This is a genomic window from Paraburkholderia sp. BR10936 (assembly GCF_040965735.1).
GTDB lineage: Bacteria > Pseudomonadota > Gammaproteobacteria > Burkholderiales > Burkholderiaceae > Paraburkholderia > Paraburkholderia nodosa_A.
Window position 1 is genome coordinate 227988 of sequence record NZ_JBFRCM010000009.1, and the last position, 88070, is coordinate 316057.

The window sequence follows — 88070 nt, forward strand, 5'->3', positions numbered from 1 at the left end:
GAATGCCGGTCTCGCCGAATTCGCCGTCCACGTCCAGACCCGGCGTGACGATGGTCGCCTTGATCGGGTCCAGCATGTTGAAGCCTTCCGCCAGCGCGCCGAAGCCGTGCCAGTGGTCGTTCGGGCGCAGCATCCAGTCTTCGCGCGAGCCGATGCCTTCTTCGGCCAGCTCGTCCGGGCCCCAGACCTGGAAGAACCAGTCGTCGCCGTACTCGGCGTCCACCTTGCGCATGGCGCGGCGGAAGTCGAGCGCTTCGGCGATCGACTCTTCCACCAGTGCCGGGCCGCCCGGCGCTTCCATCATCGCGGCGGCCACGTCGCACGACGCGATGATCGCGTATTGCGGCGACGTGGACGTGTGCATCAGATACGCCTCGTTGAAGCGGTGGCGATCGAACGCGCTGTCTTCCGAATCCTGCACGACGATCTGCGAGGCCTGCGAGATGCCGGCGAGCAGCTTGTGCGTCGAGTGCGTCGCGAACACCAGCGCCTTGGTACGCGGACGGCCCGCGCCGATCGCGTGCATGTCCTGATAGAACTCGTGGAATTCGGCGTGCGGCAGCCAGGCTTCGTCGAAGTGCAGCGTGTCGAGCATGTCGCCGAGCAGATCCTTGATCATCTCGACGTTGTAGACCACGCCGTCGTACGTGCTCTGCGTGATCGTCAGAATGCGCGGCTTCACGTTCGGATTCTTTGCGAGCGCCTCACGGGCGAACGGATTCGCCTCGATCTTCTTGCGGATGTTTTCCGGCTTGAACTCGTCGCGCGGAATCGGGCCGATGATGCCGAAGTTGTTGCGCGTCGGCGTGAGGAACACGGGAATCGCGCCCGTCATCGTGATCGCGTGCAGGATCGATTTGTGGCAGTTGCGGTCGACCAGCACGATGTCGCCGGGCGCGACCGTTGCGTGCCAGACGATCTTGTTCGACGTGGACGTGCCGTTGGTCACGAAGAACACGTGGTCCGCGCTGAAGATGCGCGCCGCGTTGCGCTCCGAGGCCGCGACCGGGCCGGTGTGATCGAGCAGCTGGCCGAGTTCCTCGACCGCATTGCAGACGTCGGCGCGCAGCATGTTTTCGCCGAAGAACTGGTGGAACATCTGGCCGAGCGGATTCTTCAGGAAAGCGACGCCGCCCGAGTGACCCGGGCAGTGCCACGAGTACGAACCTTCGTCGGCGTACTTGACGAGTTCCTTGAAGAACGGCGGCGCGAGCGCGTCGAGATACACGCGCGCTTCGCGAATCACGTGGCGCGCGACGAACTCCGGCGTGTCCTCGAACATGTGGATGAAGCCGTGCAGCTCGCGCAGGATGTCGTTGGGCAGATGGCGCGAGGTACGCGTCTCGCCGTACAGGAAAATGGGGATGTCCGAGTTGCGCTTGCGCACCGCTTCCATGAACGCGCGCAGCGCGACGATGGCGGGCGCGTGCTCGGGCGCTTCCTCGTCCGAGCCTTCGACGTAGGGCAGCAGCTCGTCGTCGTCGATCGAGAGGATGAAGCACGCGGCGCGGCTCGACTGCTGCGCGAACGACGTGAGGTCGCCGTAGCTCGTCAGCCCGAGGACTTCCGCGCCCTCTTTCTCGATGGCTTCGGCGAGCGCGCGGATGCCGGAACCCGAGATGTTCTCGGAGCGAAAGTCTTCGTCGATGATGACGACGGGAAAACGAAACTTCATGGGCGATTCTCCAAAAGAAACGACCGCTGCATATGACGCGCAGCGGTCCCCGTATGTCGTTGAATCCGGTAGTGTTGTGCGCTGGAACTCAGGTCTTCGGCAGGGTGACGCCGTGCTGGCCTTGATACTTGCCGCCGCGATCCGCGTACGAGACCTCGCAGATCTCGTCGCTTTCGAAGAACAGCACTTGCGCCACCCCTTCGTTCGCGTAGATTTTCGCAGGCAAAGGTGTCGTATTTGAGAATTCGAGCGTGACATACCCTTCCCACTCGGGCTCGAACGGCGTGACGTTCACGATGATCCCGCAGCGCGCGTAGGTCGACTTGCCCAGACACACCGTCAGGACGTTGCGCGGAATGCGGAAATACTCGACCGTGCGCGCCAGCGCGAACGAATTGGGCGGGATGATACAGACGTCGCCCTTGAAGTCCACGAACGATTTTTCGTCGAAGTTCTTCGGATCGACGATGGTCGAATTGATGTTCGTGAAGATCTTGAATTCGTCGGCGCAGCGGATGTCGTAGCCGTAGCTCGAGGTGCCGTAGCTCACGATCTTGCGGCCGTCTTCCGACATACGGACCTGATCGCGCACGAACGGCTCGATCATCTTCTGCTCTTCGGCCATGCGCCGGATCCACTTGTCGGACTTGATTGCCATGTTCGCTACTTGACGAGAAATTCGGGTCGGGAAAGCATGCGGACGGACCCACCGGGCGCGCGCCGCGTGCGAAAGGCGCCTATTTTACGCGATGTGGATCGCCATGCCTGGAACTGCGTTTCGCGCCGGGGCCAACGCCGCGCTCACTGGGCGCGGATCAGGCCGCAGGCGAGCGCCGGGCCCGTGCCGCGCTGCGGGTACGCGTAGGGGTCGATGGCGTCCCGGTGCACGATCACCGCGCGTTGCAGGACGGAGCGCACGCCGTCGAGCGAGACGTCGGGGGCGACGATAAAGCCCGACGCCACGCCGTTCGAATCCGCATGGATATTGCCGAGGTCGCCTTCCACGCGCGCGCCGGGCTTCAGGCGCTCCGCGGCGGGCGCGAACACGGCGCCGGCGCTCGAGGCGTCGGTGGCGTTGCAGTCGCCGCGCTCGTGCACCTGCAATGCGTGATCGCTGTCGGGCTGCAGGCCCGCGAGGTTGTAGCTCACCTGCACGCCGTCCGAATGTTCGACGAACGAAACCGTGCCGCGCACCTGGCTGCCGACAGTGGGCAGCAACTGTGCGACCGCGCGCTTCTCCTGCTGCCCCATGAAGCTCGTGCAGCCCGCCAGCAGCGCGCAGCCGCAGAGCGTGACGAGGGCGATCATCCTGACGACCTGCGCATTCCCCGCTTGCCTGTCGTGTCCTTTATCCATGCGATCCTCTTGCCGGGCGGCGGCAGCCCCGTTGCTGCCGCCATACCGGACCCGATGAAGCCCACATGATACCGCGCAGGCGGCGCGGCGCGCGCCTATCTGTCCCCATGCGCGGGGCGCCGCACGAGCGCTGCGGCCGCACCGGCGCTCAGGTGTTCTGCACGACGATGGTCGGGAACTTCGAGGTCATGTCGCGGGCGCGCTCGGCGATCTGGATCGCCACGCGCCGCGCGATCGCGCGATAGGTTGCCGCCACCGGCCCCTCGGGTGCGGCCACCACGGTGGGGTTGCCCGAATCGGCCTGCTCGCGAATGGCGATGTCGAGCGGCAGGCTGCCGAGCACTTCCACGCCGTACTCCTTGGCCATGCGCTCGCCGCCGCCCGCGCCGAAAATATGCTCGGCGTGGCCGCAGTTCGAGCAGATATGCACGGCCATGTTCTCGACGATGCCGAGAATCGGAATGCCTACCTTCTCGAACATCTTGAGGCCCTTCTTCGCGTCGAGCAGCGCGATGTCCTGCGGCGTCGTGACGATCACGGCGCCCGTGACGGGCACGCGCTGCGAGAGCGTGAGCTGGATGTCGCCGGTGCCCGGCGGCATGTCGACCACGAGATAGTCGAGCTCGCGCCAGTTGGTCTGACGCAGCAGCTGCTCGAGCGCGGAAGTGGCCATCGGGCCGCGCCAGACCATCGGGTTGTCCTGCTCGATCAGAAAGCCGATCGAGTTGGCCTGCACGCCGTGGCCTTCGAGCGGATTCATCGACTGCCCGTCGGGCGATTCGGGGCGGCCTTCGATGCCGAGCATCATCGGCAGCGAAGGGCCGTAGATGTCCGCGTCGAGCACGCCGACCGAAGCGCCTTCGGCGGCGAGCGCGAGCGCGAGATTCACGGCGGTCGTGCTCTTGCCCACGCCGCCCTTGCCCGAGGCCACGGCGACGATGTTCTTCACGTTGGGCAGCAGCTTCACGCCGCGTTGCACCGTATGCGCGGTAATCTCGCTTCTGACCGCGACGCGGCTCGCCTTCACGCCCGGCACGGCGGCAAGCGCCGCTTCGACCTGCGCGCGCACCGCGTCGAACTGGCTCTTCGCCGGATAGCCGAGCACGATCTCGACGCCGACCGTATCGCCATCGACGGTCACGTTGCGCACGCCCTTGGCCACCGTGTAGGGATGCCCCGTGTTCGCGTCCGTCAAGGCCGCGAGCGCGGCGTCGACCAAAGCCCGATCTATGCTCATTGAAACTCCGTGGGGAGAATGCCGGTCTGCGTTAGCGCCGATCCGAGTGAGGACTGATCGCCTACGCGCCGGAAATCGAAAGAAATTGTTAAGCTGCATTGCGCAAAATTGCCCGAAAGGGCACGCTTCGCGGCAGCATCGATTTTGTATGCCGACCAGGCGGTCTCGAAGCCGCGACCCAGCGGCCTTTCGCCTGGCGGCGCAAACCTCAAGGCGTCATTGTAGTAGCTGCCGCCGCGCACCGTTCGAAGACCCTGTTCGCAAGCGGGGCCGCGAACGCCGCAGGCAGCGTCCGTTCCACTCAAGAAAGGAAAGCAAATGAACACAAGAATCCTGACTCGCCTGTCCGTCTTCGCCATTGCCGGCGCGCTCGTCGCCGGCTGCGCGACGCAGCAGGGCACCAATACGGCTGTCGGCACCGGTGTCGGCGCAGGCACGGGCGCGGCGATCGGCGCCATCTTCGGCGGCGGCAAGGGCGCGGCAATCGGCGCAGGCGCGGGCGCACTGGTCGGCGGCATCACCGGCTACAACTGGCAAAACATCCACAACAAGCTCTCGGGCGCCACCAAGGGCACCGGCACGAAGATCACCGAGCAGCCGGACGGCTCGCTCAAGCTCGACATCCCGAGCAATGTGACGTTCGACACCAGCAGCTACGCGATCAAGCCGTCGTTCGCGCCGGTGCTCGACCAGGTCGCGCAGACCCTCCAGCAGAACCCGGAAGTGGTTGCGCAGGTGGTCGGCCATACGGATAACACGGGCTCCGCCGCGTACAACCAGACGCTGTCGGTCAACCGCGCACAGAGCGTCGTGAACTACCTCGCGTCTCGCGGCATTCAGATGCAGCGCATGGCGGCGGAGGGACGCGGCGATACGCAACCGATCGCCGACAACAACACCGAAGCGGGCCGCGCCGCCAACCGCCGCGTGGAAATGTACCTGCGCGCGACGTCGCAGCATCAGGGCGGCTAAGCTGGCCCAACGCAGTCGCCGGGAACGCAGTGCCGGCGACTGCGCAGAAAAACAGCGACACATTGACGGGGCGGCAGTCATGCGGCCCCGTTTGCATTTGGAGTCGCTCGAACACGCGCTCGGAAACCCTTGCTGGACGGCCCTCGCAAACCTGCTTCGACGCGCTTGCAGAGAATCGAAAAATTTTTCGAACTCTCGGGAAGCCGTGCTGTCTCTCTTTACGGTACGTGTGCGGCAGTGCCGCCGCGTCACCATTCTCCTCTTGTCGTTGTTGCTCCGGGGCCAATCTTGCCCCGGTTTTTTTTTGGCCGCAATTTGTGCGTCGCAGCAACCCCGCGACTTTCGCGGCCCGCACCCCATCCAGGCATTGCGCATACGAGCGTCCACCGGCTCGCCGAACGGCGCTGCGCCTGCCCTGCTAAAATCGCGCTTTCCCCCCGCAACATCGGACTTCCCCTCACTTATGTCAGCACCCGCCACCGACCTCGCAGCAGCCGGCGCGCATGCCAATCAAAGCGGCCGCCGCCAGATTCTCGTTACGTCTGCTCTGCCGTACGCCAACGGTCAGATCCACATCGGCCACCTGGTCGAGTACATCCAGACGGACATCTGGGTTCGCGCGCTGCGAATGCATGGTCACGAGGTTTACTACGTCGGTGCCGACGACACGCACGGCACGCCCGTCATGCTGCGCGCGGAGAAGGAAGGCCTCACGCCGCAGCAGCTGATCGCGCGCGTGTGGCAGGAGCACAAGCGCGACTTCGACAGCTTCGGCGTGTCGTTCGACAATTACTACTCGACGGACTCCGAAGAGAACCGTGTGCTCTCCGAGTCGGTGTATCTGGCGCTCAAGGAAGCGGGTTTCATCGAGACGCGCGACATCGAGCAGGCCTACGACCCGGTCAAGAACATGTTCCTGCCGGACCGCTTCATCAAGGGCGAGTGCCCGAAGTGCGGCGCGAAGGACCAGTACGGCGACAGCTGCGAGGTGTGCGGCTCGACCTACGCGCCCACTGACCTGAAGAATCCGTACTCGGTGGTCTCGGGCGCGACGCCCATCCGCAAGACCTCGACGCACTACTTCTTCCGTCTCTCGGACCCGCGCTGCGAAGACTTCCTGCGCGGCTGGGTGAGCGGCCTCGCGCAACCGGAAGCGACCAACAAGATGCGCGAATGGCTGGGCGAATCGGGCGAATCGAAGCTCGCCGACTGGGACATCTCGCGCGACGCCCCCTACTTCGGCTTCGAGATTCCGGGCGCGCCCGGCAAGTACTTCTACGTGTGGCTCGATGCGCCCGTGGGCTATTACGCGAGCTTCAAGAACCTGTGCGAAAAGCGCGGCCTCGATTTCGAGGCATGGGTGAAGGCCGGCTCGAAGACGGAGCAGTATCACTTCATCGGCAAGGACATCCTGTACTTCCATACGCTGTTCTGGCCGGCGATGCTGCAGTTCTCGGGCCACCGCACGCCGACCAACGTCTTCGCACACGGCTTTTTGACCGTGGACGGCGCGAAGATGTCGAAGTCGCGCGGCACGTTCATCACGGCGGAAAGCTATGTGACCACGGGCCTGAACCCCGAGTGGCTGCGCTACTACTTCGCCGCGAAGCTCAACAGCACGATGGAAGACCTCGACCTGAACCTCGAAGACTTCCAGGCGCGCGTGAACAGCGACCTCGTCGGCAAGTACATCAACATCGCAAGCCGCGCGGCGGGCTTCCTGATCAAGCGCTTCGACGGCCGCGTGCAGGACAGCGCGATGCACCATCCGCTGCTCGAGCAACTGCGCGGCGCGATTGCGCAAATCGCTGCGCACTACGAAGCACGCGAATACAGCCGCGCGCTGCGCCAGACGATGGAACTCGCCGACGCCGTGAATGGCTACGTCGACACGGCCAAGCCGTGGGAACAGGCCAAGGATCCGGCCAACCCGGTGGCGCTGCACGAGACCTGCAGCGTGAGCCTCGAAGCGTTCCGCCTGCTTTCGCTCGCGCTGAAGCCGGTGCTGCCGACGCTCGCGGAAGGCGTCGAGCAGTTCCTCGCGATCGAGCCGCTGACCTGGGCCGATGCCGGCAAGGCGCTTTCGTCGCAACAGCCGATCAACGCGTACAAGCACCTGATGACGCGCGTCGATCCGAAGCAGATCGAAGCGCTGCTTGCCGCCAACCGCGATTCGCTGCAGGCAACCGATGCACCCGCCGCCGCGGCTGCGGATGCGAACAAGAAGTCGAAGGCTGCCAAGGAAGCGAAGAAGCCTGCCGCCGATGAAACGCCGGAAGTCATCTCCATCGACGACTTCGCGAAGATCGACCTGCGCGTGGCGCTGATCGTCGACTGCAATATCGTCGAAGGGTCGGACAAGCTGCTGCAGCTCACGCTCGACGTGGGCGAGGAAAAGACGCGAAACGTGTTCTCGGGTATCCGTTCGGCGTACAAGCCGGAGGACCTCAAGGGCAAGCTCACGGTGATGGTTGCGAACCTCGCGCCGCGCAAGATGAAGTTCGGCATGTCCGAAGGCATGGTGCTCGCGGCTTCCGCCGCCGACGAGAAGGCCGAACCGGGTCTGTACATTCTCGAACCGCATAGCGGCGCAAAGCCGGGCATGCGGGTCAGGTAATACCCACTCGCTGATGTCATACGAAACGCCCCTTGCGAGGGGCGTTTCTTTTTGCATCTGGCTTTTCGAGGCGCTAGCGGCGCAGCCGATCGAAACGCCGCGTATAGAGAATATCGGCGCCGTTGAAGGTGCCGCCGTACACCACGAGCGACCAGTAGCGCGAAAGGTTGATCGTGGCCTTCACCGCGTTCGACGCCGACTGCAGGCCCTGCTCATAGCCGATCACGAGACGCTGATTGATGGCCTTCGCGATCATGACGACCTCGGTGTCGGTCAGACCCACCTCGCTGCGCCCGATCGAAAATTCGTCGAGGCCGATGCTCTGCGCAATGCGCTTGCCTTGCGCGCTGCCGAGCAGGGCGAGCGCCGTCGTCATCGCGCTCTGCTGGCCGAGGTTGTTGCCCTGGTCGGTGCCGTGGCCGAACAGCAGCCAGGAGAGCTTTTCGTTATCGGGCACGTTGGGCTCGGAGACGAGCCGCACCGACGGCGCCTGCACGGTGCCGGTGACCTGCACGCCCGCCTCGACCTGCTGGTTGCGCCGCATGGCGAGAATGTTGATGCCCGGATTGCCCACCGGCCCGTTGAACGTGAAGAAGCCGTTTTCGATATTGAGCTTGGTGCCGAACGCCGTGTACGTGGAGCCTTCGGTCACGCGCACGTTGCCGACCGCGCGCAGCGGGACGTCCGGCGCACTGTTGACCGTAATCGTGCCCGCCAGACCCAGATCCGCGCCCTGCCCGCGGAAGCGGAAGTCGTGGCCGAGATCGATGTCGACGTTTGCACGCGGAGCAAATCGCGGCGCCGGCCTGGTCGACGCCGTTTCTTCGATGGGCGGCCTGCCGCCCACTGTCGTGCCGTCGGGACGCACGATCACGACGTCGTCGCCGAGCGACGGCGCTGGTAACTCGGGCATGTCGAAGAGCGCGTGATCGACGGTGAACTTGCCGTCGATCTGCATGCCGCCCAGATGCCCGCCGTTGGCGATGCTCGCGCTGCCGGAAAGCGACAGCTTGCGGTCGGGCGAAGCGAAAAGCTCGAGCTTGTCGGCGACGATGCTCGCGGTGAGATCGGGCTCGGCGTTGTCGAGCCGCACCTGGCCTTTTGCGCGCAGCGTGCCGCTCGTCGCGCCGTGGAACTCCACCTGCTGGAAGTCGACCAGGTTCTGCGAGAGCGCGATGCGTATCACGCCGTCCTTCAACTCCACGCCCTGGTCGACCACGGTGGCCGAGATGCCGTCGCCGACCAGCGAGCCCGTGAGATTCGGCTTCGCGACCGTGCCGCCGAGCGCAAGCTGCAGCGCGAGATGGCCGTCGAGCAGGTAAGTGGGGCCGAGCATGCCGCCCGTGTTCCGGAGCGAGGGCACGTTCGCCTTGATGGTGCCGCCGATCGGCGCCTCGTCCGCGACGGTGAGGATGCCGTCGCGCGGCATGAGCGTCGTGTAGGCGTCGATGTCGAGCACGCCCACGCGGTTCGCCTGCGCATGCGCCGTGAGCGTGAGGCGGTTGCCGCCGCTGAAGGCCGCGCGCACGTTGAGGTCGCCCACGCCGAGCGAGGCAAAGCCGCGGCCGACCTCGGTCGTAATGTCGCCCGAGCGGCGCTTGATCTGCACGTAGCCGGTGGCCGTCGCGCCGACAGCGAAGTCCCAGTCGCCGTCGAAGATCAGGTCGGTCCTGAGCGTGGACGGTACGCCCGTGAACTGCTGCCGGATTTGCATGATGCGTGCAAGCGACACGTTGGTGAGCGTGCCCGCCGAACGGATGCGGCCATGGTCGAGGTCGAACGATTTCAGGTCGAGCGACGCGCCTTCCCCCGTGATACGCGTCGCGCCGAGCGTGACCTTGCCGGGGCCCGCGCTCACGGTGAGAGGCGACTGCAGCTTCACGCCGGGCACGCCGCGGTTTTCGAGTTGCGTCACCGTGCCGTTCCAGCGCGTGCCCTCGCGCGTGTCCTGGAGGCCCCCGTTGGCCGCCGCCACGAAGTCGATCGGCTGGCCCTGGACCTTGCCCTTCGCGCTCGCGGTGAGCGTGTGCTTCGCGCGCGTGCCGTCGAGGCGCGCGGTGAGCGTCGTGATATCGACGCCCGCCACGGCGATGTCGCTCGCGTCGGTGCTGAAGGCGAGCGCGCCGTTCGCGCCGTCGCGCGCGAGCGCCCGGCCCTCGGCATGGCCGACGCGGTTATCGCCGAACACCACGTGGTCGGCCTTGTAGTCGAGCGAGACGTCGGGATGTGCGAAGGTGCCCGTCACGTCGCCGTTCGCCGCGAGCTGGCCCGCGATGCCAAAGCCGAGCCGGTCGAGCTGTGGCGCATCCACGCGAAAGCGCAAGCGGTCGCCACGCGCGCCGAAGCTGCCTTGCAGATCCACGGTATTGCCCGCGACCGAGAGGTTCGCGCGGCTTGGCAGAATCCGCGAGCCCGCCAGCTGGATGAGGCCCTCGCCCGTGAGCGGCAAGTCGTCGTAGACGCTCGGGCCGAGCTTGAACTCGGCCCGCGTCGTGAAGGTGGGCGCGAGCGTGCCGCTCGCATTGAGCGTGCCGTTCACGCGCGCTTCGATGCGCCGGGCCGCGGGACGCGTGGCGGCTCGCGGCTTCGCCTCGTGCTGGGCCGCCCCGCCCCGCTCGGTCTGCTTGGCGTTCTCCACGCGCTTTTGCTCGGCGGCCTGCTCGCCCGATTGCGCGGGATTGAGCGACGGGTTCAGCGCCGGATTGAGCGCGAGATTGCGTTGCGGGTTGAGCGCGTCGGCGGCGGGTTGGGCTGCAGGCCGCGGCCGGGCGGCTGGCGCTGGAGTTTTCGCGGCCGTGCGCGCCGGTGTTTGCGACGTGAGCGACAGCGGATCGAAATTGGTCAGCACCGCCTTGAGTTGATAGGTCGAACTGGCGTCGTGCTTGAGCGCACCCGACAGGTCGATGCGCCCCGCGCCGGAAGTCAGCCGCACATCGTTGAGCGACAGTCGCGCGGGGTCCTGCGTGATCTTGCCCTGCACGCGCAGCGCCGCCTTGGGGTCGGCGAGATCGAGCGTGACGCTTTGGACGTCGCCATTCAGCCGCACGCCGACCGGCCCCGCGAATTGCGTGGCGCGCACGCTCGACTGGATCGCGTTGAGGTCGAGCCCGGCCACCTTCAGATCGAAACGCCCGTCGCGCCCGCTGATCGTGCCGCCGCCGGTGATCGTCGCGTTCTTCACGAGACGCACGGCAAGCCTCGGGATGCGCTGCGTCTTCGCGTCGAGCACGACGTCGGCGTGGGCGTCGATGAGCGGCAGCAGCTTTTCGTCGATGGCGCCCGGCTTCGCGTTCACGATCGAGACCGCGCCCGCCACCGTGAAGCCCGCCACATTGCTGCGCGCGCGCGCCGCATCGGGCATCGCCCCGCCCGCAGGCGCCGATGCCGGCGCGGGCACGGAAGCCGGCGTCACGCCCGACACCGCAGCCGCGCCCGAAGCCACCGCTGCGAGCGCCGCCGGCACGCCCGCCGCGCCGCCCGGCACCGGCTGCAACTGCGCACGCACCGCGAGGTCGGCGAACGGCGCGCCTGGCGCAAACGCCTGCGGATTGACATGATCGAACGCGAGCGTGACGCGCTGCAGCGGCACGGCAGCGAACGGCGTGGCCTCCACATGCGCGCGGCCGGTGAGCTTCATGCCGCTCGCCTCGACATCGGCCGTGAGCGCCTCGAGCGAGCCGGCGAGGTTTGCGCTCACCTGCACGTCTTCGCCGTTCACCTTGCCGGAGTAGCCCAGGTCGCCCGTGAGCGCGAACGGCCGCACGCCGTCGAGCTTCGCCTCGGCGCTCACTGCGCCAAAGGGCGTGTCGAGATGCTCGATGGCGGCCTCGTGATGGCGGCCGTCGCTGCGGCCGTGGAACTGGAAGTGCGAGAACTCGTTGGTCGAGGTGCCTTCGTGCACCGTGAGCTTGTCCACCTGCAGGTCGCGGATCTCGAGCCCGAGCGGCAGCTGCAGGTTTTCCGGCAGCTTCATGGGCGAGGAAGGCTCGTGCGACGGCACGACGCGCATCTCGATGTCGCCGGCATGCAGGTAGTCCACCACGAAGCGCCACGGTTGCTGGCCGAAGCCCTGCAGCTCCCATTGGCCGCCGATGCGGTCGACCTTGAGCGTGGTGCCGTCCGTGCCGCGCCAGCTCACGTTGGAAAAGCGCACACCGCTCGCGAGCGTGCCGCCTTCGAACCGGCCCGCGAGCTTGCCGTCGAGCAGCCTGACCGCCGCGCGCCACGCGTAGGCCGTGCCGCGCTCGGTGGTCAGCACGCCATAGAGCAAGCCGGCGACGAGCCCGACGAGCAGCACCGGCACGACGATCGCCCAGGCAAGCGCCTTCCAGAGCCGCGGCCCGCGGCGGCGCGGCGGCGCACCGTCGCCGCCCGCGCCGCCGTCGCCGCCATGTCCTCCATGGCCGCCGGCTTCGCTGCGCGCTTCATCTTCCGGGCTGCGGCCAGCTTCTTCCGGCGGCACCGCGAACGTGGCCGGCAGCCATGCCACCGCAGCAAAACGGCGCGCGCTCATGCGGCCCCCTCGCCGTGCGGCGCAGGAGGCGTTGCGAAGCGGAGCAGCGAGCACGTCATCATCAGAAGGCGATCCCGAGTGTCAGATAAGGCCGCACGCTGTGAGTGCGAAACCCATAGGCGAGATCGAGGTTGACCGGCCCGACGGGGCTGCGCCAGCGCGCGCCGATACCCGCGCCCGGATCGAACTGCTTTTCGCCCCAGGTGTCGGTCGCGGTGCCGACGTCGAAGAACGCCGCGCCGCCCCAGTCGTGGCTGAACCAGTGTTGGTACTCGGCCGAGCCGGTGACGAGATACTTGGTCGGCAGGATCGAGCCCGACTGGTCGTTACCGATGCTCTGGAACGAGTAGCCGCGTACCGAGTTCGAGCCGCCCGCACGGAACAGCAGCGACGCGGGGATGCCGCTCGACGGGCCGCCCGTGAACACGCCGCCCAGTTCCGCGCGGAACACCATGATGTCGCTGTGGCCGATCGGCAGGTATTGCTGGCCGCGCATGTAGGCGCGAAAGAAGCTTTGCTCGGCGCCCGCGTTCTTGAGCGCGAGGCCCGCCTCCACGCGGATGATGTTGCCCGAGCGCGGAAAGAGCGGGTCGTCGACGTTGCGGCGGGTCCAGCCCCAGGTCGGCACGAGCGCATAGGCCCGCGAGGACGGCCCCACGTTCTGCGTAAGTCGGTCGTCGTAGAACATCAGCGCGTACGCATAGTCGATGTTCTGCGAGGTGCGCGTGCGCTGCACCCCGACGCGCGCGCTATAGATGTTGGTGTCCGAGACGTCGGTGGTGGTGTAAGACGCGACGAGGCTGTTGGTCCAGGCGCGCGGGCCCGGCGGCATCGAAAGCTGGACCTGACCGAACTTCTGGATCTGGTCGAGCCGCCCCTGTACCTGGAACGGCCACGCCGCCCCGAACGTGTTCAGGTAGGTGTAGGAGCCCTGGACATGCGCGCCGGTATCGGTCGAATAACCCACGCCGCCGCGGAAGTTGTTGTACGGGAACTCGCTCACCTTCACGTGCACGGGCGTCTCGAGCGGCTTTTGCGTGTTCGCGTCGACGTCGATCGCCACGCTCGCGTAGTACGGCGTGTTCTGCACCTGGCGCTGCAGTTCGGCCACGCGCTTCAGGTCGTAGATTTCGCCCGGCGAAAGCGGATTCACGTTGTCGATGATGTAGCCCGGATAGCGCCGCGGCCCCGAAACATCGAGCTTGCCCAGCGTAAAGGTCGGCCCGCTGTCGAACGTTACGGAAAGTTGCGCGTCGTGCCTGAGCGGATCGACCCGCGCCTCCGAAAACGTAATCTTCGCGCCAAGGTAGCGGCGCGCCTGCAGCGCCTTGAGCGAGCCGTTCTTGGCGTCGTCCCAGCCCGACTGCGTAAAGGCGTCGCCTTCGTGCAGCGAGAACGCGAAGCGCGCGGTGTTCTCCTGCGCCGGGTCTTCCGTGAGGACCGGACCGCGAAAGACGAGTTTCACCGACGAAATCGTGGTGCGCGGCCCCGGATCGACGCTCACCCGCACGTGCCGCCTGCCGTCGATCGTGCGCACATCGGTGCGCACGACCGGCGTGAAATAGCCCGCCGTCGAGGCGAGGTCGCGCACCTGTTGCGGCGTCGCGGTCACGAGAAACTCGAACTGGTCCTCGTTCACGTCGGCGCGCGTGGCAAAGCGCGCAATGTCGAGGTGCGCCTCGAGCAGCTTGCGCAGATCGCGCGGGGTGGCCTGGATATCGACGTCGTAGTAGGTGCGCGGGCGCATCCACGGCAGGAAGGTGGTCAGGATGTCGGCCCGGGCGGGCGGTGCCACAGCGGAGCACACGGCGAGGCACACGATCAGGCACGCGGCGAGCCGTGGCCGCGCCGCCCGCGAGGGGCGCCGCCGTGCGCTCAATGCTTCGATCACCCATCCCGCCAAACGCCACCTCCTGCCGTCGTAGAACTGGTTGCCACCGGTTGCACCGCTCGCGCGCAGGGCGGCACGGGAAGCGGCAACGGGCGCAAACGCGTTATTTCACCACATCGGCGCGTCAAAACCCCAGGAGGAGGTGCAAAGCGTGCCACAACGGCGGGCGCGGCCGGACCTATGGCGCGCGCGGGGCGGCCGAGGGGATGGCCAACGCGTTCCGCCCGGGCGGATGTTCCGCGGCGTTGGCTTGCGGTAAAATTGCCGCCGACAGAATTAGCGGCGCGGCGCAATCAGGCGCCCCGCCTTACTGGACGGACGTCAGCCATGTATCAATCGGACATCACGCAGTTCATCAACCAGCTCAAGCAGCAAAAGCCGCAGCTCGAAGAACAGCAACGCAAGGGCCGCGCGCTCCTGTGGGACAAGCAGCCGATCGACCTCGACGAGCGCGAGCGCCAGCAGGCTTCGCGCGTGAAGCAGACGTCTTACGTCTACTACCAGAACTTCTGATGGCCGAGGCCGACGGGGCCGGCGCGCCGCCAGCGGGCGAGCACGCGGCCAGTCACGCGGGCCACGCTGCCGGGCAAACGCCCGGTGAGGCGCTGACCACACCCGCAACCGACTCGACGCCCGACACGGTCGACGGCGTCGCGTTCGCACGCCTTTACGGCGAGCCGCTCTTCAAGCTCCCGCAGGACCTCTACATCCCGCCGGACGCGCTCGAAGTCTTCCTCGAGACCTTCGAAGGTCCGCTCGACCTGCTGCTGTACCTCATCCGCAAGCAGAACTTCAACGTCCTCGACATCCCGATGGCGGAGGTCACGACCCAGTACCTCGGCTATGTCGAGCAACTGCGCAAGACCAACCTCGAACTCGCGGCCGAATATCTGTTGATGGCGGCCATGCTCATCGAGATCAAGTCGCGCATGCTGCTGCCGGTCAAGAAGGCCGACACCGGCGAGGAAGCCGAGGACCCGCGCGCCGAACTCGTGCGCCGCCTGCTCGAATACGAGCAGATGAAGCTCGCCGCCCAGCGCCTGGACCAGTTGCCGCAGCTCGGGCGCGACTTCCTGCGCGCCGAGGTCTACATCGAGCAGAGCATCACGCCGCGCTTCCCCGACGTGGACAGCAACGACCTGCGCGCCGCGTGGGCCGACGTCATCAAGCGCGCGAAGCTCGTCCAGCATCACAAGATCTCGCGCGAGGAGCTCTCGGTGCGCGAGCACATGAGCATCATCCTGCGCCGGCTCCAGGGCGAGCGCTTCATGGAATTTTCCGAGCTGTTCGACACTACGCGCGGCGTGCCCGTCGTGGTCGTGAACTTCATCGCCATGCTGGAGCTGTCGCGCGAATCGCTCATCGAGATCACCCAGCCCGAACCGTTCGCGCCGATTTACGTGCGGCTCGCGTATTTGCCCGCCTGATCCCCGGCCGGGCCTTGCCCGGGTCCGCGCGCAGCGAAGGCAGTAAATAGGACCGCATCGCGCGGGAACCTCCAAAGGGCCGCACAGCGGAACGTCAGGACAAGCCCCTACCCGAGGCGGGTGCGCCGCATTCACAAATCCACTACAATCGCCCGCGCCTGCCCGGTCTCGTCCCATATACGGGGCACCGCGCCACTCGCGCGGACCGGGCGCGCAACGTCCGCTCGCGGCCCTTCGTCCGGGTCTCTGGCTTGCGGCCGTGCAACCCAAGTCTTGCCCCCGCGCGAGGCATAAAGCATCCGACCATGAAAGTCATCAGCTCGATTCAGGAATTGCGCGACCAGTTGCGCGGCCAAAACCGCACGGCGTTCGTGCCGACCATGGGCAACCTGCACGAAGGCCATCTCTCGCTGATGCGCCTCGCACGCCAGCACGGCGACCCGGTCGTGGCGAGTATCTTCGTCAACCGGCTGCAGTTCGGCCCGAACGAGGACTTCGACAAGTATCCGCGCACGCTTCAGGACGACATCGAGAAGCTGCAGAAGGAAAACGTCTACGTGCTGTTCGCGCCCACCGAGCGCGACATGTATCCGCAGCCGCAGGAGTACCGCGTGCGCCCGCCGCACGATCTCGGCGACATTCTGGAAGGCGAGTTCCGCCCCGGTTTCTTCGAAGGCGTGTGCACGGTCGTCATGAAGCTGATGTCGTGCGTGCAGCCGCGCGTGGCCGTGTTCGGCAAGAAGGACTACCAGCAGCTCATGATCGTGCGCGCGATGTGCAACCAGTTCGCGCTGCCGACCGAAGTGATCGCCGCCGAAACCGTGCGCGACACCGACGGCCTCGCGCTCAGCTCGCGCAACCGCTACCTTACGGAAGCCGAGCGCGCCGAGGCGCCGCAACTGGCGGGCGTGCTGCGCGCGATCCGCGAGTCGGTGCTGTCGGGCCGCCGCGACTTCCAGCAGCTCGAACTCGACGCCATGGCGACGCTCGCCGCGCGCGGCTGGAAGCCCGACTACATCGCGATCCGCAAGCGCGCGAACCTGCTGCCGCCCTCACCGGGCGTGGCCGGCGACGCCGAGTCGCCGCTCGTCGTGCTGGCCGCCGCGAAGCTCGGCGCGACGCGCCTGATCGACAACCTCGAAATCTGAGGGCCGCGGGCGGCCGCGCCGTCCCGCTTTCACCCGATCCCCCCAGATTCCGCTTACCCGCGGCGGGCCGCGCGCCCGCTCGCCTGAGGAGACCCTCCATGCAACGCCATATGCTCAAGTCGAAGATCCACCGCGTCGCGGTCACGCACTGCGAGCTGCACTACGAAGGCTCGTGCGCCATCGACGAAAACCTGCTCGAGGCGGCGAACATCGTCGAAAACGAGCGCATCGACATCTGGAACATCAACAATGGCGAGCGCTTCACGACCTACGCGATCAAGGGCGAGCGCGGCAGCGGCATGATCTCGCTGAACGGCTCGGCCGCGCGCCGCGCGCAACTAGGCGACCTCGTGATCATCGCGGCCTTCGCGAACGTGGAAGAGGAAGAGCTCAAGGCCGGCTGGAAACCGGACCTCGTGTTCGTGGACGAGAACAACCGCATCAAGGGCAGCCGCGACCACGTGCCCACGCAGGCCTGGAGCTAAACCGCGGGGCTGGCGGGCGCGGCTCATCGGGCCCGCGCCGCCGCGCTTGCCCGCCTTCTGGCGCGCTTATTTGCCGTCGGCCCAGCCGATGATCGACTGCCACTGGTCGAGGTCCTTCTCGACCCGGCTCTTCGCGACGTCCCACAGCGTGAGGCCGTGCGCGGCGAGCTGCACGTAGTTCTGCGTGTCGCGCAGATAGCCCAGCACCGGTAGTTCGAGGCCCTCGACGAAGCGCTGCAGCTGCTCGGCCGAGCGCGTGCGCGCATCCACCCGCATGCCCACCACGCCCACCTGGATCGCCCCCTTGCGCACGGACTTTTCCTTGGCGAGGCGGTTCAGGAAGTCCTGGGTGGCAAGAATGTCGAACATCGAGGGCTGCAGCGGCACGATCACCTTGTCCGCCAGCTCGATGATCGCCTGGAGCCGGTTGCCGTGCAGGCCGGCGGGCGTGTCGATGACTGCGTGCTCGAGTCCCTTGGGCGGCTTGGCCGGGTTGTCCAGATCGACCTGCCAGCTTTCGATCGCCGGCAGCGTCGCGGGCCGCAGATCGAGCCATGCGTGCGAGGACTGCTGCCGGTCGAGGTCCGCGAGCGCCACCCACTCGCCTTGTGCGGCGAAATAGCCGGCCAGATTGGTGGACAGCGTGCTCTTTCCCACGCCGCCCTTGGGATTCGCCACCACGATTACCGTCATGAATGCTCCCGTCAGGATGGCTGGCGCAAGGCCAGCCGGATTGCCGTGATTTTGCGTGATGCGTGTTTCGATACCTTGCGAGGCGACTTGCGGACGAGCCGGCGCCCCGAATCAACCGTCCGATATTATCGGCAAATTGCGCGCCGCCGAAGCCCCCCACGAGCGCGCACCCGCAATGTTCATATCAAATCAAGGAGACTGAGCGACCATGAGCACGCTACGCCACGACATCACGATCGAATCCCTGCTCGAGAGGCAGCGCGGCCGCCTGCCCGATTTGCTGGGCTTTCGGCCGCTGGTCCTCGAGCAAGGCCTGCTGCACGCCGAACTCGACGTGCGCAGCGACCTGCTCGCCCCCAATGGCTTCCTGCACGCCGCCACGGTGATCGGTCTCGCCGACACGGCCTGCGGCTACGCCTGCCTCGCGCACCTGCCGCCCAACGCGAAAAACTTCACGACCATCGAGATCAAGAGCAATCATCTCGGCACCGCGCGCGAAGGCACGATCTCGGCCGTGGCCAAGGGCGTGCACCTCGGGCGCAGCACCCAGGTCTGGGACGCCACCGTGAGCGGCCCGGACGGCAAGACCATCGCGCTGTTCCGCTGTACGCAGATGGTGCTTTACTGAGCCGGGCAGCCGCGCTTTTAGCTGCGCTGTCAGCGGATTACGCCGAACACCTTCTCCAGATCGAGGCTCGCCGCGAGCGTGTCCGCCAGCCGCTCAAGCGACGCCTCGCGCAACGCCGGATAGTCCACCGCGCGCGCCTGCGCGAGCCCGGCCCAGCGCAAGAGCGCCGCGCACGCTTGCGGCGTGTCGAGGAGGCCGTGCACGTAGGTCGCGAGAATCTGGCCGTCCGCCGAGCGCGCACCATCGGGGCGCGTCGCCCCATCGTCTCCCTCAGCGAGCCACAGCGCGGGCGACGCTAGCGCCCGCCCGCGCGTCTCGCCCATATGAATTTCGTAGCCCGCCACGCGCGCCGGGCCCGCGTCCGCATGCCCGTTAGCGCCTTCCAGCGCGAGCGCGCCCGTCACGTTCTTCAAGGTCTTTTCGCGCGTGAGCACGGTCTCGTAGTCGAGCCAGCCGAAACCCTCGACCGCGCCCGGCTCGCCCTCCACGCCGTGCGGATCGGCAATCGCGCGCCCGAGCATCTGCATGCCGCCGCAAATACCGATCACGCGGCCGCCATAGCGCAGATGCCGCGCGAGCGCCGTCTCCCAGCCCTGGGCGCGCAGCCACGCGAGGTCGTCGCGCACGTTCTTCGAGCCCGGCAGGATCACGAGATCGGCGGCGGGCGGCGCTTCGCCCGTGCGCACATAGGTGAAATCGACCTGCGGATGGGCGCGCAGCGCGTCGAAGTCGGTGTGGTTGCTGATGTGCGGCAGCGCCGGCACCACCACGCGCAGCGTCTCGCCGGCGGCCTGCGCGCCGCTGTGGACCGCGCCGGGCAGCATGTCCTCGGCGTCGAGCGTGAGGCCGTGCAGATACGGCACGACGCCCAGCACCGGCTTGCCCGTCTGCTGCTCGAGCCAGGCGAGGCCCGGTTCCAGCAGCGTGCGGTCGCCGCGAAAACGGTTGATGACGAAACCTTTGACGCGCGCGCGCTCGCTCTGGGAAAGACAGGCCAGCGTGCCGATCAGATGCGCGAATACGCCGCCCCGGTCGATGTCGGCCACGAGCACGACCGGGCAATCGACCGCCTCGGCGAAACCCATGTTGGCGATGTCGTTGGCGCGCAGGTTGACTTCGGCGGGGCTGCCCGCGCCCTCCACGAACACCGTGTCGTAGCGCGCGCGCAGACGCGCGTAGGACGCCAGCACGGCCTCGCGCGCGAGCGGCTTGTAGTCCTGGTACGCGCGCGCGTTGAGATTCATGCGCGCCTTGCCGTGGATGATGACCTGCGAGCCGAGGTCGCTATTGGGCTTGAGCAGCACCGGATTGAGGTCGGTGTGCGCCTCGATGCCGGCGGCGACAGCCTGCAGCGCCTGGGCGCGGCCGATCTCGCCGCCATCCACGGTCACGGCGCTGTTGAGCGCCATGTTCTGCGGTTTGAACGGCGCGACGCGTACACCCGCGCGGCGCGCGAGGCGGCACAGGCCGGCGACGAGCGTGCTCTTGCCGGCATCGGAGGTCGTGCCCTGGATCATCAGCGTGCCGGTGGGTACGCGGGGCATGGCGGGTAGCGTGGCGGTCATGAAGCGCATGGGGGGCAGCGAAGGCGAACGCGCATTATCCCATCGCGCCGCCGCCCGATGCAGGACCAGGGCGCAGGACCACGGCGCGACATTGACCGATGGGACAACAGCGAGCCTGGGTGCAGCCGTTACAATCACGCGATGAATTCGCGCGATCTCACCTTCATCGTCGGCGGCGCGCGCTCGGGCAAGAGCGCGCACGCCGAACGCCTCGCTGCCGCGAGCGGTCTGCCCGTCACCTATATCGCCACCGCGCGCGTGACGGACGATACCGAGTTCGCCGAGCGCATCGGCCACCATCGCGCGCGGCGGCCCGCGCACTGGGCGCTCGCCGAGGCGCCGCTCGATCTCGCGGGCGCACTTGACGCAGCCGCGGGGCCCGGCCAGTGCGTGCTGATCGACTGCCTCACGCTGTGGCTCGCGAATCTGCTTTGCCCCGCCGACTCCGAAGCGCCGCTGCCCGACTGGCGCGAGCGCCTCGACGCCTTCGCCGCCGCCTGCGAGCGCGCACAAGGCACGGTGCTCGTGGTGAGCAACGAGATCGGCATGGGCGTCGTGCCGATGGGCGCTGCCACGCGCCTTTACGTGGACGAACTCGGCCGCCTCAATCAGCGCATCGCGGCGCTCGCCGACCACGCCACGCTTGTCGCCGCGGGCCTGCCTCTCGTGCTCAAAGCGCCGCGCGGGACCTCATGATGCTCTCGCTACCCGTCACCGCCGCGCTCGCTGTGGCCGGCGTCGCCGTGGACCGCTGGCTCGGCGAACCGCGCCGTGCACACCCGCTCGTCGCCTTCGGCAAATACGCGAACCAGATCGAAGCGCGCCTGAACACGGGCCGCCGCGGCCGTCCGCTCGGCCTCGTCGCATGGCTCGCCGCCGTTGCGCCGCCCGTCGTAGTCGCCGCGCTGCTGTGTGCGCTGCTGCCCTGGCCGCTCGCCTGGGCGCTGCACGTCGCGCTACTTTGGTTCGCACTCGGCGCGCGCAGTCTTACCGAGCACATCGCGCCGATCGGGGCCGCTTTGGCCCGGCGCGACCTCGCCGCCGCGCGCGAATTGACCGGCCGCATCGTCTCGCGCGACACAGCAGGGGCGGACGCCACCGCGCTCTCGCGCGCGGCCGTCGAATCGGCGCTCGAAAACGGCAACGACGCGATCTTCGGCGCGCTGTTCTGGTTCGCGATCGCGGGCGGCCCGGGCGCCCTCGCGTTTCGTCTCGCCAACACGCTCGATGCCATGTGGGGCTATCGCACCCCGCGCTTCCTGCGCTTCGGCTGGGCAGCCGCGCGCATCGACGACGTGCTCAACTGGATTCCCGCGCGCCTCACGGCCGCGAGCTACGCGCTGCTCGGCGACACGCGCACAGCGCTGCGCTGTTGGCGCGAACAAGCGCATCGCTGGGAGAGCCCGAACGCGGGTCCCGTCATGGCCTCCGGCGCGGGCAGCCTGAACGTGCTGCTGGGCGGCGCGGCCGTGTATCACGGCATGCTGGAGGAGCGCCCGGCGCTGGGCGCGGGCTCGCCGCCGCGCGCGCAGCACGTGGATGCGGCCTTGCGGCTCGTCGAGCGCACGACCATTCTGTGGCTCGCGGCGCTGCTCGCCCTGGCCTTCGTGAGCGTGGCGACCCATGTCTGAACACCCAGCCGCACTCGTCGCGCACGGCGGCAATCTGCACGAAGCCGCGCAGCGTTTCGGCATCGCCTGGGACGCGTGGATCGACCTCTCCACCGGCGTCAATCCGCACGGCTACCCTGTGCCGCCGGTGCCGTCCGCGGCATGGCGGCGCCTGCCCGACGACGGCGACGGCTTCGCTGCGAGCGCCACGCACTACTACGGCGCGCCCGACGCCCGCCACGTGTTGGCGGTGGCGGGCAGCCAGGCCGCGATCCGCGCGCTGCCCGCGTTGTTGCCGCGCGCGCGTGTAGCAATCGCTCCGCTCACTTACGGGGAGTACGCACCGGCATTCGCGCGCGCGGGCCATGAGATCGTGCCGCTCGATGTCATGCAGGACACGCTGCCCGATACCGTCACGCATGCCGTCGTGGTGAATCCGAACAATCCGACGGCTACGCATCTTGCTGCCGACCGCCTGCTGCGTTGGCATGCGCAACTCGCGGCGCGCGGCGGCACGCTGATCGTCGACGAAGCTTTTGCCGATGCGTTCGGCCATGAGCGATCCGAAACGCTTGCGCACGCAACCCGCCGTGAAGGACTCGTCGTGCTGCGCTCGCCGGGCAAGTTCTTCGGGCTCGCGGGCGCGCGCTGCGGATTCGCGCTCGGCGCGCCTGCCCTGCTGGCCGCGTTGCGCGCGCATCTGGGCGCGTGGACGGTGAGCGGGCCGGCGCGCCACGCGGTCACCCATGCGTTCGAAGACAGCGCGTGGCAGAACGAAATGCGCATTCGGCTCGCCGCCGAAAGCGCGCGCCTCGTCGCGCTGCTGCGCGCTCACGGCTTCACGCCGCACGCCACGCCGCTGTTCGCGTGGCTCGCGGACCCGCGCGCGCCGGCGCTGCAGGACGCCCTCGCGCGCCACGCCGTATGGACGCGCCGCTTCGACGCACCGGCCAGCCTGCGCTTTGGCGTGCCCGCGTCAGAAAGCGAATGGCAGCGCTTCGAAAGCGCACTCGGACAAGCCATGCGGGCGATCGGCTGATGCGCACAGTCGTCATTGCGTTGGCGCTGCTGGCCGCGACGCTCCTGCCGTGCGCCGCGAATGCGACCGTCACCGCCATCGACGACGCGGGCAACACCGTCACCCTCCCCGCGCCAGCGCAGCGCGTAGTGAGCCTCGCGCCCCACGTGACCGAACTGCTCTACGCCGCAGGCGGCGGCGCGAAAGTGGTCGGCGCCGTGGCCTACAGCGACTACCCGCCCGAAGCGCAAAAAGTGCCGCGCGTGGGCGACAATCGCGCGCTCGACCTCGAGCGCATCGCCGCGCTCAAGCCCGACCTCATCGTGGTCTGGCGTCACGGCAACGCTCAGCAACAGCTCGATCGTCTGCGCGCGCTGCACATCCCCCTCTTTTTCAGCGAGCCACACAAGCTCGACGATGTCGCGACCTCGCTCACGCGCCTCGGTGTGCTGCTCGGCACCGAAGACGCTGCGCAGGCCGCCGCGAATGCTTACCGCCGCGACATCGCGCAGCTGCACGCGCGCTATGCGCAGCGCGCATCCGTGAGCGTGTTCTACGAAGTCTGGGATCAGCCGCTGATGACCATCAACGGCTCGCACATGATCAGCGACGTGATCGCGCTCTGCGGCGGCCGCAACGTGTTCGCGGCCCTCGAACCGCTCGTGCCGACGGTATCGACGGAAGCCGTCCTCGCGGCCAATCCCGATGCGATCGTCACCGCGTCGCAAGGCGCGACGTCGCCGGACCGCCCGCTGCCGGGCCTCGAGCGCTGGCGCGCCTGGCCGGCGCTAGCCGCCGTCGCGCGCGGCAATCTCTTCGCCATCGACGGCGATCTGCTCACGCGCCCCGCGCCGCGCATCGCCCAGGGCGCGGCGCAGATGTGCGAGGATCTCGACCTCGCCCGCTCGCGCAACGCCGCCGCGCATTGATTCGCTATCCTCAGCGACTTACCAGGCGTTCCAGCGCGCGAGCAGCCACAGGGCGCTCGACGAGTCGTAACGCAAATGCACAATGGCGCCCATCTCCAGCGGCCAGCGCACGCAACGCGCGAGCGGCATGCCGAGCGCGCGCGCCGTGAGGGTGCGGATCACGCCCGCATGCGTAACGGCCCAAACAGTGCACTTCTCGCGCGCGTCGAGCGTATCGAACCAGCTGCTCACGCGCGCATCGAACTGCGCGACGCTCTCGCCGCCATGCTCGCGCGCGTGCTCGAAATTCGCGGCCCATGCGTCGATCTGCGCGCGTTCGATTGCGTCCCAGCGCTGCATCTCCCACGCGCCGAAATCCATCTCTGCGAGGCGTGCTTCGGCTTGCGGCGTATGGCCGCGCAGACGGCCGAGCGCCGCCGCCACGCTCGCGCAGCGCGTGAGCGGGCTAGTTTCGATACGCTGCGGTTCGCGCACGCCGAGCGCCGCGATCCGCTCAGCGAGCGACGCGGCCTGCTGCGTCGCGTCGCCCGCGAGCGGCACATCGCTCGCGCCGTAGCACACGCCCGCATCCACCGCCACGGCGGGATGGCGGATCAGAACGAGATCCATGCGAGTCCCACGAGGTAGATGGCGATCTCGAACACCTGCTGCGCGAAGCCGAGACAATCGCCCGTATAGCCGCCGATGCGGCGCACGAAGTAACGCCCCAGTGCATAGCGCAGCACGGCGAGCACGCCGAGCGTCGCGACGCCCGCGCGCCAGTCGGGTGCGCCGGACCACACCGGCCAGAACAGCCACGGCAAGCCGAACACGCACGCGCACAGCCACGCGGGCATGCTCATGCGCTGCGCGACGGGCTTGGCCTTGCCCTCGGCACGCACATACTCGAGCGAGACGAGATAGCTGATCGCGCACGCGCGGCTCGCGGCGTGGCCGGCGATCATCAGCATCGCGGCGCGTGCCGGCGGCAGCGCCGCGAGCGTCTGCCACTTGAGCGCGAGGGCCACCACGAGGCCGATCGCGCCAAATGCGCCGATGCGCGAATCGTGCATGATGCGCAGCACGTCCTCGCGGGCGTACGCGCCGCCGAATGCGTCGAGGCAGTCGGCGAGACCGTCTTCGTGGAAGGCGCCCGTCGCGAGGAGCGTGACCGCCATCGACAGCAGCACGGCCACGTTCGCCGGAAACACGCGCAACGCGGCGAGATAGACGAGCGCCCCAAGCGCGCCGATCAACGCGCCGACGAACGGAAAGTAACGCGCCGCCGCGTTGAGCCAGGCGGGCTCGAAGCCCACCCAGCGCGGCACCGGCACGCGCGTGAAATAGCCGAGCGCCGTGAAGAAGTAACGCAGCTCCGCAAGCGGATTCATCGCGCGGCGCTCAGGCGTGGCGATCACTGCGATTGTCGACGCCGGCCGACTCGAAGCTCGCCATGTCGTTGAGGAACGCCACCGCCGCGCGCAGCAGCGGCACCGCCAGCGCCGCGCCCGTGCCCTCGCCCAGACGCAGGTCGAGCGTAAGCAGTTCGCGCGCGCCGAAGTGATCGAGCATGCGACGGTGCCCCGCTTCGTTCGATGCGTGCGCAAACACGCAGTAGTCGCGCACGTTCGGCGCGAGCGAGTCGGCCACGAGCAGCGCCGAGGTGGCGATGAAGCCGTCGACGAGAATCGCCATGCGCGAGCGCGCCGCTTCGAGATATGCGCCCGCCATCATCGCGATTTCGAAGCCGCCGAACGCGGCGAGCACGTCGAGCGGCTCGCGCGCATCGGCGTGATGCGCGAGCGCCGCCGCGAGCACATTGCGCTTTTTCGCGAGGCCCGCATTGTCGAGGCCCGTGCCGCGCCCGACGCATTCATCGATCGGCACGCCGCACAACCGGCTCATCAGGCACGCGGCCGACGACGTGTTCGCAATGCCCATTTCGCCAAAGCCGATCACGTTCGTGCCGAGCGCCGCGTGATGACGCACGCGCTCGGCGCCCGCCGCAAGCGCGGCGAGGGCTTCGTCGCGCGTCATGGCGCGCTCGTGCGCAAAGTTGCGCGTGCCGGCCGCGATGGGCACATCGACGAGTGTCGGCGACGGCGGCAGCGGCGACGCCACGCCCGCGTTGACGACTTCGAGCGTGAGTCCCGCCACGCTGCTGAACACGTTGATCGCCGCGCCCCCTGCCACGAAGTTCGCGACCATCTGCGCGGTCACGGCCTGCGGGTACGGGCTCACGCCTTCGGCGGCGATGCCGTGGTCGCCTGCGAAGACGATCATCACGGGACGCTCGACGCTCGGGCGCGTCGTGCCCTGGATCATGCCGAGCTGGCGCGCCAGGGTTTCGAGGCGGCCGAGACTGCCGGGCGGTTTGGTCTTCGTGTCGATGAGGCGTTGCAGTTCGTCGCGCAACGAGAGGTCGAGCGGTTCGACGGCGAGCAGTTCGGTAAGCGATGACGTCATGGTGTATTTCGTTTCAAAGTGATGCGGGCGACAGCGGCGCACTAGTGCACGCCGTTCGATCCCGGCGAATGCGGTGATGAAGATGTCGGTACGAGTGCGGGTACAAGCGCCTCGTGCGCGCCCTCGCGTATCAGCACGAGCGGATGTCCGAATGCGGCGCTCGCGCGTTCCGGCGTGAGCACATCGCGCACGGGGCCCGCGTGAAAACCGCCGCGGCCGTCGAGCAGGAGCGCGTGCGTCGCGAAGCGCCGCGCAAGATTGAGATCGTGGCACGAAAACAGCACGGCGCGCGCCTCACTGCGCACCCAGTGCGAGAGCGCTTCGAGACACGCAATCTGATGATGCAGGTCCAGATGGGCGAGCGGCTCGTCGAGCAGCAGGAGCGGCGCGCCCTGACACAGCGCGGCGGCAAGCGCGACGCGCTGGCGCTCGCCGCCAGAGAGCGACAGCACATCGCGCGCCGCGAACGCTTCGAGGCCGAGCGTGGCGAGCGCGGCGTGCGCGGCGGCGCGATCGGCATCGGCTTCCCAACCCCAGCCGGAAAGATGCGGGTAGCGATTGAGCAGCACGGTGTCGATCACGCTCGCGCTGAAGGCGTCGCGCTGGTCCTGCGGCATCAGCGCGCGACGCTGCGCGAGGCGCACCGGCGGCCACTGTGCGAGCGCGATGCCCTCGACTTCGACACGTCCCGCCGAGGGCTCGCCCAGGCCCGCGAGCGCGCCGATCAGTGTAGTCTTGCCCGCGCCATTTGCGCCCGCCACACACCAGATTTCGCCGGCGGCAAACTTTTGCGTGAGCGATTCCACGAGCGTGCGCGCGCCCGCGCGCAACGTGAGCGCGTGGACCGCGAGCAGGGGGGGATGCGTATCGCTCATCGTCCGCGCCTCGCGAGCAGCATCCACAGGAATACCGGCACGCCCGCGAGCGCGGTCACGACGCCCACCGGCAACTGCGCGGGCGCCGCCACCGTACGCGCGACGAGGTCCGCGCCCATCACGGCCACGCCGCCCGCGAGCGCGGCGGCCGGCACGAGCATGCGCTGGTCGTTGCCGAACGCGAGGCGCAGCATGTGGGGCACGACGAGCCCGACGAAGCCGATGGTGCCGCCCGTCGTCACCGCAGCGGCCGCCGCGAGCGACGCGGCAAGATAAATGCCCACGCGCAGACGCAGCACCGGCACACCGAGCGCCTGCGCGGCAGCGTCGCCGCGCAGCAGCACGTTGAGCATCGGCGCGGCGGGCACGATGCACGCAAGGACCACGCCAAGCGTTGCGAGCGCGGGCCATGGCATGCCCGCGCCATTGAGGTCGCCCGTGAGCCAGAACAGCATGCCGCGCAGGCGCGTGTCGGGCGCGAGCGTGAGCAGCAGTGTGATCAATGCGCCCCAGCCTGCCGCCGTCACCGCGCCCGTCAGGAGCAGCCGCGGCGAGCTGTCTTGTGGCTCGCCGCGCCACAACTCGCGGCGCGCGAGGCCGAGCACCAGCAGGATCGAAACGAACGCGCCCGCACACGCGCTCGCCTGCACGCCCCACCACGCCACACCAGCGATCATCGCCACGAGTGCGAATGCGGCAGCGCCGCCAGACACACCGAGCACGTAGGGCTCCGCAAGCGGATTGCGCAGCAGCACCTGCAGCAGCGCGCCCGCCAGCGCGAGCAAGCCGCCGCATGCAAACCCCGCCAACGCGCGCGGCAAGCGCAGCGTACGCACGATTTCGATCGCCATGTCCGGCGCGCCGTACACGTCGTGCGTGGGAGCGAGCGCCGCCAGCGCCTGCGCAAACGTCACGCTCACGCTGCCGGTTGCGAGCGATGCAGCGAACACCACGAGCGCCACGGCTGCGAGCGCGGCCCAGATCATGCATGCACGGCGCGCGCTCATCGAGCGGCGCGGCAGCGCGTGTATCGGCGGCACGGGCGGCACAGCATGGGACTCATCGCGGCTCATGGAACGCATCGGGGAACTCGGCAGCGGATTTCAATCAAGCTCACACAAAAAGACAGCAGGGGCATACGCAGGCCACGACAGAGCGCAGTATTTTGGTCGCCAGGGATTCTGCATGACGTGGCATAAGCCGTTCGCGAAAGCACTGGCAAAAGACCATGAATCCGTGATGTTATAACGCGCAGACCACGATCGAGACGATGCGCTGCGCGCGCGGCCTTGGCAAATTACGTTCCCGCCCAGCGTATGCAGCACACGTAGCGAGGGTTTCGGGCCTGATTCCGGTAAGAAGCCGGGTTGTTACGTCTGGAAACGACACAATTATCAAAATACGCGTTAATCCGCGCTAGAATGCCTGTCTTTAGAGGACGCAGCACATGCTCAACGAACTCGAAACACTCTCACAAAACATCGGGCGGCTGATCGAGATTAATCAGCGCCAACACGAAGCACGCCTCGCACTCGAAGAGCAACTCGCGCAGCTGCGTGCGCAATGCGACGAAACACGCACCGAACTCGAACAGGTCCGCGAAGAGCGCGCCGCGCTGCAGGCAGAGCGCGATGCACTCTCGGCCAAGATCGACGATGCGCAGGTGCGTCTGAACGCGATCCTCGAAAAGCTGCCACGCGCACGCGCAGGTAACGAGCGCGACAACCAGCTCGATCTGCTCGAGCCGTCGCAGAGCACCGACGACGACAGCAACGCGGCCCGCCACGGAGAAAATGCATGACCACCAAGCAGATCGAAGCGACGATACTCGGCCAAACCTATCGCCTCGTCTGTTCGCCGGAAACGGAACAGGCACTGCTCGAAGCCGTGGCGCGCGTGGACGCCGAGATGTCGAAGATCCGCAATCACAGCAACGTGCGCGGCACCGATCGCATCGCCGTCATGGCGGCGCTCTCGCTCGCCTCGGAACTGCTGCGCCTGCAAACCAGCGTGCGTCACGGGGAAGCATTCCCAGCCGAAGAAATCCGTCGTACAATGCGCCAAATGAACGAACAACTCGGCGCTGTCATTCATCAGTACGGTGTGCAATAAGCGCTGATGTACACCGCGGTTGTAAGCCGCAGTATTACGCAGCAACGTGCGGTATGATGTTGTTCAAAGGTAGCGTTGATTTGTTTAGAAACGCGCGTTTCTAAACACGCTGCCAACCAGTTTAGTCAGCTTCCCTGCCTGGTTCGCCAAGGTCATATATTCCTTGAACCAATGCCATGTGCACGGTTGCGGAAATTTGTAGCACGGGCGTGCGCGTCACACAGTCTGATGTACCCGAAGTGCTGCTAACTGCGACCAATTCTGAACCCTCGGTTCAGGATGCCGGCCTAGCGGCTATGGCGGGGACCTATTCAAACGGCATCGGACCACAGTCCGATGCCGTTTTCCTTTGTGCGGCGTGCATTGGCGACTTTCGCGGCATGCACGCTCGCCCCTCCCCCCTTTCGACGTGAACTTCGACTCATGCGCTACTGGCTGATGAAGTCCGAACCCGACGAAGCAAGCATCGACGACCTCGCAAACGCGCCGCAGCGCACGCTGCCCTGGACCGGCGTACGAAACTACCAGGCGCGCAATTTCATGCGCGACACCATGCAGCAAGGCGACGGCGTGCTGTTCTACCACTCGAGCTGCCCCGAGCCCGGCATCGCAGGCATCGCGCAGGTGTCGTCCACGGCCTACCCCGATCCCACGCAGTTCGATCCGAAAAGCCCTTACTACGACGCGAAATCGACGCACGAGAATCCGCGCTGGATGCTCGTCGACGTCGTATTCAAGAAGAAGTGCCCGCTGATTTCTCTCGCCGCCTTGCGCGAGCACGAGGAACTCGCGGACATGCGCGTGCTCGCCAAGGGCAACCGCCTCTCGATCACGCCGGTCACCACGGCCGAGTGGAACTTCATCACGAAACATCTGATGTGATGCGGTTCGGCCTCGATGGCCGGCACGCATACAGCATTCGTGCGCGACTTCAAGCACAATCGCGCACAGTCGCGCGTCACAACAGATGCCTCGCGCGCGACGCCAGTTCTGCAAGGAGCCTCAATGAACCGAAAAACCGTCGTCACGCTCGCAGCCGCATTGGCTGCCGCCCTCCCCCTCGCCATGACGCTCGCACCGGGCGCCGCGTTCGCACAGAGCGACGCGCGCTTGCAGCAGCCCTCGGGCGTGCTTTCGCTGTCCGCGCAGGCGAGCGCCGAAGTGCCTCAGGACGTCGTCAACATTACGCTGTTCTACGAACAGGAAGCGAACGATCCCGCCTCGCTCACCGCGACGCTCAATCAGCGCGCCGACTCCGCGCTTCAACGGGCCAGAGGCGTCGCGGGCGTGACCGCGCATTCCGGCCAGTTCTCGATCTTCCCTTCGACGGATCGCGACGGGCGCATCTCCGCCTGGCGCGGCCGCACGGAAGTCGTACTCGAGTCGCATGATTTCGCGGCGGCATCGAAGCTCGCCGGCGATCTCTCGTCGATCATGCAGGTGGGCAACGTGCAATTCTCGCTGTCGCCCGAAGCGCAGCGCGCCGCCGAGCAAAAACTTTCGGGCCAGGCGATCGCCTCGTTCCGCGACCAGGCCCTCTCGGCCACGCGCGCGTTCGGCTATAGCAGCTACTCGATTCGCGACGTGAACGTGGGGCACTCGGGCGTGATGCCGCGCCCCATGATGATGATGAGCGCACGCGCGGCTTCGGCTGACGCGAAGATGTCGTCGCCCGTGCCGCTCGAAGGCGGCACGTCCACGGTGACGGTCAACGTTTCCGGCTCGGTGCAGATGAAGTAAGGCGCGCCATACGAGCCACGCAAGCACGCAAGTAAAAAGGCCACGGTGAAAACCGTGGCCTTTTTCATGGGCTAAAACGCGAGGTGCGTTCGCGCGCGTGTCAGCTCTTCGCGCCCGCTACCTGCGCGCGGTCGTTGCCGTCCTTGCCACGTTTGGCGCGGCGATACGCCCACGCCATCAGGCCGATACCCACGATGATCATCGGCAGCGAGAGCCACTGGCCCATCGAGAGGCCGAGCGCAAGCAGGCCGAGGAAGTCATCGGGTTCGCGTGCGAACTCGACCGTGAAGCGCGCGAGACCATAGCCGATCAGGAACATCGCCGAAATCGCGCCGACGGGGCGCGGCTTGCGCGCGAACAGAATCAGCACGATGAAGAGCGCAATGCCTTCCAGCGCGATTTCATACAGTTCCGAAGGATGGCGCGGCAGCAGATGGTACTGCGCGAACACTTCGTTCAGGTGCCACTGCGCGGCCAGTTGCGGATGCGCGGCGAGCCACGCGGCGTCGTCGTTTGCGGCGCCGGGAAACAGCATGGCCCACGGCGAATCGGGCGAGGTCACTCGGCCCCACAGCTCGCCGTTGATGAAGTTGCCGAGACGGCCAAAGGCGAGCCCCGTGGGCACCATCGGCGCGACGAAGTCCGTGACCTGCAGCCAGGTGCGCCCGCGTTGCCACGCGAACAGGACCATCGCGAACGTCACGCCGAGGAAGCCGCCGTGAAACGACATGCCGCCTTCCCACACCTTGAAGATATCGAGCGGATGCGCGAAATACCAGCTCGCCTTGTAGAACAGCACGTAGCCCAGGCGCCCGCCCAGGATCGTGCCGAGCACGCCGTAGAACAGCATGTCGTCGATGTCTTTCGCGGTCCAGCCTTGCGCCGCCACGTACGGCAGACGCAGACGAAGACGGCCGATCACGATCGCCAGAATGAAGCCGACGAGATACATGAGGCCGTACCAGCGCACGGCGAGCGGCCCCAGATGAATGGCGACGGGGTCGAAGTTCGGGTGGATGAGCATCGTGGATGAAGTCTTGTCGGCGATATCGAATGAAATCGGGTTTGTAAGCAGTCGCGCGCCGCTCACACGAGCGGGCAAAGCGCGTTGGACGTTTGCAAGGCGGCGAGGTTCGCCGCCCGCGCGTCACGGCGTGACATTATCGCCGACGCGAGGGGGCGCAAACGAAAATGCACGTTTGGCGATGCGCGGCGAGTGTCACGGTGACAGATGACGCGCGCGGCACACCCAGCTTCAGACTAGCCCTCGCGCGCCGGGCCACCCGCCGTCGCCGCGTGCGCGCGCACGATCTCGATGAACGCCGCGAGCACCGGGCTCACCTCGGCCGAGCGCCAGACGAGGCCCGTTTCGATGGCCGGCACCGCCCCGGCGAGCGGCCGGTACACGACGCCCGTGCGCCGCAGATGGCGCAGCGACTGCGGCACGAGCGCCACGCCCATGCCGGCCGAGACGAGGCTCACGATCGTCTGCATCTGGATCGCTTCCTGGCCGATCAGGGGCGCGAGGCCGGCTGCGCCGTAGCAGTCCATGATGGTGTCGTAGAAGCCGGGGGCCAGATGGCGCGGGAAGACGACGAGCGGCACATCGGCGAGATCGCGCAGGCTCACGGGCTCGTCGTGCCAGTCGTCGGCTGAAGGGCCGCCAAGGCGCACCGAAAGCGCCGAGGGCATGGCGACCACGAGCGGCTCGCGCGCGAGCCGCTGGTAAGCAAGCTGAGCCGCGTGGCGCGGCGGCACGGGTGCAATGACGAGGCCGGCGTCGATGCGCCCCGCCACCAGTTCTTCCACCTGCACGTCGCTCGTGGCTTCGGCGAGCTGCAGGCGCACGCGCGGATAGCGCGCGCCGAACTCGCGCAGCAGAAGCGGCAGCAAGCCGTAGTCGGCGGTCGAAACGAAGGCCAGCGCGAGCACGCCCGCCTCGCCGCGTGCGAGGCTCTGCGCGAGCGGCCGCAACGCTTCCGCGCTCGCCAGCAGGCGCCTGACCTCCGGCAGCAGATCGGCGCCCACGGCCGTCAATTCGACCGAACGACGCGTGCGCGCGAACAGCTCCACCCCCAGCGTCTCCTCGAGCGCGCGAATGGCCTGCGAGAGCGGCGGCTGCGTCATCGACAGGCGCGCCGCAGCGCGGCCGAAATGCTGCTCCTCGGCCACGGCGACGAAATAGCGAAGCTGGCGCAGATCGGGGATAGTCGGATTCATCGGCGGCGGTCTCGCGCTGTTGTCATGTTGATATGTTTTTCGACTCAATAGACCACGAATAATATATTGGACAGCGTTCTCGCGAAATCGCATGCTTCGATAGACGTGCCGGCGCGCCCCCAAAACAGAACCCACTCCCGGCATCCGAGACAAATTCCACCGGAGGTCCCCATGCCCTATAACCGTCGTTCGAAGCACATCACGCAAGGCGTCGCCCGTTCGCCCAACCGTTCGATGTATTACGCGCTCGGCTACGAGAAAGCCGACTTCGACAAGCCGATGATCGGCGTCGCCAATGGCCATTCGACCATCACGCCGTGCAACGCCGGCCTGCAGCGCCTGACCGACGCGGCCGTCGACGCCGTCAAGCGCGCCGACGCGAACCCGCAGACCTTTGGCACGCCCACGATCTCGGACGGCATGTCGATGGGCACCGAGGGCATGAAATACTCGCTCGTCTCGCGCGAAGTCATCGCGGACTGCATCGAGACCTGCGTGCAAGGCCAGTGGATGGACGGCGTAGTCGTGATCGGCGGCTGCGACAAGAACATGCCCGGCGGCATGATCGCGCTCGCGCGCATCAACGTGCCCGGCATTTACGTGTATGGCGGCACGATCCGCCCGGGCAACTGGAAGGGTAAGGCGCTCACCATCGTCTCGGCGTTCGAGGCCGTGGGCGAGTTCACCGCGGGGCGCATGACCGAAGAAGATTTCGAAGGCGTCGAGAAAAACGCCTGCCCGTCCACCGGTTCGTGCGGCGGCATGTACACCGCGAACACGATGAGCTCGTCGTTCGAGGCGCTCGGCATGTCGCTCATGTATTCGTCGACGATGGCCAACCCCGACGAGGAGAAAGTCGACTCGGCGGCGCAATCGGCGCGCGTGCTGGTCGAGGCCGTCAAGCAGGACCTCAAGCCGCGCGACATCATCACGAAGAAGTCGATCGAGAACGCCGTGGCGCTGATCATGGCGACGGGCGGCTCGACCAACGCCGTGCTGCACTACCTCGCCATCGCGCATGCCGCGGAAATCGAATGGACCATCGACGACTTCGAGCGTATGCGCAAGAAGGTGCCGGTGATCTGCGACCTGAAGCCTTCGGGGCAATACGTCGCCACCGACCTGCACGAGGCCGGCGGCATTCCGCAGGTGCTCAAGATCCTGCTCGATGCGGGCCTCCTGCATGGCGACTGCATCACCATCACGGGCAAAACCATCGCGGAAGAACTCAAGGACGTGCCGTCCGCGCCGCGCGCGGACCAGAAGGTGATCTTCCCCATCAGCCAGGCGTTGTACAAGGAAGGCCATCTGGCGATCCTCAAGGGCAACCTCGCGACGCACGGCGCGGTCGCCAAGATCACCGGTCTGAAGAATCCGGTGATTACGGGCCCCGCGCGCGTGTTCGACGACGAGCAGAGCGCGATGGAAGCCATCCTCGCAGACAAGATCAAGGCCGGCGACGTCGTCGTGCTGCGCTACCTCGGCCCGAAGGGCGGCCCCGGCATGCCGGAAATGCTCGCGCCGACTTCGGCGATCATCGGCAAGGGGCTTGGGGAGTCGGTTGGGCTCATCACCGATGGGCGCTTCTCGGGCGGCACCTGGGGCATGGTAGTGGGTCACGTCGCGCCGGAAGCGTTCGAAGGCGGCACGATCGCGCTCGTGCAGGAAGGCGACTCGATTACCATCGACGCTCACACGCTCCTGCTGCAACTGAACGTGGACGACGCCGAACTCGCGCGCCGGCGCGCGGCCTGGAAGCAGCCCGCGCCGCGTTACACGCGCGGCGTGATGGCGAAGTACGCGGCGCTCGCGCGCCCGGCGAACCAGGGCGCGGTGACGGGCTAGGCGGAGCCTGGCGTCATTCGAATCTCGACCTGCAGTCAAACAAAGGGCGCACGTCCAGGACGTGCGCCCTTTGCTTTTATAATGCGACGACACAGCCGGCGCATACGCGGGCGGAGACCAGTATGAAACGGAAGTCGCAAGCGAAGAACAAGATAGCGACGCTCGCCGCCGCGCTCGCCATCGGCCTTGCCGGCGTACTCGGGTCGGCCCCGGCCCGCGCGCAGCATGGCCCCACCGGCCTCGCGCTCGCCCAGCAGCAGAACTGCATGAGCTGCCACTCGGTGACCCGCAATTTCATGGGTCCCGCCCTGCGCGATGTCGCCGCGAAGTACGCGGGCAAGCCCGATGCGCAGACCTATCTCACCCACAAGATTCTGGAAGGCGGCAGCGGCGTGTGGGGCACCGTGCCGATGCCGGCCAACACGCAGTTGAACCCCGCACAGGCGGCGCAACTCGCGAGCTGGATCCTCACGCTCAAGTGAAGCGGACGATGTGACGGCGGGGCCACGAAGTGGCCGCTCGCCGCCGCGCGCCCAACTGAATCAGGCCGAAGGCGGTCGCCCCGCGCGCGCCGCCAGTTCTTCGCGCACGGCGGCCTTCACCCAGTTCGTGAGTTCCGTTTCGAGCGCAAGACCGATTTCACGCGACACCTGACCCACGAGCCAGTTCGTATGTTCCTGCATCGCGGCGCTGCAGCGCGCCTCGATCACGGCACGGCCTTCGCCGGTGAGCCAGGTCAGGCAACGGCCGCGCAGCCGCTCGACGAGCGCGTCGGCGTCGTGCGCGAACAGGCCCTCCTCGCGCTCGGCCACGGCGGCCTGGACGGCAGCGGCCGTCGCGCTCTTCGCCTCTTCGACGTTGTGCGCGCGCAGCGGATTGCCGCTCACCATCACCTCGTTCAAGAGCGGAATCGCAGCATCTTCCGAGTCGTGCATGCCGGACATGTTTACCTCCATCGATCGGGGCAGTCGGCCTTGCGCCGGTACGCCTCGCGCGTCCGGCCTCAGCCGCCCTGCTTGTAGTTGTTGAGCGCGTAACCGCGGTCGCGGTAGAAACGATAGCGCTCACGGCCCGACGCGAGTTCGTCGGGCGCATCGCCAACCACTTCGAGCAGGCGCTCGAAGCGTGCGAACTGCGGCGGGACCTCGGCGCCGAGATTGAGCAGCACACGATGATGCGGTGCGCGCTCGAGATCCGTTGCCAGCACGATGGGCGATTCGCCCGCTTGAGGGCTCTCGGCCATGCAGTGCGGCACGAAGTCGAGCGGCGAAAAGGTCCACAACATTTCGTCGAACGCGCGCAGGCGCGCGGGGTCGGCCAGCACGACCGCCTGCTGGCCCGCCTGATACGCCTTGCGCACGAGGCGGCACGCATACAGCAGCGAGTCGCCGACGTTCGTGTGGAAATCGATGCGCGTCATGCCCACACCACTCTACACACCGTCAGGTGGGCAGCAATCTCCATTCCTGCCCTCATTGCCCGGCACGATCGATCAGGAACTGGGCGAGCAGCGGCACCGGACGGCCCGTTGCCCCCTTGGCCGCGCCGCTCTTCCACGCCGTGCCGGCGATGTCGAGGTGCGCCCACGGGTAGTTTTCGGTGAAACGCGAGAGGAAGCACGCCGCCGTCACGCTGCCCGCCGGACGCCCGCCGATGTTGGCGAGGTCGGCGAAGTTCGACTTGAGCTGGTCCTGGTACTCGTCGTCGAGCGGCAGGCGCCAGGCCGGATCGTTCGCTTCGCGCGAGGCGTCGAGCAGCTCGCCCGCGAGCGCGTCGTCCTTCGAGAAGAGGCCGCTGTTGTGATGGCCGAGCGCGATGATGCAGGCGCCCGTAAGCGTGGCGATGTCGACCACGGCGGCCGGCTTGAAGCGCTCGGCATAGGTGAGCGCATCGCACAGGATCAGGCGGCCTTCGGCGTCGGTGTTGAGCACTTCGACCGTGAGGCCCGCCATCGTCGTGACGATGTCGCCCGGCTTCGTGGCGTTGCCGGCGGGCATGTTCTCGCAGGTCGGGATGATGCCGATCACGTTGAGCTTGAGCCCCATTTCGGCGACCGCGCGGATCGTGCCGAGCACCGAGCCCGCGCCGCACATGTCGTACTTCATCTCGTCCATGCCCTCGCCGGGCTTGAGCGAAATGCCGCCCGTGTCGAACGTGATGCCTTTGCCGACCAGCACGATGGGCGCGGCCTTGGCGCTGGCGCCCTGATAGTGCAGCACGATGAACTGCGGCGGCTCGACCGAGCCCTTTGTTACCGAAAGAAACGAACCCATCTTGAGCGTCTCAATCTGGCGCTGGCCGAGCACCTCGACCTTGAGCTTCCAGTCGCGCGCGAGCTTCTTGGCCGTGGCGGCGAGATAGGTCGGCGTGCAGACGTTGCCCGGCAGATTGCCGAGGTCGCGGGTGAGGTCCATGCCGTTGGCGAGCGCGACGGACTGCTTCGCCGCAAGCTTCGCGGCCTTCTCTTCGGCGGCGTCGATGCTGAAGACCACGCGCTTGAGGGCCCGCTGCGAGACGTCGGGCTTGCTCTTCATCTGCGTGAAGCGATAGGTCTCGTTGCGCAGCGCGAGAATGGCGGTGCGCACGCCCCAGTCGCCCGTGCGCTCCTTCACCGGCAATTGCGCGAGCGTGAAGGTGACCTGCGCGATCTTCGTGCCGAGGATCGCGCGCCAGGCGGCCTTGACCGCGTCGCCGTAAGCCTTCTGGCCGAACGCGTCCTGCTTGCCGAGACCCACGAGCAGCACGCGCGAGGCGCCGATGCCGCTCACTTCCGGCAGGAACAGCGTGGAGCCGGCCTTGCCGTCGATGTCGCCGGCCTTGACGACGCGCGCGATTGCGCCGCCAATGGCGCTGTCGATGGCGAACGCCGCGCCCGAGAGGGTTTGCGCCTCGAACACGCCGACCACGACACAATCCGACTTGCCGGTCAGGAAGGGGCCGTCCCCGCCTTTGCTCCAGTCACAGGCTTTTATGCTAAAGTCCATCGCGCTTGTCCTCGGATAAAATCAGGGCTTAGGATGAAAGCCGCAATTATCCGCTATTTTTCCCGCGGCGGCTCCTGGGCGGTTGCGCGAGCTGCGCGCCTCCCGGCAAGGTCCGCCTGCCCTGCCCATCAAGAATGATCTTCGAACGTTCCCTGCAGCGCGAACTCGCGTACACGGCCGGCGCCGTGTTCATGGTTCTGCTCACGATCATGCTGACGACGATGATGATCCGCATCGTCGGCTTCGCCGCGTCCGGTCAGATCGACCCACGCGACGTGCTGGTGCTGATCGGACTCACCGTGATCGGCTACATGGCCGTCATGCTCATCGTCACGCTGTTCGTGTCGATCCTGTTCGTCCTCACGCGCTGGTACAAGGATTCCGAAATGGTCGTGTGGCTCTCCTCCGGGGTGAGCCTCACGCGCCTGATCAAACCGGTCGCCACCTTTGCCGCGCCGATCATCCTGCTCATCGTGTTCTTCGCGTTCATCGGCTGGCCGTGGTCGAATGCGCAAAGCAAGCTGATTCGCGCGCGCTTCCAGCAGCGCGATGAAGTGTCGCTGCTCGCGCCCGGCCAGTTCCGCGAATCGCCCACCACGCACCGCGTGTTCTTCATCGAGAGCATGAGCCCCGACCAGGGCCGCGTGGAGAACGTGTTCGTCACGAGCACGGAAAACGGCAAGGTGAGCGTCATCGTCTCGAAGACGGGCCACACCGAGACCATGAAGGGCGGCGACCGTTTCGTCGTGCTCGAAAACGGCCGCCGCTACGACGGCGAGCCCGGCCACCCGGACTTTCGCATCAGCGAATTTCAGCGTTACGGCGTGAAGATCACGAGCCAGCCGCTCGTGAACACACCCTCGGCGAGCACCACGTCCACGCCGGGCCTTCTGCGCCACCCGACCAACGACAACCTGGGCGAACTCGCCTGGCGCGCCGGCCTGCCGCTCATCGCGATCAACCTGATGCTGCTCGGCATTCCGCTCGCCTACCAGAACCCGCGCCGCAGCCGCACGATCAATCTCGTGATGGCGGTGCTGATCTACCTCACCTATTCGAACCTGCTCAACGTCGTGCAGTCGCAGATCGAGCAAGGCAAGATGCCCTTCGGCGTCGGTCTCGTCCTGCTGCACGCCGTGGTGCTCGCGCTCGTCGTGTTCATCTTCTGGATACGCGTGCGCAACCGGCCGCTCTTTACACGTGCGATGTTCCGGCGCGCCTCTCCTGGCAACTGAGAGGGAAACTGACCGATGCGCATCTACGAAAAATACTTCGCTCGCCAGGTCTACCTGACGTTCATCTTCATCCTGTTCGCCTTCTCCGGCCTGTTCTTCTTCTTCGACCTCATCAACGAGCTGAACTCGGTCGGCCACGGCAACTACAAATTCCAGTACGCGGTGCTGCGCGTGGCGCTCCAGGCGCCCTCGCGGCTCTACGAGATCATCCCCGTCGCGGCGCTCATTGCCGCGATCTACGTGTTCGCGCAAATGGCCGCGAACTCCGAATACACGATCTTTCGTGTGTCGGGTCTCGCCACCAACCAGGCGCTGCGCTCGCTGCTCAAGATCGGCGTGCCGCTCGTGCTGCTCACCTACCTGATCGGCGAAGTGGTCGGCCCTTACACCGACCAGCTCTCCGAGCGCGTGCGTCTCGAGGCGTTGGGCTCGGCCGTGTCGAGCAACTTCCAGTCGGGTGTGTGGGTGAAGGACACGCTCTCCGCACGCGCCGACGGCGAACAGGTCACGCGTTTCGTGAACGTCGGCGAACTGCTGCCCGATGCGACCATCACGAACGTGCGCATCTACGAATTCGACTCGCAGTTCCGGCTCTCGAACGTGCGCCTCGCGAAGAGCGGCACGTTCCAGCCGCCGGGCCACTGGCTGCTCAAGGACGTGACCGATACGCAACTGATCGGCGTGCCGCCGCCGCAGAACCAGCCGGTCGACGCGCTCAATCCGGTCTATCGCGCCGAGCAGACTTCGGCGCCCGAATACTCGCTGCGCTCGGAGCTCACGCCGAACATTCTCTCGGTGCTGCTCGTTTCGCCCGACCGCATGTCGATGTTCAACCTGTTCCGCTACATCCAGCATCTGACCGAGAACCATCAGGACGCGCAGCGCTACCAGATCGCGTTCTGGCGCAAGCTGCTCTACCCGTTCGCCGTGTTCGTGATGCTCGTACTCTCGCTGCCGTTCGCGTATCTGCATACGCGCGCCGGCGTGGTGGGCATGAAGGTGTTCGGCGGGATCATGCTCGGCATGAGCTTCCAGCTCGTCAACACGCTGTTCTCGCACGTGGGTACACTGAACACCTGGCCCGCGCCGCTCACGGCAGCGACACCGGGGCTCATCTATCTCGCGGTCGGGCTGATCGGGCTCAAATGGGTCGACCGGCATTGATGCCGGTAGCGTTCAGCCGATAGTTCGGCCGCTAATTCGCACAGGCTCGCAAGCATGGGCACGCACGGCATGATTCTCTTCGGCCACGGCGCGCGCGACGCGCGCTGGCAGGAGCCGTTCCAGCGGCTCGCCGCGAAGCTTTCCGCCACGCGCGGCGATGCGGGTCCGGTCGGCCTCGCCTTTCTCGAACTCATGACGCCGAGCCTGCCGGATGCGATCGCCGGCCAGGTCGCGGCAGGCTGTGACACGATCACGGTCGTGCCCGTGTTCTTTGGTCAGGGCGGCCACGTGCGCCGCGATCTGCCCGCGCTGATCGCGCAATGTCAGAGCGAGCATCCGGATGTGCGCCTGCGTTGTGCCGGCGCCGTCGGCGAGGACGATGCGGTGCTCGATGCGATCGTGCGGTACTGCATCGAAAACGACCGCGACTAGAACCGCTCACGCATAAAAAAACGGGCTCGCTTTTCAGCGAGCCCGTTTTGCTTTGCTGCCCTCTTTCGCGTGGCGCTTAAGCCGCTGCGCGACGGCCTCGATGGTCGTCCTGCGCTTCGTCCTCGCGTTGCCCCTGCCCCGAACGTTCGGCGAACGCATCGCCGATCATGAGCAGGCTCGGCTGCGCCGGGTCGAGCCAGTCCTGCGCCTCGCCCGCTGCGAGGCTCGCCAGCGTCAGCGTCAGCGTGCGCTCACGCGCCGTGCTGCAGGCTTCGACGATCGCCACCGGCGTGGCGCCCGCGCGGCCCGCCTCGATCAGCTGGCGCGCGATCTCGGGCGCGCTGTCGCGGCCCATGTAGAACACGAGCGAATCGGCGGTGACCTGCTCGCGAATCTCCTCGCTGCCCGCCGCGCGCGAATACGTGGCAAGCGCCACGCTGCGCGCCACACCGCGCAGCGTGAGCGAGCGTTGCAGCGTCGCCGCGCTCGCCAGCGCCGCCGTAATGCCCGGCACGACTTCGAACGCGATGCCGGCCGCTTCGAGCGCGCGCATTTCTTCGTCGGCGCGGCCGAACAGCATCGGATCGCCGCCCTTCAGGCGCACGACCACGGCGTGCTCGCGCGCCGCATCGACGAGTTGCTTGTTGATGAAGTGCTGCGCCGTGGAGCGCTGCCCGCAGCGCTTGCCGACCGCGATGAACTTCGCGGTCGGCGGCGCGTACTCGAGCATGGCCGGCTCGACGAGCGCGTCGTGCAGCACGACGTCGGCGCTCGCGAGCAGGCGTGCGCCGCGCACCGTGATGAGGTCCGCTGCGCCCGGTCCCGCGCCGATCAGATATACCTTGCCCATATGCTTCCAATCCATTGTTGCGGCCGCGCGCGGCCGCAATCTCGCGCAGCGCCTTACGCCGAGAACGCGCGGATCATGCCCGCGGCCACCGTGTGATGCGTCGCTTCGTCGATCAGCACGAATGCGCCGGTGCCAAGATTCGCATCATACAGGTCGCAGACGAGCGGCTTCTGCAGCGAGAGCGCCACGCGGCCGATATCGTTCATCGCGAGTTCGTGGCGGTCGGTCGCGTGCGACAGCGTATGCACGTCGAGCACCTGCTTGACCGCGCCGATCTTCGCGAACACCGTGCTCGTGGTCTGTTTGAGCAGGTACTTGCGCTGCGGCGAAAGCGGCTCGTCGTCGAACCAGCACAGGTCCGCTTCGAGCTTCTTCGCGGGTTGCGCGGCATCGGCCGCCGGCACGAAGGTGTCGCCGCGCGAAACGTCCACGTCTTCCGCGAGACGGATCGTGACGGTCTGGCCCGCGAATGCGCGATCCACCTGCGCCGTGCCGCCCGGTACCGGCGCGATGATTTCGGCCACCGTTGCGCTGCGGCCCGCCGGCAGCACCGAGATGGCGTCGCCGAGCTTCACTTCGCCCGCTTCGACACGGCCCATGTAGCCGCGGAAGTCGTCGGCGCTGGAACCGTCCTGGCGCGCGACCCACTGCACCGGGAAGCGCAGCGCTTCGCCCGTGGCCTGCGCGAGCGGCAGTTGTTCGAGCACGTCGAGGAGCGGCTCGCCCGCGTACCACGGCATACGCTCGCTCGCGGCGACGATGTTGTCGCCCTTGAGCGCCGACACCGGCACGAAACGCACGTCGGACAGGCCGAGCTGGCGCGCCAGCACGACATAGGCTTCGCGAATCAGATTGAACGTCGCTTCGCTGTAGTCGACGAGATCCATCTTGTTGATCGCGACGATCACGTGCTGCAGGCCCAGCAGCTTGACGATGGCGCTGTGGCGCTTGGTTTGCGGCAGCAGTTGCGTCACGCCGTTCTCGACCGTCACGCGCGTCGGGTCGATCAGGATGATCGCGGCGTGCGCCGTCGAAGCGCCCGTGACCATGTTGCGCGTGTACTGCTCGTGGCCCGGCGTGTCGGCGATGATGAACTTGCGCTTGGCCGTCGCGAAGTAGCGGTATGCCACGTCGATCGTGATGCCCTGCTCGCGCTCGGCCTCGAGGCCGTCGGTGAGCAGCGACAGGTCGATCTCGTCGCCCACCGTGCGCTTGTTCTTCGCACGCGACAGCGCCGAGAGCTGATCGCTCAGAACAGCCTTGCTGTCGTACAACAGGCGGCCGATCAGCGTGCTCTTGCCGTCGTCCACGCTGCCCGCCGTGATGAAGCGCAGCACGCCGAGGTCTTCAGGTTGATGCGTCGTAACCATGTCTATTCTTTCCTCTGCGTGCTCTTTAGAAATAACCTTGCTTCTTGCGCTGTTCCATCGCGGCTTCCGACGCCTGGTCGTCCATGCGCGTCGCACCGCGTTCCGTGATCTCGGTCACGGCCGTTTCGGCGATGATCTTCTCGACGTTGTCGGCATCGCTCGCCACCGGGCACGTGCAGCTGATGTCGCCCACGGTGCGAAAACGCACCTGCGCCATTTCGCTGACCTCGCCTTCCTTCATCGGCGTGAGCGGCGTGACCGGCACGAGCAGGCCGTTGCGGCGCACGATCTCGCGCTGGTGCGCATAGTAGATCGACGGCAGTTCGAGCTTCTCGCGCTCGATGTATTGCCACACGTCGAGTTCGGTCCAGTTCGAGATGGGGAACACGCGCAGGTGCTCGCCCTTGTGCAGACGCGCGTTGTACAGGCTCCAGAGTTCCGGGCGCTGCGCCTTCGGGTCCCACTGGCCGAATTCGTCGCGGAACGAGAAGATACGCTCCTTCGCGCGCGCCTTCTCTTCGTCGCGGCGCGCACCGCCGATCATCGCCGTGTAGCCATATTCTTCGATGGTTTCCAGCAGCGTGACCGCTTGCGCGGCGTTGCGCGAATCGGTTTCGCGGCGCAGGCGCACGGTGCCCTTCTTGATCGAATCTTCGACGTGACCGACCACGAGTTCCGCGCCGATTTCGGCTGCGCGGCGATCGCGGAAGTCGATCACTTCTTCGTAGTTGTGGCCCGTGTCGATGTGTACGAGCGGAAACGGCAGCGCGGTCTTGCGGTTCGCGCCGAGGCCGAACGCCTTCAATGCGAGCGCCAGCACGACGACCGAGTCCTTGCCGCCCGAGAACAGCAGCGCAGGCTTGCTGCATTCGGCGACGAGTTCACGCAGGATGTGGATCGACTCGGCTTCGAGCCAGTCGAGATGGTCCATGCGGTTCGCCGTGACCTGGAGCGGTGCGTTCACTGCTGAGTCGAGCGTGGTGCTCATGTTCGGATCCTTCCTTTGTTCGCACCCCTTTTGCTGGGCGCGCGGTACTCGGTATTCGACGTTCGCGCCGTCGTTTCGACAGCGCGACAAAATTCAATCTTAGTTCGCCTGGCCGATGGACGACACTTCGACGACCGGAATGGCCGACACGGACGTGATGTGCAAGCCACATTCCTTCGTGTCGCGCGATTCCCACCACCAGCGGCCCGCGCGGCTGTCTTCGCCGGGACGGATCGCACGGGTGCAGGGCTCGCAGCCGATGCTCGGATAGCCGCGGGCGTGCAGCGGGTTCACGGGCACGTCATTGGCGCGCAGGTAGGCCCAGACATCGGCTTCGGTCCAGTCCGCAAGCGGATTGAACTTGTCGATGTTGCGCGCTTCGTCGCGTTCTTCCTCGTGCAGCTCCGCACGCGTGACCGACTGCTCACGGCGCTGGCCCGTGACCCAGGCGGAAATGCCCGACAGCGCACGGTTCAGCGGTTCGACCTTGCGGATTTCGCAGCAGCGCTTGCGCAGATCGACGCTCTCGTAGAACGCATTCAGGCCGTGCTGGGCGACGTATTCGTCGACGGCATCCTGTTGCGGATGGAACTGCTCGATCTCGTAGCCGTAGCGCTCGCGCACCACGTCGATCATGCCGAGCGTTTCGGCGTGCAGGCGGCCCGTGTTCAGGGAGAAGACGCCGATTTTCACGCCGCGCGAAAGAATCGCGTGCGTGAGCAGCATGTCTTCGGCTGCGAGGCTGCTGGCCAGCTTCACGTCGGCGTGACGCGCCGCAATCGAATCGAGCAGCGCGTCGAGGCGCCCGATCTTCGCCTGCAGCTCAGCCGTGATTTCGTTCGCGACGGTGCTCATGCTGCCGAACCTTGTCGCGCTTGTTGGGCCAGACGGCGGCGGAACAGCGGCGACGGTTCGTCGAAGGCGCCCTGGTATTGCACCGTGAACTCGGTGAACGCCTTGAGCGCGTCGTGGATGTCCTTGTCGGCGCGCACGGCGAACGCATCGAAGCCGCAGCGCTCGTGAAAACGCAACTGGTCGCGCAGCACGTCGCCAATCGCGCGCAGTTCGCCCTCGTAGCCATAGCGCTCGCGCAGCAGACGGCCAATCGAGAAGCCGCGGCCATCGCGGAACACGGGGAAGTCCACGCCGATCAGCGCGAGCTTGTCGAAGTCGGCGGCGATATCGGCCGGTTCGCTGTCCGGCGCGAGCCACACGCCGAGTTCATCCTTGCCGCGCGAAGCGACCAGTGCATCGCGCTGCGCTTGCCAGTAAGTGAGCGGCACCAGCACCTTGCCCGCGGGCAGCGCGGCAACCTCGGGCAATGCGCCGTCTTCGGCCGCACGCACGACTTGCCAGTTGTCTTCAACGATCTCGCGTTTTTTGATGATCAATGCCATTGCTCGAATCTCGTAGTCTCGTTGCGTGCTTCAGTTGCGTCCATTAAGCGTGGGCCGGCTGGCGCGATGCGTACACGCGCTCCTTGAACGGCGCGAGGCCGATGCGGTCGTACGTATCGATGAAACGCTCGTCGTCGATGCGATGCTCGACGAACGTGTCGATCACCTTCTGCACCACGTCGGGCATCTCTTCCGCCGAGAACGACGGGCCGATCACGCGGCCAAGGCGCGCGCCGTTGGCGCCGTTGCCCTGCTCGCCGCCGAGCGTGACCTGATACCACTCCGAACCATCCTTGTCGACGCCCAGCACGCCGATGTTGCCGACGTGGTGGTGACCGCATGCGTTGATGCAGCCCGAGATGTTCAGCGACAGGTCGCCCAGGTCGTAGACGAAGTCGAGGTTGTCGAAGCGCTCCTGGATCGCCAGCGCGATGGGAATCGACTTCGCATTGGCGAGCGAGCAGAAGTCGCCGCCCGGGCACGCGATGATGTCGGTCAACAGGCCGATGTTCGCGGTCGCGAAACCTTGCGCCTTGGCCTTTTCCCACAGCGCGAACAGATCGCGCTTCTTGACGTCGGCGAGGATCAGGTTCTGCTCGTGCGAAACGCGGATCTGGCCGAACGAGTATTCGTCGGCCCAACCGGCCACGGCTTCCATCTGCACGTCGGTGGCATCGCCCGGCGCGATGTTGCGCGGCTTGAGCGAGAGCGTGACCGACGCGTAGCCCGGCACGCGGTGCGGGCGCACGTTGCGCTCGACCCAGCGCGAGAAGGCGCGATTTTCCAGCAGATGCTTCTCGTACGACGTATCCGTGTCGGCGATCTTTTCATACGCCGGCGGCACGAAATACTGCGAGACGCGATCGAGTTCTTCCTGCGTGAGCGTCGAGGGGCCGTCCTTCAGGTGCTGCCACTCTTCTTCGACCTGCTCGGCGAACTTCGCCGGCGAGAGCGCCTTCACGAGGATCTTGATGCGCGCCTTGTACATGTTGTCGCGGCGGCCATAGCGGTTGTACACGCGCAGCACGGCTTCGCAGTAGGTCAGCAGGTGCTGCCACGGCAGGTCGCGCTTGATGATGCTGCCGACGATCGGCGTGCGGCCAAGACCGCCGCCCGCCAGGATGCTCGCGACGATTTCGCCCTGCTCGTTACGGTCGAGGTAGACGCCCAGATCGTGGATCTGCACGGCGGCGCGGTCTTCCTTCGAGCCCGACACGGCGATCTTGAACTTGCGCGGCAGCCACGCGAATTCGGGGTGGAACGTCGACCATTGGCGCAGGATTTCGGCCCACGGGCGCGGATCGACGATCTCGTCGGGGGCGACGCCCGCGAACTGGTCGGCGGTGATGTTGCGGATGCAATTGCCCGACGTCTGGATGCCGTGCATCTGCACCGACGCCAGCTTGCGCAGGATTTCCGGCGTTTCTTCGAGCTTGATCCAGTTGTACTGGATGTTCGAACGCGTCGAGAAGTGGCCGTAGCCGCGGTCGTGCTCGCGCGCGATCGTGCCGAGCATGCGGAGCTGGTCGCTGCGCAGATTGCCGTACGGAATCGCGATGCGGTGCATGTAGGCGTGGCGCTGATAGTACAGGCCGTTTTGCAGGCGCAGCGGACGGAACTCTTCTTCGCTCAATTCGCCCGACAGACGGCGGCGGACCTGGTCGCTGTATTGCGCGACGCGTTCGTCGACGATGGTCTGGTCGTACTGATCGTATTGGTACATTCGGGGACCCCAGGGTTGGTTCAATCGCGGCGTTCCGGTTACGCCGCGCTCCGACTTCTCGACTTCGCTCTTTCCACTCTGTCCTGCCTCTGGCGAGGCGGCCGCGCCTTCGATCGCGCCGGTCATTTGCTAATGACCAAAACAGATATCCATATTGGAAAAGTTGGAGGAATGGTAATAAACTCGCCTTATATTTCAAACGACTCAAAAATCAGGTCGATATGCAAACAGGTTATAAGGATTATCTATGAACCTGCACCAGTTCCGCTTCGTCCGCGAGGCCGTACGCCAGAACTTCAACCTCACGGAAGCGGCCAAGGCACTGTATACAAGCCAGCCGGGCGTCTCGAAGGCGATCATCGAGCTGGAGGACGAGCTTGGGGTCGAAATCTTTACGCGCCACGGCAAGCGCGTGCGCTCGCTCACGGAGCCGGGCCGGATCATCCTCGCCTCGGTGGAGCGCATTCTGCAGGAAGTGGAGAGCCTCAAGCGCGTGGGCAAGGACTACGCGGCGCAGGACCAGGGCAACCTCACCATCGCCGCCACCCACACGCAGGCGCGCTACTCGCTGCCTGCCGCCATCGCCGAATTCAAGCGGCGCTTTCCGAAGGTGCACCTGTCGATCCTGCAAGGCAGCCCGACCCAGGTCGCGGAAATGGTGCTCCATGACCAGGCGGATCTGTGCATCGCGACCGAGGCCATCTCCGGCTACAAGGAACTGGTGTCGCTGCCCTGCTTCACGTGGCATCACGTGGCGGTGATGCTGCCAGACCACCCGCTGCTCGAGCGCAAGCCGCTTTCGCTCGACGATCTGGCCCAATATCCGCTGATCACCTACGACAATGCGTTCGCCGGGCGTACCAAGATCAACGACGCGTTCCGCCTGCGTGCGCTCTCGCCCGACATCGTGCTGGAAGCCATCGACGCCGACGTGATCAAGACCTACGTGGAACTGGGCCTTGGCGTCGGGATCATGGCCGACATCGCCTTCAACGCCGAACGCGACCGACATCTGCGCGCGGTGCCCGTGGGACACCTGTTCGGGAGCAACGTCACGCGCGTCGCGCTCAAGCAGGGCGCTTACCTGCGCAGCTATGTGTATACGCTCGTCGAACTGCTGTCGCCGAGCCTGAATCGCAAGCTCATCGAGCAGGCGCTCAAGGGCGAGCACGAGACTTACGAGCTGTAGCGTCGGGCGGCCGCGACCTCGGCCGCGCAGGAAGAAAAATCAGACAAAATCCGCATTACAACAACATCACTTCTCGCCTGGAGACTCAACGGATGAAGCTGTACCCGCTTTTGCGCCCGCTCGCCGCGGCTTGCGCCCTTGCCGCCGCCACGTTCGCTCCGGCTGCCCACGCCGACATCAAGGTCGGCATCGACCTCTCGAGCACGGGACCCGCTGCCGCCATCGGCATCACGAGCAAGAACGCCATGCTGATGTGGCCCGACACGATCGCGGGCCAGAAGGCCGACTACATCGTGCTCGACGACGGCTCGGACCCAGGCGCGGCCGTACGCAACATCCACAAGCTCATCAACGAAGATCACGTGGACGTGATTGTCGGGCCGAATATCACGCCGGCGGCGCTCGCGGCGCTCGACCCGGTGGCGGAAAGCAAGACGCCGATGATCACGCTGGTCGGCTCGGGCTCGGTGGTCGAGCCGCAGCAGGGCGCGCGCGTGTGGGCCTTCAAGATGGCGCAGACCGATGCCGCCATGGCCGACGTCATGACGCGCTACATGGCCGCGCATGGCGTGAAAAGCGTGGGCTTCATCGGTTTCGCGGACAGCTACGGCGACAGCTGGCTCAACGAATTCACGAAGTACGCGAAGGAACGCAACATCCAGATCGTGGCGACCGAGCGCTACAACCGTACCGACGCCAGCGTGACCGGCCAGATTCTCAAGCTGATGGCGGCCAGGCCGGACGCCATGCTGATCGCGGGCGCAGGCACGCCGACCGTGCTGCCGCAACGCACGTTGATCGAGCGCGGCTACAAGGGGCCGATCTACCAGACGCACGGCATCGCCACGCCTGAATTCATCAAGCTGGGCGGCAAGGACGTGGAAGGCACCCTGTTCCCGACCCAGCCCGTCGTGGTGGCGCGCACACTGCCGGCCGACCAGCCGGCGCAAAAGGCAGCGCTCGCCTTCGTCGACGCCTACGAGGCAAAGTACGGCCCGGGCACGGTCACGCAATTCGCAGGCGACGCGGCAGGCGTGTACCCGCGCCTGCAAGACGCGGTCGCGCGCGCCCTCAAGACCGCTCAGCCGGGCACCGAAGCGTTCCGTGTGGCGTTGCGCGGCGAGCTGGAGCACGCGCACGAAGTGGTCGTGCCCAACGGCATGGTGAACACGAGCCCGACGGACCACGTGGGCCTCGACCAGCGCGCGAGCGTGATGGGCACGGTCCGCGGGGGCAAGTTCGTGTATCTCGGGCAATAAGCCGAAGCGCTATGGCCGCGAGAGACGGCAAACCGCGACGCGAATGCGCGGCCGCCTGTCGCCGCTCATCCGAACCGTTCAAGGCAGCAGGCAAACGCGCTGATGGCGAAGAACCGTCAAGCCATCATCTCTCAGGATTCGCCTTGTATGCGCGGCGCGCTGTCTATCGAAACTTGTCGGCAACGCCAGGCAAGCCCTGTCCGGCGATTCAATCAACGAGCGGTTTACGCGGGCGATCCTGTGCGAAAATGCGGTCGTACGCCTGTTGTGCTAACATGACGTACATCTGAAGGAGAAATTCTCATGAGCACGACTACCCGTTCCGCCCGCCTGGGTTTGCGAGCCACGCCGCAGCAGGAGGCAGTACTGCGCCGCGCAGCCGAGATCGCGCACAAATCAATGACCGATTTCATTCTCGACAGTGCCTGCCAGGTTGCCGAACGAACCCTGCTCGACCAGCGTTTATTCCTCGTGACTGAAAGCCAATCGCAAGCGCTGCTCGACATGCTTGATCGGCCGGCTCAGGACAACGCGGGCTTGAAGGAGTTGTTCTCTCGAACGGCGCCTTGGGAAAACTGATGCCGCTGTCTCCGCCGCAAGCACTAGCCGCAAGCCATGTATTGGAAGACTTCGATTGTGGCAAGCCGGGCCTGAATGACTGGCTCCTGCGCCACGCACGCCAGGCTCAGGCGAGCGGTTCGGCCAAGACCTTCGTCGTCGCCGACGGTCAACGTCTCGCAGGGTTCTACAGCCTGGCTGTAGGGCAAATTGACACCCTGGAGGCGCCTGACCGGGTACGCAAAGGGATGGGAGCATATCCCGTTCCCGTTGTAATCCTGGCTCGGCTTGCGGTAACGATGCAGGACCATGGGCGTGGAATCGGGATCGGCATGCTACAAGACGCAATCCGGCGTACCGTTGCCATCTCCGAACAAGCCGGGGTTCGCGCGCTGCTGACACACCCGATCGATGCGGATGCAGAGCGCTTCTATCTGCGTTTCGGATTTGAAGCTTCGCCGGCGCAAGAAAAGCAATTGCTTCTGTTGCTCAAAGATGCTCGGCAATTGCTCATGCCCGCAGTATCAGGCAAACAGAAGTCGAGATAACCTCGCCATTAACTACTAACGTCTCGCTACAGCCCGCGTAACACGACTGCCCAGGCGCAAGCCTTGCCGGACAAACCTTCCGAACCAAACTCAACGCAGTCGCTCGGCACACCGAAAGGATTCTGTCGTCGGCACCGCCGAAACAGCGTAGCTGAGCGCTGCGGTAAGCGACGCTGCGTGGCTGTCTTTCGCTCGTCGGCAAGTCGTCCATCGGGCGACTCTGCAACCCGTAGCTGCTTTGCATCCGGCGCGTCGAGTATCGGCCCTCCGGCCTACTCGATCCGGACTACGCCGCGGCAATTCGCAATCAGGAAGCCGCTCCCCCATCGTTCGTCAACGCTTTCAACGCCCGCTCCGGAGACACCGGTCCCTTGTAAAGCGGGCTACATGGCGTGCACGCCAGTTTTAGCGACAAATCGATGAGTTCGGTCGGTTTGTCGTGGGCGCGGTAGGCTTCGGCGAGACGCGCGAACTCCGTCATGATGCCGACAACGCTGCGATTTTGTGTCTTCGTGTATTTGACGACCTGCATTTCGCTCACTTCCGAGTCGATAAACGAACGCGGCACTCCGTGCGGGGCCAAAATTTGCGCCAGAGCCGCAGGGAACCTGGCCGTCAGGGTGGCCGCCGGAGCCAAAGGCATCAGCACCGGCAATAGCGTTTGCTCATTCACCAGCATCGCGACCTGAGGCCGCCATGGCAAAACAGTTGCGTACCAATTGCCGAGCTTCGTCGTGCTGGTTCCAGCCTCGACCATGTCGGGTTTCAGGCGTTTGAGCAGCTTGTGAGTGCAGTAGAGATAGAGCATAGAAAGGTGAGCAATCTCGTACCAGGAGAAGATGTACGCCGAGCTAACGGCGCGCGATCGTGGCGGGCAGGCAATTTTCCCGGAGCCGCTTTCCGCCGGAATAAAACGACGTCCGCCGCTGGAGTCGTCAGTCCATTCATCCAGATTTCCATGACCACGCGACGCGCCATTCACGCGCGGGAGATGCTGCGCCAGGCGCCGCCCGCCGCGCTGCTTGCCAACACGGCCTCGATGAAGCGCAGCCCCTCCACGCCGTCGTCGACCGTCGTCAATAGCCGGCTTGCGCTCGGCGCCGGCTCGCCGGCCTCGCGCGCCATGATCTGCGCGGCGGCGTCGCGATAGAGCTGCGCGAACGCCTCCAGATACCCTTCCGGATGCCCCGGCGGCACGCGCGTCGCGTGCCGTGCGGCGGCCCCGGTCACCCGGCCGCGCGTGAGCCGCTGCGCCTCGCCGCCCTGCGGCGTGAACCACAGCAGGTTGGGCTCCTCCTGATCGAACGCGAGGCTTGCCTTCGTGCCATATACGCGCAGCCGCAACGCGTTCTCCGCGCCGCTCGCCACCTGGCTCGCCCACAGCATGCCGCGCGCGCCGTTGGCGTAGCGCAGCATGGCCTGCACGTGATCGTCCACGCGGCGGCCCGGCACGAAGGTGTGCACTTCGGCCGCAAGCGCTTCCGGCACGAGCGCACTCACGAAGGCCGCCAGCTGATAGGCATGCGTGCCGATGTCACCCAGACACCCCGCCGGCCCCGCGAGCGCGGGATCCGTGCGCCACGCCGCCTGACGGTTCGCACCACCGCGCTCGGCCGGATTGGCGAGCCAGTCCTGCGCGTACTCGACCTGCACGATGCGCACCTCGCCAATCTCGCCCGCCTCGACCATCTCGCGCGCATGCCGCACGAGCGGATAGCCCGAATAGGTATGCGTGAGCGCGAACACGAGATTCGCGTCGCGCGCGTGTTGCGCGAGCGCTTCGGCCTCGGCGAGCGAGACCGCGAGCGGCTTGTCGCATATCACGTGTATGTCCGCCTCCATGAATGCATGCGCCACCGGCGCGTGCAAATGGTTAGGCGTGACGATGGCCACCGCGTCGATGCCATCCTCGCGCGCGCCCTCCACGCCCGCCATCTCGCGCCAGTCGGCGTAGCTGCGCGCGAGGCCGAGCGCCTCGGCGCTCGACTGTGCGCGCGCCGCATCGGACGAGAGTGCGCCCGCGACGAGTTCGAAAGTGTCGTCGAGACGCGCGGCGATGCGATGCACGGCGCCGATGAACGCCCCCTCGCCGCCGCCGACCATCCCGAGCCTGAGTCTTCGATTCATTGCCTGTCTCCTGCGAGAATCGCGTTCAGAGGCCCAGCACGCCCTTCACCTGCGCGGCATCGACGCCGCTGCCCGCGAAGTCGTCGAACGCACGTTCGGCCACGCGGATGAGGTGCCGCTTGATGAAGTCCGCGCCTTCGCGTGCGCCATCGTGCGGATGCTTGAGCGCGCACTCCCATTCCAGCACCGCCCAGCCCGGATAGTCGTACTGCGTGAGCTTCGAGAAGATCGCCCCGAAGTCGATCTGCCCGTCGCCGAGCGAGCGAAAGCGCCCAGCGCGTTCCACCCAGCCGCTATAGCCGCCGTACACACCTTGTTTGCCCGTTGGGCGGAATTCGGCGTCCTTCACGTGAAAGGCCTTGATACGCGCGTGATAGAGGTCGATGAACGCGAGGTAATCGAGCTGCTGCAGCACGAAGTGGCTCGGGTCGTAGAGGATGTTCGCGCGCGGATGATCGCCCACTGCCGCAAGAAAGCGCTCGAACGTCACGCCATCGTGCAGATCCTCGCCCGGATGCAGTTCGTAGCAGACGTCCACGCCCGCTGCTTCGAACGCGTCGAGAATCGGCCGCCAGCGGCGCGCGAGCTCGTCGAAGGCGGCTTCGACGAGCCCCGCCGGCCGCTGCGGCCACGGGTAGAAGTACGGCCACGCGAGCGCGCCCGAAAACGTCACGTGCGCGGCAAGCCCCAGATTCTTCGACGCGCGCGCGGCCAGCATCAACTGCTCGATGGCCCACGCCGTGCGCGCTTCGCGATCGCCGCGCACCTGCGGCGGCGCGAAGCCGTCGAACAGCGTGTCGTAGGCGGGATGCACGGCCACGAGCTGTCCTTGCAGATGCGTAGACAGCTCGGTGATCGTCACGCCCGCGTCGTCGGCCTGCTGGCGCAGGTCGTCGCAGTACGCCACGCTCGAGGCGGCCTGCGCGAGATCGACGAGGCGCGCATCGGTGGGTACCTGGATGCCCTTGTAGCCGAGCTGGGCTGCCCAGCCGGCCATGTGCGCGAAGCTGTCGAACGGCGCGTCGTCGCCGAGAAACTGCGCGAGGAAAATCGCCGGGCCTTTGATCGTCTTCATCGCAAGCCCCGTCCTCAGAACGGCGAATCAGGGAAGTAGAACTGCTTCGCGTTCTCCTTGGTGATCAGCACCGAGGGAATGATCGTCGTGGGCGGCAGCGACTTGCCCTGCAAACGCGCTTCGGCCGTGAGCTTGATCGCGTCGTAGATGAACTTCGGCGAATACGACACATCGGCCTTGATGAGCGGATCGCCGTCCATCACGCGCTTGACCATCTCCTTCGATCCCGCGCCGCCGAACACGATCTTGATGTCGTTGCGCTTGGCCTGGTCGATCGCCTTGAGCACGCCCACGGCCATGTCGTCGTCGGCGGCCCAGACGGCGTCGATGTGCTTGAAGCGCGTGAGGTAGTCCTGCATCGTCTTGAACGCGTCGTCCCGGTTCCAGTTCGCGTATTTCGCGTCAAGAATCTTGATGCCTGGATAGTTCTTCAGCACGTTCGTGAACGCCGTCCAGCGCTCGTTGTCGAGCGTGGTGGGAATGCCGCGCAGCGCGACGATGTCGCCCTTGCCGCCCAGCTGCTTCGCGAGATATTCGGCGGGAATCTTGCCGAACGCCGTGTTGTCGCCGGCCACATAGGCATTCTGCGCGCTCGTGTCGGTCAAGCCGCGATCGACCACCGTCACGTACACGCCCTGCTTCTTCACCTGCGCAACCGGCTGCGTGAGCGAAGCCGATTCGTACGGGAAGATCACGAGCGCGTTGATCTTGTTGACGGTCACGAGGTCCTGCAGCTGGTTCGCCTGATCGGGCGCGTTCGCCGCCGTCTTGACGATGACCTTGAGGTCCGGATGGGCCTTTTCGAGGTCCTTCTTCGCCTCGTTCGCCCACCAGACGATGCCGCCCGTGAAGCCATGGTCGGCCGTGGGAATCGCCACGCCCAGCGTGACCTTGTCGTCGGCGCGCGCCGCGCCCGCACCGAACGTCGCCGCTACGCCGAGCGCCAGCGCGCCCGCACACATCGTTCGAATCATCTTCTTCATGATGCCGTCTCCTATCGTGCGCTCCCGCGCCCGTTCTTGCGTTGAGTTTTCGCTGCCTCCTTCGACTTCCCCACCGCCCTGCCAGATCTGCTTCGACATCCTTACCGTCTGCCGCGCTGCAGGAACGCTACGGCAATGATCGCCACGCCCTGCACCGCCGCATTCAGATACACGCTGATGATGCTCGTGAGATTGAGAATATTGGCGATGACCGAGAGCAACACCGCGCCGACCACGGTGCCCGCCACGCGCCCTTCGCCGCCCTTGAGCGCCGTGCCGCCCACCACCACCGCGGCGATCGCCTCCAGTTCCCACAACAAGCCCGTAGTCGGCGTGGCGGAGCCCAGACGCGGTACATAGAGCACCGTCGCCACACCCACGCACACGCCCAGCAGCACGTAGGTTGCGCACTTCACGCGATCGACGCGGATCGCCGCATAGCGCGCGACCTGCTCGTTCGAGCCGATCGCCTGCACGTGCCGCCCGAACGCCGTGCGGTTGAGAATGAGCGCACCGCCCGCCGCCGTGAGCGCGAACACCCACACGGGCACCGGAATGCCAAAGAGGCTCGCGTAATAGACCGGCCCGTAGAGATCGACGAGATTGTTCTGCAGCGTGAGCGCGCCGCCATCGGCAAGCCATGTCAGCACCGAGCGGAAGATGCCCAGCGTGCCGAGCGTGACGATGAAAGGCTCGATGCGTCCGCGCGTGATCAGCAAGCCATGCGCGAGCCCAAACGCCGCGCCGAGCACGAGCGCGATCGCAATACCGATCGCGACGATGGCCAGGGGTGCAAACGCGTGTTCGCTCGCCGCCAGCGTGTTCATCACCCAGATCATCACGCCCGCGATCAGCGCGGCCATCGAGCCGACCGACAGGTCGATGCCGCCCGAAATGATCACGAACGTCATGCCCACGGAAATGATGCCGATGAACGAGGTGCGCGTGAGCACGTTGAGCAGGTTGCCGGCGGTGGCGAAATCGCGGTTGAGCAGCGTGCCGAGCACACAAAGCAGGATCAGGCCGATGAGCGGCCCGACGCCCGCGAGCCGGTGCACGAATCGCGCCGCGGCCGAGCGCGCGCCACGGCCTTCGGACGTAGCGTCAGTGGGTGCCGGTTGCATGAGCGATCAGCTCCTCTTCGTTCAGATGTTCGTGCCCGAGCGTGGCGACGAGCCGGCCCGCGCGCATCACGGCCACGCGATGCGCGAGCCCGATCAGCTCGACCAGTTCGGACGAGATCACCACGACCGCGCGCCCCGAGGCCGCAAGCCGCTGGATCAGGAAATAGATGTCGCGCTTCGCGCCCACGTCCACGCCGCGCGTGGGCTCGTCGAGCACGATCACGCGCGGGTCGGGCTGCAGGAACTTGGCGAGCGCGAGCTTCTGCTGGTTGCCGCCCGAGAGCATGCGCGCGCGGCTGTCGAGGTCGCCCGTGCGGATGCCGAAGTCGCGCACCGCTTTCTCCAGCGCGCGGCGGGCCGCCTTCAGATCGAGCAGCGGATGGCCGTAGCGCTCGAGTGTCATGAGCGTGAGGTTGTCCTGCAGCGTGAGGTTCATGTGCAGGCCGCGGCCCTTGCGGTCTTCGCTCAGGTACGTGAGGCCGTGGCGCATCGCGTCGCGCGGGTGGCGCAGCGTGACCGGGCGGCCGTCGATCTCTATCTCGCCCGCGTGCTTGTGGCGCAAGCCCACGATCGCCTCGAACGCCTCGCTACGTCCCGCGCCCACGAGTCCCGCGAAGCCGAGAATCTCGCCCGCGCGCACCTCGAAGCCCACATCTTCGACCCAGCCCGGCACGCTCAGATGCGTCACGCGCAGCGCCACGGGGGCAAGCTCGGGCGCCGCGCCTTTCTCCGGAAACATGTCGGAGACGTCACGGCCCACCATGAGGTTCGCCATCTGCTGGCGCGCGAGCGCTGCGGTCGCGCTCGCGGCCACGAAGCGGCCGTCGCGCATCACGACCACGTCGTCGGTGATGCTCTCCACCTCGTCGAGCTTGTGTGAGATGTAGACGAGCGTCGTGCCAGATGCGCGCAGCTTCGTCATGAGCGCGAAAAGGCGCGCGGTTTCGGCGAGCGTGAGCGTGGCCGTGGGCTCGTCCATGATCAGGAGGCGCGCGTGCCGCGAGAGCGCCTTGGCGATCTCCACGAGCTGTTTTTCGGCGACGATCAGATCGCGCACCTTCACGTCCGGGTCGCGCGCAAGCCCCACCTGCGCGAGCAGTTCGCGCGCTTCGCGGCGCATGGCAGCGTCGTCGACGAGCCAGCCTTTGCGCTTTTCGTGCCCGAGGAAGATGTTCTGCGCGATCGTCAGGTGCTCGGCCAGGTTGAACTCCTGGTGGATCAGCACGATGCCGGCGGCTTCGGCCTCGCGCGAGCCGTCGAAGCGGCGCGCCACGCCATCCACCAGCATCTCGCCCGCGCTCGCCGCTTCGTAGCCCGCGAGGATCTTCATGAGCGTCGATTTGCCCGCGCCGTTCTCGCCCAGGAGCCCGTGAATGCGCCCCGGTGCGAGCTCGAAGCTCACGCCGTGCAGCACGCGCACGGGACCGAAGTCCTTGCGGATGTCGTTGAACTTCACGGCGACGCTCATGCGCGTGCGCTCCTCCAGTGGCTTTGTCGGCTGTGTTGAGGTTGGCGGCTCGCGCCGTTCGCCTGTCGACCAGAGTTAGCGCTTCAGCGCTTACTCGGGTCCCATGCAAGGCTCGCTCCGCTGGTCTCCCCTGCTATGTGTTCGTTTGCGTTATTTCGACTTCACCCGCTCTCGCGCACCACCAGCCGATGCGGCAGCAGCACGCCCGGCACGCTCGCGCGCGGGTCCGCGAAACGCCGCAGCAACAGACGCGCGGCCGTCTCGCCCAGTTCCCGCATGGGCTGCGCGATCGTCGTGAGCGGCGGGTCGATCTGCGCGGCGAGCGCGATATCGTCGAAGCCGATCACGGCGACGTCGTGCGGCACGCGCCGTCCCGCGCCGCGCAGGCCGTTGACCACGCCCACCGCGAGCGTGTCCGACACCGCGAAAATGGCGTCCGGGGCTTCGCCGGCCGGCAACTGCATGAGCGCGGCGGCGGCCTGTGCGCCCGCGTCGTAGTCGAGACAGTTCACGTTCACGCGCCACGCGTCGCGCATCGCGATGCCTGCTTCGCCGAGCGCATCGCGCCAGCCGTCGCGGCGCTGCTGCGCGTAGAGATAGTGCTCGTCTGAGTTGATGAGCGCGACACGTCGCCGCCCCCGCGCGATCAGATGCCGCACGGCGTCGTGCGCGGCCCGGTAGTTGTCGATGCCGACATACGGCACGCCCACGTCCGGATCGAACTCGCAGCAGGCCACCCACGGCAGCGCCGTCGATTCGGCGGCCAGCGCATGTTGCACGGTCGCCGGGTCGAGGCAGATCGCCCCGTCCGCGCGATGGCGGCGCAGGAGGTCGAAGTAGCTGCGCTCGCGGCCGGCGTCCGCGCCCGTGTCGCACAGCAGCAGGAAAAACCCGTGCTGGCGCGCGACGCTGTCGATGCCGCGCACGATCTCCGCGTAAAACGGGTTGCCGAAGTCGGGCACCATCGTCAGAAGCAGGCGGCTTTCGGCCGTGCGCAGGTTGCGCGCGAGTTCGTTGACGCGATAGCCGCTCGTTTCGATCTCGGCGAGCACGCGCTCGCGCGTGGCGGCGCGCACGTTCGCATGACCGTTGAGCACGCGCGAAACCGTCGCGACCGAGACCCCCGCGCGCTGCGCCACCGCCGCGATCGAGCCGCCGCGCGCGGCGGTGTCGGCGCGGGCATCTTCGGACGGCTGCGGCCGCAGTTGCGACGTTCTGGACGAGCGAGCGGACATGGGCGAAGGCGATCGTGACGGGTTCGGAAACCTGCGGCGGCCGCGGCGTGAGCGGTCTGGGCGCGCCAAAATGTAATCGATTACATTTTTGGTACGAGAACCGCAAAACCGCAAGGCTCACGAAGCCAGGACAAACACCGATCCGTCAATCCCGCCGGAACCCCTTCGGGCTGCCGGCGGCGCGGCCGGGCCAGCAGCCGGTTTGCTACAATTCTCCGATTGCCCGACACCCTTTTTGCCGGGCTTGGACCGAACCGATCCCGACCACAACGCCGAGTCACCATGAACATCGAACAAGCGCGTTTCAACATGATCGAACAGCAGATTCGCCCCTGGGAAGTGCTCGACCAGGACGTGCTGAACCTGCTCTCGATCGTCAAGCGTGAGCATTTCGTCCCCGAGGCCTATACCGCCCTCGCGTTCGCCGACCTCGAAGTGCCGCTGCCGAACGGCCAGCACATGATGGCGCCGCGCGTCGAAGCGCGCGTGCTGCAGGAACTCGCGGTGAAGAAACATGAGAGCGTGCTCGAAATCGGCGCGGGCTCCGGCTACATGGCGGCGCTGCTCGCGCACCGGGCGCAGAAGGTGCTGAGCGTGGAGATCGACACCGAACTCGCCGAATTCGCGCGCGCGAACTTCGTCAAGAACGGCGTGCTCAACGCCGAAGTCGTGGTCGGCGACGGCGCACGCGGCTGGGCCGCGAACGCGCCGTACGACGTGATCTGCGTCTCGGGCGGCCTGCCGGTCGTGCCGCAGGAACTGCTCGAGCAGCTCAAGGTGGGCGGGCGACTGGCCGCTTTCGTGGGCGGGGCACCCGTCATGGAAGCGCAGATCATCACGCGCATCGACGAAAAGCAGTTCCGTATTGCCGGCGTGTTCGAAACCTATGTCGAGCCGCTACAGAACGCCGTGCATCCGCCGCGCTTCAAGTTCTAAGGCGCTGCCAACCTGCCGCATCGCCGGGTTCCGTGCACGGCAGCCCGGCTTACTTACCCGATTGAGTGTTCCATGCAGAATCTGACCGCCCCCGCCCTCGCCGAATGGCTTGCCGACACCTCGCGCGAGACTCCCGTACTGCTCGACGTGCGCGAGCCGTGGGAAATCGAAACGGCAAAGATCGCCGGCAGCCTGTCGATCCCCATGCGCGAGATCCCTGCGCGAAGCGAGGAGCTGGACGACGAGGCGCAGATCGTCTGCATTTGCCACCACGGCGCGCGCAGCGCCCAGGTGGCGATGTTCCTCGAGTCGCGCGGCTACACGAAGGTGTTCAACCTGCAAGGCGGCATCGACGCCTGGTCGCGTCAGGTCGACCCCAAGGTGCCGACGTACTAAGCAGGCGCACGCCAGCGTAAGGAAGGGGCGCGGCTCAGGCCGCGCCCTTTGTCATTTCTGGACCATTCACCTCGGTCCACTGCGTGCAGCCACCGGCACGCCCCTCATGCACAACGATGCAGCGTGCCCCGACGCGCCATCCGTCCCGCTTCATGCACACGCGCACTGAGACGATGCAGCGCGCCCGAACATGCATCTCGCTGCACCACAATCGCCCGCCCGTTGCGTCACCGCCGATGCGCCCCGCATCGCCGCGCGCCTTATGGGGCAAGCCTGGCGCTTGACCTTCACGCTGGCACAACGCTTGCAGAAGGGTATGCGCAAGACAGGCCACACACACCGGGCGGCGCGCAAGACGACAAAACGACCCCGCGCCACGGCCCACGACTCACTCACGGACAAGAGGCACAAAAATGAAACGTCGCAGTCTGTTGAAACTCGGGACGATGTCGGGCGCACTCGCGGCCGCGGGGCGCATGCCGTTCGCGCACGCGGACACCGGCAGCGGGCCGATCAAGGTCGGCATCCTGCACTCGCTCTCGGGCACGATGGCCATTTCGGAGACCTCACTGAAAGACACCGCGTTGATGACGATTGCCGACATCAACAAGAACGGCGGCGTGATGGGGCGTCAGATCCAGCCCGTGGTCGTCGATCCGGCCTCGAACTGGCCGCTCTTCGCCGAGAAAGCGCGCCAGCTCCTCACGCAGGACAAGGTGGCCTGCGTGTTCGGCTGCTGGACCTCGGTGTCGCGCAAGTCGGTGCTGCCCGTGTTCGAGGAGCTCAACGGCCTGCTCTACTACCCCGTGCAGTACGAAGGGGAAGAAATGTCGCGCAATGTGTTCTATACGGGCGCGGCGCCCAACCAGCAGGCCATCCCGGCGGTGGAATACCTGATGAGCGCCGAAGGCGGCGGCGCGAAGCGCTTTTTCCTGCTCGGCACCGATTATGTGTATCCGCGCACGACCAACAAGATCCTGCGCGCCTTCCTGCACTCGAAGGGCGTGAAAGACAGCGATATTCAGGAGGTCTACACGCCGTTCGGTCATAGCGACTATCAAACCATCGTCGCGAACATCAAGACGTTCTCGCAAGGCGGCAAGACTACTGTCGTGTCGACCATCAACGGCGACTCGAACGTGCCGTTCTACAAGGAACTCGGCAACCAGGGCATCAAGGCGACCGACGTACCCGTGGTCGCGTTCTCCGTGGGCGAGGAAGAGTTGCGCGGCATCGACACGAAGCCGCTCGTGGGACACCTCGCGGCGTGGAATTACTTCATGTCGGTGAAAGGCCCGAACAACACGAAGTTCAAGGAGCAGTTCGAAGCCTGGGTGCAGGCGAACAACCTGCCCGGCGGCAGCAAACGCGTGACCAACGACCCGATGGAAGCGACCTTCGTCGGCATCCACATGTGGAAGCAGGCCGTGGAAAAGGCGAAGAGCACCGACGTCGACAAGGTGCGCGTGGCCATGATCGGCCAGACCGTGGCAGCGCCCTCGGGCTTCACGCTGACGATGGACGGCAACCACCACCTGCACAAGCCGGTGATGATCGGCGAGATTCGCGGTGACGGCCAGTTCAACGTCGTCTGGAAGACGAAGACCGCCGTGCGCGCGCAGCCGTGGAGCCCGTTCATCGCCGGCAACGAAGGCAAGCCGGATGTGGTCACCTCGAACGCGCTGCCCGCCTTCCTGCGCCGCTCGCGCGTGGCCTGACGTTGTCTTCGCGAGCGCCGCGCCGCACCGTGGCGCGCGCTTGCGTGCTCTGTCTACGGGCCGCGGCGTAACTTCAGGCTGTTGCGCTGTGGCCCGCACCAAAAAAGAAAGCACCATGGCTCTCTCACTCCCGAGGTACGCGCAAGCGGGCCTGCGCCACGCGCTCGCCGCGGCTGCGCTCTTCACGGCGCTATGCACTTGCGCGCACGCGCTCGATGCGGCCGACGTCGCGCCGCTCGGCGGCGACGACTTCGACGCGAAATCCGCGGCCATCGACAAGCTCATCGCCACGCACGACGCCGCTTCGCTTGCGCTCCTGAAAGCGCTCGCCGACGACAACGTCACGGCAACCGATGCGGGCGAAGTGCTCGTGCAAGATGGCGACAATGCACGCGACGCAGCCACTGGGCAACCTGTCGCCGCGAACATCGCTTCGAGCGCGCAGCCCATCACGCTGAACAACCTCTTGCGCTCGAAGGTCGCGGGCGCGGTCTCGGGCCTGCAACTCGCCTCGCCCGATCTGGAAACGCGGCGCGCCGCCATCGCCGGCCTGCTGAAGAACCCCGACCCGGCCATGAAGCCGATGATCGACGCCGCGCGCGCGAAGGAAACCGACCCGGCACTCAAGCGCCGTCTCGACACGCTCTGGGCGATGACCGCGCTTCACGATCCGATTGCAGCCACGCGTCTCGAAGCGGCGAAGCTCGTCGCCGCGCGCCGCGACGTCGACATGTACGAACTGCTGCGCCCGCTCGTCGCGAAGAACGCGAGCGGTGCGTACAGCGAGCCCGATGCCGATGTGCGATCAGCAGCGCAACAGGGCATCGATGCGCTCGACGCCATCCAGCGCCGCAGCGAGATCGCCGGCACGCTGTTCGCGGGCCTCTCGCTCGGCAGCGTGCTGCTGCTCGCGGCGCTCGGCCTCGCCATCACCTATGGACTCATCGGCGTCATCAACATGGCGCACGGCGAGTTCCTGATGATCGGCGCGTACGCAACCTACGTCGTCCAAACGCTCGTGCAGCGCTATGCGCCGGGCGCGTTCGACTGGTATCCGCTCTTCGCGATTCCCGCTTCGTTCGTTGCTGCCGCGCTCGTAGGCGCGGTGATCGAGCGGCTCGTGATCCGTCACCTCTACGGCCGCCCGCTCGAGACGCTGCTTACGACGTTCGGCATCAGCCTCATCCTCATTCAGGCCACGCGCATGATCTTCGGCGCGCAGAACGTGCAGGTCGAAAACCCCTCGTGGATGAGCGGCGGCGTGAGCGTCATGCCGAACCTCATCCTGCCGTACAACCGCCTCGCGATCCTCGCGTTCTCGCTGATCGTGGTGGGCATTGCGTGGACCGTGCTCACGAAGACGCGTCTTGGCCTGTTCGTGCGCGCCGTCACGCAAAACCGCCGCATGGCGGCCTGCGTGGGCGTGCGCACCGCGCGCGTGGATGCGTGGGCTTTCGCGTTCGGCGCGGGCGTGGCGGGCCTTGGCGGCTGCGCGCTCTCGCAGATCGGCAACGTCGGTCCCGATCTCGGCCAGAGCTACATCATCGATTCGTTCATGGCGGTGGTATTGGGCGGCGTCGGGCAGATTGCGGGCACCGTGATCGGCGGCTTCGGTCTCGGGCTCGTCTCCAAGGCCATCGAGCCGTTCTGGGGCGCCGTGCTCGCGAAGATCGCCGTGCTCGTGCTGATCGTGCTCTTCATCCAGAAGCGTCCGCAGGGGCTGTTCGCCCTCAAGGGCCGCAGCGCGGAGGCATGACATGACGAGCGTCACTTCCTCTTCCGCGCGTCACACGCTGGGCGCCTCGCGAACTTCGGCAGACGGCGCCGAAACGTTCGCTCTCGGCTTGCCCGCGCGGCCGGCCCTGCTCTCGCCGCGCGCCTGGCTCGCGCTCATCGTGCTGATCCTCGTGATCGGCGTGGGCGTCCCGCTTTGCGCGCTGGTGCTGCCGCAAGCGAGCGCGCTGCATCTTTCCGCGTATGCGATGACGCTCGTCGGCAAGCTCATGTGCTATGCGATCGCTGCACTTGCGCTCGATCTCGTGTGGGGTTACTGCGGCATTCTAAGCCTCGGGCACGGCCTCTTCTTCGCGTTGGGCGGCTACGCCATCGGCATGTACCTCATGCGCGAAATCGGTCACGACGGCAAGTACGGCAGCGACCTGCCCGACTTCATGGTGTTTCTCGACTGGCATGCGCTGCCGTGGTACTGGCAAGGCACAGAGCATCTCTGGTATGCACTCCTGCTCGTCGTGCTCGTGCCGGCCGTGGTCGCCTGGGTGTCCGGCTTCTTCACGTTCCGCTCGCGCGTGAAAGGCGTGTACCTCTCGATCATCACGCAGGCCATGACGTTCGCCGCGATGCTGCTCTTCTACCGCAACGAAACCGGCTTCGGCGGCAACAACGGCTTCACGGACTTCAAGCGCATCGCGGGCATGCCGATCACGCATCCGGGCACGCGCACCGTGCTGTTCCTGCTGACGTTCGCCGTGCTCGTGCTCGCATTTCTCGGCGCGCGGGCCATCGTCACCTCGAAGCTCGGGCGTGTCGTGACCGCCGTGCGCGACGGCGAAACGCGCCTCATGTTTCTCGGCTACAGCCCGCTGGGCTACAAGCTCTTCGTGTGGACCGTCTCGGCCGTCCTGTGCGGCATTGCGGGCGCGCTCTACGTGCCGCAGGTCGGCATCATCAACCCGAGCGAGATGTCGCCTGGCAACTCGATCGAAATGGCGATCTGGGTAGCCGTGGGCGGACGCGGCACGCTCATCGGACCGATCATCGGCGCGTTCGCCGTGAACGGCGCGAAGAGCTTTTTCACCGCGCATTTCGCCGAGTACTGGCTGTTCTTCCTCGGCCTGATGTTCGTGCTCGTGCCGCTGTTGCTGCCCAACGGCATCATGGGACTCATCGAACTCATCCGGAACCGGATCACCACGCGGAGCGAACGCCCATGAACGGACATAGCGTGATCAGCGACCCGCTCAACCACAACCCCTTCGACGACGCCCTCAAGTACGACGAACTCGCCCTCTCCGGCGTGGCGGAACTGGGGCACGTGGTCGAACCCGGCGCGATCGACATCTCGCACGGCACGATCCTGTATCTCGAAGACGTGACCGTGAGCTTCGACGGCTTTCGCGCGCTCAACAAGCTTTCGCTCGTGATCGACGCGGGCGAGCTGCGCTGCGTGATCGGCCCGAACGGCGCGGGCAAGACCACGATGATGGACGTCATCACCGGCAAGACCGAGCCAGATTCCGGCAAGGTGTTCCTCGGGCAGACGCTGGACCTCACGCGCATGAACGAGCCGGCGATCGCGCGCGCGGGCATTGGCCGCAAGTTCCAGAAGCCCACGGTGTTCGAGCAGCATCCCGTGTGGGAGAACCTCGAACTCGCGATGAAGGCCGACAAGGGCTGGTTCGCCACGCTGCGCGCGCGCCTTGGCCGCGAGGCGCAGGCGAAGATCGAGGAAACGCTCGAAGTGATCCGGCTGGAGAGCGACGCCCGACGCCTCGCGGGCGAGCTCTCACACGGCCAGAAGCAGCGGCTCGAAATCGGCATGCTGCTCATGCAAAGGCCGCAGCTGTTGCTGCTCGACGAGCCCGCCGCCGGCATGACCGACGACGAAACCATGGAACTCGCGACGCTCCTCAACCGCCTGCGCGGGAGCTGCTCGATGATGGTGGTCGAGCACGACATGGAGTTCGTCGCGGCGCTCGCGGGGGAAACCGGGCGCGTCACGGTGATGGCCGAAGGCAGCGTGCTCGCGCACGGCACGCTCGACGACGTAAAGCGCGACGAAGCGGTCATCGAATCGTATCTGGGCCGCTAGGGCCGTTTTGAATAGATCAGCCATGCTAACCATCGAATCGCTGAATCAGTACTATGGCGGCAGCCACATCCTGCGCAACGTCTCGATGACGGTGCCCGAGGGTGAACTCACCGTGCTGCTCGGCCGCAACGGCGTGGGCAAGACGACACTGCTGCGCTGCCTGATGGGCGTCGTGCCGACGAAGAACGGTTCGATCGCGTGGCGCGGCGAAGCGCTCATGAAGCTGCCCACGCATGCGCGGGTGGCGCAGGGCCTCGCTTACGTGCCGCAAGGGCGCGATATCTTTCCGCGCCTGAGCGTCGAAGAGAATCTGCTGGTGGGCGCGGCGAGCAAGAAGCGCATGCCGTCGAGCGTGCCCGCGCATATCTACGAACTCTTTCCCGTGCTCAAGGACATGAAGGCGCGGCGCGGCGGCGACCTCTCGGGCGGCCAGCAGCAGCAGCTCGCCATCGGCCGCGCGCTGATGAGCGATCCGCAGTTGCTCATTCTCGACGAGCCTACCGAAGGCATCCAGCCTTCGATCATTCAGGACATCGGCCGCACGTTGCGGCGCCTCGTCGAAGAGATGCACATGACGGTGCTGCTGGTCGAGCAGTACTACGACTTCGCGAAGGCCATCGCGGACCGCTACTGGGTGATGAGCCGGGGCGAAATCGTGGCGGGGGGCGCCGGCGCGAGCATGGATGCGGATGGGGTGCGGGACTTGATCGCGGTTTAAACGTCGATTCGGCGTGGATGGCGCGTGCTATTCTCCACGCCATTCCCCGCTTTTCCCCTCGCCACGCATGTCGCTCCACGTCGATCACGCTGCACTCGCCAACACCACGTTTCGCAGCACTGCACACCAGGAATGGGCCGCGAAACTCGAGCTCGGCTTCGAGCGCCAGGGCGCGCGCACGGCGCTCACGCATCGCCTGCACGCGGGGCCGTTGCGCGTGCAACGGCCGCTCTACCCCGAAGGCGACGCGATCTGTCACGCGGTGATCGTGCATCCGCCAGCAGGCATCGCGGGCGGCGACCGGCTCGACATCGACGTGAACGTGGGCGAAGGGGCTCACGCCGTGCTCACGACGCCTGGCGCCACCAAGTGGTACAAGTCGAACGGCCGCGTGGCGCGCCAGCGCATCAACGTGCGCGTGAGCGCGGGCGCGAAGCTCGATTGGCTGCCGCAGAACAACCTCGTATTCGACCACGCGCACGCCGAACTCGAATTCGCGCTCACGCTCGGCGCGGGGGCCACGGCCATCGGCTGGGACGCCACGCAACTGGGCCGCCAGGCCGCGGGCGAGCGCTGGTCGGCGGGCATGGTGCGAGCGCTCACGCGCGTAACGCGCACTGCACCGGAAGGCAAAGGCGACGATCAGCTGCTCTGGCTCGAACGCGCACTGATCGACGCCAACGACCCGCTGCGCGACGCGCCGCAAGGCCTCGCTGGCTACCCCGCTTTTGGCGTGCTGTGGGCGATCGGCCCCGCGTGCAACGAGGCGCTCGCGCAAGACCTCGCCGCCATCCTCCCTTTCGACGAGACGCTGCGCTCGGGCGCGACCTGCATCGCGCCGGGCGTAGTGCTCGTGCGCGTGCTCGGGCGTTCGATGGAACCGCTGCAGAACACGCTCACGCAGTGCTGGACGGCGCTGCGGCCGTTCGTGCATGGTGTGAAGGCCGCGCCGCTGCGCTTGTGGACGACCTGAGCGCACGTCATACGCACCGCTGCGGTGCGCATCGGCGCTTCCACGCACGATAACGCAGCGCAGCAACGCCAACGCGGTGCAAGAACGCATCGAAATCGGTGCATTCACGCTGCCCCCTTCATTGGCACACACCTTGCTGTGAGCTTGCATCGATTCGTGCGCGCCGCGCGCGAGGCCGCAAGCTGCGCGTAACCTCGCTCCCGTAAGCTGGGTCGACAGACTTGCCCCAACCGACCCAATACGATGACGCGATGAAGCTCACGCCACGCGAGAAAGACAAGCTCCTGATCTTCACCGCTGCGCTGCTCGCCGAAAGGCGCCGCGCGCGCGGCCTCAAGCTCAACTACCCGGAAGCCGTAGCCTTCATCAGCGCCGCGCTCATGGAAGCGGCCCGTGACGGCAAGACCGTCGCCGAGGTCATGCATTACGGCACCACGCTCCTCACACGCGAGGACGTGATGGAGGGCGTGCCCGAGATGATCCCCGACATCCAGGTCGAAGCGACCTTCCCCGACGGCACCAAGCTCGTCACCGTCCACCATCCGATCCCCTGAGCCGGGAGGAGCCAGCCATGATCCCCGGCGAAATGCTGATCGACGACGGCGAAATCGAACTCAACGCAGGCCGCGAAACCATCACTGTGAAGGTGGCCAACACGGGCGACCGCCCCGTGCAGATCGGCTCGCACTTCCACTTCTACGAGGTCAACGCCGCACTCTCGTTCGACCGCGAAGCCGCGCGCGGCTTTCGCCTGAACATTGCAGCGGGCACGGCCGTGCGCTTCGAGCCAGGACAGGAGCGCACCGTGGAACTCGTGGCCCTTGCGGGCGAGCGCGCCGTGTACGGCTTCAACGGCCAGGTAATGGGCCCGCTCTGAGCGCGGCCGGCGAATTCTGGCGATTTCATCAGGAATCCGACATGACATTGAAGATCGGCCGCCGCGCGTATGCGGAGATGTTCGGCCCCACCACCGGCGACCGCGTGCGTCTTGCCGATACCGAACTCATCATCGAGATCGAGCGCGACTACACCGTCTACGGCGACGAAGTGAAGTTCGGCGGCGGCAAGGTGATCCGCGACGGCATGGGCCAGTCGCAGCAGGTGCACGCGCAAGTCGCGGACACCGTCGTCACGAACGCCGTGATCGTCGATCACTGGGGCATCGTGAAGGCCGACATCGGCATCAAGGACGGCCGCATCTGGAAGATCGGCAAGGCGGGCAACCCCGACGTGCAGCCGGGCGTGACGATTCCCATCGGCGCCGCGACCGAAGTGATCGCGGGCGAAGGCCAGATCGTCACGGCGGGCGGCATCGACACGCATATCCACTTCATCAGCCCGCAGCAGATCGACGAAGCGCTCGCCTCGGGCGTGACGACCATGCTGGGCGGCGGGACCGGCCCCGCCACGGGCACCAACGCCACCACCTGCACGCCGGGCCCGTGGCATATGGAGCGCATGCTGCAGGCCGCGGACGGCTGGCCGATCAATCTCGGCTTTCTCGGCAAGGGCAATGTGAGCCTGCCGAAACCCGCTGAAGAACAGATCGCCGCGGGCGCGATCGGCCTGAAACTGCACGAGGACTGGGGCTCGACGCCCGCCGCCATCGACAACTGCCTGAGCGTCGCGGACGCAACGGACACGCAGGTGGCCATTCACACCGACACGCTCAACGAGTCGGGCTTCGTGGAAGCGACCGTGGCCGCCTTCAAGGGCCGCACGATTCACACGTACCACACCGAAGGCGCGGGCGGCGGCCACGCGCCCGACATCATCAAGGTGTGCGGCGAAGCAAACGTGCTGCCCTCCTCGACGAACCCCACGCGCCCGTACACGATCAACACGCTCGACGAGCATCTCGACATGCTGATGGTGTGCCATCACCTCGACCCGTCGATTGCCGAGGATATTGCGTTTGCCGAGTCGCGCATCCGCCGCGAGACCATCGCCGCCGAGGACATCCTCCATGATCTCGGCGCACTATCGATGCTTTCTTCGGATTCCCAGGCGATGGGCCGCGTGGGCGAAGTGATCATCCGCACGTGGCAGACCGCGCACAAGATGAAGGTCCAGCGCGGCGCCCTGCCCGGAGACAGCGCGCGCCACGACAACTTCCGCGTGAAGCGCTATGTGGCGAAATACACGATCAATCCCGCGCTCACGCATGGCATCGCGCACGAAGTGGGATCGCTCGAACCGGGCAAATGGGCCGACCTCGTGTTCTGGGAACCGGCGTTCTTCGGCATCAAGCCTTCGCTGATTCTCAAGGGCGGCATGATCGCGCTCGCACAGATGGGCGACCCGAACGCCTCGATTCCGACGCCCCAGCCCGTGCATTACCGTGAGATGTTTGCCACGCGCGGGCGGGCGCTTGCACAAACGTCGCTCACCTTCGTTTCGCAGCTCTCGCTCGACAAGCGCATGCCCGAGCGCTACGGCCTGCAAAAGCGCGTGGTGGCGGTCCGCAACTGCCGCAGCGTGACGAAGGCCGACATGATTCACAATGCCTGGCAGCCGACGATCAGCGTCGATCCAGAAACGTACCAGGTCGTCGCAGACGGCCAGTTGCTCACCTGCGAGCCCGCCACGGTGCTGCCGATGGCACAGCGTTACTTCCTGTTCTAAAGTTTAGTCATGCGCACCATCGATAAACGACTCAATGCGAAGCTCGCGCCCGTTCTTGTGAAGCGGGCGCCCACGCTCACGCTGCCCTACGACGCGCGTTGCAAGAGCCGCCTGGCGGCCACGCTCGACACGGGCGAGGAAGTCGGCGTGGTGCTGCCTCGCGGCACGGTGCTGCGCGATGGCGACCTGCTTGTGGCCGACGACGGCGGCCTCGTGCGCGTGATCGCGGCGGCCGAGAGCGTGTTGCGTGTACGCGCGCCCGACCGCCTCACGCTCACGCGCGCCGCATATCACCTGGGCAATCGCCATACGCCGGTGGAAGTGGGGGCGGACGAACTCAAGCTCGAAGCGGACCCCGTGCTCGAAGACATGCTCAAGCGCCTGGGCGCGCAGGTGCAGCGCGTGGAGCTACCGTTCCAGCCGGAATCGGGCGCATACGGCGGCGGCCACCGCCACGGCCACGACGAAACCTTCGCCGACGACTACGCGCTCGCGCAGCGTGTGTACGACGAGCACCATGGGCATGCGCACTCGCACGACCATACACACGGTCATTCGCACAATCACGCTCATGGCGACGATCACGCGCATGACCACGATTGCGGACACGATCACGGTCACTGCGACGGCCACGCGCACAACCACAGCCATGAACATCGCTGAGCTCACCGCCCTGCTGCATCTCGCGTCGCCGGCGCTGCCCATCGGCGCGTTCAGCTACTCGCAGGGACTCGAAGCCGCAATCGATGCGCAGCTCGTCACGAACGCCGACGACGCCTCGCACTGGATAGCCGGCGGCCTCGCGAACGTGCTCGCCTGCGGCGAGCTACCTTTTGTGGCGCATCAGATGGAACGCTGGCGCATGCACGACGAGCACGCGTTGATCGTTGCGAACGAGGAATTCGTCGCGAGCCGCGAATCGGCGGAATTGCGGCGCGAGACCGCGCAAATGGGCTGGTCGCTGCGCCAGCTCTGCGCGCAGCTCGAATGGGGCGACGCCGACCGGCGCGCGACGCTCGAGCGCATGACCCCCATTGCGCAGCCCACGGCCTTCGCGTTCGCCGCGTGGGCCCACGCGGCCGCGCCAGACGCCGCCCTCGCCGCCTATGCATTCAGCTGGATCGAGAACCAGACCGCCGCCGCACTCAAGGCGGTGCCGCTCGGCCAGCTCGCGGGGCAGCGCATCATCGTTGCGCTGCGGCCCGCCATCGAAAAAGCCGTGGCGCGCGCGCTCGCGACGCCCCCCGAAGCGCTCAATACCTTTGCGCCACAGCTTGGCGTTCTTTCTGCACGCCACGAATCGCAGTATTCGCGGCTTTTCCGCTCCTGAAACACACACGAACCATGAATTCGCACGCACCCAGCAAACGAACCAAGAAGCTGCCGCCGCTGCGCGTCGGCGTGGGCGGACCGGTCGGCTCCGGCAAGACGACCTTGCTCGAAATGCTGTGCAAGGCCATGCGCGAGCGCTACGACCTCGTCGCCATCACCAACGACATCTACACGAAGGAAGACCAGCGCCTCTTGACCGTCGCGGGCGCCCTGCCCGCCGAGCGCATCATGGGCGTGGAAACGGGCGGCTGCCCGCACACCGCGATCCGCGAAGACGCGTCGATCAACCTCGAAGCCGTCGACCAGATGCTCACGCGCTTTCCCGATGCGGACATCGTCTTCATCGAATCGGGCGGCGACAATCTCGCAGCCACTTTCAGCCCCGAGCTTTCGGACCTCACGATCTATGTGATCGACGTGGCGGGCGGCGAAAAGATTCCGCGCAAGGGCGGCCCGGGCATCACGAAGTCGGACCTGCTCGTCATCAACAAGACCGACCTCGCGCCGCTCGTGGGCGCGAACCTCGACATCATGGCCTCGGACGCGAAAAAGATGCGCGGCGAACGGCCCTTCGTGATGTGCAATTTGAAAGCGCTCGAGGGGCTCGGTGAGGTGATCGCGTTCATTGAAAAACGAGGCCTGCTCGTCACAGAAAGCGCTTGAACACATCGACGTGACGTCACCCGTCTCTCAGATCGACGGATCGATGTAGTCGGCGTTTTTCACGATCCAGTCCGGGTTCAGGTGTGATCTGTCCTCATAGAGGGCCGACCACTTTCCCGTCACGCGGATGCACGCTTCATCCACACACAGGCGCGCGTCGGGGTCGATGATCGAGGCATGATCGCGTTTGGCAAGCGCGATCAGTTCCTTGCGAACACTCTGCTGCAGGCCGTCGATTTTCACGCGTTGCTCAGCCTCGCGTGGGTCGAAGCGGCCGAGTCTCGATAAAAATACGTGTGGATCAAACGGGTCGCCTATCGGATTGTCGAGCAGCACATAAACCTTTTTGTTCTGCGCCTGCAGTTCCCTGACTTCCTGATCAAGCTCGGCGAATGCCGCCGCTCTTCCTGGTGGCGTAGCCAGACTCAGCTCCTTTTGGCCGCTGATCAGGTAGTAGCCCGGGGCGTTGAAGTAGTAACTCCAGTAGCCGCCGATCACAACCGTCGTTATTCGGCGATTCGCGGCCTGCGCCAGCGCCTCGCGCCGGACCGAGCCACACTCCGAATCGACCGGCAAATCATGATCGAAAACGTGTGGAATGGGAGGACAAGCCGCGGCGACAGCAAAGATGGCGCCGTTTTTTGAAGGGTTGGCCTCCTCATCCGCGTAGACGCGTTCGGCATACTGGGCGACATGCGAATCCCCGAGAAAAAGCGTCGTCGTCTTGCGGTCTTGGTGCAAGGGATAGATGCCGTCCCGAGCCTGCCCATCTGCACTTCTTAGCGCGAGGAAGTGCCACCCGGTCCGCGTTGCCAGGTTGACGGCGTCGAAGCGGGGACCGATGAGCGCATCCTTGATTGCCACGCCGCTAACCATCATCAGCACGAGGCCGAGAACCAGCAGAAGCGCCGTTCGATTCGCAGAGCGATGCCAGCGAATCTTCCGCTCGACAAAGCGGTGCGTGAACCAGGCGAGCAAGACTGATAGCAATACCACGGCAATCTTCGTCGGGTGACCATTGTCCGGCCAGACCAGATGTGCGAAAGACAACAACGGCCAATGCCAGAGATAAAGCGGGTAGCTGATCAGCCCGCAAGTCACGAAGGGGCGACTCGAGAGAATAGTGCGATTGATCCACGCGCCTGAACCCGCTGCGATGACGAGGAATGCGCCCATCGTCGGCAACAATGCCCAAAATCCTGGAAATGGCCGCTCATGATTGATCAGCAAGAATCCAGACAGCAAGAGGCCCACTCCCATTGCACAGAGCAGATTGGCGTATCGGCCGACCAGATCCGGACGACGCAAAGCGATATAGGCAAGCGAGCCGCCAGCCATGAGTTCCCAGAAGCGGGAAAGGGGCGAGTAGAAGGCAGCAACGGGGTCCCGCCAGGCGAGCCACACGCTAATGCCAAAGGACGCCGCCAGGATCGCCCCATTGACGATCGTGAATCGCCAGCGATGCGTCCATGCATAGCTCAATAGCAGGGGCCAGAATATGTAGTATTGCTCTTCAACCGCAAGGCTCCAGAGATGCAACAGCGGTTTGGCCTCGTGACCGCTATCGAAGTAACCGCTCTCGCTCCACAAGACAAAATTCTGGACGAAGGATGTCCCGCCGACGATGTGCTTCCCGAGTTGCGGGTACTCGTCTCGCAGCAGCACGAGCCAACCGGCAACCGCGCAAAAGAACAATACAAGAAGAAGCGCGGGGAAGATGCGTCGGATGCGCTTGGCGTAAAAATCAGCAATGCTGAATTTGTCGTGCTCGAGATTGGTGAGAATGATGGTGGTAATGAGGTATCCGGAGATGACAAAAAATACATCGACTCCGATAAATCCGCCTGCCATCCGGCTCGGAAACGCATGAAACAGAATCACTGCCATAACCGCGATCGCGCGCAGGCCGTCGACGTGCGGACAATATTCATGCGTCGCTACGCTATGGGTTGCGGCCCGACCCGACGGACTATCGAGGATTTCCGTCGCTGACGGAACCGGCAGCACTTGCGGGGTAATCGTCGGTGACATGAACGAGCCTTCGATGACTGCATATCGGTGAAGCGCACGGGAGCAACACCGATAATCAGCAATGCGTTCCTTACGCAGACGTGGCCCGAACGCGAGCTAACCACGTGAACCCAGTACACCCGCGCTCCGGCTTGAGCGTATGTGCGCATACGTACGCATCGCTGCGCGTGAAGGGGTGCGATGACCCAACCCTTTCATGCGTCTGTATGCCACCCTTCATGCGTCTATATATTGCCCTTCACATAGCCGCGCTGACTCCTTTCAAAACGCGGACTTTCAAATAACAAACAACGCGCTTCAGTGTGAAGAGGAAGGCCTTTTTTTTGCGGAGTGTTCCATGTGCCGAATCGCGGCTCTCCTGAAGGGAATTCAGTCGCGTCTAGCTTGCGAGCGATGGGGCTGCGTGGCGAAGGCCGCCTGTCTATCGATGTTGCCGACTGTTGTCTCACCACATTTCCAGTGGAGGTTTCTTTCCCGGTTCGCACGCTTTGCTCTGATGCTCACGTTCGCCTTGCCATTTATCAATCTCATGCAAATATAATTAGATATCCTTTTTATTTTTCTCCGCGGGCATGTTTCAAGTCACGAACCTGTTGCGTCAAGAAATACGCCAAAAGCATATCGAATCGACTTTGTGCGGTGGGCAAGGTGGGCATTGTGAGGCTCGCGCCGGGCGACTTTCGCATGCCCTACCGCGCGCGAATTCACATATCGCAGACGAGCGACTGCACAACATCCACCGTGCGAGTCGTCGCGCATACGTCCTGAGGGAACAACCACACGCCCGCATGCGCCAAGGCCACCGCAGCCAGTCGGATCGTCCGCAGGTGCGCAATGATATGGTACTCATTTATTGAGAGAAGGCCGGCGGCTCGAATAAATCAACAGACTCATGCGCCAGCAAACGGAAATCCTTCAAGACAGCCGGTTCTTCATTTGCGCCGCGTTTATACTCTTGTGCTGCATTCGGCCACTTATGGGCTTTGCTTATGCTGCTAATGCGCGCTTTTAGGGGCTTCGTCTTCCTGTTCGTGGTCATCGCCGGCGTGCTCTTCGGTTCGGCGGGGACGCTGGACGATGGGCGCGCGTGGGCGATGCTGGCGGTGTTCTTTGGATGCGCCGGGGCCATCACCGTCTGGCTCTGGTTCCGCGACAGGGCGCTGCTGGAGCGGCGAGTGAAGGCGGTACCTGGCTCGGAGCCCGATCCGGTGCAGAACGTCGTGCAGGGGCTGGCGGGATTTGTCTTTCTGGCGATCTTCGCCGCGTCGGGGTTCGACAGACGCTTCGGCTGGTCCCAGGTGCCCGCCGCCGTTTCGCTCGCTGGCGACTCCATGATCGCCATCGGCTTCCTGATTGTTTTCCTTACCTTCCGCGAGAACACTTTCACCGCCAGCACGATCGAGATCGCCGAGGGCCAGCACGTCATCGACACCGGTTCCTATGCCATCGTGCGCCATCCCATGTACGCCGGCGCGCTGATCATGATTGCCGGAATACCCCTCGCACTGGGCTCGTGGTGGGCGCTTATCCCGGCTGCCTTGATCGTCCCGGTCATCGTGTGGCGGCTGACGCGCGAGGAGGTCTACCTGGCGGCCAACCTCGCGGGCTACTGCGACTATCGAGGCCGGGTACGTTACCGGCTGGCGCCGCTTCTCTGGTAGTCGCGCATGCTGTCGATGGGCGGCCTAACATTCCGTTCAACCCGGACGGCTTCGCCGCCGGTTACCTTAGGCGTCCCTCGCTGCTGCAGTTATCTGTTCACGTTTCGTGGACGACTTGCGCTAGCGATTCTAAGGCGTCGCCGGAGCGCGAGTACATCAGACACACGGTGGCATAATAGGCTTTCGGTCAAAGGATAAGGACGTTGCGGGCAGGCTCATGCAGAGTGAAAAAAGGAAAGTCGAACCGGTCCATGGTTTTATAGATAGAAGCCTTCGCGTTCCTCATCCGGGAATCATTCAGGATGAGGTCGAGAATCTCTCTTTTTATAAGAAGATTTCGCTTCTGAAAAAGCAGTTGCATAAATGGTCGATACTTTCATTTAACCGGCAGCTCGGCCTGTATACGGAAGCCGCGGACTTGCATGATGGCGCCCGGATTTTATTGGCGTACAGCGGCGTCAACAACATCGGCGACGCGTTGATGGATCTTTCCGGGCGGGCATTAATTGGCAGCACCCCGTACAAGCTGGATGTTGTGCTCGATCCGTCACTGGCCGAGCTCTTTCGGCATGACCGGTACATATCGAAAATCTACACGGATTATCGTCAAGTCAATTTCGGCGAATACGATTTCGTCATACTGAACAAGCTTGGAATTCGTGTAATAAAAGAGAAAATCAGGCACGCGAGCCAATCCAGATTTACCAGCCTGATCGGATGGTATGCAGGGCGCAATTTCAATCACATACAGTTCAGCTACTACGCTTTCAACAAGATCCTGAAATGCGGCATCGCCGAGATGGACCTGTATAAAAGTGCCCGACTCGTCCTCGACGCTCCCAAGTGCGATGATTATCCATCGGAGGGCTGTGCCGGGAGAGTCGCCATTTCGGTCGGCGGCAGGGAATCCCCCCGTATCTACGGTAAGTGGGCAGAGGTTCTAGCTCGGCTCGACGATGATGTGGGGTTGTCGCGTTATGAGTTCGTCCTGGTCGGATCGGATAATGGACTCGCGGAAGCAAACGATCTGATCGGCATGCAATTCAGGAATCTGAAGCTCACCTCATTGGTTGGCAAGTTGAAGATCCATGAATGCTTTTCCCTGATAAGTCAGAGCAGGCTATTTGTGGGGGCGGACGGCGGGCTTCTGCATATTGCGCACGCGGCGGGCGTGCCGACCATCGCTTTGTTTAGCAATGACATTGACCCGAGAACCCGCTACGTCGAGAACGATTTTTTTAAATGTACTCCACTGACGGGGGCCAGTGATGTGACGAGCATTGAGCCAAATGATGTGGTGAATGTCATGAAAGATATTCTGCCTGGGTGAACCGCGCGAGCAGACCGATTGCCATGCTCTGTTCGAGCTTGGCGCAATCAAAGCTCGTTCAGGTCGGCAAGCGGTGTACGCACAACCCGCCATTGAGGTGCGGCGTGCGCGGTGGAACTGAGCGAACTACGCGCTACCGCGCGCGAATTCATACATCCGAGACGAGCGCCTCCACAACATCCACCGTGCGCGCCGTCGCGCCGCGGTGGCGCGAGGCGAATGCCGCCGCAGCCGCGCCCATCGCAACCCGGCGCGGCTTGTCGTTGAAGAGTTCGTGCAAGGCGCGCGCGAGATCGGCGGGATCCTTAACCTGCAAGGCCGCGCCCGCGGCCTTGGCGTCGGCGGTGGCCTGCGTGAAGTTGAACACGTGCGGCCCGATCAACACCGGCACGCCCACTGCGCACGCTTCGATCAGATTTTGCCCGCCGAGCGGCAAGAGACTGCCGCCGATGAACGCGAGATCGGCGGCAGCGTAGTAAGCGCCCATCTCCCCCATCGAATCGCCGAGCAGCACACTCACGTCCTGCGGCAACACGCGCACGCCCGCGTGCGCCGCAGCGGCCGCAGTCGCGGGCGGCGCCCAGCGCGAGCGCCGTTCGAGCTTGTAGTTCTTGCGCTCCACGAGTGCTGCTACCTCATCGAAGCGCTGCGGATGGCGCGGCACGAGGATCAAAAGCGCATCGGGCACATCGAGTGCCGCGAAGGCCTGCAGCACGAGCTCCTCTTCCCCTTCGCGCGTGCTCGCCGCCACCCACACCGGCCGCTCGCCGATCGCGCGCCGCCATTCGCGGCCCCGCGCGATCAGCGCCGGCGGGCTCGCCATGTCGAACTTGAGGTTGCCAAGCACCGCCACGTTGCGCGCGCCAAGCGCGGTGAGGCGCTCCGCATCGGAGGGACTTTGCGCGAGCACACGTGTGAAACCGCCGAACACCTCGCGCGTGCCCGCGCCGAACTTCGCCGCGCGCTTGAACGAGCGCGCCGACATGCGCGCGTTGGTGAGCACGAGCGGCACGTCGGCACGCTTGCACTCGTCGATGAGCGTGGGCCAGACCTCGGTTTCCATCACGAGGCCGAGCGACGGCCGCCATGCGTGCAGGAAACGCCGCACGGCGTGCGGCATGTCGTACGGCAGGTAGCAGCGCAACACGCGATTGCCGAAAAGCTGCTCGCCGGTGGAGCGGCCGCCCGGCGTCATGTGCGTGAGCAGAATGCGCGCGTCAGGCCGCGCCGCCAGCAGCCCGTCGACGAGCGGTTGAGCCGCGCGGGTTTCGCCCACGGAGACGGCATGCACCCAGATGAGCGCCGCATCGTCCTCGGGCAAACGCCCCGCCGCATAGCCGAAACGCTCGCCGATATGCTCTCGATAGCCGCGCTCCCGGCGCGAGCGAATGAATAGCCGCAGCACCGCGAGCGGGGCAATGAGCCACCAGGCCGCGCGATAGATCGCTCTCAGCATCGGGCCTCCGCGTCGGCCACGGTCATGCGAAACGCCGCGGCCGCGCGGCAGGAGGCGTGGATCGGCAAGCTCATCGCACGTGGATTCAAACCAGTTCCTTGCCCTTGAGGCGTTCGAGAATGCCGAGCGGCGCCCATTCGGGATGCACCATCTCCTTCACCGGCAGGAAGAAGGTCTGCTCCATCATGAACTGACCGGACATCACGGCATGCGAAGTGTGATCGGAGAAGCACACCCAGACGCTGCCCGGCGGAAAACCGATGGTCTCCTGCGGGCACGCCTTCTGGTAATCGAGATCAGCCTTCATGCCGTCGTGGAGATTGAGCATCAGATGGTCGTACTCACTGCGCTGCGACTTCGTGATGTGCAGGAGGTTCTGCAGCCACGCCGAGCCCGGAAACTGCGGCTTGATGTTGGGCAGGAAGCGCTTTGCCATGTCCTCGAACGGCTCGCCCACGCGCCACACGCGCGGCACGCCGTTCGGGTTGACGTTGGTGAACACGCGCAGGATGCGCTCGCCGTAGTTCGGGCGCGAGGGAAAGGCATCCACGTGCAGGCGCGAATCGTCCTTGCGCCACGAGGTCTCACGCGTTTCCACCTGATGCAGGCGCAGGCTCGTAGGCGCCACGCGCAGCTTGCCGGTGTATTCGGGAAAGAGGCCGTCCACCAGCGTGCGAGCGCACGTCTGGTAGCGCGCGATCAACGCACGCACGGCCGTCTGCGTGACAGTGTCGCCGAGCACGCCGTGCAGCGCGCCGCCGTTCGGGTCGAGGCTGATGTTCTTGCGCTTGGGGTCGGCGATCGCGGGGTCGAGCAGCGCGCGCTCGCCGCCTTCGATCGCGAAGGCCAGATTCGGAAAATACAGCACCTTGCCCTGCTCGACGGCGTCGAGCAGCGTCTCGCGCGGTTGCGAGAGCTGCTGGCCGTGCCAGTCTGCGGACGTGATTTCGATGATCTGGGATTCGTTCATTGTTCGCCCCTGGAAGCGATGGATCTGATTGCCTGCCGGTGTGGCGCGGTGCGAGCGTGGCGTGCCCCGTTGGCCGCCTCTTTGCCATCTCGCGCGATTCATGCCGGCGAAGCCCTGGCGCTCGCTCGTGCACATTTGTGCACCCTCGCGAGCGCCGATTCTTATACCCGCAGCCTCAGTGGTGCGCCTTGACGCGCCGCAGCCCCTCAGTTTGTGAGGCGCCTGCGCTGCGGCGGCGCGCCGCTACAGCAGCCCGAAGCTCGCCAGCGCGCCCTTCACCTGCGCAAGCGTTGGCGGCTGGCCTGCCGTGCCCAGATTGACGACGTTCGGCGACCAGTAACCGCCCGTGCGCCAGGCGGTCGCGAAATTGTACAACTCGACGGTCGGGCGCTTCAGCGCCGCCGCGATGTGCACGAGCCCCGTGTCCACGCCCACCGTGGCCGCCGCGCCGTCAATCAGGCCCACCACCGCCGGCAGCGAGAGCTTCGGAGGCACGATCGCCGCTTCGCCGAATTCGCGCGCGAGGCGCTCGCTCGTGGCGCGCTCGGCCTCGCTGCCCCAGGGCAGCACGAGCGACGCGCCGCGCCTCACGAGCGCCTGGCCAAGCTCGATCCAGTGCTGGTCGGGCCACTGCTTGTCGGCGCGCGACGTGGCGTGCACGAACACGACATAGGGTACCGGCAGGTTCAACCCGACGCCCGCGAGCGCCTGCGCGGCGCGGTAGGTGTCGAGGCCGAACTCGATGTCGTCGGTGGGCGACGGCGGCGCGAGATCGAGCGCGCCCGCAACCAGTTGGCGCGTGCGCTCGACCACGTGGGTGCGTGGCTCGATGCGAATCGAGCGGTCGTAGAAGAAGCGCACGGGCCATTCGTAGCCCGCGCCATCGGTGCGGTTGCCCAGGCCAACGAGCGGCCCGCGCGCCCAGCTCGCCACCCACGCCGTCTTGATGAGCCCCTGGCAGTCGATCACGAGGTCGTACTTCTCGGCCGCGAGCGCGCGCCGGAACGTGCCGATCTCGCGCCAGTTGGCGGCAGAGAAGAGGCCTTTGCGCCAGCGGCGCAGCGAAAACGGGATCGCGCGGCGCACGCCCTCCACGAGCTCGACGAGCGACTGGAAGCCTTCTTCGACGAGCCAGTCGATCTGCGCGTCGGGGTACCGCCGCCGGATATCGGCGATGGCGGGCATGTTGTGGACGACGTCGCCAAGCGACGACACGCGCACGATGAGGATCTTTTGCACGCTCAGGGTACTTTGTGCGGACAGATTAAAAAGGTGGGCAATTTTAGCGCGCCGCACGCAAATGCAAAGAAAAACCGGGGAAATGCGCGGAAAGGAATGCAAACGGCGCCGCGCTGTAACTGGCGCGGCGCCGTTAGGCGCGTCATATGAACGCAAGGAGCCGCAAGGGGCGCAACGGCCCCCGGAGGCTTAGAACGGCAGCTTCGCGTCCGGCTTCTCGGCGAGAATCACCCGCTTGAAGTCGGCCTGGATGCGCGCGAGCGCGGCATCGTTGTCGGCCTCGAAACGCATCACGACCACGGGCGTGGTGTTCGACGAGCGGGCAAGACCAAAGCCGTCCGGGTATTCCACGCGCAGGCCGTCGATGGTGATGACCTCGTCCTCGCCCGTGAACTTCGCGTTCTTCTGCAGCTTCGCGATCAGCTCGAAGTTCTCGCCTTCCTCGAGCTTCAGTTGCAGTTCGGGCGTGGCGTGCGAGTTCGGCAGGTCGTTGAGCAGCTTGCTCGGATCGGCCACGCGCGAGAGGATTTCGAGCAGACGCGCGCCCGTGTACAGGCCGTCGTCGAAGCCGTACCAGCGGTCCTTGAAGAACACGTGGCCGCTCATTTCACCCGCGAGCGGCGCGCCGGTTTCGCGCAGCTTCGCCTTCACGAGCGAATGGCCCGTCTTCCACATGAGCGGCTCACCGCCCTTTTCCTTCACCCACTTCGCGAGATTGCGCGTGCACTTCACGTCGTAGATGATCTGCTTGCCCGGGTTGCGCGAGAGCACTTCCTCGGCAAACAGCATGAGCTGGCGATCCGGATAGATGATCTGGCCGTCCTTGGTCACGACGCCCAGACGGTCGCCGTCGCCGTCGAACGCAAAGCCGATTTCCGCATCCGTTTCCTTCAGCGCCCGGATCACGTCCTGCAGGTTCTCGGGGTGCGCCGGGTCCGGGTGGTGGTTCGGGAAATTGCCGTCCACCTCCGTGAAGAGCTCGACCAGCTCGCAGCCCATCGCCTTGAACAGACGCGGCGCCAGGTCGCCCGCTACGCCGTTGCCGGTGTCGACGACGATCTTCAGCGGGCGCGCAAGCTTCACGTCACTCAAGATGCGATCGACATAGGTGTCGGCAATGTCGTACTTCGTATAGCTGCCCTCGCCCGCGTCGAAACGGTCGGCCACGATGCGGTCGTACAGCGCGAGGATCTGGTCGCCGTAAATCGCCTTGCCGCGCAGGACCATCTTGAAGCCGTTGTAGTCGGGCGGATTGTGGCTGCCCGTCACGACGATGCACGAATCCACGTTGCGCTCGCCGCCCACCAGCTTGAGCGGCACGCTCGCGGCGAAATAGCCCACGGGCGTCGGCACCATGCCGACGTCGACCACGTCCACGCCGGCCTCGCACAGGCCGTCGGCCAGCGCTCGCGAGAGATCGGGACCCGAGAGCCGGCCGTCGCGCGCGATCACCACGGCGTCGCCACCCTGCGCGCGCACTTCGCTGCCGAAGGCGCGGCCAATGGCGCGCGCGGTGTCGGTGTCGAGCGTCTTGCCGATCACGCCGCGAATGTCATATGCCTTGAAAATCGATTTCGAAATCATGTTGGGGCTCACGTCCTGATGGGGATTCGGGTCTATTCGTAACACGGACAGGCGACTGTAAGGCTCTGGCGTTACGAAAAGTGGGAACCGTTACAAACTATAATTGCCGTTTTTCGGCAGTGGTATGCACCCATTTTAATGCTTCGCCGTTTCCTTTTATTGCCAAAATATTCGTCAAAAATGGCGGAAAGATTGCGCATGCCGCGTGCCTGCCCCTTTTTTTGCGCTTCCCGCCACGGCGAGGCGCGATGCTGAGCCTCAAGCGCTTTGGCAACCCCGACGTCGCCCGCGCGTTTGCAAACATCGTATGGCTCGGCCTCGAGCGCGTCACGCAGATCGCGGTGGCCATCGTCATCAGCGGCGTGCTCGCGCGCTATTTCGGCCCTGACGTATTCGGCAAGTGGCAGTACGCCAACACGCTTTTGCTCGTGCTCGCGCCCGTGACCTGGGTGTGCGGCGCCGAGATTCTCGTGCCCACCATCGTCAACCGGCCGCCGGAGCAGCTCGGTACCGTGCTCGGGAGCGCGTTCGCGCTGCGCATTGGCGTGTCTGCGGCGGCGCTGCTCCTTACGTGGGCCGGCATTGCGCTCGGCGTGACCGATCCGATGGTCGGCGCGATGCTCACCGGGCTCGCCGTGACGATGCTGTTTCGCGAGCCGTTCGTGGGCGTGATCAACGCCTGGCTGCAGAGCATGACGTACAGCAAGCCGCAATTGCTCGCGAGCATGACGGCGGCGGTAATCAAGGCGCTGCTCGTGTTTCTGCTCGCGCGCGCCGCGTTCGCGCCCGCCACCTTCGGCTGGCTCTGGGCGCTCGAATCAGCGGCGATTGGCGCGGCGCTCGTGCTCTACTTTCGGCGCCGCCACGGCGGCAAGCTCGGCTGGCATGTGGACCGCTCGCTCTTCAAGCATTTCGCGAGCGCGGGCACGGTGTTCTGGCTCGGGCTCATCTGCATGTACCTGTTTCTGAAGCTCGACCGGCTGATGCTCGAGCGCACGATCTCATTCGCCGATCTTGGCCGCTACTCGGCTGCGCAGCAGCTCAACGAGAACTGGATCACGCTCGCGCTCATGCTCTCGCAGACCATCGCGCCCGCTTTCGTCTACCGCGTCCAGCAGACCGCGCAGCTGCGCCGCAACCTCGTGCGCCTCTTCGCGATGACGGCCGTGCTGATGGTGGCCGGCGCGATCGTGCTCGACGCGCTCGCGGGTTTCATCATCGGCCGCGTGTTCGGGCCGGACTATGAAGGCGCGATCGGCATCTTCCGTTGGGCCGTGTGGCTTTCGGTGCCGGCGGGGCTCGAAGCCATCGGCAACCTCGTCGTGCTCAAATATCAGGCGAAATTCGTGCTGCTCGCGAAATGGCTGCTCGCGCTCGCCGTGGCGTTCGCCGTGAATCTCGTCGCGATACCGCGACTCGGCTCGTATGGCGCGCTGTGCGGCCTCGCAGCGGGCTATCTCGCGGCGGCCTGCGTGAATCTCTACTATATCCGCTTCAAGCTCGCCTCATGATGAATTCCGCCGCGCTTCCACTGCGCGATGCACGCGAGGGCGTGCTTGCCGACGTCGCCGTGCTCATGCCCGCATATAACGGTCAGGACGACGTTGCGCGCACGCTCGCTTCGTTCGATGAGGACGCCACGATCTATGCGCTCGTCGTCGATGATGGCAGCACGCCGCCCATCGTCGCGCCCGAGGTGCCTGGCATGTGCGTGGAAGTTTTGCGGATGGCGCAGAACGGCGGCATCGAGCGCGCGTTGCAGGCGGGTATCGAAGCGCTCGCGGCGCGAGGGTTTCGCTACGCGGCGCGTATCGATGCGGGCGATCTCGCCGCGCCTCAGCGCCTCGCGAAACAGCGCGCGCGCATGGAAGCGGAGACCGCGCTCGCAGCGCTCGGCACGTGGACTCAGGTGGTCAATCGCGCGGGCGAGCCGCTTTTCATGCTGCGTCCAAGCTGCGATGCACGCGAGTTGCGCCGCACGCGCCTGCTGCGATCGCCGCTCGTGCATCCTTCGGTGATGCTGCGCGTCGACGCCGTGCTCGCCGTGGGCAACTATCGGGTGCAATATCCGGCCGCCGAGGACCTCGACCTGTTCCTGCGACTGATGGAGCGCTACGAGTGCGGGAATCTGCCGGAGCTTGGCCTTTACTATGAGCTGAACGAAGGCGGCATCAGTGCGACGAAGCGGCGGCGGCAGATCGTCTCGACGCTGCGCCTGCAACTGTGTTATCTGAATGTGCTGAACTGGCGTGACTGGGCAGGCGTGGCGAAGAGCCTGCTTCACTTCGTGACGCCGTACCGCACCTTGCAGAAGATGAAGCGCGCGCTGTTTGCCCAAGGCACGTAGCAAGCCACCACAGCGGCGATTCTGCTGTTCGTTGTGGCGTCAGGAGATGACCTCAACACGCGCCCAACCCGTCCAGACCCGCGCCGGCAGCCAACAGATCCCATCCCAATATGGCTCCCCGCGCATTTAAGCCGCGGGCACGGTCTGGGAAACGTGGCAAGTGCCTTTGCCCGCCCCTGCTGGGACACGGCCTTGCCGCGCGGCGTAACACCACGCGCGGCTCGCGTATGGCGCAAGCCGCAAGGTCTACCGGGCAACGCCGTCAGCACGGTTCCGGACACGGAGCGAGGACCGTATTGGCATCGGAAATGATGCACATCGCGAAGGAAGCGCTTGACTATCCTCATATGATTGAGATTTAATGTCGCTGCTTGCGCTCACCAGAGCATCGACCGTTAAACCGCTTTTTGCGGGTAAGGGCTCTTATCGCCCAAAATTCTTTTGGGACGTTGATCTAGCCTCACCAGGCTAGACCGAAGAATGCAATGCTCCCTTTCGGGGAGCTCGTCGAGTGGTCGGTTTTGTCGCCGACGCAGGCGAATATCTATGTATTCGTGCTACCTCCCGCATGGTCGCTTCGTGACTGCGCGCGGCTTCCAGGTCGCCTCATCATTCTCGTCGTCGCTTACGCCTGCTGGTTCAACAGCCTTGGTGTGAGCTAACGCGAAGCTTACCTCCCTTCATAAGTCGCTAACCGGCACCGACGGTCTATCCGCTGACGGTCCTGCGACACCTTTGAAAAGTCTCGCGCCGCAAGGCGCTAAACAGATCTGACTTGCACAAAAGAAGGCCTTGCAGCCTCACTTTTGGCCAACGCAATGATGGTCACCGACGATTCACTGATCGCTCATCCTTTCCTCGCCTTGCTGGAGCCAAGTACTCCCCGAAGCGTGGTGTGGCATTTTCGTGCGGAATTGCGTTTTCCCGCCCGAACGCTGCACACGTTACTTGCCCAAATCGAAGGGGGCTACCCGAAGGCATGACTGATCTCCTGGTGCAACCGGGATCAGCAGCATGTCTCAATTGTCCGCTTGCGGACAATCGTGGTCCTTCTTCGCATCTTTGAAACGCTCGAGCTCGTCGAACGTTCTGGTCTGCCACGCGCCGCTCTGGCGCACATCAACCCGTTCACACGCCCTCAAGCGCGATCCCGACGTGACTTGTTCACCCGAGGTTCCGCCCACATCGTGCTCGCCCTCACGCGAGCCGTCATCGCCCACGTGCTGCATGCACACAAATGCGGTTGAACATCGAATGCGTCGCCTGGCGACGCGCGGTGTTCATACCGCCCCCGGGCTCTCATTTCCAAGCGCAGACCTTTCCACCGGTTCTAACCGGGGACCCTCAGCTAAACCGCCTCTGCCCATCTTTTTGCACTTCCGAATCACAGCAGGTCAACGTCGCACCCTCGTTGGCACTGCTCAATCACGTGTCCTTTGCGGACACGACGCCACCGCAGCCGGTGGCAACAGGGTGCCCTCATGTGCGTCGCCGCCCCGCGCATGAGGCTGAAATACAGGCGGAGAAACCAGCCAGCCACAGGAAAGGAACCCTATGGGACGAAGATCAAGAGGCGTCAACCACGCCGCGCAGATGAGTCGGGACGCCGGCGGAAGCAAAGACTCACAGAAGCACCGCCGCTTGCACTGGAGCGAGTTCTCGCGTTTCGCCGCGCGCATTGGTCACACGCTGGAAGCGGTGGACCAGGCGGAAGACTGGATGCTCGAATACTTCGTCTGGTTCCTCGTTGCCGGGGCGATGAAACCTGGCACACTCGCGAACTATCGAGCGTCGCTCTCAGTGATTCAAGGTACGTCCGGCCAGGATGTGTCCCGCTCAACCCGCAGTCGAGACCTCCAGCTCGAGCGACGAGACCGGCATGGCAGGCATCGAGCGCGTACGCCCCAGGAATTCAGCGACCTGCTCGCCGCTGCCCAGGCGTTCGACCACAGCGTTGTGCACGTGATACGCCTGATGCGTTGGCTTGGACTTCGCATGCGCGAGGCACTCATGTGCGGCAAGTCACTGGAAATGTGGCGAGATCTGATCTTGCAGGGAGATCGACGCCTGCCTGTCGAACGCGGAGCCAAGAACGGGCGCCCGCGTCGCACCGAAGTGCTGGCCGACCATGTTGACGAGACGCTCGACGCAATTAACGCAGCGCTGGCGTTCTGCCGCGATCGCGACTTTGAGTTGGTGAGCGGCTGCCACGACGATCTCAAAAGCGCAAAGTCCCGCCTGAAATCACGCTTCGAGCAATTGCCAATGCGTCGGGAACTCGCGAGCCACAGTCTGCGATTCACGTATGCGGTCGACTTCGCTAACGCCGCACTGGATCGCGGAGTGCCACCAGTCGACGTACTGACCCAGCTCTCGGACCGCCTCGGTCACGGACCGTCGCGAGTGAAGATGATTCTCGAGGTCTACTGCTGGCAGATCCGCCATCGGTTCCCAGAAAAAATCCACTTGCCGAGCGACTTCGTTCCCCGCAAGCAAACGAAGGACCCCGCCGTGTCCGCGACGAGCCGCCCAGAGGATCGGTCCGCGTCTCACGAGCCTGCCGACAGGCGGCGAAGGCCAGCGCGTGGACGCCGTTTTCAAACGAATCATGGAGGAAACAGGCCCAGACAAAAATTTTTTTAATTTGCACTACAAATTACATCACGGCGGCAAACCAAAAACTTACATAGGAGCAAGACAACATGCTGGAATCCCCACTCACCGAGGAAGCGCGTGGCGCACTTAACCGATACAGCAGCCAGAACGCCGTCAAAGCGCTGCTACCACCATGGCGACAGTTTGAAGACTTCCTCCAATCGCGCCGTCTATCGCCCACTTCCATCCTCGATATTCCGGAGGACGCGCTTCATGCATACGCGCGCCATCTCGACTACCGGGATTGCCATGTCGATGACGCGCTGGTGGCACTTAGCGCCGTGCTCCTTGTATGCCTGCACGCAGGCTACTGCGGCAAGGTTCTGCGCTCCGTCGTGATCCCGCGTATTCGTCGCCCCATCGAGAACCGACAGTGGGATGCATTTCGCTTGCGAACCTACCAGCCGCTCGAATCCTCGCAACTCGCCCGCAGTCGCAGACGCCGGGCCAAGCGCGAAGCGTGCGTGCAGGATACGGTTCGCACCGACGTCGATCTCAAGTAAGCAACGTTCTTAACGCCTTTCATCGCTCCATCTACAAACATCGAAGGATCAACCATGACTCATCTGATTGTGGCTCACTTTCAAAGCTCGAACGGTGCCGCGCAAACGTCAGCAGCGCAAGTTCTTCACGCACAGACTGGAGGATTGCTTATCAATCCCGGCCCGCTTCATATGTCCGGCGAACAAGGGAGCAACATGCATTTGGCGGCAAGTGAAACAGCACTTCAGGATCACTACTGCACCTTGATGACATCCCGGCGCGGGGGGTGCGCGGCGACAATCATTTTGGCCGGTATAGCGACAGAGGTTTTGGCTGGTGGGGAGAACTCGGAGGCGGCGTAGCCGCCGGAGGGTTCTCCCCACCAGCGGCGCCGAGTCGGCCGGGTTCTACGAT

At 65.5% G+C, this 88070-nt stretch carries 82 protein-coding genes and 1 other RNA gene (1 of these 83 only partly in view); 47 read left to right on the top strand and 36 right to left on the bottom strand.

What is annotated here, in order from left to right; genetic code table 11:
* The 4 genes from AB4Y36_RS20465 to apbC all read right to left on the bottom strand — a co-directional run.
* Positions 1-1675 carry the 5' portion of an arginine/lysine/ornithine decarboxylase gene (locus AB4Y36_RS20465; RefSeq protein WP_069265431.1) on the bottom strand. It extends 605 nt beyond the left edge of the window, so only the first 1675 of its 2280 coding nucleotides appear in the window; it begins with the start codon at positions 1673-1675; its stop codon lies off the left edge, out of view.
* 88 nt (positions 1676-1763) lie between these two features.
* Positions 1764-2333 (bottom strand): dCTP deaminase, encoded by a 570-nt coding sequence (dcd, locus tag AB4Y36_RS20470; RefSeq protein WP_028207739.1) that lies wholly within the window; start codon positions 2331-2333, stop codon positions 1764-1766.
* A gap of 143 nt (positions 2334-2476) precedes the next feature.
* Positions 2477-3031, bottom strand: a complete 555-nt coding sequence (locus AB4Y36_RS20475; RefSeq protein WP_324161893.1) for a superoxide dismutase family protein — start codon at positions 3029-3031, stop codon at positions 2477-2479.
* Between the two features lie 148 nt (positions 3032-3179).
* Entirely contained in the window at positions 3180-4268 is a 1089-nt protein-coding gene (apbC, locus tag AB4Y36_RS20480) for an iron-sulfur cluster carrier protein ApbC (protein WP_069265433.1), read from the bottom strand.
* Between the two features lie 318 nt (positions 4269-4586).
* Between apbC and AB4Y36_RS20485 the strand changes: the two genes are divergently transcribed.
* The gene (locus AB4Y36_RS20485; RefSeq protein WP_069265434.1) at positions 4587-5240 is read left to right on the top strand and encodes an OmpA family protein; all 654 of its coding nucleotides are present in this window, start codon (positions 4587-4589) and stop codon (positions 5238-5240) included.
* 463 nt (positions 5241-5703) lie between these two features.
* Entirely contained in the window at positions 5704-7857 is a 2154-nt protein-coding gene (metG, locus tag AB4Y36_RS20490; protein WP_342947877.1) for a methionine--tRNA ligase, read from the top strand.
* 73 nt (positions 7858-7930) lie between these two features.
* Here metG and AB4Y36_RS20495 read toward each other — a convergent pair whose 3' ends face one another.
* Positions 7931-12370, bottom strand: a complete 4440-nt coding sequence (locus AB4Y36_RS20495) for a translocation/assembly module TamB domain-containing protein (protein ID WP_368683940.1) — start codon at positions 12368-12370, stop codon at positions 7931-7933.
* 61 nt (positions 12371-12431) lie between these two features.
* On the bottom strand, positions 12432-14117 hold the full coding sequence (locus tag AB4Y36_RS20500; protein WP_368606882.1) for an autotransporter assembly complex family protein: 1686 nt from the start codon (positions 14115-14117) through the stop codon (positions 12432-12434).
* A 471-nt stretch (positions 14118-14588) separates the two neighbouring features.
* Between AB4Y36_RS20500 and AB4Y36_RS20505 the strand changes: the two genes are divergently transcribed.
* The 4 genes from AB4Y36_RS20505 (at position 14589) to panD (ending at position 17321) form a co-directional block, all read left to right on the top strand.
* The gene (locus tag AB4Y36_RS20505) at positions 14589-14774 is read left to right on the top strand and encodes a DUF3460 family protein (RefSeq protein WP_069265440.1); all 186 of its coding nucleotides are present in this window, start codon (positions 14589-14591) and stop codon (positions 14772-14774) included.
* On the top strand, positions 14774-15688 hold the full coding sequence (locus AB4Y36_RS20510) for a ScpA family protein (RefSeq protein ID WP_256094748.1): 915 nt from the start codon (positions 14774-14776) through the stop codon (positions 15686-15688). Before AB4Y36_RS20505 ends, AB4Y36_RS20510 begins: the two co-directional genes overlap by 1 nt.
* A 305-nt stretch (positions 15689-15993) precedes the next feature.
* Positions 15994-16836 (top strand): pantoate--beta-alanine ligase, encoded by an 843-nt coding sequence (panC, locus tag AB4Y36_RS20515; protein WP_342947874.1) that lies wholly within the window; start codon positions 15994-15996, stop codon positions 16834-16836.
* Between the two features lie 98 nt (positions 16837-16934).
* Positions 16935-17321 (top strand): aspartate 1-decarboxylase, encoded by a 387-nt coding sequence (gene panD / locus AB4Y36_RS20520; RefSeq protein ID WP_069265442.1) that lies wholly within the window; start codon positions 16935-16937, stop codon positions 17319-17321.
* A gap of 66 nt (positions 17322-17387) precedes the next feature.
* On the opposite strand, the gene AB4Y36_RS20525 is transcribed toward panD, so the two are convergent.
* Positions 17388-18014, bottom strand: a complete 627-nt coding sequence (locus AB4Y36_RS20525) for a ParA family protein (RefSeq protein ID WP_368683941.1) — start codon at positions 18012-18014, stop codon at positions 17388-17390.
* 208 nt (positions 18015-18222) lie between these two features.
* Between AB4Y36_RS20525 and AB4Y36_RS20530 the strand changes: the two genes are divergently transcribed.
* Complete coding sequence (locus AB4Y36_RS20530; RefSeq protein ID WP_368683942.1) at positions 18223-18642, top strand: PaaI family thioesterase; 420 nt, start codon at positions 18223-18225, stop codon at positions 18640-18642.
* Between the two features lie 29 nt (positions 18643-18671).
* Here the strand turns inward: AB4Y36_RS20530 and AB4Y36_RS20535 are convergent, their stop codons facing one another.
* Positions 18672-20186, bottom strand: coding sequence for a cobyric acid synthase (locus tag AB4Y36_RS20535; protein ID WP_368683943.1), 1515 nt, complete (start codon positions 20184-20186; stop codon positions 18672-18674).
* 162 nt (positions 20187-20348) lie between these two features.
* Here AB4Y36_RS20535 and cobU point away from each other — a divergent pair, with 162 nt between their 5' ends.
* The 4 genes from cobU to AB4Y36_RS20555 are packed head-to-tail and all read left to right on the top strand — an operon-like array spanning position 20349 to position 23764.
* Positions 20349-20903, top strand: coding sequence for a bifunctional adenosylcobinamide kinase/adenosylcobinamide-phosphate guanylyltransferase (gene cobU, locus AB4Y36_RS20540; RefSeq protein ID WP_368683944.1), 555 nt, complete (start codon positions 20349-20351; stop codon positions 20901-20903).
* Positions 20903-21838 (top strand): adenosylcobinamide-phosphate synthase CbiB, encoded by a 936-nt coding sequence (cbiB, locus tag AB4Y36_RS20545; RefSeq protein WP_368683980.1) that lies wholly within the window; start codon positions 20903-20905, stop codon positions 21836-21838. Before cobU ends, cbiB begins: the two co-directional genes overlap by 1 nt.
* Positions 21831-22856 carry a threonine-phosphate decarboxylase CobD gene (gene cobD / locus AB4Y36_RS20550; RefSeq protein ID WP_368683945.1) on the top strand — a complete coding sequence of 342 codons (1026 nt, stop codon included), beginning with the start codon at positions 21831-21833 and terminating at the stop codon, positions 22854-22856. Before cbiB ends, cobD begins: the two co-directional genes overlap by 8 nt.
* Positions 22856-23764, top strand: coding sequence for a cobalamin-binding protein (locus tag AB4Y36_RS20555; RefSeq protein WP_368683946.1), 909 nt, complete (start codon positions 22856-22858; stop codon positions 23762-23764). The genes cobD and AB4Y36_RS20555 overlap by 1 nt, the downstream gene beginning before the upstream one ends.
* A gap of 18 nt (positions 23765-23782) precedes the next feature.
* On the opposite strand, the gene cobC is transcribed toward AB4Y36_RS20555, so the two are convergent.
* Genes cobC through AB4Y36_RS20580 form a run of 5 tightly spaced genes read right to left on the bottom strand, consistent with a single transcriptional unit; the run spans position 23783 to position 28157 of the window.
* On the bottom strand, positions 23783-24373 hold the full coding sequence (gene cobC / locus AB4Y36_RS20560; protein ID WP_368683947.1) for an alpha-ribazole phosphatase: 591 nt from the start codon (positions 24371-24373) through the stop codon (positions 23783-23785).
* Positions 24358-25134 (bottom strand): adenosylcobinamide-GDP ribazoletransferase, encoded by a 777-nt coding sequence (locus tag AB4Y36_RS20565; protein ID WP_368683981.1) that lies wholly within the window; start codon positions 25132-25134, stop codon positions 24358-24360. Before AB4Y36_RS20565 ends, cobC begins: the two co-directional genes overlap by 16 nt.
* Positions 25135-25144: 10 nt before the next feature.
* Entirely contained in the window at positions 25145-26209 is a 1065-nt protein-coding gene (gene cobT, locus AB4Y36_RS20570; protein WP_069265450.1) for a nicotinate-nucleotide--dimethylbenzimidazole phosphoribosyltransferase, read from the bottom strand.
* 41 nt (positions 26210-26250) lie between these two features.
* Positions 26251-27084, bottom strand: a complete 834-nt coding sequence (locus tag AB4Y36_RS20575; RefSeq protein WP_368683948.1) for an ABC transporter ATP-binding protein — start codon at positions 27082-27084, stop codon at positions 26251-26253.
* Positions 27081-28157 (bottom strand): FecCD family ABC transporter permease, encoded by a 1077-nt coding sequence (locus AB4Y36_RS20580; protein ID WP_368683949.1) that lies wholly within the window; start codon positions 28155-28157, stop codon positions 27081-27083. Before AB4Y36_RS20580 ends, AB4Y36_RS20575 begins: the two co-directional genes overlap by 4 nt.
* Before the next feature lie 374 nt (positions 28158-28531).
* Between AB4Y36_RS20580 and AB4Y36_RS20585 the strand changes: the two genes are divergently transcribed.
* The 5 genes from AB4Y36_RS20585 to AB4Y36_RS20605 all read left to right on the top strand — a co-directional run bounded on the left by AB4Y36_RS20585 (position 28532) and on the right by AB4Y36_RS20605 (position 30936).
* Positions 28532-28885 (top strand): ATPase, encoded by a 354-nt coding sequence (locus tag AB4Y36_RS20585; protein ID WP_069265453.1) that lies wholly within the window; start codon positions 28532-28534, stop codon positions 28883-28885.
* A complete protein-coding gene (locus AB4Y36_RS20590; RefSeq protein WP_042268772.1) occupies positions 28882-29196 on the top strand; it encodes a cell division protein ZapA in 315 nt (104 codons plus the stop codon). The genes AB4Y36_RS20585 and AB4Y36_RS20590 overlap by 4 nt, the downstream gene beginning before the upstream one ends.
* A gap of 128 nt (positions 29197-29324) precedes the next feature.
* A non-coding RNA gene (gene ssrS, locus AB4Y36_RS20595) (6S RNA) lies at positions 29325-29506 on the top strand.
* Between the two features lie 113 nt (positions 29507-29619).
* On the top strand, positions 29620-30078 hold the full coding sequence (locus AB4Y36_RS20600) for an EVE domain-containing protein (RefSeq protein WP_069265454.1): 459 nt from the start codon (positions 29620-29622) through the stop codon (positions 30076-30078).
* Positions 30079-30201: 123 nt separating this feature from the next.
* Positions 30202-30936 carry an SIMPL domain-containing protein gene (locus AB4Y36_RS20605; protein ID WP_342947865.1) on the top strand — a complete coding sequence of 245 codons (735 nt, stop codon included), beginning with the start codon at positions 30202-30204 and terminating at the stop codon, positions 30934-30936.
* A gap of 100 nt (positions 30937-31036) precedes the next feature.
* Here the strand turns inward: AB4Y36_RS20605 and lgt are convergent, their stop codons facing one another.
* On the bottom strand, positions 31037-31960 hold the full coding sequence (gene lgt / locus AB4Y36_RS20610; RefSeq protein WP_368603819.1) for a prolipoprotein diacylglyceryl transferase: 924 nt from the start codon (positions 31958-31960) through the stop codon (positions 31037-31039).
* Between the two features lie 236 nt (positions 31961-32196).
* On the bottom strand, positions 32197-33156 hold the full coding sequence (locus AB4Y36_RS20615; protein WP_368683950.1) for a LysR family transcriptional regulator: 960 nt from the start codon (positions 33154-33156) through the stop codon (positions 32197-32199).
* A 171-nt stretch (positions 33157-33327) separates the two neighbouring features.
* Here AB4Y36_RS20615 and ilvD point away from each other — a divergent pair, with 171 nt between their 5' ends.
* On the top strand, positions 33328-35001 hold the full coding sequence (gene ilvD, locus AB4Y36_RS20620) for a dihydroxy-acid dehydratase (RefSeq protein WP_368616945.1): 1674 nt from the start codon (positions 33328-33330) through the stop codon (positions 34999-35001).
* Between the two features lie 122 nt (positions 35002-35123).
* Entirely contained in the window at positions 35124-35483 is a 360-nt protein-coding gene (locus tag AB4Y36_RS20625; protein WP_069265457.1) for a c-type cytochrome, read from the top strand.
* Between the two features lie 60 nt (positions 35484-35543).
* Here the strand turns inward: AB4Y36_RS20625 and AB4Y36_RS20630 are convergent, their stop codons facing one another.
* Genes AB4Y36_RS20630 through AB4Y36_RS20640 form a run of 3 tightly spaced genes read right to left on the bottom strand, consistent with a single transcriptional unit; the run spans position 35544 to position 37985 of the window.
* Entirely contained in the window at positions 35544-35945 is a 402-nt protein-coding gene (locus AB4Y36_RS20630) for a DUF2486 family protein (protein WP_342921433.1), read from the bottom strand.
* A gap of 59 nt (positions 35946-36004) precedes the next feature.
* Positions 36005-36421, bottom strand: a complete 417-nt coding sequence (locus AB4Y36_RS20635) for a DNA polymerase III subunit chi (RefSeq protein ID WP_069265516.1) — start codon at positions 36419-36421, stop codon at positions 36005-36007.
* 52 nt (positions 36422-36473) lie between these two features.
* The gene (locus AB4Y36_RS20640) at positions 36474-37985 is read right to left on the bottom strand and encodes a leucyl aminopeptidase (protein WP_069265459.1); all 1512 of its coding nucleotides are present in this window, start codon (positions 37983-37985) and stop codon (positions 36474-36476) included.
* Positions 37986-38119: 134 nt separating this feature from the next.
* Here AB4Y36_RS20640 and lptF point away from each other — a divergent pair, with 134 nt between their 5' ends.
* The 3 genes from lptF to AB4Y36_RS20655 are packed head-to-tail and all read left to right on the top strand — an operon-like array spanning position 38120 to position 40816.
* Positions 38120-39220: an LPS export ABC transporter permease LptF gene (gene lptF, locus AB4Y36_RS20645; protein ID WP_069265460.1), complete on the top strand. Its 1101-nt coding sequence runs from the start codon at positions 38120-38122 to the stop codon at positions 39218-39220.
* 15 nt (positions 39221-39235) lie between these two features.
* Positions 39236-40384 carry an LPS export ABC transporter permease LptG gene (gene lptG / locus AB4Y36_RS20650; RefSeq protein ID WP_069265461.1) on the top strand — a complete coding sequence of 383 codons (1149 nt, stop codon included), beginning with the start codon at positions 39236-39238 and terminating at the stop codon, positions 40382-40384.
* Between the two features lie 54 nt (positions 40385-40438).
* Positions 40439-40816, top strand: coding sequence for a CbiX/SirB N-terminal domain-containing protein (locus AB4Y36_RS20655; protein WP_342947861.1), 378 nt, complete (start codon positions 40439-40441; stop codon positions 40814-40816).
* Between the two features lie 76 nt (positions 40817-40892).
* Here AB4Y36_RS20655 and cobA read toward each other — a convergent pair whose 3' ends face one another.
* The 6 genes from cobA to AB4Y36_RS20685 form a co-directional block, all read right to left on the bottom strand.
* Complete coding sequence (gene cobA, locus AB4Y36_RS20660; protein WP_368683951.1) at positions 40893-41666, bottom strand: uroporphyrinogen-III C-methyltransferase; 774 nt, start codon at positions 41664-41666, stop codon at positions 40893-40895.
* Positions 41667-41719: 53 nt separating this feature from the next.
* A complete protein-coding gene (locus AB4Y36_RS20665) occupies positions 41720-43036 on the bottom strand; it encodes a sulfate adenylyltransferase subunit 1 (RefSeq protein WP_368683952.1) in 1317 nt (438 codons plus the stop codon).
* A 25-nt stretch (positions 43037-43061) separates the two neighbouring features.
* A complete protein-coding gene (cysD, locus tag AB4Y36_RS20670) occupies positions 43062-44024 on the bottom strand; it encodes a sulfate adenylyltransferase subunit CysD (protein WP_133181812.1) in 963 nt (320 codons plus the stop codon).
* A gap of 99 nt (positions 44025-44123) precedes the next feature.
* Entirely contained in the window at positions 44124-44879 is a 756-nt protein-coding gene (locus AB4Y36_RS20675; protein WP_368603825.1) for a phosphoadenylyl-sulfate reductase, read from the bottom strand.
* A complete protein-coding gene (locus tag AB4Y36_RS20680) occupies positions 44876-45421 on the bottom strand; it encodes a DUF934 domain-containing protein (RefSeq protein ID WP_368683953.1) in 546 nt (181 codons plus the stop codon). Before AB4Y36_RS20680 ends, AB4Y36_RS20675 begins: the two co-directional genes overlap by 4 nt.
* A 43-nt stretch (positions 45422-45464) precedes the next feature.
* Positions 45465-47144: a nitrite/sulfite reductase gene (locus AB4Y36_RS20685; protein WP_368616939.1), complete on the bottom strand. Its 1680-nt coding sequence runs from the start codon at positions 47142-47144 to the stop codon at positions 45465-45467.
* A 247-nt stretch (positions 47145-47391) separates the two neighbouring features.
* Between AB4Y36_RS20685 and AB4Y36_RS20690 the strand changes: the two genes are divergently transcribed.
* The 4 genes from AB4Y36_RS20690 (at position 47392) to AB4Y36_RS20705 (ending at position 50698) form a co-directional block, all read left to right on the top strand.
* Entirely contained in the window at positions 47392-48333 is a 942-nt protein-coding gene (locus AB4Y36_RS20690; protein ID WP_028210583.1) for a CysB family HTH-type transcriptional regulator, read from the top strand.
* 92 nt (positions 48334-48425) lie between these two features.
* Positions 48426-49592 (top strand): ABC transporter substrate-binding protein, encoded by a 1167-nt coding sequence (locus tag AB4Y36_RS20695; protein ID WP_368603828.1) that lies wholly within the window; start codon positions 48426-48428, stop codon positions 49590-49592.
* A 303-nt stretch (positions 49593-49895) separates the two neighbouring features.
* Positions 49896-50171, top strand: a complete 276-nt coding sequence (locus AB4Y36_RS20700) for a DUF1778 domain-containing protein (RefSeq protein WP_069265470.1) — start codon at positions 49896-49898, stop codon at positions 50169-50171.
* Positions 50159-50698, top strand: coding sequence for a GNAT family N-acetyltransferase (locus AB4Y36_RS20705; RefSeq protein ID WP_256094755.1), 540 nt, complete (start codon positions 50159-50161; stop codon positions 50696-50698). Before AB4Y36_RS20700 ends, AB4Y36_RS20705 begins: the two co-directional genes overlap by 13 nt.
* A gap of 307 nt (positions 50699-51005) precedes the next feature.
* On the opposite strand, the gene AB4Y36_RS20710 is transcribed toward AB4Y36_RS20705, so the two are convergent.
* The 7 genes from AB4Y36_RS20710 to AB4Y36_RS20740 form a co-directional block, all read right to left on the bottom strand.
* Positions 51006-51680: a hypothetical protein gene (locus AB4Y36_RS20710; RefSeq protein ID WP_368683954.1), complete on the bottom strand. Its 675-nt coding sequence runs from the start codon at positions 51678-51680 to the stop codon at positions 51006-51008.
* Entirely contained in the window at positions 51677-52825 is a 1149-nt protein-coding gene (locus AB4Y36_RS20715; protein ID WP_368683955.1) for a Gfo/Idh/MocA family protein, read from the bottom strand. Before AB4Y36_RS20715 ends, AB4Y36_RS20710 begins: the two co-directional genes overlap by 4 nt.
* A 25-nt stretch (positions 52826-52850) precedes the next feature.
* Positions 52851-53900, bottom strand: coding sequence for a sugar phosphate isomerase/epimerase family protein (locus tag AB4Y36_RS20720; protein ID WP_342947854.1), 1050 nt, complete (start codon positions 53898-53900; stop codon positions 52851-52853).
* A gap of 14 nt (positions 53901-53914) precedes the next feature.
* Positions 53915-54883, bottom strand: coding sequence for a substrate-binding domain-containing protein (locus AB4Y36_RS20725; RefSeq protein WP_069265518.1), 969 nt, complete (start codon positions 54881-54883; stop codon positions 53915-53917).
* A gap of 101 nt (positions 54884-54984) precedes the next feature.
* Positions 54985-56007 (bottom strand): ABC transporter permease, encoded by a 1023-nt coding sequence (locus AB4Y36_RS20730; protein ID WP_069265478.1) that lies wholly within the window; start codon positions 56005-56007, stop codon positions 54985-54987.
* Entirely contained in the window at positions 55988-57475 is a 1488-nt protein-coding gene (locus AB4Y36_RS20735; RefSeq protein WP_368683956.1) for a sugar ABC transporter ATP-binding protein, read from the bottom strand. Before AB4Y36_RS20735 ends, AB4Y36_RS20730 begins: the two co-directional genes overlap by 20 nt.
* Before the next feature lie 161 nt (positions 57476-57636).
* Positions 57637-58710 carry a LacI family DNA-binding transcriptional regulator gene (locus AB4Y36_RS20740; protein WP_368683957.1) on the bottom strand — a complete coding sequence of 358 codons (1074 nt, stop codon included), beginning with the start codon at positions 58708-58710 and terminating at the stop codon, positions 57637-57639.
* A gap of 282 nt (positions 58711-58992) precedes the next feature.
* Between AB4Y36_RS20740 and AB4Y36_RS20745 the strand changes: the two genes are divergently transcribed.
* The 14 genes from AB4Y36_RS20745 (at position 58993) to ureG (ending at position 71900) form a co-directional block, all read left to right on the top strand.
* Positions 58993-59646, top strand: a complete 654-nt coding sequence (locus tag AB4Y36_RS20745) for a protein-L-isoaspartate O-methyltransferase (protein WP_254319411.1) — start codon at positions 58993-58995, stop codon at positions 59644-59646.
* A 72-nt stretch (positions 59647-59718) separates the two neighbouring features.
* Positions 59719-60042 carry a rhodanese-like domain-containing protein gene (locus AB4Y36_RS20750; RefSeq protein ID WP_028208467.1) on the top strand — a complete coding sequence of 108 codons (324 nt, stop codon included), beginning with the start codon at positions 59719-59721 and terminating at the stop codon, positions 60040-60042.
* Between the two features lie 413 nt (positions 60043-60455).
* On the top strand, positions 60456-61760 hold the full coding sequence (gene urtA, locus AB4Y36_RS20755) for an urea ABC transporter substrate-binding protein (RefSeq protein ID WP_069265483.1): 1305 nt from the start codon (positions 60456-60458) through the stop codon (positions 61758-61760).
* 115 nt (positions 61761-61875) lie between these two features.
* A complete protein-coding gene (urtB, locus tag AB4Y36_RS20760) occupies positions 61876-63516 on the top strand; it encodes an urea ABC transporter permease subunit UrtB (protein ID WP_368683958.1) in 1641 nt (546 codons plus the stop codon).
* Between the two features lies 1 nt (position 63517).
* Positions 63518-64711 (top strand): urea ABC transporter permease subunit UrtC, encoded by a 1194-nt coding sequence (gene urtC / locus AB4Y36_RS20765; protein WP_368683959.1) that lies wholly within the window; start codon positions 63518-63520, stop codon positions 64709-64711.
* Entirely contained in the window at positions 64708-65589 is an 882-nt protein-coding gene (gene urtD / locus AB4Y36_RS20770; RefSeq protein ID WP_368683960.1) for an urea ABC transporter ATP-binding protein UrtD, read from the top strand. Before urtC ends, urtD begins: the two co-directional genes overlap by 4 nt.
* Positions 65590-65611: 22 nt before the next feature.
* Positions 65612-66307, top strand: coding sequence for an urea ABC transporter ATP-binding subunit UrtE (gene urtE / locus AB4Y36_RS20775; protein WP_368683961.1), 696 nt, complete (start codon positions 65612-65614; stop codon positions 66305-66307).
* A 67-nt stretch (positions 66308-66374) separates the two neighbouring features.
* Positions 66375-67280 carry an urease accessory protein UreD gene (locus AB4Y36_RS20780; RefSeq protein WP_368683962.1) on the top strand — a complete coding sequence of 302 codons (906 nt, stop codon included), beginning with the start codon at positions 66375-66377 and terminating at the stop codon, positions 67278-67280.
* Between the two features lie 251 nt (positions 67281-67531).
* Entirely contained in the window at positions 67532-67834 is a 303-nt protein-coding gene (gene ureA / locus AB4Y36_RS20785; RefSeq protein WP_028214299.1) for an urease subunit gamma, read from the top strand.
* A gap of 17 nt (positions 67835-67851) precedes the next feature.
* Positions 67852-68157, top strand: a complete 306-nt coding sequence (locus AB4Y36_RS20790) for an urease subunit beta (RefSeq protein ID WP_069269270.1) — start codon at positions 67852-67854, stop codon at positions 68155-68157.
* 41 nt (positions 68158-68198) lie between these two features.
* Positions 68199-69905 (top strand): urease subunit alpha, encoded by a 1707-nt coding sequence (gene ureC, locus AB4Y36_RS20795; protein ID WP_342947846.1) that lies wholly within the window; start codon positions 68199-68201, stop codon positions 69903-69905.
* Positions 69906-69914: 9 nt separating this feature from the next.
* Positions 69915-70568 (top strand): urease accessory protein UreE, encoded by a 654-nt coding sequence (gene ureE / locus AB4Y36_RS20800; protein ID WP_368683963.1) that lies wholly within the window; start codon positions 69915-69917, stop codon positions 70566-70568.
* Positions 70555-71235 carry an urease accessory protein UreF gene (locus AB4Y36_RS20805; RefSeq protein WP_368683982.1) on the top strand — a complete coding sequence of 227 codons (681 nt, stop codon included), beginning with the start codon at positions 70555-70557 and terminating at the stop codon, positions 71233-71235. The genes ureE and AB4Y36_RS20805 overlap by 14 nt, the downstream gene beginning before the upstream one ends.
* 14 nt (positions 71236-71249) lie before the next feature.
* Positions 71250-71900 (top strand): urease accessory protein UreG, encoded by a 651-nt coding sequence (gene ureG / locus AB4Y36_RS20810; protein WP_368683964.1) that lies wholly within the window; start codon positions 71250-71252, stop codon positions 71898-71900.
* Between the two features lie 27 nt (positions 71901-71927).
* On the opposite strand, the gene AB4Y36_RS20815 is transcribed toward ureG, so the two are convergent.
* Complete coding sequence (locus tag AB4Y36_RS20815) at positions 71928-73931, bottom strand: acyltransferase family protein (protein ID WP_368683965.1); 2004 nt, start codon at positions 73929-73931, stop codon at positions 71928-71930.
* Between the two features lie 989 nt (positions 73932-74920).
* Here AB4Y36_RS20815 and AB4Y36_RS20820 point away from each other — a divergent pair.
* Complete coding sequence (locus AB4Y36_RS20820; RefSeq protein WP_368683966.1) at positions 74921-75592, top strand: isoprenylcysteine carboxylmethyltransferase family protein; 672 nt, start codon at positions 74921-74923, stop codon at positions 75590-75592.
* Positions 75593-75809: 217 nt separating this feature from the next.
* Positions 75810-76922 carry a glycosyltransferase family 9 protein gene (locus tag AB4Y36_RS20825; protein ID WP_368683967.1) on the top strand — a complete coding sequence of 371 codons (1113 nt, stop codon included), beginning with the start codon at positions 75810-75812 and terminating at the stop codon, positions 76920-76922.
* A 148-nt stretch (positions 76923-77070) separates the two neighbouring features.
* On the opposite strand, the gene waaA is transcribed toward AB4Y36_RS20825, so the two are convergent.
* The 4 genes from waaA to AB4Y36_RS20845 form a co-directional block, all read right to left on the bottom strand.
* Positions 77071-78378, bottom strand: coding sequence for a lipid IV(A) 3-deoxy-D-manno-octulosonic acid transferase (gene waaA / locus AB4Y36_RS20830; protein WP_368683968.1), 1308 nt, complete (start codon positions 78376-78378; stop codon positions 77071-77073).
* 85 nt (positions 78379-78463) lie between these two features.
* Positions 78464-79348, bottom strand: a complete 885-nt coding sequence (locus tag AB4Y36_RS20835) for a Kdo hydroxylase family protein (protein WP_342947829.1) — start codon at positions 79346-79348, stop codon at positions 78464-78466.
* Positions 79349-79591: 243 nt separating this feature from the next.
* Entirely contained in the window at positions 79592-80593 is a 1002-nt protein-coding gene (waaC, locus tag AB4Y36_RS20840) for a lipopolysaccharide heptosyltransferase I (RefSeq protein ID WP_368683983.1), read from the bottom strand.
* 183 nt (positions 80594-80776) lie between these two features.
* Positions 80777-82171 (bottom strand): phosphomannomutase/phosphoglucomutase, encoded by a 1395-nt coding sequence (locus AB4Y36_RS20845; protein WP_368683969.1) that lies wholly within the window; start codon positions 82169-82171, stop codon positions 80777-80779.
* A gap of 248 nt (positions 82172-82419) precedes the next feature.
* Between AB4Y36_RS20845 and AB4Y36_RS20850 the strand changes: the two genes are divergently transcribed.
* From AB4Y36_RS20850 to AB4Y36_RS20875, 6 genes are all read left to right on the top strand, one after another.
* The gene (locus tag AB4Y36_RS20850) at positions 82420-83682 is read left to right on the top strand and encodes an oligosaccharide flippase family protein (RefSeq protein ID WP_368683970.1); all 1263 of its coding nucleotides are present in this window, start codon (positions 82420-82422) and stop codon (positions 83680-83682) included.
* Entirely contained in the window at positions 83682-84518 is an 837-nt protein-coding gene (locus AB4Y36_RS20855; protein WP_368683984.1) for a glycosyltransferase family 2 protein, read from the top strand. The genes AB4Y36_RS20850 and AB4Y36_RS20855 overlap by 1 nt, the downstream gene beginning before the upstream one ends.
* 818 nt (positions 84519-85336) lie before the next feature.
* Entirely contained in the window at positions 85337-85501 is a 165-nt protein-coding gene (locus AB4Y36_RS20860; RefSeq protein WP_368683971.1) for a hypothetical protein, read from the top strand.
* 571 nt (positions 85502-86072) lie between these two features.
* Positions 86073-87161, top strand: coding sequence for an integrase domain-containing protein (locus AB4Y36_RS20865; protein WP_368683972.1), 1089 nt, complete (start codon positions 86073-86075; stop codon positions 87159-87161).
* Positions 87162-87220: 59 nt separating this feature from the next.
* Positions 87221-87676, top strand: a complete 456-nt coding sequence (locus tag AB4Y36_RS20870; protein WP_368683973.1) for a hypothetical protein — start codon at positions 87221-87223, stop codon at positions 87674-87676.
* 54 nt (positions 87677-87730) lie between these two features.
* Entirely contained in the window at positions 87731-88018 is a 288-nt protein-coding gene (locus tag AB4Y36_RS20875; protein ID WP_368683974.1) for a hypothetical protein, read from the top strand.
* Positions 88019-88070: the final 52 nt, after the last annotated feature.

Coding starts and splice junctions, on each gene's coding strand:
- dcd (WP_028207739.1), bottom strand. CDS start 2,333: ATGGCAATCAAGTCCGACAAGTGGATCCGGCGCATGGCCGAAGAGCAG.
- AB4Y36_RS20475 (WP_324161893.1), bottom strand. CDS start 3,031: ATGGATAAAGGACACGACAGGCAAGCGGGGAATGCGCAGGTCGTCAGG.
- apbC (WP_069265433.1), bottom strand. CDS start 4,268: ATGAGCATAGATCGGGCTTTGGTCGACGCCGCGCTCGCGGCCTTGACG.
- AB4Y36_RS20485 (WP_069265434.1), top strand. CDS start 4,587: ATGAACACAAGAATCCTGACTCGCCTGTCCGTCTTCGCCATTGCCGGC.
- metG (WP_342947877.1), top strand. CDS start 5,704: ATGTCAGCACCCGCCACCGACCTCGCAGCAGCCGGCGCGCATGCCAAT.
- AB4Y36_RS20495 (WP_368683940.1), bottom strand. CDS start 12,370: ATGAGCGCGCGCCGTTTTGCTGCGGTGGCATGGCTGCCGGCCACGTTC.
- AB4Y36_RS20500 (WP_368606882.1), bottom strand. CDS start 14,117: ATGCGCCCGCGCACCTACTACGACGTCGATATCCAGGCCACCCCGCGC.
- AB4Y36_RS20505 (WP_069265440.1), top strand. CDS start 14,589: ATGTATCAATCGGACATCACGCAGTTCATCAACCAGCTCAAGCAGCAA.
- AB4Y36_RS20510 (WP_256094748.1), top strand. CDS start 14,774: ATGGCCGAGGCCGACGGGGCCGGCGCGCCGCCAGCGGGCGAGCACGCG.
- panC (WP_342947874.1), top strand. CDS start 15,994: ATGAAAGTCATCAGCTCGATTCAGGAATTGCGCGACCAGTTGCGCGGC.
- panD (WP_069265442.1), top strand. CDS start 16,935: ATGCAACGCCATATGCTCAAGTCGAAGATCCACCGCGTCGCGGTCACG.
- AB4Y36_RS20525 (WP_368683941.1), bottom strand. CDS start 18,014: ATGACGGTAATCGTGGTGGCGAATCCCAAGGGCGGCGTGGGAAAGAGC.
- AB4Y36_RS20530 (WP_368683942.1), top strand. CDS start 18,223: ATGAGCACGCTACGCCACGACATCACGATCGAATCCCTGCTCGAGAGG.
- AB4Y36_RS20535 (WP_368683943.1), bottom strand. CDS start 20,186: ATGCCCCGCGTACCCACCGGCACGCTGATGATCCAGGGCACGACCTCC.
- cobU (WP_368683944.1), top strand. CDS start 20,349: ATGAATTCGCGCGATCTCACCTTCATCGTCGGCGGCGCGCGCTCGGGC.
- cbiB (WP_368683980.1), top strand. CDS start 20,903: ATGCTCTCGCTACCCGTCACCGCCGCGCTCGCTGTGGCCGGCGTCGCC.
- cobD (WP_368683945.1), top strand. CDS start 21,831: ATGTCTGAACACCCAGCCGCACTCGTCGCGCACGGCGGCAATCTGCAC.
- AB4Y36_RS20555 (WP_368683946.1), top strand. CDS start 22,856: ATGCGCACAGTCGTCATTGCGTTGGCGCTGCTGGCCGCGACGCTCCTG.
- cobC (WP_368683947.1), bottom strand. CDS start 24,373: ATGGATCTCGTTCTGATCCGCCATCCCGCCGTGGCGGTGGATGCGGGC.
- AB4Y36_RS20565 (WP_368683981.1), bottom strand. CDS start 25,134: ATGAATCCGCTTGCGGAGCTGCGTTACTTCTTCACGGCGCTCGGCTAT.
- cobT (WP_069265450.1), bottom strand. CDS start 26,209: ATGACGTCATCGCTTACCGAACTGCTCGCCGTCGAACCGCTCGACCTC.
- AB4Y36_RS20575 (WP_368683948.1), bottom strand. CDS start 27,084: ATGAGCGATACGCATCCCCCCCTGCTCGCGGTCCACGCGCTCACGTTG.
- AB4Y36_RS20580 (WP_368683949.1), bottom strand. CDS start 28,157: ATGAGCCGCGATGAGTCCCATGCTGTGCCGCCCGTGCCGCCGATACAC.
- AB4Y36_RS20585 (WP_069265453.1), top strand. CDS start 28,532: ATGCTCAACGAACTCGAAACACTCTCACAAAACATCGGGCGGCTGATC.
- AB4Y36_RS20590 (WP_042268772.1), top strand. CDS start 28,882: ATGACCACCAAGCAGATCGAAGCGACGATACTCGGCCAAACCTATCGC.
- AB4Y36_RS20600 (WP_069265454.1), top strand. CDS start 29,620: ATGCGCTACTGGCTGATGAAGTCCGAACCCGACGAAGCAAGCATCGAC.
- AB4Y36_RS20605 (WP_342947865.1), top strand. CDS start 30,202: ATGAACCGAAAAACCGTCGTCACGCTCGCAGCCGCATTGGCTGCCGCC.
- lgt (WP_368603819.1), bottom strand. CDS start 31,960: ATGCTCATCCACCCGAACTTCGACCCCGTCGCCATTCATCTGGGGCCG.
- AB4Y36_RS20615 (WP_368683950.1), bottom strand. CDS start 33,156: ATGAATCCGACTATCCCCGATCTGCGCCAGCTTCGCTATTTCGTCGCC.
- ilvD (WP_368616945.1), top strand. CDS start 33,328: ATGCCCTATAACCGTCGTTCGAAGCACATCACGCAAGGCGTCGCCCGT.
- AB4Y36_RS20625 (WP_069265457.1), top strand. CDS start 35,124: ATGAAACGGAAGTCGCAAGCGAAGAACAAGATAGCGACGCTCGCCGCC.
- AB4Y36_RS20630 (WP_342921433.1), bottom strand. CDS start 35,945: ATGTCCGGCATGCACGACTCGGAAGATGCTGCGATTCCGCTCTTGAAC.
- AB4Y36_RS20635 (WP_069265516.1), bottom strand. CDS start 36,421: ATGACGCGCATCGATTTCCACACGAACGTCGGCGACTCGCTGCTGTAT.
- AB4Y36_RS20640 (WP_069265459.1), bottom strand. CDS start 37,985: ATGGACTTTAGCATAAAAGCCTGTGACTGGAGCAAAGGCGGGGACGGC.
- lptF (WP_069265460.1), top strand. CDS start 38,120: ATGATCTTCGAACGTTCCCTGCAGCGCGAACTCGCGTACACGGCCGGC.
- lptG (WP_069265461.1), top strand. CDS start 39,236: ATGCGCATCTACGAAAAATACTTCGCTCGCCAGGTCTACCTGACGTTC.
- AB4Y36_RS20655 (WP_342947861.1), top strand. CDS start 40,439: ATGGGCACGCACGGCATGATTCTCTTCGGCCACGGCGCGCGCGACGCG.
- cobA (WP_368683951.1), bottom strand. CDS start 41,666: ATGGGCAAGGTATATCTGATCGGCGCGGGACCGGGCGCAGCGGACCTC.
- AB4Y36_RS20665 (WP_368683952.1), bottom strand. CDS start 43,036: ATGGTTACGACGCATCAACCTGAAGACCTCGGCGTGCTGCGCTTCATC.
- cysD (WP_133181812.1), bottom strand. CDS start 44,024: ATGAGCACCACGCTCGACTCAGCAGTGAACGCACCGCTCCAGGTCACG.
- AB4Y36_RS20675 (WP_368603825.1), bottom strand. CDS start 44,879: ATGAGCACCGTCGCGAACGAAATCACGGCTGAGCTGCAGGCGAAGATC.
- AB4Y36_RS20680 (WP_368683953.1), bottom strand. CDS start 45,421: ATGGCATTGATCATCAAAAAACGCGAGATCGTTGAAGACAACTGGCAA.
- AB4Y36_RS20685 (WP_368616939.1), bottom strand. CDS start 47,144: ATGTACCAATACGATCAGTACGACCAGACCATCGTCGACGAACGCGTC.
- AB4Y36_RS20690 (WP_028210583.1), top strand. CDS start 47,392: ATGAACCTGCACCAGTTCCGCTTCGTCCGCGAGGCCGTACGCCAGAAC.
- AB4Y36_RS20695 (WP_368603828.1), top strand. CDS start 48,426: ATGAAGCTGTACCCGCTTTTGCGCCCGCTCGCCGCGGCTTGCGCCCTT.
- AB4Y36_RS20700 (WP_069265470.1), top strand. CDS start 49,896: ATGAGCACGACTACCCGTTCCGCCCGCCTGGGTTTGCGAGCCACGCCG.
- AB4Y36_RS20715 (WP_368683955.1), bottom strand. CDS start 52,825: ATGAATCGAAGACTCAGGCTCGGGATGGTCGGCGGCGGCGAGGGGGCG.
- AB4Y36_RS20720 (WP_342947854.1), bottom strand. CDS start 53,900: ATGAAGACGATCAAAGGCCCGGCGATTTTCCTCGCGCAGTTTCTCGGC.
- AB4Y36_RS20725 (WP_069265518.1), bottom strand. CDS start 54,883: ATGAAGAAGATGATTCGAACGATGTGTGCGGGCGCGCTGGCGCTCGGC.
- AB4Y36_RS20730 (WP_069265478.1), bottom strand. CDS start 56,007: ATGCAACCGGCACCCACTGACGCTACGTCCGAAGGCCGTGGCGCGCGC.
- AB4Y36_RS20735 (WP_368683956.1), bottom strand. CDS start 57,475: ATGAGCGTCGCCGTGAAGTTCAACGACATCCGCAAGGACTTCGGTCCC.
- AB4Y36_RS20740 (WP_368683957.1), bottom strand. CDS start 58,710: ATGTCCGCTCGCTCGTCCAGAACGTCGCAACTGCGGCCGCAGCCGTCC.
- AB4Y36_RS20745 (WP_254319411.1), top strand. CDS start 58,993: ATGAACATCGAACAAGCGCGTTTCAACATGATCGAACAGCAGATTCGC.
- AB4Y36_RS20750 (WP_028208467.1), top strand. CDS start 59,719: ATGCAGAATCTGACCGCCCCCGCCCTCGCCGAATGGCTTGCCGACACC.
- urtA (WP_069265483.1), top strand. CDS start 60,456: ATGAAACGTCGCAGTCTGTTGAAACTCGGGACGATGTCGGGCGCACTC.
- urtB (WP_368683958.1), top strand. CDS start 61,876: ATGGCTCTCTCACTCCCGAGGTACGCGCAAGCGGGCCTGCGCCACGCG.
- urtC (WP_368683959.1), top strand. CDS start 63,518: ATGACGAGCGTCACTTCCTCTTCCGCGCGTCACACGCTGGGCGCCTCG.
- urtD (WP_368683960.1), top strand. CDS start 64,708: ATGAACGGACATAGCGTGATCAGCGACCCGCTCAACCACAACCCCTTC.
- urtE (WP_368683961.1), top strand. CDS start 65,612: ATGCTAACCATCGAATCGCTGAATCAGTACTATGGCGGCAGCCACATC.
- AB4Y36_RS20780 (WP_368683962.1), top strand. CDS start 66,375: ATGTCGCTCCACGTCGATCACGCTGCACTCGCCAACACCACGTTTCGC.
- ureA (WP_028214299.1), top strand. CDS start 67,532: ATGAAGCTCACGCCACGCGAGAAAGACAAGCTCCTGATCTTCACCGCT.
- AB4Y36_RS20790 (WP_069269270.1), top strand. CDS start 67,852: ATGATCCCCGGCGAAATGCTGATCGACGACGGCGAAATCGAACTCAAC.
- ureC (WP_342947846.1), top strand. CDS start 68,199: ATGACATTGAAGATCGGCCGCCGCGCGTATGCGGAGATGTTCGGCCCC.
- ureE (WP_368683963.1), top strand. CDS start 69,915: ATGCGCACCATCGATAAACGACTCAATGCGAAGCTCGCGCCCGTTCTT.
- AB4Y36_RS20805 (WP_368683982.1), top strand. CDS start 70,555: ATGAACATCGCTGAGCTCACCGCCCTGCTGCATCTCGCGTCGCCGGCG.
- ureG (WP_368683964.1), top strand. CDS start 71,250: ATGAATTCGCACGCACCCAGCAAACGAACCAAGAAGCTGCCGCCGCTG.
- AB4Y36_RS20815 (WP_368683965.1), bottom strand. CDS start 73,931: ATGTCACCGACGATTACCCCGCAAGTGCTGCCGGTTCCGTCAGCGACG.
- AB4Y36_RS20820 (WP_368683966.1), top strand. CDS start 74,921: ATGCTGCTAATGCGCGCTTTTAGGGGCTTCGTCTTCCTGTTCGTGGTC.
- AB4Y36_RS20825 (WP_368683967.1), top strand. CDS start 75,810: ATGCAGAGTGAAAAAAGGAAAGTCGAACCGGTCCATGGTTTTATAGAT.
- waaA (WP_368683968.1), bottom strand. CDS start 78,378: ATGCTGAGAGCGATCTATCGCGCGGCCTGGTGGCTCATTGCCCCGCTC.
- AB4Y36_RS20835 (WP_342947829.1), bottom strand. CDS start 79,348: ATGAACGAATCCCAGATCATCGAAATCACGTCCGCAGACTGGCACGGC.
- AB4Y36_RS20845 (WP_368683969.1), bottom strand. CDS start 82,171: ATGATTTCGAAATCGATTTTCAAGGCATATGACATTCGCGGCGTGATC.
- AB4Y36_RS20850 (WP_368683970.1), top strand. CDS start 82,420: ATGCTGAGCCTCAAGCGCTTTGGCAACCCCGACGTCGCCCGCGCGTTT.
- AB4Y36_RS20855 (WP_368683984.1), top strand. CDS start 83,682: ATGAATTCCGCCGCGCTTCCACTGCGCGATGCACGCGAGGGCGTGCTT.
- AB4Y36_RS20860 (WP_368683971.1), top strand. CDS start 85,337: ATGATGGTCACCGACGATTCACTGATCGCTCATCCTTTCCTCGCCTTG.
- AB4Y36_RS20865 (WP_368683972.1), top strand. CDS start 86,073: ATGGGACGAAGATCAAGAGGCGTCAACCACGCCGCGCAGATGAGTCGG.
- AB4Y36_RS20870 (WP_368683973.1), top strand. CDS start 87,221: ATGCTGGAATCCCCACTCACCGAGGAAGCGCGTGGCGCACTTAACCGA.
- AB4Y36_RS20875 (WP_368683974.1), top strand. CDS start 87,731: ATGACTCATCTGATTGTGGCTCACTTTCAAAGCTCGAACGGTGCCGCG.